The sequence below is a fragment of the Parafrankia elaeagni genome (genome assembly GCF_000374165.1).
GTDB classification, from domain to species: domain Bacteria; phylum Actinomycetota; class Actinomycetes; order Frankiales; family Frankiaceae; genus Parafrankia; species Parafrankia elaeagni.
In genome coordinates this window covers 57,672-173,014 of the sequence record NZ_KB893671.1, presented here as the reverse complement: position 1 = coordinate 173,014, position 115,343 = coordinate 57,672, and the positions used below count along the sequence as shown (strand labels likewise).

88 protein-coding genes and 3 tRNA genes (2 of these 91 cut by a window edge) are annotated in these 115,343 nt (G+C 72.4%); 30 read left to right on the top strand and 61 right to left on the bottom strand.

All coding sequences use genetic code 11. The features are described from left to right. Positions 1 to 516, top strand: partial view of an adenylyl-sulfate kinase gene (gene cysC, locus B207_RS0102465; protein WP_018634925.1) — the final stretch only. The gene continues 1,326 nt to the left of window position 1, outside the view; the window shows 516 of its 1,842 coding nt (coding positions 1,327-1,842); the start codon falls outside the window, past its left edge; the stop codon is at positions 514 to 516. A 13-nt stretch (positions 517 to 529) separates the two neighbouring features. Here cysC and B207_RS0102460 read toward each other — a convergent pair whose 3' ends face one another. From B207_RS0102460 to hemE, 4 genes are all read right to left on the bottom strand, one after another. Further along, positions 530 to 2,164, bottom strand: a complete 1,635-nt coding sequence (locus B207_RS0102460; RefSeq protein ID WP_018634924.1) for a sugar transferase — start codon at positions 2,162 to 2,164, stop codon at positions 530 to 532. Positions 2,165 to 3,176: 1,012 nt separating this feature from the next. After that, positions 3,177 to 4,043: a hydrogen peroxide-dependent heme synthase gene (hemQ, locus tag B207_RS0102455; RefSeq protein ID WP_018634923.1), complete on the bottom strand. Its 867-nt coding sequence runs from the start codon at positions 4,041 to 4,043 to the stop codon at positions 3,177 to 3,179. Positions 4,044 to 4,143: 100 nt separating this feature from the next. After that, on the bottom strand, positions 4,144 to 5,556 hold the full coding sequence (gene hemG, locus B207_RS0102450; RefSeq protein ID WP_018634922.1) for a protoporphyrinogen oxidase: 1,413 nt from the start codon (positions 5,554 to 5,556) through the stop codon (positions 4,144 to 4,146). Between the two features lie 406 nt (positions 5,557 to 5,962). Continuing rightward, on the bottom strand, positions 5,963 to 7,045 hold the full coding sequence (gene hemE / locus B207_RS0102445; protein ID WP_018634921.1) for a uroporphyrinogen decarboxylase: 1,083 nt from the start codon (positions 7,043 to 7,045) through the stop codon (positions 5,963 to 5,965). Positions 7,046 to 7,215: 170 nt separating this feature from the next. Here hemE and B207_RS0102440 point away from each other — a divergent pair, with 170 nt between their 5' ends. The 6 genes from B207_RS0102440 to B207_RS0102415 all read left to right on the top strand — a co-directional run bounded on the left by B207_RS0102440 (position 7,216) and on the right by B207_RS0102415 (position 14,434). After that, on the top strand, positions 7,216 to 7,581 hold the full coding sequence (locus tag B207_RS0102440; RefSeq protein WP_018634920.1) for a DUF3817 domain-containing protein: 366 nt from the start codon (positions 7,216 to 7,218) through the stop codon (positions 7,579 to 7,581). Positions 7,582 to 8,029: 448 nt separating this feature from the next. Then, positions 8,030 to 8,191, top strand: a complete 162-nt coding sequence (locus tag B207_RS39430) for a hypothetical protein (RefSeq protein ID WP_154675104.1) — start codon at positions 8,030 to 8,032, stop codon at positions 8,189 to 8,191. Positions 8,192 to 8,415: 224 nt separating this feature from the next. Beyond that, positions 8,416 to 9,135 carry a DUF3000 domain-containing protein gene (locus tag B207_RS32215; protein WP_018634918.1) on the top strand — a complete coding sequence of 240 codons (720 nt, stop codon included), beginning with the start codon at positions 8,416 to 8,418 and terminating at the stop codon, positions 9,133 to 9,135. Between the two features lie 111 nt (positions 9,136 to 9,246). Further along, positions 9,247 to 10,707 (top strand): HRDC domain-containing protein, encoded by a 1,461-nt coding sequence (locus tag B207_RS0102425; RefSeq protein ID WP_018634917.1) that lies wholly within the window; start codon positions 9,247 to 9,249, stop codon positions 10,705 to 10,707. A gap of 235 nt (positions 10,708 to 10,942) precedes the next feature. After that, positions 10,943 to 12,148 (top strand): thiolase family protein, encoded by a 1,206-nt coding sequence (locus tag B207_RS0102420; protein WP_026310582.1) that lies wholly within the window; start codon positions 10,943 to 10,945, stop codon positions 12,146 to 12,148. A gap of 99 nt (positions 12,149 to 12,247) precedes the next feature. Further along, positions 12,248 to 14,434 (top strand): 3-hydroxyacyl-CoA dehydrogenase NAD-binding domain-containing protein, encoded by a 2,187-nt coding sequence (locus B207_RS0102415; protein ID WP_018634915.1) that lies wholly within the window; start codon positions 12,248 to 12,250, stop codon positions 14,432 to 14,434. 113 nt (positions 14,435 to 14,547) lie between these two features. Here the strand turns inward: B207_RS0102415 and B207_RS32210 are convergent, their stop codons facing one another. The 4 genes from B207_RS32210 to B207_RS32200 form a co-directional block, all read right to left on the bottom strand. Then, positions 14,548 to 15,699 carry a lysylphosphatidylglycerol synthase domain-containing protein gene (locus B207_RS32210; protein ID WP_018634914.1) on the bottom strand — a complete coding sequence of 384 codons (1,152 nt, stop codon included), beginning with the start codon at positions 15,697 to 15,699 and terminating at the stop codon, positions 14,548 to 14,550. A gap of 147 nt (positions 15,700 to 15,846) precedes the next feature. Beyond that, on the bottom strand, positions 15,847 to 17,802 hold the full coding sequence (gene dxs / locus B207_RS0102405) for a 1-deoxy-D-xylulose-5-phosphate synthase (RefSeq protein ID WP_018634913.1): 1,956 nt from the start codon (positions 17,800 to 17,802) through the stop codon (positions 15,847 to 15,849). Between the two features lie 1,159 nt (positions 17,803 to 18,961). Continuing rightward, entirely contained in the window at positions 18,962 to 20,476 is a 1,515-nt protein-coding gene (locus B207_RS32205; protein ID WP_018634911.1) for a class I SAM-dependent RNA methyltransferase, read from the bottom strand. Then, entirely contained in the window at positions 20,473 to 22,635 is a 2,163-nt protein-coding gene (locus tag B207_RS32200) for an APC family permease (protein ID WP_018634910.1), read from the bottom strand. The genes B207_RS32205 and B207_RS32200 overlap by 4 nt, the downstream gene beginning before the upstream one ends. A 155-nt stretch (positions 22,636 to 22,790) precedes the next feature. On the opposite strand from B207_RS32200, the gene B207_RS0102385 reads away from it, so the two are divergent. After that, the gene (locus B207_RS0102385) at positions 22,791 to 23,453 is read left to right on the top strand and encodes a potassium channel family protein (RefSeq protein WP_018634909.1); all 663 of its coding nucleotides are present in this window, start codon (positions 22,791 to 22,793) and stop codon (positions 23,451 to 23,453) included. Positions 23,454 to 23,479: 26 nt separating this feature from the next. Continuing rightward, a complete protein-coding gene (locus B207_RS0102380) occupies positions 23,480 to 24,253 on the top strand; it encodes a potassium channel family protein (protein WP_018634908.1) in 774 nt (257 codons plus the stop codon). A gap of 51 nt (positions 24,254 to 24,304) precedes the next feature. On the opposite strand, the gene B207_RS32195 is transcribed toward B207_RS0102380, so the two are convergent. The 4 genes from B207_RS32195 to dut all read right to left on the bottom strand — a co-directional run bounded on the left by B207_RS32195 (position 24,305) and on the right by dut (position 27,209). Further along, entirely contained in the window at positions 24,305 to 25,075 is a 771-nt protein-coding gene (locus B207_RS32195; protein WP_018634907.1) for a DUF3159 domain-containing protein, read from the bottom strand. Positions 25,076 to 25,107: 32 nt separating this feature from the next. Continuing rightward, a complete protein-coding gene (locus B207_RS0102370; RefSeq protein ID WP_018634906.1) occupies positions 25,108 to 25,494 on the bottom strand; it encodes an OB-fold nucleic acid binding domain-containing protein in 387 nt (128 codons plus the stop codon). Between the two features lie 460 nt (positions 25,495 to 25,954). Next, positions 25,955 to 26,665, bottom strand: coding sequence for a DUF3710 domain-containing protein (locus B207_RS0102365; protein ID WP_018634905.1), 711 nt, complete (start codon positions 26,663 to 26,665; stop codon positions 25,955 to 25,957). After that, entirely contained in the window at positions 26,646 to 27,209 is a 564-nt protein-coding gene (gene dut, locus B207_RS0102360) for a dUTP diphosphatase (protein WP_018634904.1), read from the bottom strand. The genes B207_RS0102365 and dut overlap by 20 nt, the downstream gene beginning before the upstream one ends. A gap of 245 nt (positions 27,210 to 27,454) precedes the next feature. Between dut and B207_RS0102355 the strand changes: the two genes are divergently transcribed. Beyond that, entirely contained in the window at positions 27,455 to 27,793 is a 339-nt protein-coding gene (locus tag B207_RS0102355; protein WP_018634903.1) for a DUF4235 domain-containing protein, read from the top strand. Between the two features lie 70 nt (positions 27,794 to 27,863). On the opposite strand, the gene B207_RS0102350 is transcribed toward B207_RS0102355, so the two are convergent. Both B207_RS0102350 and valS read right to left on the bottom strand, forming a co-directional pair. Then, positions 27,864 to 28,382 (bottom strand): gamma carbonic anhydrase family protein, encoded by a 519-nt coding sequence (locus B207_RS0102350; protein WP_026310581.1) that lies wholly within the window; start codon positions 28,380 to 28,382, stop codon positions 27,864 to 27,866. A gap of 60 nt (positions 28,383 to 28,442) precedes the next feature. Beyond that, positions 28,443 to 31,112, bottom strand: coding sequence for a valine--tRNA ligase (valS, locus tag B207_RS0102345; RefSeq protein WP_018634901.1), 2,670 nt, complete (start codon positions 31,110 to 31,112; stop codon positions 28,443 to 28,445). A gap of 68 nt (positions 31,113 to 31,180) precedes the next feature. Between valS and B207_RS0102340 the strand changes: the two genes are divergently transcribed. Next, positions 31,181 to 32,038, top strand: a complete 858-nt coding sequence (locus B207_RS0102340; protein ID WP_018634900.1) for an inositol monophosphatase family protein — start codon at positions 31,181 to 31,183, stop codon at positions 32,036 to 32,038. Positions 32,039 to 32,063: 25 nt separating this feature from the next. Here B207_RS0102340 and B207_RS0102335 read toward each other — a convergent pair whose 3' ends face one another. Both B207_RS0102335 and B207_RS0102330 read right to left on the bottom strand, forming a co-directional pair. Beyond that, positions 32,064 to 33,746 carry a UDP-N-acetyl glucosamine 2-epimerase gene (locus tag B207_RS0102335; RefSeq protein ID WP_018634899.1) on the bottom strand — a complete coding sequence of 561 codons (1,683 nt, stop codon included), beginning with the start codon at positions 33,744 to 33,746 and terminating at the stop codon, positions 32,064 to 32,066. 51 nt (positions 33,747 to 33,797) lie between these two features. Beyond that, positions 33,798 to 34,733, bottom strand: a complete 936-nt coding sequence (locus B207_RS0102330; protein ID WP_018634898.1) for a dTDP-4-dehydrorhamnose reductase family protein — start codon at positions 34,731 to 34,733, stop codon at positions 33,798 to 33,800. Positions 34,734 to 35,093: 360 nt separating this feature from the next. Between B207_RS0102330 and B207_RS0102325 the strand changes: the two genes are divergently transcribed. The 4 genes from B207_RS0102325 to B207_RS0102310 all read left to right on the top strand — a co-directional run bounded on the left by B207_RS0102325 (position 35,094) and on the right by B207_RS0102310 (position 39,996). Further along, on the top strand, positions 35,094 to 36,104 hold the full coding sequence (locus B207_RS0102325) for a methyltransferase domain-containing protein (protein WP_018634897.1): 1,011 nt from the start codon (positions 35,094 to 35,096) through the stop codon (positions 36,102 to 36,104). A 241-nt stretch (positions 36,105 to 36,345) separates the two neighbouring features. Further along, positions 36,346 to 38,199 carry an LCP family protein gene (locus B207_RS0102320; protein ID WP_026310580.1) on the top strand — a complete coding sequence of 618 codons (1,854 nt, stop codon included), beginning with the start codon at positions 36,346 to 36,348 and terminating at the stop codon, positions 38,197 to 38,199. 15 nt (positions 38,200 to 38,214) lie between these two features. Then, complete coding sequence (locus tag B207_RS0102315) at positions 38,215 to 38,856, top strand: DUF1707 SHOCT-like domain-containing protein (RefSeq protein ID WP_018634896.1); 642 nt, start codon at positions 38,215 to 38,217, stop codon at positions 38,854 to 38,856. 213 nt (positions 38,857 to 39,069) lie between these two features. Further along, positions 39,070 to 39,996 carry a PAC2 family protein gene (locus B207_RS0102310; protein WP_018634895.1) on the top strand — a complete coding sequence of 309 codons (927 nt, stop codon included), beginning with the start codon at positions 39,070 to 39,072 and terminating at the stop codon, positions 39,994 to 39,996. A 19-nt stretch (positions 39,997 to 40,015) separates the two neighbouring features. On the opposite strand, the gene mnhG is transcribed toward B207_RS0102310, so the two are convergent. From mnhG to mbhE, 6 genes are read right to left on the bottom strand one after another with little or no spacing between them, the layout of a single operon-like run. Beyond that, positions 40,016 to 40,426 carry a monovalent cation/H(+) antiporter subunit G gene (gene mnhG, locus B207_RS32190; RefSeq protein ID WP_018634894.1) on the bottom strand — a complete coding sequence of 137 codons (411 nt, stop codon included), beginning with the start codon at positions 40,424 to 40,426 and terminating at the stop codon, positions 40,016 to 40,018. Further along, positions 40,426 to 40,776, bottom strand: coding sequence for a monovalent cation/H+ antiporter complex subunit F (locus B207_RS32185; protein ID WP_018634893.1), 351 nt, complete (start codon positions 40,774 to 40,776; stop codon positions 40,426 to 40,428). Before B207_RS32185 ends, mnhG begins: the two co-directional genes overlap by 1 nt. Further along, on the bottom strand, positions 40,773 to 41,432 hold the full coding sequence (locus B207_RS0102295) for a Na+/H+ antiporter subunit E (RefSeq protein ID WP_230204794.1): 660 nt from the start codon (positions 41,430 to 41,432) through the stop codon (positions 40,773 to 40,775). Before B207_RS0102295 ends, B207_RS32185 begins: the two co-directional genes overlap by 4 nt. Beyond that, entirely contained in the window at positions 41,429 to 43,078 is a 1,650-nt protein-coding gene (locus B207_RS0102290; protein ID WP_018634891.1) for a Na+/H+ antiporter subunit D, read from the bottom strand. The genes B207_RS0102295 and B207_RS0102290 overlap by 4 nt, the downstream gene beginning before the upstream one ends. Beyond that, positions 43,075 to 43,599, bottom strand: a complete 525-nt coding sequence (locus tag B207_RS0102285) for a Na(+)/H(+) antiporter subunit C (protein ID WP_018634890.1) — start codon at positions 43,597 to 43,599, stop codon at positions 43,075 to 43,077. Before B207_RS0102285 ends, B207_RS0102290 begins: the two co-directional genes overlap by 4 nt. After that, a complete protein-coding gene (gene mbhE, locus B207_RS0102280) occupies positions 43,596 to 46,508 on the bottom strand; it encodes a hydrogen gas-evolving membrane-bound hydrogenase subunit E (protein WP_018634889.1) in 2,913 nt (970 codons plus the stop codon). The genes B207_RS0102285 and mbhE overlap by 4 nt, the downstream gene beginning before the upstream one ends. Before the next feature lie 1,022 nt (positions 46,509 to 47,530). Between mbhE and B207_RS36635 the strand changes: the two genes are divergently transcribed. Then, positions 47,531 to 49,405: a serine/threonine-protein kinase gene (locus tag B207_RS36635; RefSeq protein WP_051102343.1), complete on the top strand. Its 1,875-nt coding sequence runs from the start codon at positions 47,531 to 47,533 to the stop codon at positions 49,403 to 49,405. A gap of 130 nt (positions 49,406 to 49,535) precedes the next feature. On the opposite strand, the gene B207_RS0102270 is transcribed toward B207_RS36635, so the two are convergent. After that, positions 49,536 to 50,060, bottom strand: a complete 525-nt coding sequence (locus tag B207_RS0102270) for a DinB family protein (RefSeq protein WP_051102341.1) — start codon at positions 50,058 to 50,060, stop codon at positions 49,536 to 49,538. A 168-nt stretch (positions 50,061 to 50,228) separates the two neighbouring features. Continuing rightward, entirely contained in the window at positions 50,229 to 52,796 is a 2,568-nt protein-coding gene (locus tag B207_RS0102265; protein WP_018634887.1) for a SulP family inorganic anion transporter, read from the bottom strand. A 737-nt stretch (positions 52,797 to 53,533) separates the two neighbouring features. Between B207_RS0102265 and B207_RS0102255 the strand changes: the two genes are divergently transcribed. Beyond that, entirely contained in the window at positions 53,534 to 55,849 is a 2,316-nt protein-coding gene (locus B207_RS0102255; protein WP_018634885.1) for an MMPL family transporter, read from the top strand. 215 nt (positions 55,850 to 56,064) lie between these two features. Here the strand turns inward: B207_RS0102255 and B207_RS0102250 are convergent, their stop codons facing one another. Continuing rightward, positions 56,065 to 56,871, bottom strand: coding sequence for a hypothetical protein (locus B207_RS0102250; protein ID WP_018634884.1), 807 nt, complete (start codon positions 56,869 to 56,871; stop codon positions 56,065 to 56,067). A gap of 744 nt (positions 56,872 to 57,615) precedes the next feature. Between B207_RS0102250 and B207_RS0102245 the strand changes: the two genes are divergently transcribed. Then, positions 57,616 to 59,121 carry a recombinase family protein gene (locus B207_RS0102245; protein ID WP_026310577.1) on the top strand — a complete coding sequence of 502 codons (1,506 nt, stop codon included), beginning with the start codon at positions 57,616 to 57,618 and terminating at the stop codon, positions 59,119 to 59,121. Between the two features lie 338 nt (positions 59,122 to 59,459). Continuing rightward, positions 59,460 to 60,050: a hypothetical protein gene (locus B207_RS0102240; RefSeq protein ID WP_018634881.1), complete on the top strand. Its 591-nt coding sequence runs from the start codon at positions 59,460 to 59,462 to the stop codon at positions 60,048 to 60,050. A gap of 158 nt (positions 60,051 to 60,208) precedes the next feature. Here the strand turns inward: B207_RS0102240 and B207_RS0102235 are convergent, their stop codons facing one another. Further along, positions 60,209 to 61,294, bottom strand: coding sequence for a CU044_5270 family protein (locus B207_RS0102235; protein WP_018634880.1), 1,086 nt, complete (start codon positions 61,292 to 61,294; stop codon positions 60,209 to 60,211). Beyond that, positions 61,294 to 61,872: an RNA polymerase sigma factor gene (locus B207_RS0102230; protein ID WP_018634879.1), complete on the bottom strand. Its 579-nt coding sequence runs from the start codon at positions 61,870 to 61,872 to the stop codon at positions 61,294 to 61,296. Before B207_RS0102230 ends, B207_RS0102235 begins: the two co-directional genes overlap by 1 nt. A gap of 296 nt (positions 61,873 to 62,168) precedes the next feature. On the opposite strand from B207_RS0102230, the gene B207_RS39420 reads away from it, so the two are divergent. Beyond that, positions 62,169 to 62,324, top strand: coding sequence for a hypothetical protein (locus tag B207_RS39420; protein WP_018634878.1), 156 nt, complete (start codon positions 62,169 to 62,171; stop codon positions 62,322 to 62,324). 81 nt (positions 62,325 to 62,405) lie between these two features. On the opposite strand, the gene B207_RS39415 is transcribed toward B207_RS39420, so the two are convergent. Beyond that, a complete protein-coding gene (locus B207_RS39415; RefSeq protein WP_018634877.1) occupies positions 62,406 to 62,576 on the bottom strand; it encodes a hypothetical protein in 171 nt (56 codons plus the stop codon). Between the two features lie 1,898 nt (positions 62,577 to 64,474). Between B207_RS39415 and B207_RS0102215 the strand changes: the two genes are divergently transcribed. Beyond that, a complete protein-coding gene (locus tag B207_RS0102215) occupies positions 64,475 to 65,407 on the top strand; it encodes a hypothetical protein (RefSeq protein WP_154675102.1) in 933 nt (310 codons plus the stop codon). 381 nt (positions 65,408 to 65,788) lie between these two features. Here the strand turns inward: B207_RS0102215 and B207_RS0102210 are convergent. From B207_RS0102210 to nadD, 4 genes are all read right to left on the bottom strand, one after another. Then, a tRNA-Ala gene (locus B207_RS0102210) sits at positions 65,789 to 65,862 on the bottom strand. 51 nt (positions 65,863 to 65,913) lie between these two features. Then, positions 65,914 to 66,681, bottom strand: a complete 768-nt coding sequence (locus B207_RS0102205) for a histidine phosphatase family protein (RefSeq protein WP_018634875.1) — start codon at positions 66,679 to 66,681, stop codon at positions 65,914 to 65,916. Further along, positions 66,678 to 67,073, bottom strand: a complete 396-nt coding sequence (gene rsfS, locus B207_RS32175) for a ribosome silencing factor (protein ID WP_018634874.1) — start codon at positions 67,071 to 67,073, stop codon at positions 66,678 to 66,680. The genes B207_RS0102205 and rsfS overlap by 4 nt, the downstream gene beginning before the upstream one ends. 238 nt (positions 67,074 to 67,311) lie before the next feature. After that, positions 67,312 to 67,914: a nicotinate-nucleotide adenylyltransferase gene (gene nadD / locus B207_RS32170; protein ID WP_018634873.1), complete on the bottom strand. Its 603-nt coding sequence runs from the start codon at positions 67,912 to 67,914 to the stop codon at positions 67,312 to 67,314. 236 nt (positions 67,915 to 68,150) lie between these two features. On the opposite strand from nadD, the gene pgm reads away from it, so the two are divergent. Then, a complete protein-coding gene (gene pgm / locus B207_RS0102190; RefSeq protein ID WP_018634872.1) occupies positions 68,151 to 69,833 on the top strand; it encodes a phosphoglucomutase (alpha-D-glucose-1,6-bisphosphate-dependent) in 1,683 nt (560 codons plus the stop codon). A 6-nt stretch (positions 69,834 to 69,839) separates the two neighbouring features. Here pgm and B207_RS32165 read toward each other — a convergent pair whose 3' ends face one another. The 8 genes from B207_RS32165 to rplU all read right to left on the bottom strand — a co-directional run bounded on the left by B207_RS32165 (position 69,840) and on the right by rplU (position 79,006). Then, entirely contained in the window at positions 69,840 to 71,207 is a 1,368-nt protein-coding gene (locus B207_RS32165; protein ID WP_018634871.1) for a DUF4349 domain-containing protein, read from the bottom strand. Between the two features lie 153 nt (positions 71,208 to 71,360). Continuing rightward, positions 71,361 to 72,788 carry a vWA domain-containing protein gene (locus B207_RS0102180; protein WP_018634870.1) on the bottom strand — a complete coding sequence of 476 codons (1,428 nt, stop codon included), beginning with the start codon at positions 72,786 to 72,788 and terminating at the stop codon, positions 71,361 to 71,363. Positions 72,789 to 72,831: 43 nt separating this feature from the next. Then, positions 72,832 to 73,764 carry an AAA family ATPase gene (locus tag B207_RS0102175; protein WP_026310576.1) on the bottom strand — a complete coding sequence of 311 codons (933 nt, stop codon included), beginning with the start codon at positions 73,762 to 73,764 and terminating at the stop codon, positions 72,832 to 72,834. Positions 73,765 to 73,976: 212 nt separating this feature from the next. Next, the gene (locus tag B207_RS0102170; RefSeq protein WP_018634868.1) at positions 73,977 to 75,233 is read right to left on the bottom strand and encodes a glutamate-5-semialdehyde dehydrogenase; all 1,257 of its coding nucleotides are present in this window, start codon (positions 75,231 to 75,233) and stop codon (positions 73,977 to 73,979) included. A gap of 141 nt (positions 75,234 to 75,374) precedes the next feature. Further along, a complete protein-coding gene (proB, locus tag B207_RS0102165) occupies positions 75,375 to 76,490 on the bottom strand; it encodes a glutamate 5-kinase (protein WP_018634867.1) in 1,116 nt (371 codons plus the stop codon). Positions 76,491 to 76,493: 3 nt separating this feature from the next. Further along, the gene (gene obgE, locus B207_RS0102160) at positions 76,494 to 78,149 is read right to left on the bottom strand and encodes a GTPase ObgE (protein WP_018634866.1); all 1,656 of its coding nucleotides are present in this window, start codon (positions 78,147 to 78,149) and stop codon (positions 76,494 to 76,496) included. Between the two features lie 244 nt (positions 78,150 to 78,393). Further along, on the bottom strand, positions 78,394 to 78,684 hold the full coding sequence (gene rpmA / locus B207_RS0102155) for a 50S ribosomal protein L27 (protein WP_018634865.1): 291 nt from the start codon (positions 78,682 to 78,684) through the stop codon (positions 78,394 to 78,396). Between the two features lie 4 nt (positions 78,685 to 78,688). Then, complete coding sequence (gene rplU / locus B207_RS0102150) at positions 78,689 to 79,006, bottom strand: 50S ribosomal protein L21 (RefSeq protein ID WP_018634864.1); 318 nt, start codon at positions 79,004 to 79,006, stop codon at positions 78,689 to 78,691. Between the two features lie 576 nt (positions 79,007 to 79,582). Here rplU and B207_RS0102145 point away from each other — a divergent pair. Next, the gene (locus B207_RS0102145) at positions 79,583 to 80,224 is read left to right on the top strand and encodes a hypothetical protein (RefSeq protein ID WP_018634863.1); all 642 of its coding nucleotides are present in this window, start codon (positions 79,583 to 79,585) and stop codon (positions 80,222 to 80,224) included. A 97-nt stretch (positions 80,225 to 80,321) separates the two neighbouring features. On the opposite strand, the gene B207_RS0102140 is transcribed toward B207_RS0102145, so the two are convergent. Further along, a complete protein-coding gene (locus tag B207_RS0102140) occupies positions 80,322 to 83,318 on the bottom strand; it encodes an Rne/Rng family ribonuclease (protein WP_230204792.1) in 2,997 nt (998 codons plus the stop codon). Between the two features lie 259 nt (positions 83,319 to 83,577). Between B207_RS0102140 and B207_RS41015 the strand changes: the two genes are divergently transcribed. Then, a complete protein-coding gene (locus B207_RS41015) occupies positions 83,578 to 84,030 on the top strand; it encodes a hypothetical protein (protein ID WP_230204791.1) in 453 nt (150 codons plus the stop codon). Between the two features lie 270 nt (positions 84,031 to 84,300). Here the strand turns inward: B207_RS41015 and B207_RS0102135 are convergent, their stop codons facing one another. From B207_RS0102135 to B207_RS0102070, 14 genes are all read right to left on the bottom strand, one after another. After that, positions 84,301 to 85,014, bottom strand: coding sequence for a TIGR03936 family radical SAM-associated protein (locus B207_RS0102135; protein WP_018634860.1), 714 nt, complete (start codon positions 85,012 to 85,014; stop codon positions 84,301 to 84,303). A 31-nt stretch (positions 85,015 to 85,045) separates the two neighbouring features. Then, complete coding sequence (locus B207_RS32160) at positions 85,046 to 87,121, bottom strand: TIGR03960 family B12-binding radical SAM protein (protein ID WP_051102339.1); 2,076 nt, start codon at positions 87,119 to 87,121, stop codon at positions 85,046 to 85,048. Positions 87,122 to 87,181: 60 nt separating this feature from the next. Continuing rightward, positions 87,182 to 88,417 carry a rod shape-determining protein RodA gene (rodA, locus tag B207_RS0102125; protein WP_018634858.1) on the bottom strand — a complete coding sequence of 412 codons (1,236 nt, stop codon included), beginning with the start codon at positions 88,415 to 88,417 and terminating at the stop codon, positions 87,182 to 87,184. Between the two features lie 133 nt (positions 88,418 to 88,550). Beyond that, entirely contained in the window at positions 88,551 to 90,932 is a 2,382-nt protein-coding gene (gene mrdA, locus B207_RS32155; protein WP_018634857.1) for a penicillin-binding protein 2, read from the bottom strand. Beyond that, positions 90,929 to 91,465 carry a rod shape-determining protein MreD gene (gene mreD / locus B207_RS0102115; protein WP_018634856.1) on the bottom strand — a complete coding sequence of 179 codons (537 nt, stop codon included), beginning with the start codon at positions 91,463 to 91,465 and terminating at the stop codon, positions 90,929 to 90,931. Before mreD ends, mrdA begins: the two co-directional genes overlap by 4 nt. 6 nt (positions 91,466 to 91,471) lie before the next feature. Next, positions 91,472 to 92,494 (bottom strand): rod shape-determining protein MreC, encoded by a 1,023-nt coding sequence (gene mreC / locus B207_RS0102110; protein WP_018634855.1) that lies wholly within the window; start codon positions 92,492 to 92,494, stop codon positions 91,472 to 91,474. 149 nt (positions 92,495 to 92,643) lie between these two features. Then, entirely contained in the window at positions 92,644 to 93,675 is a 1,032-nt protein-coding gene (locus B207_RS0102105) for a rod shape-determining protein (protein WP_020462738.1), read from the bottom strand. A 562-nt stretch (positions 93,676 to 94,237) separates the two neighbouring features. After that, positions 94,238 to 94,651, bottom strand: a complete 414-nt coding sequence (ndk, locus tag B207_RS0102100; RefSeq protein ID WP_018634853.1) for a nucleoside-diphosphate kinase — start codon at positions 94,649 to 94,651, stop codon at positions 94,238 to 94,240. 209 nt (positions 94,652 to 94,860) lie between these two features. Then, positions 94,861 to 96,210: a bifunctional folylpolyglutamate synthase/dihydrofolate synthase gene (locus B207_RS0102095; protein ID WP_026310573.1), complete on the bottom strand. Its 1,350-nt coding sequence runs from the start codon at positions 96,208 to 96,210 to the stop codon at positions 94,861 to 94,863. A 100-nt stretch (positions 96,211 to 96,310) separates the two neighbouring features. After that, complete coding sequence (gene clpX, locus B207_RS0102090; protein ID WP_018634851.1) at positions 96,311 to 97,603, bottom strand: ATP-dependent Clp protease ATP-binding subunit ClpX; 1,293 nt, start codon at positions 97,601 to 97,603, stop codon at positions 96,311 to 96,313. Positions 97,604 to 98,088: 485 nt separating this feature from the next. Then, positions 98,089 to 98,733, bottom strand: a complete 645-nt coding sequence (locus B207_RS0102085) for an ATP-dependent Clp protease proteolytic subunit (protein WP_018634850.1) — start codon at positions 98,731 to 98,733, stop codon at positions 98,089 to 98,091. Between the two features lie 62 nt (positions 98,734 to 98,795). Then, positions 98,796 to 99,437 (bottom strand): ATP-dependent Clp protease proteolytic subunit, encoded by a 642-nt coding sequence (locus B207_RS0102080; RefSeq protein WP_026310572.1) that lies wholly within the window; start codon positions 99,435 to 99,437, stop codon positions 98,796 to 98,798. Positions 99,438 to 99,744: 307 nt separating this feature from the next. After that, a complete protein-coding gene (tig, locus tag B207_RS0102075; protein ID WP_018634848.1) occupies positions 99,745 to 101,241 on the bottom strand; it encodes a trigger factor in 1,497 nt (498 codons plus the stop codon). 55 nt (positions 101,242 to 101,296) lie between these two features. Beyond that, positions 101,297 to 101,369 (bottom strand) — tRNA-Pro (locus B207_RS0102070). 48 nt (positions 101,370 to 101,417) lie between these two features. On the opposite strand from B207_RS0102070, the gene B207_RS0102065 reads away from it, so the two are divergent. Continuing rightward, positions 101,418 to 101,488: transfer RNA gene (locus B207_RS0102065), tRNA-Gly, on the top strand. A gap of 457 nt (positions 101,489 to 101,945) precedes the next feature. Here B207_RS0102065 and B207_RS42255 read toward each other — a convergent pair. Next, on the bottom strand, positions 101,946 to 103,832 hold the full coding sequence (locus B207_RS42255; RefSeq protein ID WP_018634847.1) for a glycoside hydrolase family 3 protein: 1,887 nt from the start codon (positions 103,830 to 103,832) through the stop codon (positions 101,946 to 101,948). 154 nt (positions 103,833 to 103,986) lie between these two features. Here B207_RS42255 and B207_RS0102055 point away from each other — a divergent pair, with 154 nt between their 5' ends. Further along, positions 103,987 to 105,909, top strand: a complete 1,923-nt coding sequence (locus B207_RS0102055; protein ID WP_018634846.1) for a class I SAM-dependent methyltransferase — start codon at positions 103,987 to 103,989, stop codon at positions 105,907 to 105,909. 125 nt (positions 105,910 to 106,034) lie between these two features. Next, positions 106,035 to 106,955: a L,D-transpeptidase gene (locus B207_RS0102050; protein WP_230204790.1), complete on the top strand. Its 921-nt coding sequence runs from the start codon at positions 106,035 to 106,037 to the stop codon at positions 106,953 to 106,955. Between the two features lie 15 nt (positions 106,956 to 106,970). Here B207_RS0102050 and B207_RS0102045 read toward each other — a convergent pair whose 3' ends face one another. Together B207_RS0102045 and B207_RS0102040 are read right to left on the bottom strand one after the other, a co-directional pair. Continuing rightward, on the bottom strand, positions 106,971 to 107,996 hold the full coding sequence (locus B207_RS0102045) for a M48 family metalloprotease (protein ID WP_018634844.1): 1,026 nt from the start codon (positions 107,994 to 107,996) through the stop codon (positions 106,971 to 106,973). 8 nt (positions 107,997 to 108,004) lie between these two features. Continuing rightward, complete coding sequence (locus tag B207_RS0102040) at positions 108,005 to 108,478, bottom strand: BlaI/MecI/CopY family transcriptional regulator (protein WP_018634843.1); 474 nt, start codon at positions 108,476 to 108,478, stop codon at positions 108,005 to 108,007. 272 nt (positions 108,479 to 108,750) lie between these two features. On the opposite strand from B207_RS0102040, the gene B207_RS0102035 reads away from it, so the two are divergent. Then, positions 108,751 to 109,158: a TOBE domain-containing protein gene (locus B207_RS0102035; protein WP_018634842.1), complete on the top strand. Its 408-nt coding sequence runs from the start codon at positions 108,751 to 108,753 to the stop codon at positions 109,156 to 109,158. A gap of 82 nt (positions 109,159 to 109,240) precedes the next feature. On the opposite strand, the gene B207_RS32150 is transcribed toward B207_RS0102035, so the two are convergent. After that, positions 109,241 to 110,209 carry a beta/alpha barrel domain-containing protein gene (locus B207_RS32150; RefSeq protein ID WP_018634841.1) on the bottom strand — a complete coding sequence of 323 codons (969 nt, stop codon included), beginning with the start codon at positions 110,207 to 110,209 and terminating at the stop codon, positions 109,241 to 109,243. Beyond that, a complete protein-coding gene (locus tag B207_RS32145) occupies positions 110,206 to 111,882 on the bottom strand; it encodes an MFS transporter (protein WP_018634840.1) in 1,677 nt (558 codons plus the stop codon). Before B207_RS32145 ends, B207_RS32150 begins: the two co-directional genes overlap by 4 nt. Before the next feature lie 143 nt (positions 111,883 to 112,025). Here B207_RS32145 and B207_RS32140 point away from each other — a divergent pair, with 143 nt between their 5' ends. Then, positions 112,026 to 112,757, top strand: coding sequence for a TetR/AcrR family transcriptional regulator (locus B207_RS32140; RefSeq protein WP_018634839.1), 732 nt, complete (start codon positions 112,026 to 112,028; stop codon positions 112,755 to 112,757). A gap of 101 nt (positions 112,758 to 112,858) precedes the next feature. Next, positions 112,859 to 113,272 (top strand): DUF962 domain-containing protein, encoded by a 414-nt coding sequence (locus tag B207_RS0102015; protein ID WP_154675101.1) that lies wholly within the window; start codon positions 112,859 to 112,861, stop codon positions 113,270 to 113,272. Positions 113,273 to 113,319: 47 nt separating this feature from the next. Here B207_RS0102015 and B207_RS0102010 read toward each other — a convergent pair whose 3' ends face one another. Next, a protein-coding gene (locus B207_RS0102010; protein WP_018634837.1) for an ATP-binding cassette domain-containing protein crosses the window boundary here: on the bottom strand, positions 113,320 to 115,343 show its 3' portion. It continues 700 nt past the right edge of the window; only the last 2,024 of its 2,724 coding nucleotides appear in the window; the start codon falls outside the window, past its right edge; the stop codon is at positions 113,320 to 113,322.

Below are 115,343 nucleotides of genomic sequence, written 5' to 3'. Positions count from 1 at the left end.
TCCGGCTCGGGCAAGTCGACGCTTGCCGGGTTGCTGGTCTGCCGCCTGCTCGAGCGGGGCCGGCGGGTCACCCTGCTGGACGGCGATGTCGTCCGGACGCATCTGTCGCAGGGGCTGGGCTTCTCGCGCTCCGACCGGGAGACGAACGTGCGGCGCATCGGGTTCGTCGCCGCCGAGGTCGCCGGGGCCGGCGGGACCGCTGTCTGCGCGCCGATCGCGCCCTACGCCGACGTCCGCGCGCAGGTGCGTGCGATGACGACCGCCCGGGGCGCGGGCTTCGTGCTGGTGCACGTGGCGACCCCGTTGGAGGTGTGTGAGGCACGGGACCGCAAGGGCCTGTACGCGAAGGCCCGGGCGGGGGTGATCCCCGCCTTCACCGGAGTCTCCGACCCCTACGAGGAGCCGACCGACGCCGATGTCGTCGTGGACACCGCCGACCTGTCCACCTTCGCCGGCGTGGACCAGGTGCTCGAGCACCTGGTCCACGCCGGCTGGGTCGAGGCGGAGCCTCAGTAGGCGCGGCCCTGCCTCAGTAGGCGCCCTCGCGCCGGAGCACGGCGAACAGGGTGCGCCAGAGGATGACGAAGTCCATCGCCAACGACCAGTTCTCGACATACCGCAGGTCGAGCCGGACGGACTCGTCCCACTCCAGGTCGCTGCGACCGCTGATCTGCCACAGCCCGGTGAGCCCCGGCTTGACCATCAGCCGGCGGTACACGTCGTCCTCGTAGCGGGCGACCTCGGAGGGCAGCGGCGGCCGCGGGCCGACCAGGGACATGCTCCCGTTGACCACGTTGAACAGCTGGGGCAGCTCGTCGAGCGACCACTTGCGCAGGAACTTGCCGACCTTGGTGATCCGCGGGTCGTCCCGCATCTTGAACAGCAGGCCCTCGGCACGCTCGTTACGCGACTCCAGCTCCGCCTTGCGGGCCTCGGCGTCGACGTACATCGACCGGAACTTGTACATCCGGAACTCGCTGCCACCGCGACCGACCCGCGTCTGCTTGAAGATCGCCGGGCCGCGGCTGGTGAGCCGCACCGCCAGGCCCAGGCCGATCAGCAGCGGCGAGAACAGGAGGATCGCGACACCGGCGACGACCCGGTCGAAGGCAATCTTCATCAGCCGCCGCGTCCCGCTGAGCTCGGGTTCCTCGATGTGCAGCAGCGGCAGGCCGGCTACCGGGCGGATCGAGATGCGCGGGCCGGTGACGTCCGTCAGCGCCGAGCTGACCAGGACGTCGACGTCGCTGCCCTCAAGGGCCCACAGGACCCGGCGCAGCGTCTCCCCGTCCATCTGCGGGCCGATGGCGACCGTTGTCGCATGGGTGGCCTGGATGGCTGTGTGCAGGTTCTCGGAAGTGCCGACGATGGGCACGCCGAGCAGGTCGAACCCGCTGCGCTCGGGCCGGTCGTGGCTGTGCCGGCCGGGCAGCCGGTCCAGGCAGACACCGACCACCGACCAGCCTGAGGTCGGGTCGCGCTGGGCGAGCCGTACCAGCGTGGCCGCGGACTCCCCCGCGCCCACGACGAGAACCCGGTGCAGACACCGGCCCTGCCGGCGCATCCGGTGCAGGATGCCGCGGCCGGCGGACCGGCCGGCCACCGACAGCAGGGTGGCCACGGGGAACGCGATGAGCACGTAGCTTCGGGCGATCTCGGCCTTGGTCGCATACGAGGCGACCGCCACCAGCGCGGTGAGCCGGGCGGCGGAGTTCACGACCCGGCGGAACTCCTCGGAGCCGCCACCGAGGAACCTGGTCTCGTAGGCGCGGTTGAGCGACATCGCGAGGACCCAGGCCAGCGGCAGCAGGACCGTCATGATGATGTACGGCGTCGACGAGACCGGCTTGGTCTCGAAGTCGACGACGTCGCCGAAGCGCACGAAGTAGGCGAGGCCGACGGAGAGGACGCAGGCGAGCGCGTCGAAGAGCACCAACAGCCGGACGTAGCGCCGCTCCCAGCCGACCTGGGCGCGGTAGTCACGCGGGTCCTGGGAGGTCTGGGCGTGAAGGAAGGAGTACTGGTTCGGGTCGACAGGCCGGCCGGGCCAGCCGGCCGCGGGCTGCGGCGGCACGCCGTTCCAGCCCGGCCCGACCCGCGGGATGGGCGGGGCAGGCGGGCCCGGCCAGCCGTGCTGGGCCGGCGGCGGACCCGGATGCACCACATCCTCGGGCTCGAAGAAGCCGCGGGCCTGGGGAACGACACCCGTCCCGCCGGCGGGCCAGGGGCTGCCCGTGGGCCGCGGCCCGTCAGGCGGGCGGGGACCACCCCCAAACGATCTTGTACCCCCGGACACCGTATCCGTCACAACAGGACCCCCCCTGGCCTTCGGCATGTCAGTTCTGGTCGACGGAACGGGCACGCGGCGACAGCCCCCCGGAGGCCCCCCCGCAGGGCCATCCCCCGCCGGACCAATTGTCGATCAGGACAAGCCTGCCGGTGTAGCGGTTCACCCAGACACACGCGGACCTGTAGTCGGTACGCGCGGCTCAGGGCCCCGCACTCCATGGCGCCTGTCGTGCGCACGCTCCCCCGTCGTCTGTCCCATCGCGGCATACCGAACTCCGATCTCCGGCGATCGTCCGGCCCGGGCAGCCGCACCGGCCCATGGCACGGGTTCACGCGCGGTGTGGGCTACCGACGCGAACCAGGACACCGAGACCGACCGGACCGGCCCTGGCCCGCCTCGGCCCCGACATGCGACGCTCGTTGGTCAGGCGGCAACGTTACCGGCACCCGTACCAGACCGGACCATCGCCCCGCCCAGCACCGAAGCCTTCTTCCCGACAGCAGGCCACCGGAACCCAACCAGTACCCCAGTCACCGTCAGTGACGTACGGCGACGCGCCCGACGGTAACCCTCCGTAAGAAAAACGGCCGATCATCCCTGATCGACCGTTTTGCGGCTACCGTTGGTTTCTTTTGCTGACGCTAAGCAGACAGAGCCAAGCCGCGATGCTACTGTCAGTCATGGCCGGTCCGGGAGTGCCCGGCCGCCGATCACCGGCTTCGCCGTGGCCTGACAGGCCCTCGGTGCCGGTGGTTCCTGCCCGCCCGGGTCGGCTCCGGCCACCTGGCCGTGGGGGCAGCAACGGGGCGGTCGGCGCCTGCCGGACGGGTGGGGGCGCCCAGGCAGGTGCCGACCTCTCCTCGCGTTTCCAGGCCCGCCAGGCCCGCTAGGGCAGCGCCGCCACGACGTCCGCGAGCGGCTTGCGGGCGCCGCTGTAGAAGGGGATCTCCAGCCTGGTGTGGCGCCGCGTCGCGCTGGCCCGTAGGTGGCGGATGCAGTCGACGATCCGGTGCAGCTCGTCGGCCTCGAAGGCGAGCAGCCACTCGTAGTCACCCAGCCCGAAGGCCGCGACGGTGTTCGCGCGCACATCCTCGTACTCGCGACCCATGATGCCGTGCTCGGCGAGCAGCCCGCGGCGCTCGTAGTCGGGCAGCAGATACCACTCGAGCGACCGGTTGAACGGGTAGACGCAGATGTAGTCCCGTGGGTCCTCACGGCGGACGTAGGCCGGGATGTGGTTCCGGTTGAACTCCGCCGGGCGGTGCAGGCCCACGGCCGACCACACCGGTTCCAGGTGCCGACCCAGTTCGGTCTGCCGGAACCGCTGGTAGGTCTCCTGCAGCAGATCCGGGTTCGGAGAGGTCCACCAGAGCATCACGTCGGCATCGGCCCGGTACCCGGAGATCTCGTAGATCCCGCGGGTGTAGACATCCTTGGCCAGCGCGCCGTCGAGGAGCGCGGCCACCTCCGTGACGATCTCGGCGCGGTCCGCTGGCAGTGGGCGCCGGGCCGCGAAGACCGACCAGCCGGTGTAGAGCAGCTCGTCGTTGAGTTCCCGGGCCGATCTCCCCGCATCGGAGGCGGCCTCGGGGGCGGCCTCGGTGGCGGCAGCGGCCCGCGGCCCGCCCGGGCCGGAGTCGTGCGAATGGGCACCCCGGGCGCCAGGGCCGGGGTACGACGCACCCGCGGTGGGCGCGGACGCCGAGGGGGTGCCGCCGTGCTGGACGTCGTCGCCTGTTGACATGCCCTCCATTGTCCACCTCGGCGACCGATCCCGAGCGGCCGCGGCGCGCACGGCTGGTGGCTGCGCGGGCCCCCGCCCCGCGCCCGGCCCCGCGCCCGGCCCCGCGGCCTCAGGCGCCGGCAGGCTCCGACTCGGCCGCCTGCGCGCCGCCGGCACGCAGCGCGCGCAGCACCTCGGCCGCAGCCGCCTCGCCGGACCGGATGCACGCCGGGATCCCCACGCCGTCATAGCCCGCGCCGGCGAGTGTCAGCCCCGCCGGCAACGCCCGGCGCACGGCCGCCACCCGGCCCAGGTGGCCTGGCAGGTACTGCGGGAGGGCGCCGCCCCAGCGGCTGACCCGGCAGCCGACCGGCCGGGCCGTGATCCCGGTGACCTGCGCGACCTCTGCGGCCACCACACCGATGAGCTCGGTGTCACCACGCCGCAGGTCGCCTTCCGCCCCGGCCCGCCCGACGCTGGCCCGGATCACCGTGAGATCACTGCCGGCGGCCACATGCGGCCACTTCGCCGACAGGTAGGTCACGGCCTTGATCGACAGTCCGGCCCGGGGCGGCACGAGAAGACCACTGCCCGGTGGCAGTGTCACCCCCCGGTAGAGCAGGGTCACCAGGCCCACCGATGCGTACGGCACCCCCGCCAACGGGGCGGCAGCGTGCGGTGCGAGCGGGGTGAGCAGGTCACGGGCCGCACCCGCGGGCACCGCGACGATCACCGCATCGGCGGCGAACGGGAGCGGGGTCTCCCCGCCGCCCACCGGGTCGCAGCGCACCTCCCAGCCGTCGGACGTCCGCCGCAGCTCGCGAGCCATCAGTCCGGTCAGCACCCGCGCGCCGCTGGACTGCGCCACCTGCTCGGCGAACGAGCCGAGCCCGCCGCGCAGCGCGGCGAACACCGGCGTGTGAGCGGTCGCCGGCCCCGTCCGCGCCCGGACCCGGTGGGCGCCCAGCAGCAGCGACCGGTCCTCCGTCGCGATCGGGGTGAGCTGGGGGACGGTCGCCTGCAGCGACAGCGCGTCGGCCCGGCCGGCGTAGACACCCCCGAGCAGCGGGTCGACCAGCCGCTCGACGATCTCCCGCCCGACCCGCGCGCCCACGTAGCCGCCGACGGTCGGGTCGTCCGGCAGGGACGTCCGCGGCAGCACCACGTCGGCCGCCGCACGCAGCAGCCCCAGCGGGGAGAGGACCCGTGACCGCACCAGGCCGAGGACATCCGTCGGCACGCCCAGCATGGTGTTCGGCGGGATCGGCCGCCGCCGCCCGCCGACCCACAGCGAGGCGGCGGTCGTCGTCGGATGCACGATCGCATGCCCCAGCCCGACCTGGCGCGCCAACCGGAGCGCCTCCGGTACCCGGACCAGGAAGGACTCGGCGCCCTCCTCCACGGCCAGGCCCTCGATCGGGGTCGTCCGCAGTTTGCCCCCGACCCGGTCGCCCGCCTCGATCACGGTGACCTCGGCGCTGCCCGCCAGCGCGTTCGCGGCGGCAAGCCCCGCGATTCCCCCGCCAATGATCACGACCCGCACGTGTCTCCCAGCCCCTCTTCACGCCGTCCCCGGTATGGCGGTGCCGACCCGGCGCCCGCGGGCTCGGCGGCGCCGACCTCGCGCTGACGGGCCCGCCGGATTCCGCGGCCGGCGTCCAGTCTCGCCCCCGGATGCGGGCTGGCGGCACGGCAGGTCCCGTCAGTACACGCACCGTCGGAGCGGGACCGTCCGCTCACCGGGCGCGCCCGCCCGGTACCTGGGCCACCCGCCCCGGCCGCGTCACCCCCACGGCACGTGGATGATCCCCCGGACGGGCCACTGACACCAGCCCGGACAGACCCACGGACCGGCGGGACAGGCCCGCGAACCGAACCGACGGACTCGGCGCCCGCCACGGCCGCGGCCGTGGCGGGCGCCGAGCTGTGGTGCTCAGAAGCTGTGGTGCTCAGAACTCGTGGACGAGATCCACGATGTGCGCGAGCACGCCCGGGTCGCTCTCCGGGAGCACCCCGTGCCCGAAGTTGAAGATGTGGCCGGGCGCGGCCGCGCCACGGCGGCAGACGTCGCGCACCTTCTCCGCCAGCACGTCGGCCGGGGCGAAGACCGTGGCCGGGTCGAGGTTGCCCTGCACGGCACGGTCCCCGCCGACGCGGAGAGCGGCCTCGTCCAGCGGAACCCGCCAGTCGACCCCGACGACATCCGCACCGGCGGCGCCCATCGCGCCGAGCAGCTGGCCGGTGTTCACTCCGAAGTGGATCCGCGGGACACCGTCATCGGCGAACGCGGACAGGACCCGGGCGCTGTGCGGGGCCACGTAGCGCAGATAGTCGTCCTCGTTGAGCGCGCCCGCCCACGAGTCGAACAGCTGGACGGCGTCGGCACCGGCGTCGACCTGGACCCGCAGGAAGCCCGTGGTGATCTCCGCCAGCCGGCCGAGCAGGTCATGCCACAGCTCCGGGTCCGAGTACATCAACGCCTTGGTGCGGGTGTGACTGCGGCTGGGTCCCCCCTCGATCAGATAGCTCGCCAGGGTGAACGGGGCTCCGGCGAAGCCGATCAGCGGCGTCTCGCCGAGCTCACGGATCAGCATCCCGACGGCGGTGCTGACGTACGGCACGTCGTCGGGCTGGAGCGGGCGCAGGACGTCGAGATCGGCACGGGCCCGGATCGGCTGGGCCACCACCGGCCCGACCCCGGCGACGATGTCGACGTCCACCCCGACCGCGGCGAGCGGCAGCACGATGTCGGAGAAGAAGATGGCCGCGTCGGGCCGGAACCGGCGGACCGGCTGGAGGGTGATCTCCGTGACCATCTCGGCGTTCCGGCAGGAGTCGAGCATGGCGGTGGTGGCGCGCAGCGCGCGGTACTCGGGAAGCACCCGGCCGGCCTGCCGCATGAACCAGACAGGCACGCGCTCCGGGCGGTCCCCGGCCGCGGCACGCAGAAAAGGCGAGGTCGCGGTGAGGCCTCGGCGTCGGGGCGAGAGCCCGGAACGAGGCGGCGCGACAGCGGTGGTTCCGAGGGACATGGCCCGATCGTTGCACGCCGGGCGAACAGATGCCGGGTAGGGCACACGACTGTGTGCGATATCTTCTACTCGCAGTAGAAGTCAGAGCGGCGAATCCGGTGCCGCCGGCAACGGACCCCCGAGAGGCCACAGCGCATCCCGCGCGGCCGCGGCTACGCGAGGAGATTCCGATGACCGACCCCTCCCCCCAGAGCAGTTTCTGGCCCGTGGGTGCCGCCCGGCTCGTCTCACTGGCCGAGGCGACCTCCTTCCTGCTCCTCCTCGTGGCTACCGCGGTCAAGCACGGAGCGGACGAGGAGATCGGCGTCAAGGTCCTCGGGCCGGTCCACGGCGCCCTGTTCATCGCGTACTGCCTGCTGGTGCTCTACGTGTCGGTGCTGCGGCGCTGGCGCCCCGTGCGCACCCTCCTCGCACTCGGCGCGTCGGTTCTCCCGGTCGCGCCGTTCTTCGTCGAACGCCACTGGCTGCGGCCCCTGGATGCCGCCGACGGGCAGTCCGGTACCGCCGGCCCCGCGCGGTCCGCGCCCGCGGGCTGAGCGACCGGGTGCGGTCCGCGAGCGGGCCGGCACGAATCGCCACCACCCGCTCGGATGGCGCTTCGGCCCCGCACCGCGCACAGCCGACCTGACGCGACACGCCGGGGGGAATGCGCGGAGAACCGCCCCACCCATGGCACCGTCAGTCCAGTCGGAATGGGCGACAACGGTCGGCGATGTACCACGATCAGCCCACTTCCGACCGGCCAACGGCGGCAGGATCTCTCGTCGACGCAACTCCCCGGGCGGAACGCATCCCCCCGGTGGGTGGCGGCGCGGGCTCGTCCGCGCCAGGCGGTCGGGGTATTGCGCGTCCTTGCGCGCCATGGCGGGCCCGGTCCGGGGGGAACTCCGGAGGCAGCCCCGCCGCCTCGATGGCCCGTGGGTCGCAGCCAGGTGAACAAGGCGGCCGTGCCCGGGGAGTGATGCGCGAGTGGACCAGGTCCGGGTGAGCACCGACGAGCACGTCCAGCACTGCCCGGCGTGCGGGCGTGACCAGCGGTCCGAGCGACCCCCCTGCGAGGACGGCCACGGCGCCGCAGCCGCGTCCGTCCCCGTCACCGCGACCGCGGTGCTTCCCGCGGGCACCGGCGCCAGGGCCGCCGCGTGAGCCTGCACAGCCCCGTTCCGGAGCCGGACGTCCCGGCTGCCCCCTTCCGGCCCCCCGTCCGCCCGGCGGCGGCGTTCGGCGCCGCCCGGCCCGCGCCACCAGCACCCCCCGAGCAGGCCCCACCACCCTGGGCCAGATCGGGGCAGGGCCGCCCGGATGGGGCCAGGCGCCCGTCTCCGCCGCCCGACCAGCGTGATCACGGTGCAGCCCCTAACGTTGCCGCCATGGGGGGAACGCGGTCGCTGCTCAGTGCGCCTGCGCTCTTCGTGGCCGCCACCGACGCGCTGCGAGATGCGCTGGCGGACCTGCGGTCCGACGTGAGTATTCGGGAGATTCCCGCCCCGTCGCGGATCGCGCCGTTCGCGTTCGCGCTCACCGGCGGCCTCACCGACGACGACGAGGCCGCCTCGGGCCGGTTCGTCCTGCTCTTCGATCCGGACGGCCAGGATGCCTGGGAGGGGACCAGCCGGATGGTGTGCTACGCCCGGGCGTCCGTCGACCCCGAGGTGGCGGACGATCCGCTGCTGCCCGGTGTCGCCTGGTCCTGGCTGCGGGAGTCGTTGCAGTCGCACGGCGCCCAGGTCCGCGCCCTCGGTGGCACGGTGACCACCACCTCGTCCCGCCGGTTCGGGGTCCTCGCCGCGGACGGCGACAACTTCGACGTGGAGCTGCGCTGCTCGTGGTCACCGGACTGGGCGTCGCCGGCAACAGCGTCGCCGGCAACGGCAACGGCGTCGTTGGCCTCGGCGTCGTTGGCCTCGGCCGTTCCGGGGGGGAGCGATCCGGTCCTGGCGAGCCCGGGCGGGGACACCGATCCGGGCCCCGGCTGGGATCCGCTGGACGCGGCAGCCCACCTGCACTCGTTCGCCGATCTCCTCGCGGCGATGGCCGGTCTCCCGCCGCGTCTCTCCGGGGTCGTGCCGCTACCTGCACGTCGGGCCTGAGTCATCACGTCGCGCCCGGCACGGACACTGCGCGCCCGGCATGTCAACAGAACGCAGCCGTCATGACTACTCGTACGCTAAGAACGAACACTAAGCGTATAATCAGTGCGAATGCTCAGCCGTCTGGGCTGCCAGCACGGCCATTCACACGTACCATCGCCGATCGTGACGTCGACGGTTCCTGACTCAACACACCTGGTCAGTGAGGGTGCGGCAGCCGATGCTGCCGCCGACGCGTCGGCGACCGTCCCCATCCCCCTGCTGGAGCCGGCCGACGGCGTGCCGCCCGTGCTCGAGGACTCCCACGACCTCGCGGCGGCCGTCGAGCTCCTGGCCGCAGGCAACGGCCCGGTCGCCTTCGATGCCGAGCGGGCGTCCGGCTACCGGTACAGCCAGCGGGCCTACCTCGTGCAGATCCGCCGCCGCGGCGCCGGAACGCTGCTCATCGACCCGGTGGCGCTGCCCGACCTGAGCGGAGTGCAGGCCGCGGTGGGCGAGGCCGAATGGGTCCTGCACGCGGCCAGCCAGGACCTGCCGTGCCTCGCCGAACTCGGGCTGCACCCGTCCACCCTGTTCGACACGGAGCTCGCCGGACGTCTGCTGGGCTACGAACGGGTCGGTCTCGGCGCGATGGTCGAGCGGGTGCTCGGCTACGGGCTGGAGAAGGGGCACTCCGCCGCCGACTGGTCGACCCGGCCGCTGCCCGAGCCCTGGTTGCGCTATGCCGCGCTCGATGTGGAGCTGCTCGTGGAGCTGCGTGACCACCTGGAGGCGGAGCTGACCGATCAGAACAAGATCGACTTTGCCCGCCAGGAGTTCGCCGCGATCGCCGCCGCCCCCCCGCGCGAGCCACGGGCGGAACCGTGGCGCCGCACCAGTGGCATCCACCGCGCGCGCAACCGGCGCCAGCTCGCCGCGGTACGCGCCATGTGGCTGGCCCGTGACAGGGTCGCCCGCGCCCGCGACATCGCGCCCGGGCGAGTGCTCCCCGACAGCGCGATCATGGACGCCGTCCTCAAGGCCCCCGAGGACGCCGCCGCCCTGACCCGGCTGCCGGTCTTCTCCGGCCACCGGCTGCGGCGGTCGGCCACGACCTGGATGGACGCCCTCCGCGCGGCGGCCGAGCTGCCCGACAGCCAGCTCCCGAGCAGCGCCGGGCCGGGTGGGGACGGACTGCCGCCCCAGAACCGCTGGGCCGAGCGCGACCCGGTGGCGGCCGCCCGGCTGGCCCGGGTGCGGGCCACGCTGAACGCCATCGCCGACGACCAGGGCATGCCGGTCGAGAACCTGCTGGAGCCCGCGCTGGCCCGCCGTGTCACCTGGAGCCCGCCGCCAGGCCGGGACGCGGCGGCCGTCACGGCGGCGCTCACGACCGGTGGGGCCCGGCCGTGGCAGGTGGCCCTGACCGCCACCGCGGTGGCGGCCGCGCTGGCGGACCCGCCCCCCGCGCCGCCAGGCCGCGCGGCGCCAGCCACCACGGCCGGGGCGGCGGCCAGGACCCGGCGGTCGGCGCCGCGCGCGCAGGCCGCCGGTGACGCCGGTGACGCCGGCGGGGAGCCGTCCGCGACCTGATCGGCCTTGTCACCTGCGCCGTCCCGCCGTGCGGAGCGCGGGCGCGGATCACCGGCCGGTGATCCAGGGCACTGGTCCACCGTCGGAGCGACGCCCATTACCTACCCGCCGGTAACTCCTGCCGTAGGCTGGTCTCCGTCACGGTCGGCACCACCTTCGGGGCACCCGGCCGGGCACCGGTGGCGGCGGGCCGGATACGCGCCGTCGACGGACAAGTGCGTCGAGGAGGCCGGTGGTGTTCGTGAACGCGCGGGGTTCGATCCGCGATGTGGTGTTCGTCGACGGAGTGCGTACGCCGTTCGGCAAGGCGAAGGGTGTCTACACCGAGACCCGGGCGGACGACCTGGTCGTCCGGGTCATCCGTGAGCTGCTGCGGCGCAATCCGTCCCTGCCGCCGGAGCGGATCGACGAGGTCGCGATCGCGGCGACGACCCAGATCGGCGACCAGGGCCTGACTCTCGGCCGGACGGCCGGCATCCTCGCCGGGCTGCCGAGGTCCGTCCCGGGCTACTCCATCGACCGGATGTGCGCCGGCGCCGTGACCGCGGTGACCACCGCCGCGTCCGCCATCGGGATCGGCGCCTACGACCTGGCGATCGCCGGCGGTGTCGAGCACATGGGGCGGCACCCGATGGGCGAGGGGGTCGACCCCAACCCGCGGTTCGTCTCCGAGAAGCTCGTCGACCCGTCCGCCCTCGTGATGGGCCTGACCGCGGAGAACGTCCACGACCGCTACCCGGCCATCACCCGGGCGCGGGCCGACGCCTACGCGGTCGCCTCGCAGACGAAGGCGGCGAAGGCCTACGCGGACGGCCGGATCCAGCCCGATCTCGTCCCGGTCGCGGCCCGGCATGCCGAGAGCGGCTGGGAGCTGGTCACCGTGGACGAGCCGCCCCGCCCCGGCACCACGCTGGAGGGCCTCTCCGGCCTGCGGACGCCGTTCCGGCCGCATGGCCGGGTCACCGCGGGCAACGCCGCGGGCATCAACGACGGCGCCACCGGCTGTGTGCTGGCCGCCGCCGACGTCGCCGCGGAGCTGGGCCTGAGCCGCAAGATGACGCTGGTCGGCTTCGGGTTCGCCGGCGTCGAACCGGAGGTCATGGGGGTCGGCCCGATCCCGTCCACCGAGAAGGCGCTGGCCCGCACCGGCCTGACCATCGACGACATCGGGCTGTTCGAGCTCAACGAGGCGTTCGCCGTGCAGGTCCTCGCCTTCCTCGACCACTTCGGCCTCGACGACGACGACCCGCGGGTCAACCCGTACGGCGGCGCGATCGCGTACGGCCACCCGCTCGCCTCCAGCGGCGTGCGGCTGATGACCCAGCTCGCCCGGGAGTTCGAGGAGCACCCCGAGGTGCGCTACGGCCTCACCGCGATGTGCGTGGGCATCGGCATGGGCGCCACCACGATCTGGGAGAACCCCCACCACCAGGCCGCCTGACCGGCCCGCCGGCATCCGGTCGCCAGCACACCGACCCGCCGGAACCCCCGACCTCGAACCTTCGCATCGTCACAACTTCGGCCGAATGGGAGACGGAGCATGAGCAGCGTCGCGGTGACTCTTGATCATCCGGACGAGGTGGTCGCACATGCCCATGTCCGGTACGCGCAGCTGCCCGGCGTGGCCGGCCCGGTCGCCCTCATCACCCTCGACAACGGGCACGACCACACCCGCCCGAACACCTTCGGCCCGGCGGGCCTGCGGTCCCTGATCGCCGCGGTCGAGGAGATCGAGGCGCACGACCCGCCGGTGGCGGCGGTCGCGGTGACGGGCAAGCCGTTCATCTTCTGCGTCGGCGCGGACCTGTCCTACCGGTCGTCGCTGACCGATCCGGAGGAGGTCCGGCCGAAGCTCGCCGCGCTCGGCGAACTCGGGCACACGGCGCTGCGCAAGGTCGGCGAGGGGCGGCTGGCCGGGCGGAAGGTCCCGACCTTCGCCCTGGTCAACGGCGCCGCGCTCGGCGGCGGCCTGGAGCTGGCCCTGCACTGTGACTACCGGGCCCTGTCGACGGACATCGCCGCGCTCGCGCTGCCCGAGGTGTTCCTCGGGCTCGTCCCGGCCTGGGGTGGCACCCAGCTGCTGCCGAACCTGGTGGGCCCCGAGAACGCGGTCACGATCATGATCGAGAACGCGCTCAGCCAGAACCGGACCCTGCGCGGCCCGCAGGCCTTCGCCCTCGGGCTGGGGGACGTCCTGCTGGAGCCGGCGGACTTCCTGGAGGAGGCGCTGCGCTGGGTCGGCCGGGTCCTGCGCGGTGAGGAGGACCCGGCCGCCGCCCGGCGGCCGGTCGAGCGGGGCGCGGCGTGGGCGGCTGCGCTGGAGCGCGGGCGCGCCCTCGCCGACGCCCGCCTGCACGGCGCCGCTCCGGCGGCCTACCGCGCGCTCGAGCTGATGGCCCTGGCCGAGACGGCGGACGTCGACACGGGTTACGCGGCCGAGTCCGCGGCACTGGCCGACCTCGGTGCCGGCGAGGAGCTGGTCGCCGGCCTCTACGCGTTCGATCTGGTCAACAAGCGGGCGAAGCGGCCGGCCGGCGGCCCGGACCGCTCGCTGGCCCGGCCGGTGACGAAGGTCGGGGTCGTCGGCGCCGGCCTGATGGCCAGCCAGCTCGCCGCCCTGTTCGCGCAGCGGCTCGAGGTCCCGGTGGTCATCACCGACCTCGACCAGGAGCGTCTGGACGCCGGAGTCGCCCGCGTCCACCAGGAGTTCGACAACCTGCTCCAGCGCAGGCGGATCTCGCCCGACCGGGCCAACCGGCTGAAGGCCGGCGTCACCGGCTCGCTGACCAAGGACGCGTTCGCGGACGCCGACCTGATCATCGAGGCTGTCTTCGAGGACATGGCGATCAAGAAGACGGTACTCGCCGAACTCGAGACGTACGTCAAGCCCGAGACCGTGCTGCTCACGAACACCTCGGCGCTGTCCGTGGCCGAGATGGCCGCCGATCTGACCCATCCCGAGCGCGTGGCGGGCCTGCACTTCTTCAACCCGGTGGCTGTCCTGCCGCTCGTCGAGGTGGTCCGCAGCCCGCGCAGCGACGACGCCACGGTCGCGACCACGCTCGCGGTGGCCCGGAAGCTGAAGAAGAACGCCGTGCTGGTCGCGGACGCCCCGGCGTTCGTGGTGAACCGCCTGCTCACCCGGTTCCTGGGCGAGGTGCTCGCCGCCACCGAGTCCGGTACCTCCATCGAGCAGGCCGACACCGCTCTGGACCCGCTCGGCCTGCCGATGTCGCCGCTCGTCCTGCTGTCGCTGGTCGGGCCGCCGGTGGCGCTGCACGTGGCGCAGACCCTGCACGGCACGGCGCCGGACCGGTTCCGCGACCCGGCCGGCCTGGCCCGGCTGGTCGCCGCCGGGAAGACCGGTTTCTACACGACCGACGCTCAGGGCCGGCAGGTCGTCGACCCGCAGGCCGCGGAGCTCGCCCGCGGGCCCGCCGACGGGCCGGCGGCGGGGAGCGCGGGGGGCACGGGGGCCGGCACCTCGGCGGCTCTGACGCAGGAGCAGGTCCGCGAGGCCGCGCTGACCGCGCTCGCCCAGGAGATCCGGCTGCTGCTCGACGAGAAGGTCGTCGCCGAGCCGGCGGACGTCGACCTGTGCATGATCCTCGGCGCGGGCTGGCCGTTCCACCTCGGCGGCATCACGCCCTATCTGGACCGCACCGGGATCAGCGAGAAGGCGACCGGGCAGCGTTTCAACCCGCCCGGCGTGGCGACGATCGCCTGAGCCGGCGCCGACTGTCACCGCTGTCACCGCTGTCACCGCCGCCCAGCCCGGTCCCGCCGACCGGTGCTGGGCGGCCGCCGTCCGCACACAGCTGTGGGCTGCCGGGGTGGGGCTCAGCGGACGCGAGGCGCGCCCGGAACGACAGCCGCGGCTCCCGGGCCTCCTGACGCGGTTCCGCGTGTCTCCCGCGCGCTGAGGCCGTCCTCGATGCGCCCCTGCGGCGACGCGCCCGGCTTCTCTGACGGGCCGGGCGAGGTGGACAGAACGGGTGAGGCCGGCGGGCCACCCGCGGTGGCCGGTTCGCCCCGCGGCCGCAACGCGACCCCGATCAGGGCCCAGAAGATGTCCGCGATGGTGGCGAGCAGCCGGGCGACGACGGCGATCAGAGTGGACGGGCCACTCGCCAGCGCGGGGGCGAGGGCGAGCACCAGCACGGCCTCGCGCACCCCCGCCCCTGCCGGCAGCACCAGGACCAGGAAGCCCGCAGTCCAGGCCAGCGCGTAGGCGCCGATGCACAGCGCGACCAGCCGGGCACCACCGACCTGTGGGCCGAGGTCGCGCACGAGGAGCCAGGTCCCGATGCCGTAACAGACGAAACCGGCGATCAGCCAGCCGGCGCCGGCGAGGATGGGGCCGGCGGTGAGCGGCTCGCCCAGCGGGGGGCGACGCAGCAGGCGGAAGGCCAGGGCGAGCAGCCGGGAGAGCACCGGTGGGAACAGCACCACCGCGAACAGCGGCACCACCGCCAGCGCCCACCAGTAGTCGGTGAGGGCGTCCCGGGAGACGAAGGGCAGGGTGGCTGCCGCGGTGACGCCACCGCACGGCACCGCCAGCGCGAGCACCACCAGGCTGGCCGAGGCCGATGTCGGCCGGGAGACCCCGTAGTCGCGGGACAGCTCCATCTGCGCGAGGACGGGCCACACGCTGCCCGGGATGTACTTGCCGATCTGGCCGACGCAGAAGATCCGCACGGTGGCCCGCAGCGGCAGCCGCGCGCCGAGCCCGCTGATCACCGCCCGCCAGGACAGGACGGTGGCGCCGACCGCCAGCACCGTGGCCACGGCGGACCCGCCGAGGCCGAGGGCCGTCAGGTCACCGATCGAGTCGCGGACGTCGTTCCACTGCCGCACCAGAGCGACGGCCAGCAGTACAGCGGCAACCACCAGCGCACCGCGCACGGCCCACCAGCGCGCGCCCCGGTGGCGTGGCGGGGGCCCGTCGATCCGGGCGTCCCCGTCTGGATCCGCCCCGCTGACGCCTGTCACCAGGTCAGCGTAGGACGTCCTCGCACGACCACCAGCGCCGGGCCGCGCGGAGAGGCGCGACCCGGCAGCTCCGGCCCGGAACCAGCGGTTCCAGCCCGGGGCGTCGGCCCCGCGGCGCGCGCTGGGCAGCGGGCGCCGCGGAGCGACTCAGGCCTGGCCGGTAGCGGAGGCCTGGCTGGACTTGCTCGTGCCGGCCGACTCGACCTCTTCCGCCAGCGCGTTCTGGCGGCGAGCGACCGCTTCGATCACCTTGCGGGCAAGGTCCTGCGGGGCAAGGCCGACCTCGGCGAGGACCTCGTCACGCTTGCCGTGGTCGAGGAAGCGCTGGGCGACCCCGAACTCACGGAGCGGGACGTCCACGTCGGCGTCACGCAGCAGCTGCGCGACGGACGCGCCTACACCGCCGACCCGGCCGTTGTCCTCGACCGTGACGACCAGGTCGTGCTCACGGGCCAGCTCGACCAGCGCCGGGTCCAGCGGCTTGACCCACCGCGGGTCGACGACGGTGACACCGATGCCCTGGCTGGCGACGCGGGCGGCGACGTCCAGACAGGTCGGAGCCATCGCGCCGACCGAGACCAGCAGCACCTCGCGGTGCCGCGCCACCGCCGGAGCGCGGTAGAGGATGTCGACCCCGCCGACCTTGTCGATGGCCGGCGTCTCCGCGGCGATCTTGCCCTTGGGGTAACGCACGACCGTCGGGCCGTCGGTGGTCGAGATCGCCTCGTCGAGCTCGGCCCGCAGGGTGGCCTCGTCCCTCGGCGCGGCGATCGCCAGACCGGGCACGACCTGCAGGAACGACATGTCCCACATGCCGTTGTGCGACGCGCCGTCCTCGCCGGTGATCCCGGCGCGGTCGAGCACGAAGGTCACCGGCTGGCGGTGCATCGCCACGTCGAACAGGACCTGGTCGAACGCCCGGTTCAGGAACGTGGCGTAGATGCAGACGACCGGCTTGAGGCCGCCCATCGCCAGACCCGCCGCCGAGGTGACGGCGTGCTGCTCGGCGATGCCGACGTCGAACACCCGGTCCGGGTAGGCCTTGGCGAACGCCTTCAGCCCGACCGGCTGGAGCATCGCGGCGGTCATCGTGACGACGTCGGGCCGCTCGGCACCGATCCGCACGATCTCCTCGGAGAAGACCGACGTCCAGGTGGTGCCCTTGGACGCCGACACCGGCTTGCCGGTGGCCGGGTCGATGACGCCGACGGCGTGGAAGTTGTCCGCCTCGTCCTGCTCGGCCGCCGGGTAGCCGAAGCCCTTCCGGGTGATCGCGTGCACGATCACCGGGCCGCCGAAGTCCTTGGCCCGACGCAGCGCCGACTCCATCGCGGCCACGTCGTGGCCGTCGATCGGGCCGACGTACTTCAGACCGAGGTCCTCGAACATGCCCTGCGGGGTCACGACGTCCTTGATGCCCCGCTTGATGCCGTGCAGGGCGTCGAACAGCGGCGCGCCGACCAGCGGCGTGCGACCAAGCACCTGCTTGACGACGTCGAGGACCTGCTCGTACTCGGGCGCCAGCCGCAGCGAGGCGAGGTGGTCGGCCAGCCCGCCGATGGTCGGCGAGTAGGACCGACCGTTGTCGTTGACGACGATCACGACCTGGCGGTCGGAGGCGGCGATGTTGTTCAGCGCCTCCCAGCACATGCCACCGGTCAGGGCACCGTCACCGACGACCGCGACGACCGCGCGGTTCTCACCGCGCAGCGCGTAGGCCCGCGACAGGCCGTCGGCGTAGGACAGCGCGGTGGAGGCGTGCGAGTTCTCGATGATGTCGTGCTCGGACTCCGCCTGGCAGGGATAGCCAGAGAGCCCGCCACGCTGACGGAGTCGGTCAAATGCCTCCCGCCGACCCGTCAGAATCTTGTGAACATAGGACTGATGCCCGGTGTCCCACAGGACCCGGTCAAAAGGCGAATCAAATACCCTGTGAATAGCGAGAGTGAGTTCGACAGCCCCCAGATTCGGCCCAAGGTGGCCGCCTGTACGGGCAACCGCATGGATGAGGAAATCACGGATCTCGGCCGCGAGCGCCACCAGTTCCTCGTGGTCGAGGCGCTTGACGTCCTGCGGGCTGTCGATCGTCGACAGAAGCGACACGGCGTGCTCTCCCTCCCCCGAAAGGGGATCGGTCCGGGTCCGGCAAAGTCTACGCAGCACGCCCCGGGGTCCGCAGACAGGCTCCCGACATGTGAGCTGCCCGGAGAGCGTCAGGTATTCCACCGGGTCGCGGTAGAATCCCCCTCCCGCTGCCGGGAATGTGCATCGGGTAACCGTGGAAGAGATCCCGCGAACCAGGCGTGACGCGTTGGCAGCCGCTCCGCCCCGGGACGGCGTGGTCCCGCGAGGGGCGAGTCGGGGACCGCCCGGCAGGCTTTCCTCCCCGCCCCTTGGGACTTTCGGGCGACCGTGCATACGCATGTCATCTAATCGTGACATTTTCGTGACATCACACTGGCCCCTGCCGGCACCCCCGATTGTCACCGGCGACCTTACCCAGAGTCAGCGGACGCCCGCCGGAGCGAGCCCGGGGTGGCCCGGCCCCGGGCCCCGCCGCCGCCCGACATGGTCATCCGCCAGGCCATCCCGGGCCCCGGCGCGATCCCGCGGTCCTTCCGGCCAGAAGCGATGCCACCGCACACCGCCCGATGATCTACGATCACGGCCTGAAGCCCGAAATTGCGTACGGCCTACACCGTCTGGCATCAGATATCCAGGGTAGATGCCCTATGCCTTCGACCTGGACCAACGGCCCAGGCGGGTGGCCAGCGCCTCGGGACCAACGGACGGGTCCGCCGGGCCGGGGTCCGCCACCGTCCCCTCGCGCCCCCACCGCGCGGCCCGGCCCGGCGCGGGCGCGCAGAAGCCCGGTCTCCGCAGTCGGCTTCCGGGTAGCGGGTGAGCGGGCCGCGTCTGCGTTCCCTGAAACGGAGCGCCGCCGAAACGGACATATCCTGCCCGATGCCGGGAAAGAGCCGAATGCGATCCGGGTCCGCGCGTAATCCGGAGACAAAGCTTCGGACAGCACTGGATACAGGCAGCCCCGGAGACAATGCGGCGGCGTCCCCCGCACCCGCCGTTCACGGGCGGCTGCTCCCACCCGCCGCACAGGCGAGGCGGGGGCGGGCGGCCGCCGGCGGCTCACCCCCGGCCGCTCGCCTGCCGGCCCCGGCGCGCGAGGGCGTCCACCAGGACGGCCGCGAGGAGCACCGAACCGGCGACAAGGACGATCACCGCCGCACAGGCCCAGCCGGTGGCATCACTGAAGGGCGAAGCCGCGCACGCCCTGGCCCGCGTCACCGGTGTGCTCCCCGGCCACCGCCCCGGCCTGCGCCGGGTCGGAGGCGGACGTCGGCTCCAGGATCGCGACGCACTCGACGTGCGAGGTCATCGGGAAGATGTCGAACGCGCGCAGCCCGGTGAGCCGGTACCCCTCGCCCGCGGCCACCGCGACGTCCCGGCCGAGTGCCGCGGGGTCGCAGGCCACGTAGACGACCCGGCGCGGCCGGTGCGCGAGCAGCGCGGTCATGACCTCCCGGCCGGCCCCGGTGCGAGGCGGGTCGAGAACCGCCACATCGATCCCGGGGCGGGCGGAGCCGCCGGTCAGGCGGCTGACGGTCGCCGGGGTGACACGCAGCGCCCGCAACGAGACCCAGGGCAGGTCCGCCAGGCTGCGGGCGGCGGAGCGGACCGCGGCCTCGTCCGACTCCACGGCGATGACCTGGCCGGTCGGGCCGACCGCTGCCGCGAGGAACGCGGCGAACAGCCCGGCGCCGCTGTACAGGTCGAGCGCCGTGTCGCCGGGCGCGGCGCCGGCCGCGTCCCGCACCGCGGCGACCAGCGTCGCCGCGGCCGTCGGATGGACCTGCCAGAAGACCCCGGGTTCCAGATGGAAGCGGCGGCCCTCGACCGTCTCGACGACCTGGACCTCGGCCTCGGGCGGCGGGCTGTCCGAACGCTGGCCCTCCGGCTCCGCCCCGCCTTCGCCGGCCGGCACCTGGACGACCTGCCATCTGCCGGACCTGGTCGAGTACGCGACCGCGCCGGGCTCGCCGTCCGGCGGGGAAGCCGGCATCGCGACGAGTTCCACCGCCTGGCCGGTGCGGTCCGGACTGGCCGGGCCCTGGAGGAAGGACGGATCGGCGATCACGCTGGCGAGCAGCGGGTCGGCGATACGGCAGTCCGGGGTGGCGACGACCCGGTGGGAGCGGTGCGCGCGCAGCCCGACTCCGCCGTCGGGGGTGCGGGAGAAACGCATCCTGGTCCGCCAGCCCAGCCCGTCCGGCGCGGCGGAGGTCAGCGCCTCGACCAGCACGGTGAGGTCCAGGCCCGCGATCCGGCGCAGCGAGTCCTCCACCACCCGCGCCTTGAGGCGCCGCTGCGCGTCCAGCGAGGCGTGCTGCCAGTCGCAACCCCCACACAGGCCTGGCCTGGCATGCGGGCACGGTGGTTCGACGCGGTCCGGGGAGGCGACGAGGACCTCGACCGCGTCGGCGCGCCAGTAGCGGTCGTGCGAGACGTCGGTGATCCTCGCCCTGACCCGCTCCCCCGGCAGCGCGTGCCGGACGAACACCACCCGGCCGTCCGCCCGCGCGACGCACAGGCCGTGGTGCGCGACCGCCCCGACCTCCAGCTCCACCAGCTCGCTCGGCGGCGGCGGGGTCCGCGCGGCCCGCTCGGCGCGGGCCGGCTGGGCCGCCCGGCCCGGCTGGGCACCTCGGCCCGCCCGGCCCGGCTGGGCCGGACCGCCGCGCAGCGTCGGTCGCCCGCTCACGTCCCGCTCCTGCTCTGCTCGGACCCACCCGGCCGCTCGGACCCACCCGGCCGCTCGGACCTCGGGTGCTGCCGGGATGACCGGGTCTGACCTGTCGGCACGGCAGCCCGGCCGCGCCGGACGGCGCCGGCCCCCGCGTGCTCGGGCCGGGCCCTCGCGTGCGAGCTGGACTCGAGCTGCCAGGGCACGCTGGTCATCATCACTCCGGACTGGAACAGCAGCCGGGCCTTGAGCCGCAGCGCGCTCTGGTTGTGCAGGAGGTGCTCCCACCAGCGCCCGACGACGTACTCGGGGACGAACACCGCGACGACATCCCGTGGGCTCTCCCGCCGGATGCGGGCGACGTACTCCAGCACCGGCCGGGTGACCTCCCGGTACGGCGAGGCGAGCACGACCAGATCGATCTTGATGTCGCGCTCCTCCCAGGCCTGTCGGAGGCGTTCGGTCTCCGCCGGGTCCACGGCGACGGTCAACGCGACCAGCGTGTGTGGCCGGGTGGCCTTCGCGTAGGCCAGCGCCCGCAGGGTCGGGGCATGGATCTTGCTCACGAGCACCACGGCATGCACGCGGGACGGCAGCGTCGGCGGGCCGGGCTCCGGTGTCAGCTCGGTGGCGACCCGGTCGTAGTGGCGCCGGATCGCCTGCATGACCAGATAGATCACCGGGATGGCGATGCAGACGATCCACGCCCCGCGGGTGAACTTCGTGAGGAGCACCAGGATCAGCACAGCACCGGTGAGGCAGGCACCGAGGAAGCTGACCGCCTGGTACCGCCGGACCCGGCGCCGCATGGCAGGCTCCAGCGGCACCCGTCCGGTCAGCTGGTCGTCGACGCTGCCGGCGACGGTGCCCGACGCGCCCGCTTCGGCCTCCTCCAGCTCCAGCGAGGTGGCCGAAGCGCGCAGCAGGCGCGCCCAGTGCCGGACCATCCCGGTCTGGCTGAGGGTGAAGGAGATGAACACACCCAGGATGTAGAGCTGGATCAGCGCCGTCACCTGGGCGTCGAACACGACGATGAGCAGGATCGCGAACCCGGCCAGCACGATGATCCCGTTGGAGTAGGCGAGCCGGTCGCCGCGGGTGTGGAGCTGGCGCGGCAGGTAGCCGTCCCGCGCGAGGATCGAACCGAGCACCGGGAAGCCGTTGAACGCCGTGTTCGCGGCAAGGATGAGGATCAGGGTGGTGACGGCCGCCACGTACACGAAGCCCGGGGAGCCGTCGCCGAACACCGCCGCGGCGATCTGGGCGATCACCGTCCGCTGGTCGCCGCCGTCACCGCCGACGAGATCGGCCGGGTTCTCGGCGATGTGGACGTCCGAGATGAGCGCGAGGGCCGTGACGCCGACGAACATCGTGACGGCGATGGTCCCCATCAGCAGCAGCGTGGTGGCGGCGTTGCGGCTCTTGGGCCGGCGGAAGGCCGGCACGCCGTTGCTGATCGCCTCGACGCCGGTCAGCGCCGTGCAGCCGGACGCGAACGCGCGCAGGATCAGGAACACGAGCAGCAGCCCGGTGAAGTCGTCCTCGGCGTGGACCTCGTAGTCGGCGCTCTCGGCCCGGGGGGCGTCCCCGAGGGCGGTCTGTACCAGCCCCGTCACGATCATCAGCAGCACGCCGGCGATGAAGGCGTAGGACGGGACGGCGAACGCCGAGCCGGACTCCCGCACCCCGCGCAGATTGACCAGGGTGAGCAGGACGACCAGCAGCGAGGCCAGCAGCACCTTGTGCTCGGCCAGCCCGGTGGCCGCGGAGGTCAGATTGGCGACACCCGCCGAGACCGACACGGCGACGGTCAGCACGTAGTCGACGAGCAGCGCACTGCCGACCACCAGGCCGGCCCGGGGGCCCAGGTTGACCGAGGCCACCTCGTAGTCCCCGCCGCCGCTGGGGTAGGCGTGCACGTTCTGCCGGTAGGAGGCGACCACGGTCAGCATGAGAATGACCACCGCCGCGGCGATCCACGGCGTGTAGTGCAGCAACGCCAGCCCACCGAGGGCGAGGACGAGCAGGATCTCCTCGGACGCGTAGGAGACGGACGAGAGCGCGTCGCTGGCGAAGACGGGCAGCGCGACCCGCTTCGGCAGCAGAGTTTCCCCGAGCCGATCGCTCCCGATCGGACGACCGACGAATCCGCGCTTCAGTCGGTCTGTGAGCGCCACGCGGCGATGCTACCGACCGCGGTCACACCTCCCCACACTGTGTGACGTGGCGCACTCCGGCGCCCGTGCGGCGGAGAAGAGCCCCGCGAGCTGGACGAACGGGGTGCGGGACAGGCATCGACCGGGCAACCCCCGTCGGACTACGCTCACTTCCCGTGCACGTCGTGATCCTCGGCTGCGGCCGGGTCGGTTCCTCTCTCGCCGGTGCGGTCGAGCGTCTCGGCCATTCGGTGGCCGTCATCGACCAGAACCCGGAGGCGTTCAACCGCCTGTCGGCCGGCTTCGGCGGCCGCCGGGTCACCGGCATGGGCTTCGACCGCGACACCCTGGTCGAAGCCGGTATCGCTGATGCCGCCGCGTTCGCGGCCGTGTCGAGCGGCGACAACTCCAACATCATCTCTGCCCGGGTCGCCCGGGAGATGTTCGGGGTCGAACGGGTCGTCGCCCGCATCTACGATCCGCGGCGCGCCGAGGTCTACGAGCGCCTGGGCATTCCCACGGTCGCCACCGTGCGCTGGACCCGCGACCAGATCCTCGGCCGCCTCGTCCCGGACGCCGTCACCCCGGAGTGGACGGACACGTCCGGATCGGTGCTGCTCACCGCGGTCACCCCGGCCCGCGGCTGGGCCGGGCGGCGCCTCGCCGACCTGGAGGCGCGGGCCGAGGTGCGGGTGGTCTGCGTGACCAGGTTCGGCGACGGGCTGCTCCCGGACGCCCGCACCATGATCCAGGACGGGGACGTCCTGCACGTCGCGGTGGCGAAGACGCGGGCCACCGAGGCCGACGCCGTGATCCGCACCGGCCCCCAGCACGACTGATCACGAGCCAGGGACGGAGACCAGCGATGACGCAGGAACCGGACGTGCGCGCCGCCGTCGAGGGGCAGGGCGCGGAGCTGGTCGGGCCCGGTGGGCGCTCGGCGCGCTGGGTGGCCATCGCCGGCGCGGGCAAGGTCGGGCGCTCGATCGCCGCGGAGCTGCTGGAGAACGGCTCCGAGGTCATGATCATCGAGCGCGACCCGAACAAGATCCGCCGGGACGCGCTGCCCGCGGTCGAGTGGCTGCTCGCCGACGCCTGCGAGCTCTCCTCGCTCGACGGCGCAGGTCTGGACCGCTGCGCGGTCATGGTCGCCGCGACCGGCGACGACAAGGTCAACCTGGTCGTGTCACTGCTGGCGAAGACGGAGTTCGGCGTGCCGCGGGTGGTGGCGCGGGTCAACCACCCCAAGAACGAGTGGCTGTTCACCGACTCCTGGGGTGTCGACGTCGCGGTCTCCGCCCCCCGCCTGCTGACCGCCCTCGTGGAGGAGGCGGTGAGCGTCGGCGACCTGGTGCGGCTGATGAAGTTCCGGCAGAGCGACGCCTCGCTCGTCGAGCTCACCCTGACCGCGAACGCGCCGGTGGTCGGCCTGCGCGTCGGTGATGTCGACCTGCCGCCGGACTCGGCGCTGGTCGTCATCCTGCGCGACGGTCACGCCATCGTCCCCTCCGCGGACTGCGCGCTGGAACCCGGCGACGAGGTGCTGGCCGTCGCGACCACCAGTGAGGCCGAGGAGAGCCTCGCCGCGCTGCTCGGGGCCGTGCCCGCCGGTGCGGCGCGGGGGCCCGCGGCCCGGTGAACGCCGGCACGCTCTAGGGCCGTTAGGGGGCCCGTCAGGGCCGTGACCGGGTCAGGGGCGCGGCGGCTCGACGGGCTCCGCCAGGTCACCGGTCTCCACGAGGGCGGCCGGCTCGCCCGCCACCGGCTCACCGGCCGGGTCGGCGCCCTTAGCCGGCAGGGGGGCGAGGCGGCGGACGATCGCGAAGGTCGCGAGGACCGCCACACCGAACAGCGGCAGCCCGAGCGCGATGTTCGCGGCGGCGAGCCAGCCGGTCTCCCCGGCGAGGTACAGCAGGCCCTGGACGACGAACCGCACCCCGAACACGGCGATCCAGACCAGGGTCGCCCACACCGCGGCCCGCCGGACCGGCGGGTCCTCCCGCCAGCCGGTGTAGCGCCTGTCGAAGCCGGCCATCACGTATCCGCCGATCGGTCGCCCGACCGCGATGGACAACAGACCGACCACGGAACAGACCGCGTTCTTCGCGATTGACGGGAGGAAGAAGCCGTCCGCACTGCCCGTGCGGGAGGCGATGAAGGCGGCGAAGCCGACCGCGAAAAGGCCGGAGAAGGCCTGTTGGACCGGTTCCCTGCGGACCAGCCGCAGCACGACCAGCCCGAGCGCCGTCGCGATCGCGACGATGATCGCGGCGGTCAGGCCCGCCTCGGCGTTGACGGTGACGAAAGCCACCGTCGGAATGGCACTGTCGATGATCCCGCGCGGGCCGCCCACCGCCTCCGCCAGGGACAGCGGGGGCTCCGAGCCACGCTCGCGGCCGGAGCCGCGCGGGCCCGGCGCCGGCTTCGGCAGGGACGGGTCAGACGGCGGGACTGGTGGCATGGGCGAGAGGGTCCTGTTCCTCCGGGCGCCGCTCAGGCGCTGGTCGAGGAGACCGGCAGCAGCTCGTACCGCGGGTTGAACATCGTGGTCCGCTCGTCGCGCACGACCACGCGGCCAGATGCCTTCACGGACCGGCCGGCCTCGATGCCCGCGATGTGTTTGCGGCCGAGAAACACGAGGGTCACGGTTCCGCTTCCATCATAGAGGTCGACCTCGAGGCTGGGCGCCCCGGAACGCGCCCGCACGGTGACCGAACGTATGGAACCGGCGACGCAGGCCTCGGCGCGGTCCCGGCAGGCCAGCATCGGCTCGGCCCCCGCGGCCTCCGACGCGCGCCGCAGGTCCTCGTCCTCGAGCTCCTGATTGTCCGCTGTCAGCTGGTGGAAACGCCGCCCCAGCCAGCTGCGCCCTTCGCCCACGGCTCCTCCGATCATCGAACCGCTCCCGTAGCCGGGCGGCGGATTCCGACCTTTCGACGTCACCGGGCCAACTCACATGGGGCTCTGCCCCGGTGGCCGACGCGACGGCGCTCTGCACCGGGATTATGAAGTGGACGGACCACCCGCCACCACCGTTCCGCACTCAGGACCGGACAAGTCGCCGGCCCGACAACCGGGCGACGGACCGCTCCGCGCTGTTACGCGGACGTTCCGGCGCCAGTCACCGCACCGCACCCACCGGCGCCGCGCCGGCAGCGCGGCCGCCTGGGAGCACCCGGCGGCGCGGCCGCGCTGCAGCACCGGCGGCGACCGCCACCGGCGGAGACCGTCACTGGAGGCCTGCGCGGGAGGCCTGCGGCGGGAGGCCCGGCACGGGGAAGGCCCGGGTCCAGTGAGCGGAGGAGGGAAGCGGCTAACGGGCCGACGGGGGCTCGGTCGGTCAGCCCATCTCCGCGATCCGCGTCCCTCGGACCGGCATCGGCGCCGCTGTCGCCGTGCCGGGCGTGACCTCCCGCGACGGGCCGTCGGAGTCACCGGAGCCCTCGGGGCCGTCGGCGACCTCCTTCGGCAGCCGCAGCGGAAGCGGGTCACGGACGGGCATCGCCTCGTCGCCGCGTACCACCACGATCCGCCGCAGCGTCTCGTCGAGCAACGGCCCGGCGGCGACGTCCTGCCCGGCGGCACCGGTCACCACGGCCCGCAGGAACCAGCGGGGACCGTCGACGCCGATCATCCGGCCGGGCACCGTCTCGCCGGGGCGGTTGGTGGGCAGCCGCATCCGCAGCTCCGCACCGAACGGGCCCTCGCCCTCGGCGCCGCCGGAGTCGCGCAGCGTCTCGAGGATCTCCGCGCGGACCTCGTCCCACAGCGGCGCGGTCCTGGGCGCGGCGAACACCGCCAGTTCCATCGCGCTGCGGCCGTCGGTCACGACGACCGTCAGCGGCCGACCGGTGGACTCCTCCACCTGGAACTGGACCTGGACCCCGCGCAGTGCGGGCACCCGCAGCGCACCGAGGTCGAGCCGATGGATGTCGTCCTGCGGCGCGGCCTCGGCGTCATAGGGACCGGGCTGGTCGACGTTCCGACCGCCCCGCGCCTCGTCCGGGTCGGGGCTGGCCTCGACGGAGGCCTTACGACCGCGACGGAACACCGTGCGCCTCCCTTCCCGGCCCGCCGGAGGCGTCACCGAACCCACCCGTCGAGCCGAACCCGCCGGTGCCGCGCACCGAGGTGGGCAGGGTGGCGACCTCCCGGAAGACCGCGTGCTCCACCCGTTGGACCACAAGCTGGGCCACTCGGTCTCCCCTACGGAGAGCGATTGACTCGCTTCGATCTGTGTTTATGAGAATCACCTTGATTTCTCCACGGTAACCGGCATCGACGGTACCGGGGGCGTTGACGACGGAGAGTCCATGACGCGCGGCGAGGCCGCTGCGCGGGTGCACGAAGGCCGCGTAGCCGGCGGGCAGCGCGATCGCCAGGCCCGTCCCGACGATGGCCCGCTCTCCCGGCGCCAGCGTGACGTCCCGCGCGGTCACGAGGTCCGCGCCGGCGTCCGAGGGCTGGGCGTAGGAGGGCAGTGGCAGATCCGGGTCCACCCGGTGGACCAGTACCTCCAGGGTGGTGTGCGGGTCGCCGGTCGACGGCTCGCCGTGACGCGGGGCGGCGTGCGGCGTGGGGGCGGTCGCGGTCATGATTCTCCTGGGTCGTCCTCACCCGGGTGGGCTGTCCGCGACACTAACGACTCACTGCGCGGCGACCGCCAGCGCATGCCCGGCGACACCCCGGCCACATACCGGCCCGCAGTCACGGTGCTCCCCCGCTCGGGTGGGGAATCCGTCCGCTGGCGGGTAGGGGTGGGACGGTGGTGCCGGACCAGTGAGCGGCGACACCAGCACGCACCGGAGCAGACCGGGGCGGCGGCGACGAGAGGTGTGGGGTGTCCGGATCGGGATCGAAAATAGGATGGAAGGTCGTCGGCGGCGCGGCGGCCGCGCTCGCCGGCACCGCAGCGAACCGAGGGGTGACCCTCGCGTACCGGAAGGTGCGCAGGTCCGACCCGCCGAAGAACCCGGTCGACCCGGACACCGCCTGGTCGGAGGCGATCGTGTGGGCGGCGGTCTCCGGCCTGGCGGTGGGACTGGGCCGGTTGGCCGCGGAACGCACGGCCGCACGCGGATGGGTCCGGGCGACAGGCTCCCTGCCGCCCGGTATGCAGCCGAACTCCGCGGGCGCGAAGCCCGTGCGCAGGCCGGAAAGGGCCCCGCAGGAGGTCTGACACAGCTCTGACGGTGGAACAGGCGCCCGGCGGCGCCGCCGGGCGGCGCGGTCAGCCGGCCGGGGCCCGGTCAGTCGATGCGGCGCATGTCCTTGCGGAAACGCCGCCCGTTCTCGACATAGGACTCGGCCGCCATCCGGATCAGATCCTGGGGCGCGGCGCCCTCCCGGATCTTCGCCGGGATGCCCAGGGCCATCGCCCGTTCGGGGACCACCACCCGGTTGCCCACCACGGCACCGGCGCCGACCAGGCCACCCCGGCAGACCCGGGCCTCGTGCAGGACGATCGACCCCGAGCCCACCAGGGAGCCGTCCTCGATCACGCAGCCCTCGAGGTGCACGATGTGCCCGATCACGCAGTCGTCACCCACGATCGTCGGAAGCAGCGCGGTCGCGTGAATGACGGAGCCGTCCTGGATGGACGTCCGCGCGCCGACGCTGATCAGCCCGTGGTCACCACGCATCACGACACCCGGCCAGACCGTCGACTCCGGGCCGATCCGGACGTTGCCGATCAGCGTCGCCTCGGGATGGACGAATGCGGACGGGTCAATCGACGGGACGAGATCTCCCAGGGCGTAGATGGGCACGTTCCCATCCTGCCCGATCGAGCCGCCACCCGCCCCGCGCACGTGCGGTCAGCCGGCGGGTCAGCCGGCGGCGGGCACCAGCACGACGTCCACGGCCAGCTCGCCGCTGGTGCCCGCCAGGGTGAGCTCCCAGATGCCGCCGGCGCTGCGCAGGTCCGCCGCGGCCTGCTCGACCAGGGCGACCGTGGCAGCGTCGCCGCTGACCCTGGCGGTGGCGACCTCGGCCTTCATCGAGACCTTGGCCTCGGACTTGGCCCGCCGCACCGCGGACAGCGCCGCGCCGACGGCGTCCAGCAGCTCGGGGCGCCCGCCGCCGGCCACCGTGCGGATCCGGTCCGCCTCAGGCCAGGAGGCCCGGTGCACCGAGCCCTCCTGCCACCAGGACCAGACCTCCTCGGTGACGAAGGGCAGGAACGGCGCGAAGAGGGTGAGCAGCGTCGACAGCGCCACCGACAGGGTCGCCTGCGCGGAGGCGGCGCCGGCCGCGCCGTGCGCGCCGTAGGCCCGCCCCTTGACCAGCTCGACGTAGTCGTCGCAGAAGCGCCAGAAGAAGGTCTCGGTGGCCTCGAGCGCCCGGGTGTAGTCGTAGCCCTCGAACGCCTCGGTCGCGGTGGCGACGACCCGGGCCAGCTCGGCGAGCAGCGCCCGGTCCAGCTCCTCCGTGACGGCCTCCGGGCCGGGGGCGGGGACGGGGGCACTGGCGGAACCGGGGCCGGCGGTGGAGGGCGTCGCCGCCGCGCCGGGGCCGCCGGCGCCGTCCGCGTCCTCGCCCGCCTCGGCGAGACCGAGGACGAACCGGCTCGCGTTGAGAATCTTGATGGCGAGCCGGCGGCCGGTCTTCATCTGGCCCACGTCGAACGCGGTGTCGGTGCCCGGCCGGCCGGAGGCGGCCCAGTACCGGACGGCGTCCGAGCCGTGCTGTTCCAGCAGGCCCAGGGGCGTGACGACGTTGCCCTTCGACTTGGACATCTTCTTGCGGTCCGGGTCGAGGATCCAGCCGGAGATCGCGGCGTCCGACCAGGGCAGCGCGCCGAACTCGGCGTGGCTGCGCAGCACGGTCGAGAACAGCCAGGTCCGGATGATCTCGTGGGCCTGCGGGCGCAGGTTCATCGGGAACACCTGGGCGAACAGCGCCGGGTCGCTCTCCCAGCCGCTGACGATCAGCGGGGTCAGCGAGGACGTCGCCCAGGTGTCCATGACGTCCGGGTCCGCCATGAAGCCGCCCGGCACGCCGCGCTGCTCGGCGGTGTACCCCGGCGGGAGGTCGCTGGACGGATCGACCGGGAGCGCGGACTCGTCCGCGACGATCGGCGCGTCGTACCGCGGGTCACCCGCCTCGTCCAGCGGGTACCAGACCGGGAAGGGAACACCGAAGAAGCGCTGCCGGCTGATCAGCCAGTCGCCGTTGAGGCCGTCGACCCAGTTCTCGTAGCGCACCCGCATGTACTCCGGGTGCCAGCGCAGCTCGGAGCCGCGCGCCCGCACCTTCTCACGCAGCTGCTCGTCCCGGCCGCCGTTGCGGATGTACCACTGGCGGGTGGAGACGATCTCCAGCGGCCGGTCGCCCTTCTCGTAGAACTTGACCGGGTGGGTGATCGCCCGCGGCTCGCCGAGCAGCGCGCCGGTCTCCCGCAGGGCCTCGACGACGGCCACCCGCGCGGCGGCGATCGTCCTGCCCGCGACCCGGGTGTAGTGCTCGCGGCCGGCCGGCGCGGTGATGGCGTCGGGCGCCTCGGGGAGCAGGCGGCCGTCACGGCCGATCACCGCGCGGGCCGGCAGCCGCAGCTCCCGCCACCAGATGACGTCGGTCAGGTCACCGAACGTACAGATCATGGCGATGCCGGAGCCCTTCTCCGGATCGGCCAGCCGGTGCGCCACGACCGGCACCTCGACCTCGAACAGCGGCGTGCGGACCGTCTTCCCGAACAGCGGCTGGTAGCGCTCGTCCTCGGGGTGCGCCACCAGGGCGACGCAGGCCGGCAGCAGCTCGGGACGGGTCGTCTCGATCACGACCGGCTCACCGCCGGGCCGCGGGAACGCCAGGGTGTGGTAGGCACCGGGGCGCTCCCGGTCCTCCAGCTCCGCCTGCGCGACCGCGGTGCGGAACGTGACGTCCCACAGGGTCGGGGCCTCGGCCAGGTACGCCTCACCGCGGGCCAGGTTGCGCAGGAAGGCACGCTGGGCGACCACCCGCGAGCGGCTGTCGATCGTCGCGTAGGTGTACGACCAGTCCACCGACAGGCCGAGGCGGCGCCAGAGCTCCTCGAAACCCTTCTCGTCCTCGATCGTCAGCTGCTCACACAGCTCGACGAAGTTGCGCCGGGACACGGGGATCTGGTCCTTGCCCGGCTTCGCCGGCGGGGTGAACGCGGGGTCGTAGGGCACCGACGGGTCACAGCGCACGCCGTAGTAGTTCTGCACCCGGCGTTCGGTGGGCAGCCCGTTGTCGTCGAAACCCATCGGGTAGAAGACCTCGAGGCCGCGCATCCGCTGGAAACGGGCGATCAGGTCGGTGTGGGTGTACGAGAACACGTGGCCGACGTGCAGGGAGCCGCTTACGGTCGGCGGAGGTGTGTCGACCGAGTAGACCCGCTCCCGCGGAACCGACCGGTCGAACGAATAGGTCCCGCGCTCCTGCCAGTCGCGCGACCAGCGGGCCTCGATCCCGTCCAGGCTCGGCTTCGCGGGCACCGCGCGGGTCGGCCGTTCCGTACTGTCCGTTGCCACCACGCGGCCAATCCTACGGGTCGGGCGATCGTCCTCCCGGCGGCGGCTCCGACCGGGCCCACGGCCGGGTGTTGGCAGGATGTGGCCCATGGACCCGTCCCCCGCCCTCTCCCCCCCCGGCCCCGGCCTCGCTGCTCGACCTCGGCCTGGACGTCGCCCGCGAGGCCGGCGCCCTGCTGCTCGCCGGCCGGGCCGGCACGGTCGAGGCCGAGGCGACGAAGTCCTCACCGACCGACATCGTCACCGCGCTGGACCGGGCGTCCGAGGCCCTGGTCGCCCGGCGGCTGCGCGAGGCCCGGCCGGACGACGGCCTGCTCGGTGAGGAAGGCTCCGACACGCCCGGGAGCAGCGGCGTCCGCTGGATCGTGGACCCCCTCGACGGAACGGTGAACTTCCTCTACCGCCTGCCGAACTGGGCGGTCTCGATCGCCGCCGAGGTCGCGGGCGAGGTCGTGGCCGGGGTCGTGCACGCACCGGCGCTGGGGCTCACCTACACCGCCGTGCGCGGTGGCGGGGCCTTTCGGTGGGGCGCCGGCCCGGAGCCCGAGACGCTGGCCGGGTCGGCGGTGACGGAGCTGCGCGGCGCGCTGGTCGCGACCGGCTTCGGCTACACCGCGGAGCGCCGGACGGCGCAGGTGGCGGTGCTCACCCGGGTGGTACCGAGAGTGCGCGACATCCGCCGGATGGGCGCGGCCGCCCTCGACCTGTGCGCCGCCGCGGCGGGAACGATCGACGCCTACTACGAGCGCGGCCTGCACCCCTGGGACCATGCCGCCGGGGCGCTGGTCGCCGCCGAGGCCGGCCTGCTCGTCGGCGGGCTCGAGGGCCGCCGGGCGAGCGAGGACCTGGTCGTCGCCGCTCCCCCGGCGCTGTTCGGCCCGCTCACCGCGCTGCTCGCCGAGCACCCCCGGGCCGACCGCGACCAGTAGCGGCCGGCGCCGGACGGCGACCCGGTCAGGGCAGGGCCAGCGGGCTGTCGCCGGGGGCGGACTCGCCGGCGCCGTCGGACGGGTGCTCGAACCAGACCGTGCGCCGGACGTAGTCGATGTAGCCGACGACGATCCGTGCCACCCGCACGGAGACGTCCGGGGCGGCGTAGTCGGGCACCGCCCGCGGTGACCGGTCCGCGCGGGCCTCGGCGGTGACCAGGTCGACCGCGGCGAGGACGCGTTCGGGGCGCGGCAGACACGTGACGACGACCCCGCCGTCAATGCCCTCCGGGTGCTCGTGCGCCTCGCGGATCATCACCGCGGGGAAGCCGAGCAGGGACGCCTCCTCGGTGAGGGTGCCGCTGTCAGAGACCACACAGAGCGCTGACCGCTGCAGGGCGATGTAGTCCGCGAACCCGAACGGCCGGCAGAACCGGACCAGCCCGTCGACGACCGGCGCCCGGCCCGCCGACTCCAGGGCCGCGATGCGGTCCCGAGTCCGCGGATGGGTGGAGACGATCACCGGGACGCGGTAGCGCGCCGCCAGCCCGTTCAGCGTCTCCAGCAGTCCGGCGAGCAGGTCGGGCCGGTCGACGTTCTCCGCCCGGTGCGCGCTGACCACCAGGTAGTGCCTCGGGGTGATGCCCAGGGTGGTCAGCACGGGGGAGGCCTCGATAAGCGGCAGGTAGGAGGTCAGGACCTCGTTCATCGGCGACCCGACGACGAAGATCCGCGCAGCGGGCACCCCCTCGGCCAGCAGGTTGCGCCGGGCGTGCTCGGTCAGCGCGAGGTTGATGTCGCTGAGGTGGTCGACCACCCGCCGGTTGAGCTCCTCGGGCACCCGGTCGTCGAAGCAGCGGTTCCCCGCCTCCAGGTGGAACACCGGGATGCGCCGGCGCCGGGCCGCGATCACCGCCAGGGTGGTGTCCGAGTCCCCGTACAGCAGCAGCGCGTCGGGGGCCTCGTCCGCGAACACCGCGTCCGCCCGGGCGATCATCCGGCCGATGGTCTCCGCGGCGCTGGCACCGACGGCGTCCAGGAAATGGTCCGGTTTGCGGATGCCCAGCTCGTCGAAGAACACCTGGCTGAGCTCGTAGTCGTAGTGCTGGCCCGAATGGACCAGGCAGACGTCGGCCGCCCGCTCCAGCGCGACGATCACCTGGCTGAGCTTGACCAGCTCGGGACGGGTGCCGACGAGAACCATGACCCGCCGGCGGTGCTCGGCCGGGCCCGGCCGGGCGCCCGGCGCGGTGGACGGCTCGCCCAGCACCTCCGTGCGGGGGCCGCGGTGGGGCACCGTCACCGGCCCGGCCGAGCCCGCCCGGTCCGGCGAGAGCCGGCGGCTCGGCACCGTCGGCACCGACGGCCCGGTGGGGGCATACGGGGTCGACGGCGCCGTGGGCATCGACGGGCCGGCGGCCTGCTCCCCGACGCGGCCGGGATCGACATCCTGGGCGGTGGGGACGGAACGCCCGTCGCGGGGTCCCGTCCGGGCCGCCGGAATCCGGGGCGGCAGCTCCCCGCCACGCTGCCGATGGGACCTGGCGCCGGGGAACCATCCGCGGAAGAAGCCCGTCCGGGCCAGGTCGGCCCCCTCACCGGCGCGCCGGTCAGCCCCCTGCCCGTCGCCCCTGCCGGCGCCGGTCTCGTCGCCGGCGCCGGTCTCGTCGTCGGCGCCAGTGCCGGCTCCGCCTGTCGTTCTCGACACGTCGCGCTCCCTCTCTTCTACCGGAGAAGATCCATTGGCTCGGTCGGCTCGTCAGGCGTCGGCGTGGGCGGTGCTCGGCTCCCGGACGGCGGCGCCGGGCGGCGCGGGCCGTCGGCGCGGAATGCCGTCGATCTCCCGCCGCTCGATCGCGGTCGCCAGCTCGTCGACCATCACCGGCCAGGCGGGCGGCCGGTAACCCGTCGTGGACCACAGCCGGCGCGCGGACAGCGCGCGGTTGCGCACCTCGTCGTCGCTCGGGACGATCTCGACGTCCCGCCGGCCCAGCCGCTCCGCCAGCAGCGTGAGCAGGTCGAACGCGGTGATCGGCTCGGCGGCGAGGTGCCAGATGCCGCTCAGGTCCGGGTGCCCGACGAGAGCGAGGTGGACGAAGCGCGCGAGCTCGGTGGTCGTCACGCCGCTGGAGACGACCCGGCGCTGCCCGACGACCGGCCCGGCGGCGGCCAGGAAGGTCTCGACGAAGCCGGTGGGGACGGCCGCTGTCTCCAGCCCGATCAGCGACGTCCGCAGGGTCAGGGTGCCGGGTTCACACACCTCGCCGAGCAGCTTCGTCATGCCGTGGGCGTCCACCGGGTCGGGCGTGTCCTCCTCGTGGTACTCACCCAGGCGCCCGGAGAACACGCAGTCGGTGGACACGTGCACCAGCCGGGCCCCCGCGGCACCGCACTGCCGGACGAGACGGTGTGGGAACAGGGCGTTGACCTCGATCGCCAGTCGCTCGCCGTCCTCGTCGACCCGCTGCTCGACGAGGCCCACGGCGTTCACCACCGCATCGGGCCGGGCGGCGGCGAAGGCCTCTACCAGCCCGTCCGGGTGGCGGACGTCCACCCCGCACAGGACCCGGTCGGCCGGCAGCGGCGACGACGGCGCGACCGCCCGGACGGTGGCAGTGACGTCGTGGTCGCGCACGAGCCTGCGCACCAGCTCACCACCGAGCATGCCGTCGCCGCCGAGGACCAGTACGCGCATCCAGTTCTCCTTCGGGACCGGAGTCCACTCAGAGGGCACCACGCCGCGCAACGCTGAGCCACCAGTTCGGCTACTCGGCGTTCGGCGGGACGACCTCCATCCAGCCAACGCCAGGCAAGTATGACTCTACGTAGTTAAAGGATCGCGCTCGGACGCAACGACGCGCCGGAGTGGCGAGGACAACCCGAGACCACATCCGGCCCGGGGCACGCCGACGGAGATGCCGGACACCCGCCGAGATGAAACTACTCTCTGCATTCGCATTGAAACTCCACGAGTAGGTCAGGTCGTCTCGCCCAGGCCGCCGGTCGGGCGATGCGGCAGGTGGCACGGCGGACGACCACGAGGTGACGACCACCGGTGACAGCGGTGCGGACGAGCGGGCAGCAGACGAGCGGGCAACGGACGGCCGAAGGCGGCCGGCCGTCCCGCGGCACGCGGCGACTGGCCGCGCCCGCCAACCGGCCACGGCTGCGGCTGCGGCTGCGGCACCAGCGGAACCGGCAGGGCCAGCTCTGGCTCAACATCACCTCGACGCACCTGGTGCTGGCGGACTTCGTCAACCTCGATCCGGCCTTCTCCCCCGGGCTTACCGGCGCCTACCCCGCGCTCGGCTGGGCCCGGGCCCTGCGCCGCGCGCTGCGGAACTCCCGCACGCTGCGCCTGCTGCGCGGGTGGGCCACGGCAGGCCGGCAATGGGCCCGTCGGCCTCGGCTGGCAGCCGCTGCCGCCTTCGCCGCCGCCTTCGTCGCCGCCTTCGTCGCCGCCGCGGTCGCCGTCGCCCGGCGCGGCGTCACCCGGTGCGTGCCCCGATCGGCCGGTGTTCCGGGCCGGCGGCGGGCGGGCCAAAGCCGTCCCTGGGCAGTACGCGGGCAGTGGGAGGCGAGCCGCGCGGCGGTGATCGCTCGGTACCGCCCGCACCGGCGGCTGGCGCTGGACGACGGGTCGGTCGACCACATTCTCTGCGCCCATGTCCTGCAGGAACTGCCCCCGCACCTGGTCGGCCCCGTGCTGGACGAGTACGCCCGAGTGCTGCGGCCGGGCGGGACGCTGCACGTCGTCCTGCCCGACCTGCGCCAGGCGGTCGACCGGTATGTGCGCGGGGACATCGACGCCGACGAGCTGATGGCCTGGCAGCGGGTGGCCGGCGGCCCGGGGGCGGGAGCGGGCGGGCGGGGCGCCCGGTGGCGGCACCGGCCCGATCGGGTGGTGGGGCCACCCAACGGGTGGCTCTACGACGAGCACACCGCGCTGCGCCGGCTCGCCGGCGCCGGATTCGCACTGGCCCCCGGTGCCGCGGCCGCCACCCCCAGCGCCGGGCTGGTCGCGCGCGACCCCGTCTCACTTCACCTGGTGGCCGTGCGCGCCTGACCAGGCGGATGCATCCACCGATCAGCGGAGAACCGATTCGCCGGAGACGTTCCATGCGGGCGCCGGGCGGTCAGCACAGTCCGTTACGCCAGTCGCGCGGCATTCCTGCCCCTTTTCGCACCGCGTCGGCGGTCACATCGATTCTGCGGCCCGGGAACATTACTATTCGTTGACTAGTCGTCAACATTCACCGGTTGCCACGCGCCGGTTCGCGGCGCGGGGTGCGGGGGGAGGCGACGGTATGGCGGATGCGCGGGCACCGCGACCGCGCGGGATCCCCACTTCCACCCCCTCCATCCCGGTCACCGAGAGAGACCACTATGAGAGCACCGCCTACCGCGACGACGAGTCTGACAGCGTCGATGACGACGGCCTCGACGCCGAGTTCGACGGCTGTCACGACCACGACCACGACCACGACCACGAGCGCGCCGCTGACGACGCTGACGACGATGAGCGCGGCACGGACGACGGCGACCGCTGGGACGGCGGCGGGCGGACCCGGGCCGGTGCCGCGGCCGAGCCGGCCCGGCGTGGCCCGCTGCGCCGGGTGCTGCTCGTCCTGACCTCGCTCGTCTCCCTCGGGGTCGTCGCCGTGACCGCAGCCGGCTGGCTCATCGTGACTTTCTACGACCACCGCATCGACCGCGAGACGATCGCGCCGCCCACCGACATCACGGTCACCCGCCCGCCGCCGGCACCGGTCGGCGCCGAGACGTGGCTGCTGGTCGGCTCGGACGTCCGCACCGGCTCGGACGCCGCGAGGGTGGGCGGGGCCAGGTCCGACACGATGATGATCGCCCACCTGGCCTCCGACGGTGCCACGGACATCGTGTCGATCCCTCGTGACCTACGCGTGCCCATCCCGGCCTGGACGGACAGCAGCGGCGTCCGGCACCGGGCCCGTTCCGACCGTGTCAACGCGGCGTTCAACGCCGGTGGCCCCGCGCTGCTCGTCGCGACCCTCGAGCAGGTCGCGGGACTGCGCATCAACCACTACGCGGAGCTGGACTTCACCGGCTTCCGGCAGATGACCTCTGCTATCGGGGGCATCGACGTCTGCCTGCGGGCCTCTCCTTACGTGGAGAGCCACCGGCTGGACGACGGCCGACTGGTCCGTTCGACAAACCTGGACGACCCCAGCGCGGGCTTCACCGGGCAGACCGGCAACAACCACCTGATCGGCGACAACGCGCTTGCGTTCGTCCGGCAGCGGCACGGGTTCGCCGACGGTGACCTGTCCCGGATCAGGCGGCAGCAGACGTTCCTCGCCGCGATCTTCCGCAAGCTGACCAGCGAATCGGTGCTGCTCAGCCCGACCAGGCTGACATCGTTCCTCAGCGCGGTCACCGACTCGGCGGTACTGGACGACGACACCGACTTCACCGAACTGCGCGCACTGGCCACCCGGATGCGTGCCATGACGACCGGTGCGGTGACGTTCTCGACGGTCCCGATCTCCGGGCAGGTCAGCACGCCCGCCTTCTATTTCCTCTACGACCCGGACGATGTGCGGCAGTTCTTCCGGGACATCACGGGCAACACGGTGCCGTTCGAGCCGTCCGACGCCCCGGTTGATCCACTTCTCCCGCCGGACAGGAGTGAGCTGAGCGGATCGCTGCCGCCGGCCGCGCCGGCCACACCGTCGGGTGGCACCGCGGACCGACCGACCGCGCCGCCGGCTGTCGCGCCCACGACACCACCCGCACCGCAGGTCGACCCCAGCGCCACGGCACCGGGCGACCCGCAGGACGGGCCCACCGAGCCCGGCCCGACCGCCGACCCGCTGTTCCCGCCCCAGCCGACCGGGCCGCCGCGACCGGAGACGACCCAGCCGGCGGACGTGAACAACCCGGGCGGCTGGCCCCGCCCCGAGCCCACCGCCTCGGCCACCAGCACCCCGTCGGGCCTGTCGCTGCGGTTGGCGAGCCTCTCGTCGGCCATGGTCACTACGCCGGCTGTGCCCACCACCGGGCCGGCTGTGCCCACCACCGGCGCCACGGAGGCCGCCGCGGTGCGGTCGGGCGGCCCCTCCCCCACGGCGCCCGGGACCGCGGAGCCCCCGGTGACCGCGGCCGCATCCTGCATTTACTGAGGTTACGGTCAGGACATGTTTCCCGCGCTGCCCGAACCGGTCACCGACGGCAGACGACGGGCCTGCACCGACCGACTGCGCACGGCCTGCGCCGCCGGCCTGCTCACCTTCGGCGAGTTCAGCGAGGGGGTGGGACGGGTCTGGGCGGCCCAGACCGCCGCGGACCTCGAGCGGATCCCGCTCGCGGGCGGCGATGCCGGCCCCCGCGGCGGTGCCCTCGGCGAAGGCGGCGGGGAGACGGTCGACCGTACCCGCGCCGAGGAGAAGCCCCGCTCGACCATCGTGAGCCTGCTCGGCGACGGGCGACGCCTGGGACGCTGGCGGATGGCCCGGCGGACTCTGGTCGTCAACGTCCTCGGGAACTGGACCCTCGATCTGCGCGGCGCGCTGCCGGCGGACCAGGCGCTCGCAGACAGAGCCCTTGACCTGCGCTTCGTCTCGCTGATCGGCGATCTCACCCTCACCGTCCCCGACGGTGTGACCGTCGAGACCACCGGCCTGGTCGTGCTCGGGGACCAGCAGGTCGACCTCGCGGGCATCCGGGAACGCCCCGGCATGCCCCGGGTACGGGTGCGCCTCGCCTGCCTGATCGGCGACGTCCGGATCACCAGCGGGTCACGCGTCGGGCGTCCCGACCGGAACGCACGGAGCATGTAGAGCACACGCAGCGCTCCGGCGGAGGTCGGTTGATACTCTCGATCATGTCTCCCGGAGATCCTGTCAAGCAGGCGAGGGTGCTCCCGGGCGATGCTCGTCTCCACAGGGCGTTCCGAGGGGGCCGGAATGCGGAGGCTCGCTGGCGGCTTACTGGTCGCAGGGTGCCACCGCGGATCCCCCCGCGGACCAGATCGGTGAGGGAGGGCTCGACCGATGCGTGATCCCAGAGAGCTCTACGACATCAGGAGCGACCTGGACGACCTGGGCCGCCCCGTTCTGATCGAGGCGATGACCGGTGTCGTCGACGCCGGCGGCGCGGTGGGCCTGGCCAGCGAGCACCTGACGACGGCGCTGCCACACGAGCGGATCGTCACCTTCGACGTCGACCAGCTCATGGACTACCGCTCCCGCCGCCCCCCGATGGTCTTCTACGAGGACCACTGGGAAAGCTACGAGGATCCGGTGCTGAGCATCGAGCTGCTGCGTGACGAGGCGGGCACACCGTTCCTGCTCCTCGCCGGGCCCGAGCCCGACCTGCACTGGAAGCGTTTCACCAGCGCGGTGCGCACGATCATGAAGGATCTCGGCGTGCGGATGTCGGTCGGGCTGAACGCGATTCCCATGGCGGTGCCGCACACCCGGCCGTGCGGCGTCACCGCGCACGCGACCCGCAAGGAGATGCTGGTCAACAACGAGCCGTGGATCCGCCGGGTCTCCGTCCCCGGCAGCGCCGGCCACCTGCTCGAGTTCGAGCTCGGCCGGGCCGGGGACGACGCGATGGGCTTCGCCGCGCACGTCCCGCACTACCTGGCCCAGGCGACCTACCCGGCGGCGACCGAGGCGCTGCTCAGCTCGGTGTCGAAGGCCACCGGCCTGCTGCTGCCGCTGGACGGCCTGCGTTCCGCCGCTCTCGAGGTCCGCGGCGAGATCGACAGCCAGATCGAGAACGGCGGCGAGGCGGCGGACGTCGTGAAGGCCATCGAGGAGCAGTACGACGCCTTCCAGCGCGGGCGCGGCAGCACGCACCTCCCGGTCGTGGAGGGTCCTGACGAGCCGCTGCCCACCGGCGACGAGCTCGGCGCGGAGCTCGAGCGCTTCCTCGCGGAGCAGAGCGAGCCCGGCGGCCCCCAGCCGGGCTGACCCGCTCGCCCGGGCAGGGCTAGCCGGCCCTGCCCGGCGTCGGCGGCGGTTCCGCGCCGCCGGCACCGTCTGTCGGTTCCGGTGGCTTGGGGCGGTGGGCCGATCGGCCGCGCTGCCGGGCCAGGTCGTCCACGACCAGCAGGTCGTGACGCACGCACCCCGTCCGGTAGGCGGCCCGGCCGACCCGCTGCGCGATCACCGGCGCGGTGACGAGCTGCAGGAGCACGACCAGCAGCAGGCCTGCCGCATGGCGGGGTGCGAGCTGGACGGCGCTGCCGACCAGGATCGCCATGAGGCCCACCGTCTGCGGCTTGGTCGCGGCGTGCAGCCGGGACGGGACGTCCGGGAAGCGCACCAGGCCCCACGCGCCGAGCAGACAGAAGACCGCTCCGGTCAGCAGCAGTACCGCGGAGATCACCTGCCGCACCATCAGTGCCGCGCCTCCCCCTGCTCCGGCCCCTGTCGTTCAGGCTCTCGTGGTTCGGGCCTCTCGGACCCGTGTCGTTCGGATTCCCGCTGCTCGGACCCCTTCCGCTCGACCAGACGCGCCGCGGTCACCGAACCGAGGAATCCCAGCAGGGCGACGACCGCGACCAGGGCGATGTTCCAGCCCTCCCTGCGCATCCCGATCTCGACGGTCACCCCTGCGGTGATCAGGATCACCAGGACGTCGAGCGCGACGATGCGGTCGAGATCCGTCGGCCCGACCAGCAGCCGGCCGACAGTCAGCATTCCCGCCGCGGCCAGCAGGACGTAGGTGATCGTGTAGACGGTTGTCATGTCTGCTCCTCCCCGCCGCGCCGCCCGGCCTCGCCGACCTCGCCGACCTGGCGGCGGATGTCCTCGTCGGAGCCGAACACGTTCTGCACGCGGCGGTGCATGTCGAGCACGCTGGCACGGACCCGGTCGGCCATGCCGTCGTCGGCGGCGGCGAGGACGCAGACGTACATCACCCCTGCCTCGTGGTCGATCTCCAGCACGAACGCTCCCGGTGCAAGCGAGATCGCGTTCGCCGTCAGTGTCGAGACGATCTCCGACGATCCGGTCAGCGGCACCTCGACGATCGCCGATCGGGTCCGCGGGCCATAGCGGATCATCTGCAGGGCCACCGCCAGCGCCGACGGCACGAGGTCGGCGAGGAGGCGGCCGGTGAGGGAGAGCGCGGGCAGCAGCCGGAACCGTACTTCCGGGTCTCCGCCGCGCAGCGGGAAGGCGAGCAGCGCGAAGGCCGAGACCAGCAGCCCGCTGATCGCGGCGAGCGGCGTCAGGCTGCCCCAGAGGACCATCCAGACCACCCACAGCCACACCAGGCGCCCCGGACGGCGCAACAGCTCGCGTGCGGCGCCGCGTGTCCCCAGCCCACCGAGGCCCGACGGCTCGCGCTCCGGCACGCCCGGGCCGGGCCCGCCCGCACCGCCTGCGCTCCGGGGGTTCACCGTCCCGCCTCGGGGCCGGCTGTGCCGGGCAGCACCGACCGGATGTAGGTCGACGGTTCCAACAGGTCGTCCGCGGCCCGCTCGCTGAGACCGGCCAACTGCCCGGCGAGCAGCGCCACCAACAGCCCCACGGCCACGATCCCGGCTGTCGCCCAGACCATGGGACGGCTCACCGTGGCCGTCCCGGACCCCGCCATCCCGGGCTCTGCCGCCGCGGACACCGCCGCCGCGGACACCGCCGCCGCGGGCTCCGTGGGCGCGGGCTCCGCCGCCGCGGGCACCGTCCCAGACAGCGCCACCACGGGCTCCGCCGGCACGCGGGTGGGTTCCCGCCGCGGGCCCCAGAAGGCCAGGATCCACACCCGCACCATGACGTAGAGCGAGAGCAGGCTGGTGATCAGACTGGCGGCCAGAGCGAGATCCACCGGCCAGGTCCGGGTCTCGGCGCCGGCCTCGAGCAGCGCCAGTTTCGCGACGAAGCCGGAGAAGGGCGGAATGCCCGCGAGGCTGAGCGCCGGAATTCCGAAGAGCACCGCGGTCACCGGCACCGCCGCCGCGAGCCCGCCCATGCGGCGGGGCACAGATGTCCCGGCGTACCGGGTGATCAGGCCACTGACGAGGAACAGCGCGGCCTGGGCGAGGATGTGGTGCACCATGTAGATGATCACGCCGGCGAGCCCGATCACCGTGAACAGGGACAGTCCGAACAGCATGTAGCCGATGTGGCTGACGAGCAGGTAGGACAGCATCCGGTTCAGGTCGTCCTGGGCGATCGCGCCCAGCGCGCCGACGAGCAGCGTCACCACGGCGGTGGCCAGCAGCAGGATCCAGGCACTGTCGTGCCGGAACACCAGCGTGTGGGTGCGCAGCAGCGCGTACACGCCGACCTTGGTCAGCAGCGCCGCCAGCACGGCCGTGATCGGCGCCGGTGCGGTCGGGTAGCTGTCCGGCAGCCAGAAGTGCAGTGGCACCGCGGCGGCCTTGATCCCGAACACCACGAGCGCCATCAGCCCGAGGGTCTCCGCGAGGCCGGGGGGCAGGGTCCCGATCCGTCCGGCGAGGTCGGCGAGGTTGACCGTGCCGGTGGCGGCGTACACCAGCGCCAGCATCGTGAGGAAGAACAGCGAGGACGTCATGCTGACGATCACGTACGTCATGCCGGCCCGGATCCGTCCCGGGGTGACGGCGAAGGTGATCAGCACATAGGACGAGACCAGCATGATCTCGAACGCTACGAACAGGTTGAACAGGTCACCGGTCAGGTAGGCGAGCGCCACCCCGGCGACGAGGACCAGGTACACCGCCTCGAAGACCGAACTACGGCCGAGCCGGGCCTGTTCGGTGATGCCCTGGCCGATCGCGTAGACGAGCACGGCGAAGGTCACCACCGCGGAGGTGAGCAGCAGCAGGCCGGAGAGCCGGTCCCCCACCAGAGTGATGCCGACCGGGGCGGGCCAGCCGCCGAGGCCGGCCACCAGCGGCCCGTCGGTGTCGGCGATCACGACCACGGCGGCGGCGTCCGCCACCACCCCGGCGATGACGGTGAGGGCCAGGACCCGGCGGGCCAGCACCCACCGGCCCAGCACCAGCACTGCGCCGGCCGCGAGCAGGGGGACCACGACAGGGAGCACGACGAGGATGCTCACGGGCGCCGCCCATGGGCGTCCTGGCGCTCCAGCAGGCCGGGTATGGCGAGCTCGCCCGGCTCGCGGTGGTCCTCCTCGACCACCTGGGCCGAAGCCGACCGGTCTGCGCCGTGACCCCCGTCTCCCCCGACGGCCTGCTCGGCGTGCTCGGCCTGCTCGGCGCGGTCCAGTCCGCGGATCCGGGCGTCCTCGATGTCGTCCCGTACCTCGTCGTCACCGAGAAGGGTCCAGGCCCGGTACGCGAGCGCGAGCAGGAAGGTCGTCAGCGCGAAGGTGATGACGATCGAGGTGAGCGCCATGCCCTGCGGCAGGGGGTCCGACATGGACCCGACCGGGATCGAGCCGATCATCGGCGGCTGGCCGCTCTCGCCACCGACGAGCAGCAGGAGCAGCGTCGTGCCGTGCCCCAGCAGGACGAGTCCGATCAGGACCCGCATGAGCGACCGCTGGAGGAGCAGATACGTCCCGGCGGTGTACAGGGCGCCGACCACCAGGGCGGACGTCAGGTTGACCGGGCTCATGCCACCTCACCACTCGCGGCCCGGCCGGATCCGGCCACCTGTGGTGGCGACGTCCGGGCCGCGCGCTCGGCGTCGGCCTCCTTGTCCACGGCGGTTCCCAGCGTGCGCAACAGTTCCAGCACCACCCCGATGATCAGAAGATAGACGCCGATGTCGAAGAACACGCTGGTCACGAGCTCGACGTGACCGAGGATCGGCAGGTCCCCCTTGAACACATAGCTGTCCAGCACGGGGTCCCCGGCGAGGGCCGGGGCCAGGCCCGCGGTGGCCGCCACCACCAGTCCGGTGCCGATGACCGCCGTCGGGACCACCGGCACGGCGGCACCCACCTTGCGCCGGCGCCCGGCCACATACCGCAGCACGAAGGCGAGCCCGGCGACCAGCCCGCCGGAGAACCCGCCGCCGGTCCGCGTGTGCCCGGCGAACAGCAGGTAGGCGGAGAAGACCAGGACGACCGGGAAGACAGCCCGGGTGGTGACCTCCAGCAGCACGGACCGCGGAGGCATCGGGCCCGGGCCGGCGCCGGGCCCGCTGTCGCCGGGCGGATCGGCCGCACTTCCCGCGGGCGGGCGAGCGAGAAGCAACAGTGAGGCCACACCAAGCGCCGCGACGGCGAGCACCGCGATCTCACCGAGGGTGTCGAAGGCCCGGAAGTCCACCACGATCGCGTTCACCACGTTCGTCGCCCCGGTCTCCTCCGGCGAGCGCGCGATGTACTCCCGGCTGACCTCCACCGACGCGGCCCGCGAACCGCTCGTCGCGATCGCCAGGCCCGCGACGAACGCGCCGACCGACAGTGCGGCGGCGATCCGCGCCAGCCGCAGCGGCGCGGATCGGTCGGCCGTCGAGAAGCGGGCGGGCATCCGGCGCAGCACGAACACGAACGCGACCAGCGAGAGCGTCTCGACGAGGAACTGGGCGAGCGCGAGATCCGGGGCACCCTCCACGACGTACAGCGCGCCGATGCCGTACCCGACCGCGCCCAGCAGCAGGGTCGCGGTGAGCCGGCCCGATGCCCGTACCACCGCCAGCGAGGCCAGGATGACGCCGGCCGCGAGCGGAAGCTGGATCCGGTAGTCCCACCAGGGCAGGTGCTCGGGCCACGAGGACGCCGTGACCAGCGCGCCGCCCGGCACGGCCAGCACCGTGACCAGGATGACGCCCAGATAGACGGGCAGCGAGCCAGCCTGCAGCCGGCCGGTGACGATCACCGCCAGCCGGTCCAGCGCCCAGACTCCGCGCTCGTAGGCCCGCTGGGCGTCCAGGGCGCGGGGCAGCCGCGGCACCGGCGGCCAGGGCCGAAGCCCCCCGGCGAACACCAGTGCTCCCCCGGCCAACGCGATCCCGGTGAGCGCGAGCGGCCAGCCCACGCCGTGCCAGAGCGCCAGGTGGTAGGCCTCGCCGTGCACCGGGAACCCGTCGGCGTAGGCGGCGACGAGCCGGTCGACCGCCGGGTAGGCGATGCCGAGCGCGAGCCCGGCGATCGCCGGTACTGCCGCCGGCGCCACGAACCCCGCCGCGGGCCTGGTCACCGCCCGCGGTGACGCCCCCCGCCGGGTGCCGAAGCCACCCCACAGGAACCTCAGGGTGTACGCGGTCGTCAGCACCGCCCCCACCACGAGGACGGCGAGCAGCACCAGGTCGGCGGCCCCGCCGTCGAGGAGCGCCTCGAAGGCCGCCTCCTTGCCGAGGAACCCCAGGAACGGCGGCAGACCGATCATGGACGCCGCCGCGAGCACGGCGACCGCGCAGGTGCCGGGCAGCGCGCGCCACAGGCCCGACAGCTCGCGGACGTCCCGGGTACCGGCCTGGTGGTCGATGATGCCGACCACCATGAACAGCGCCGACTTGAAGAGCGCGTGCGCGAGGATCAGCGTGGCGCCGGCGATCGCCGCCGTCCGCGACCCGAAGCCCACCAGCGCGGTGAGAAAACCAAGCTGGCTGATCGTACCGAAAGCCAGCAGGCGTTTGAGATCGGTCTGGACCAGCGCGCGGATTCCACCGAGAAGCATCGTCGCCGTCCCGAGGAGCACCGCCGGCACTCGCCAGCCCGCCACCTCGGCGAACGCCGGGGTGATGGTGGCGACGAGAAAGACGCCGGCCTTCACCATCGCCGCCGCATGCAGATACGCGCTCACCGGCGTGGGCGCGACCATCGCGGACGGCAGCCAGGAATGGAAGGGAATCTGCGCCGACTTCGCCAGCGCGCCGACGAGAACGAGACCGAGAGCGACCGCCACGGCCGGGCCCTCGGGAGGCGCCGCCAGAATGGCCGAGATCCGGTAGGTGTCGGCGGCCTGGCCGAGCAGCACGAACCCGAGGAGCATCGGCAGGCCGCCGGTCGAGGTCATCAGCAGGGCCTGCACCGCGGAACGCCGGTCGGCCGCACCCGCCCCACGCTGCCCGATCAGCAGAAACGACAGAACGGTCGTGAGTTCCCAGAAAACATAAAGGGTGAGCAGGTCATCGGACAGGACGAGACCGAGCATCGCCCCCGCGAAGGCCAGCAGGGCGGCGCTCGGCCCGCCGCGGCGCGAGGCCGGCCCGTCCTCGTGGCTGTGGTAGGTGAACGAATAGAGCATCACCATGGCGCCGACGCCGGTGACCAGCAGCGCCATCAGCAGCGCCAGCGGCGACAGCCGGAGGGCCAGCTCCAGGTCGACCGTGCCCGCCCAGGGGACGACCTCGGAGAACCCGTTCCGGGCCGCCGAGGCCGCGGCCGCCGCTGTGGCGCCTTCGGCGTGGGCGGCGCCCGCCCCGTCGAGGACCGCGGGAACGCGACTGGCCAGCCATCCGAAGGTGGCAGCCGGCGCCAGGGCGGCGATCAGGTAGGTGGCACGCCCCAGCCGAGCGCCCAGCGCAGGCAGGATCGCGGCGAGGACGATGTGGGCGACTAGGGCGACGAACACGCAGCACTCCGCTCATGCCGGCTCTCGGACCGTGTCACTGATCTGGCCATCGGTTCGCATCCCCAGATGTCGAGTTGTCAAGGTGTCACGTTGTGCCTGGCGGAGCTCCACCAGCACGCCGGCCGCCGGAGCGTCTCGTACCTGCGGCAACCGCGGGTCCCCGTCCGGACGGGGCACGCCCAGGGACGGATCAGGGCGCCGATGCCCTGCCCGGCGGGCCTCGGGCACACGGCTCCCGTCGCACCCGCGTTGGCGCGGCGACCCGTGGACGGAGCAGCCGACCCGGTACGTCGGTATCGCTGCGGTCCTCACAGCCCCCGCACGCCGCGGCACCGCCGGGCGACTGGCCGGGACTCCGATGCCCCCGAGAGCCGCGTCAAAATTCTCACGCACAGTGAGCAATCCGGGCCGGACCTTGAGCGCCTTACCCGCCAAAACCGCCTTGAAGTGCTGCCATCCGACCATACACGAACGTATGCATCGATTACAGCGATAACCGTGCGTAACGTGCGGACCGTCGCGACGGGTGTCCGCACCCGGCGGACACCGCGGACCGGAACACCTACACGACCCTCTCCGTCCCCCGCCAGACATTTGCCTGCCAGCAAGAATCGGCAGGCATCCGACCTACGAGCTGATGCACGCGCTCGACCGGGCACTCAACATCCCGCTCGCCCTGCTCACCCCTGTGACCGGAATTCCGATCTCCGTCCGCGCGCGGACGGAGAAGTCCACTACGATGCCCCGGCAGCAGCGCCGACAGCCCGGAACGCACCGCCCTCTCCGGAAGCTCCTACGGCGACCGATCAGACAGCGACCGATCAGGTGGCGGAGGTCGCACGCCTGCCACAGCAGGACAGCTCGGGCAGACCTTCACCGCCCGCTGTCACTGTCAGAAACTTGCCAACTTCGATGCGCAACAATCCGACGGCGTACCGCCCGCCTGCTGGCAGGATCCCGGCCAGCACCGAAGGCGCCGTCCGGTCAACCGCGCCCGCGCACCGGAGGAGGACCGACAGACCGTGCGAGGACACGGCCACTCCGCGGGTCCACCGGGTCCACCGGGCTCGGCGGGCTCGGCGGGCTCGGCGGGCTCGGCGGGCTCGGCGGGCTCGGCGGGCGTGGTCGCGCCCCGGCCGGCCGGGGCGCCGGCCCCGGAGGAGTTCCTCTCCCCGCTGTGGCCCGACGACCCCCTCCGGGTCGGGCCGTTCCTGCTGCGCGGGCGCCTCGGCGCCGGCGGCATGGGCACGGTGTACCTCGGCCACGCGCACGGCCGGCAAGCTGTCGCGGTCAAGGTCATCCGTGCGGACATGGCCTCCGATCCCGACTTCCGCCGCCGCTTCGAACGCGAGGTGGCCGCGATGCGACGGGTCGAGAGCCGGTTCACCGCACCCCTGATCACCGCGGACGTCGGCGCGCCCCGGCCCTGGCTCGCCACCGCCTACGTGCACGGTCCGACGCTGCGCGCGAGCGTGGAGCGAAACGGGCCGCTCCCGGCCGAGAGTGTGCTCATGCTGGCCGCCGGGGTCGCCGAGGCGTTGCTCGCCATCCACGGCGCAGGCGTCATCCACCGTGATCTGAAACCGGCGAACGTCCTCCTGACGCTCGACGGCCCGCGGGTGATCGACTTCGGGATCGCGCGGGCGGCCGACCACTCCGGCAGCACGACGACCGGACAGATCATCGGTTCCCCCGCCTACATGTCGCCCGAGCAGGCCCGCGGTGAACGGGTGGATGCCGCCTCCGATGTCTTCGCCCTCGGCTCGGTCCTCGCCTTCGCCGCCACCGGGCGCAACGCCTTCGGCGAGGGCAACACCGCCGATGTCATCTACCGTGTGGTCCGCGAGGAACCGGTCCTCACCGGGGTCGGCGGCGACCTGCGCGGGCTGATCGAGGCCTGTCTGGCCAAGGTCGCGGACCAGCGGCCAGGGCCCGCGGAGATCCTCGCCCGCTGCCTGGTCGAGCCACCCACCGTCGCGCAGACGACAACCTGGCTACCGGTGCCCGTGCTGGCAGAAATCAGCCAGCGACAACGGCACCCGGATGTCGTCGTCGCGCCCCCGGTCCTTCCGGCCCCCAGGGCGCCGGTGGGTCCCGGAACACCCGAGAGGCCCACACCCGCGGCGGCGTTCGTGATTCCGCCCGCACCGGCCGTGACGCCTGCCCGGCGTTCACCGCGGACTGCCGTCGCCGCGGTCTGCGTGCTGGCGGCCTGTGCGCTGGCCGGCGCGCTCGCGGCGACTCCGGCCCGCACGATGCTCCGGCCCTGGGAGCTACTGCCCGGACGCGGCGATGGAAGCGAGGCTCCGGCCGACCCGTCATCCCGGCTCTCTCCTGCCGGAGCGGGCAGCACGGCCGAGCCGGAGCGCCTCCCCGGCACAGGCCTCGGCTCCCGGCCGGCCGACGGCGCCACCGCCGGAGCGCGCACGTCGTCGCCCGGCCCGGCCGTGGGCGGCCCGGCCCCGAACGCGGATACGGACGCGGACACGGACGACCAGGGTGGCCTCCCTCCTGAGGGAAACCGCCAGCCTCCCCTGGAGGGCCAGCGCCGGACCACACCGCCGGGCCATCAGGATCAGCCCTCGGTCTTCCCCTGGCCGCGGGTTCCGCGCCCGGACCCTGATCCGGACCACCCGGCCGAGAACCCGGCCCCGCGGCCCACCACCGCGGCGCCCACCGCCGGTCAGGTCCCACCGACACCTGAGGAGGGCTCCGGGACGGCCTCGCCACAGCCTTCGCCTTCGGCGTCATCGCCTCCGACACCGTCACGGTCCGCCGCCCCGGCGGAACCGAGCGAGCTGCCGGCACAGACCACGGCCCCGGAAGACGGCGGCGACGATCCGCCGCCCCAGGACGTCCCGCCCGATCCGTCGGCGCCCGCGGACCCGCAGCACTGAGCTGGCCGGGTTGCCGGGCCCGGCAACCCGCGGGCCCGGCTGCCCGGCTCAGGCCGCGTGACGGCCGGCCGCCGCGCCGGCAGCAGCACGCCCGCGCAGGCCTCCGCCGACAGCGGCCGCGCGTTCGGTGTCAGCCCATGGTGCGGCTGCCGTCCAGGGCCTCGCGGATGATGTCGGCGTGGCCGGCGTGCTGCGACGTCTCGGCGATCAGGTGGAGCAGCACCCGGCGGTACGACCAGCGCGCGCCGGGCTCGAACCACGGCGCTTCCGGCAGCGGCCGTGACTCGCTGAGCTCCGGCAGCGCGCTGAAGACCGCCGTGGTCCGCTCGGCGGCCTGGTCGTAGGCGGCCAGCAGCCCGGCCAGGGTCTCGCCGGGCAGTACCTCGAACTGCCCGGCCCACTGTTCGGGCGAGGCCTCCTTCTGCTCACCGAGGACGAAGGCGACCCACGACTGCTCGACCGCCGTCACATGCTTGATCAGCCCGCCCAGGCACAGTGCGCTGACGGTGGTGCGCTCGGCAGCCTGCCCGTCCGTGAGGTCGCGGGTCGTGTAGCGCAGGAAGTACCGGTGCCGCGCCAGGGTCGCCAGCAGGTCCTCCTGCTCGGTGACCATCTGCGCCCCGACGCTGTCCGCGATGTCGACCGTGCTGCTCATGGTGCTGCCTCCGAGGTCCGGGACCCGCCTGCCGCACACCCGTGAGGTGCGGGCCCGGCGGGTCGCTGTGGACGTCACGGTAGGCACGATTGCGGACAGGTCTGTTCCGCGGTGACCGGAGCGGGCGGGCGGTGTCGCCCGCTCCGGGCCGCGCTCAGTGGGCCGCGCTCAGTGCCCGACGGCATCCGCCAGGCGCTGGCCGCTCTCCAGCGCGGGCAGCAGGCTACCCGGCGGGATCTCGAACCGGTCCGTGGTCTCGTCCAGGACGATGGCGCGGGCCGTGGCGATGTCGAACCACATGCCGACCAGGTGCAGCCGGCCGGCGGCCTCGGCGCGGCGCACCACGGAGAGCCCACGCAGGGCGACCAGCTGCTGGGCGACGCTGATCCGGCTCAGCTCGTCGGCATTGGCCGGCAGGCCGCCCGTCTCGCGTTCGGCGCGGGCGAGGGCCGGCTCGCCGTGGCGCAGCCACGCCTCCAGATGACGCAGCGGGGCGGGAGGCCGCCCCGAACCGTGGCCCTTGTCGTGGTCCGGATCGTGGCTGTGCTTGTTCCGGGTGAACAGCGCGTTCACGGCACCGCATCCGGAGTGCCCGCAGACGGCGATCGTGCGCACGCCGAGGATCTCGACCGCGTACTCGATCGCTGCCAGCGTCGAGTCGCCGACCGCGTGCGGGCCGGGGACGAACGCTCCCGGCGTCCGCACCGTGAACAGGTCGCCCGGGCCGCTGCTGGTGATGACGTTCGGCACCAGCCGGGAGTCGCTGCAGGTGATGAACAGGGTGGACGGGCGCTGACCCGCCTGCAGCTCGGTCAGGTAGGGCTCGATCATCGGCGCGGTCCGGCGGTGGAACTCGTCCACACCGTTGAGCAGCCGCTGCTGGTCGTGGAGCTGGTCATGCTGCCAGGACGACCAGGGCGCCAGCCAGCGCGGCGTCCGCGGCGGGCGGGCGTGGTGGCGGCCGGACCGACCGCCGAGCAGGTTCGCCAGGACCCGCCGGTTTCGCGGCCGGGTCGGCGCGGACGGCAACGCCATCGGGACGTAACCGACCGGGTCGACGGTCACCGTGACGCCGGCCCGGAGCCGCTCGGCGATCCAGTCGTCCAGCATCTTGTGCGCGCCGTGGTCGAGGTAGTCGACCGCCAGGTCGAGCCGGACGGGCGCACCCGGCGGCACCTCGGCCAGCCGGCGTGCGAGCCGGGGCAGCGAGAGGAAGGTCAGCGCCCCTTCGACGACCACCCGCCACGGCGAGCCCGGCCCGGTCGGGGGGTGGACGTTCACAGGCGCGACCAGCGTGCGGCGCAACGCGAGCAGCAGCGCCGTCGCGATGCCGATCAGGACGCCTTCTAGCAGGTTGAGCAGCACCACGCCGATGACGGTCGTCAGGTAGATGGCGAGCTCGCCGTGGCGGGCGATCGCGCGGATGTGCGCCAGATCGACCAGCCGGAGACCTATGACGACAAGCAGCCCGGCGAGCACCGCCAGCGGGATCTTCCCGACGAGCGGCGCCATCAGCAGCGCGAAGCCAGCCATCCACAGGCCGTGCAGGATCGCGGACCGTCGGCTGCGCGCGCCCGCCCGGACGTTGGTCGAGCTGCGCACGATGACACCGGTGACGGGCAGGCCGCCCAGCAGGCCGGAGACGGTGTTGGCCGCGCCCTGCCCGAGCAGCTCGCGGTCCAGGTCCCCGCGCGGCCCGGAGTGCATCGCCTCCACGGCGACCGCGGACAGCAGCGACTCGATGCTCGCGACGAGGGCGACAGTCAGCACCGCCAGCGCGACGGCACCCCACTCCCCACTCGCCGGCACCGCCGGCAGCGCGATCGCGCCCAGCAGGTCGTCCGGCAGGGCGACCCGCGGGACGTCGAAGGCCAGCGAGGCGACGGTCGCGGCGGACACCGCCGCCAGCGGCGCCGGGACGGCGGACAGCGGCCGCGGCAGCCGCGGCCACAGCACGGTGAGCGCGATCGTGATCAGGCCGAGCAGCGCGGCGGCGGGCACCGCCGGCGAGGCCAGCTCACCGGGCAGAACCACGAGGTTGTCCCAGGCGGCCGAACCGGCGGTACCGCCCAGCACGACGTGGACCTGGCCGATGACGATCGTCAGCCCGATGCCGGCGAGCATGCCGTGCACGACGGCGGGTGAGATCGCGAGAGCTGCCCGGGCGACCCGGCTCAGCCCGAACAGGATCTGCACCACGCCCGCGGCGGCGGTGACGAAGCAGGCCACCCGCCAGCCGTGGGCGATGACGATCTCCGCCACGACCGCGGTGAGACCGGCGGCGGGCCCGGACACCTGCAGCGGGACCCCGCCGAGCGCGCCGGCCACGACACCGCCGACGACCGCGGCGATGATGCCGGCGACCACCGGTGCCCCGGAGGCGACAGCAATACCCAGCGAGAGCGGAAGCGCCACGAGAAAGACCACGACGGACGCTTCAAGGTCGTGACGCCAGACCCCGCGGGGCGCACCGTCGGTCGGCCCGCCGGCCGGCCCGCCGGCGGAATCACCGGTCGGGCCCGCGGCGGGGTCGGCGCTTTCGGGAGCTGGGCCCGGCGCGGGCGCGCCGCGGCGGGCTCGGCGCCAGGGGGCACGCGGAAGTGTCCGGCGCGGCCCGGTTTCGGTGGGGGCGGCAACACCGGCCCCGAGGACGGTCTCGGACGGATATGGCAGCACGGTCGGGGAAGGCGTCACCGACGGCGGCCGGATTCTTGGCTCGTGGTGCTCGGCGTGCACGATCGTCTCCTCGGCGAGGGCGCAACGTCAGCGTCAGGCCATCAAGATCTCGATGTTGAGTAGTACAGGTTCAAACACGTTACGTGACTTGAAGTGGTAACTCCCGCCTTGACCACTACTCCGTGGTAGGCGCGATGTAGCTACCCGGCAAGATACCCAGTCGGGCAACCAGAAATGGACGCTGAGAGCGTCCTCCCAAAATCTTAGGGTAGCCATCTCGGGCAACCTGGGAGCAAAGGTCTGAGCGCCCGGCTACCTGCGTCCCGCCCGCACCCGGGGCTTTCGGCCCGCCCCGCTCCGCCAGGTGACGACGAGCACTGCCTGGGATGACGACGAGCACTGCCTGGGATACAGAAAGCGCTGGTCCGGGCACCACCGGCTCCACGAAGCGGGCAGGTCGATCATTATGTGGGCATGCCGGATCACCGTGCGTCTCCAGGACCTGCCGAGGCGGCGGCTTCCGCCGGGCGACGCGCAGCGGGCCGGGGGATCCGGACCCTGCCTCGTGGCTGTTTCCCGGTCGGGCTGACCAGTGCGCGACCAGGGAGTCAGCGATGCGACGCGGGGTGCCGGTCTGCCCGTCACCGGCCCGACAGATCCCGGCGGAGATCGGTGTCAGTGTCGGACAGACCGCGAACGCAGTGGTCCGGCCAGCCGGCCGAGCGCCGCGGGACCGCAGCGCACCGCCGTGTGATCGGCACAAGGTGGCCGCCGTGGCCACGCATCAAGGAGGAGTGATGTCCGGGTTCCTGTACCGGGTGGGATGGCTGGCCGCGGGCCGGCCGTGGCGTGTGATCGCCGTCTGGGTCGCCGGGCTGGTGGTGGCGAGCGGGCTCGCCATGGCCCTGGGCGGTGAGCCCCACGACAACTTCGACGCCCCGGGGACACCCTCCCAGCGCGGCACCGACCTGCTGCGCGCCGAGTTCCCCGCGCTGGCCGAGGCCCAGGCCCGGGTGGTGCTGCACGACCCGGACGGCACCCGCGTCGGGACGGACATCACGACCGAGGTCGCCCGGCGCCTGGGTGAGGTCCCGTCCGTCGCCGTCGTCAGCCCGCCGCGGCTGTCCGCCGACGGCGACACCGCGCTGTTCACGCTGAACTACGACCGGCCGGTCACCGATCTCGGCGGCACCGAGGCGATCGACCATCTCGTCGAGGCCGTCTCCCCCGCGGAGCAGGCGGGCCTGACCACCGAGTTCGGCGGCCAGGTCGCCGAGAACATCCAGGAGGTCAACGGCCGTGCCGAGGCGGTCGGCATCGGGTTCGCACTGATCATCCTGCTCGTCGCCTTCGGCTCCATCACGGCCGCCGGTGTGCCGCTGGCCGTCGCCCTCGTCGGCCTGGGGATCGGCACCGCCGGCATCACCCTCATCGCGGCCGGCACCGACGTCAGCACGATCGCGCCGACCCTCGCCTCGATGGTCGGCATCGGCGTCGGCATCGACTACGCCCTCCTGCTCGTCACCCGGCACGTCGAGGGCCTGCGGGGCGGGCTGACCGTACGGGAGGCCGCCGCCCGGGCGAACAGCACCGCCGGTGTGTCCGTGCTGTTCGCCGGCGTGACCGTCGTGCTGTCGCTGATGGGTCTGCGACTGGTCGGCCTGAACACCTACGTGACCACCGGTTTCACCACGGCGGCGGTCGTCGTGACCATCGTGATCACTGCGCTCACGCTGGTCCCGGCGCTGTGCGGCCTGGCGGGCACCCGGCTGCTCGGCCGCCGTGCCCGGGCCGCCCTGGCCGCGGGTGGGGACCCCGCGGCCAGGGACGCCACAGGCGCGCCCACCGCGGGCGACGCACCGGTGGCAGCCAGTGCACGCCCGGAGCATCGGCAGGCCCTGACCGCCGTCTGGGCCGGGCGCATCGGCCGTCGGCCGCTGCCGTGGGCGATCGGCGCCCTGCTGCTCCTGCTGCTGCTCGCCGCGCCCGTCCTCGGCATGCGTACCTGGCCGCAGGACGCGGGGAGCCAGCCGGACTCCACCTACCAGCGGCGCGCGTACGACCTGATCGCCGCCGAGTACGGCCCCGGCTCGAACGGACCGCTGATCATCGCGGCGGATCTGCGGAAGGTCTCCGCAGGCGACCTCGATGGCATCGTCGACCGCATCAGGGCGACTCCGGACGTCGCCGCCGTCCAGCCGCCGATCGTCGCGCCGAGCGGCAACGCCGCGGTCATCATCGTCACGCCCACCGTCGCCCCGAGCGACGCACGAGCCGCCGATCTGGTACACCACCTGCGGGAGGAGGTCCTGCCCGCAGGCGTCGAGATCACCGGCCTGACCGCCGTGTTCACCGACCTGGCCAGCTGGATGTCAGACCGGTTGTGGTGGGTGGTCGGGTTCGTCGTCGGTGTGTCGCTGCTGCTGCTGACCCTGGTGTTCCGCTCGCCGGTGGTCGCCCTGAAGGCCGCGGTGATGAACCTGCTCTCGATCGCGGCCGCCTACGGTGTTGTCACCGCGGTCTTCCAGTGGGGCTGGGGCACCGACCTGCTCGGCCTGCCGCACAGTGTGCCGATGTCGAGCTGGCTGCCCGTGCTGATGTTCACCGTCCTGTTCGGCCTGAGCATGGACTACGAGGTGTTCCTGCTCTCGCGCATCCGGGAGGACTACCTTGCGACCGGCGACGCGCACGGCAGCGTCGTGCGCGGGCTCGCCGCCACCGGCCGGGTGATCAGCTCCGCCGCCCTGATCATGATCGCGGTGTTCGCCGGCTTCGCCCTCGACCCGGACGTCACGGTCAAGATGGTCGGCGTCGGCATGGCGGTCGCGGTCCTGGTCGACGCCACGATCATCCGCATGGTCCTGGTACCGGCCACGATGGCCCTGCTCGGCCGGGCGAACTGGTGGCTTCCCGGCTGGCTCGACCGGATCATGCCCCACGTGGACGTCCACGGTGCCGCCGTGGCCATACCCGCCACGATCACGCCCCCGGCAGTTCCCCCCACCACGGACGCCGTCGTGGCCACGACGGCCCCGGGCACAGCAACCGCCCCGAGTACCGCGGGGGCTTTGGTCGAGCCCAGGAGCGCGGAAGGAACAACCCAGCCCGTCTGACTCATCCACCGCGGCACACCCGGCGCCACCGGCACCGGCACCGGCACCGCCACCGGCACCGCCACCGCCACCGGCACCGCCACCGGCACCGGCACCGGCACCGGCACCGGCACCGGGCCACGGAACGCGGGCACGGCGTCACGGGAAACCGGCTCGACCAGCTGACCCCGGGACGCCCTGCCATGCCTGTCGACGTGACCCTGCGGATTGACGGGTCAGATCTCCCGGCCGCGGAGCCGCAGGGTGACGACGCCGGCGGCGAGCAGCCAGACCGGGGCGAGGATCCCGGCCGAGTAGGGCAGGCCGACGGCCACCGTCGCGGTGATGGAGATGCCGGCGAGAACAGCGCTGACGATGCCGAACCAGGTCGGCAGAACCCGGTGCCGGAGCGACACCACCGCGACGCAGGCCGCCGCCGCGATGACGCCCCACCAGGCGGCGTACTGCATCTGGCTGACCACGACGGTGAGGACCTCGACGTCCGTCTTCGTGTAGAAGGAGTTGTCGATGCCGCCCGGGACACCGCCGGCCAGAACGTGCTTGAGGCCGAAGCTGAACATCAGCCCGCCGAGCGCTGCCGCAAAGGCGAGTTTCGCGGCCGGTACCGCGAGGCTGTCCGGCGCTCGGCGCTCCAGAAGACGTGTCAGCCCGGCCGCGAAGCCGAGCAGCAGCAGAACGGCGACGAAGCCGATCGAGCCGCCCAGCCAGAGGGCGACCCGGTGGTCACCGGCAGCCTGGTAGATCGCGTCGGTGCCGTCCCTGGTGATCGACTCGTCCGGGTCCCAGCCGAGCATGAACGAGCCCACGGGTGCCAGCACGGCCGCGGCGAGGCCGGCCAGTGGCCACCGCGAGCGGGCCGGCCTGCCGGCGTCCTCGGCTCTGGTGCCGGGGCCGGGGCCCGTGCCGGGCCGCGCGTCAGAGCTGTAGCGCGCGTCAGGGCTGTAGCGGTGGTGCCGGGCCTGCGCCGACCGGGTGTCGGCGCCCGGGTAGCCGTGGGCGTCGTAGGAACCGGTAACAGTCATCTGGGGCTCTCCTGTTCGTGGCCAGGAGGCTGCCTTGCGGGCCGGCAGCACTCGACGATGACCGAAACAATGCGGCGCAACGCCATGAACCAGCCACGGTGGCACCCAGCGCTTTCGCGGGGAGGGCACCACCACCGCCGCATACGGGTCAGCCTGTACACGCACCCGTCCAGTACGCAGGCCCGGCACGGCTGCACATCGTCGCCCATCGTTTCCAGAGCAGAGTTTGAGCGCGGACCGTGACCGTCTGCGTATACCAACATTCACGGGCGACCCGCGCCTCGACGAAGTGGCCGGTGGCATGCACGCGTTCCTGCAGCCCGACGGGCGATGGTGGCTGAACAACACCGGTGTCCTGGCGGGGCGCGGAGGCGACACGGTGGTCTGGCTGTCGCGCCAGCGCGTTCTTCTCGCGGGCGACCTGCTCATGTCCGGCATGACGCCGTTACCCGCACGGACGGCCGGCAAAAGACGTGGCAGACCTGCAGGGGCGCACCCCGCGGAGAGGATCCACAGGCGAACGGAACGCGGGGCGGTGGCCTCGTTTCTCGAGAGCCTCCGCGATCGACCCACCGGGACGCGAAAACCCATACTTTTCCCCGACGGATTCGCCGAGGAACACCGAGAGGCAACCCCCGAGCCCAAGAGCCCGACCCCACAAGAACAAAACCCAAAAAACCCAGACCCGGACACAACTCTCGGGGGGCTTCGGGGGGCTGAAAGTGCATCCATACACTACGGCGCATGGGTGATCAGGAGTCAGGAACCGAGCGAGGGCGGGCGGTTCGTGCTCGTCTGCGCGCGCGTCAGGCAGGCGGTCGCGGTGACGATCAGCGCCGACCGTGGGCGGGTGAGTCTGCCGCGATCTACTGCCGGATCTCGCACATCAAGGATGACGATCAGACCGGCGTCGATCGCCAACGCGAGATCGCGCGGGAGGTTGCCGCACGGCTGGGGTTGGTCGTCAGCCCCGAGCATGTGTTCGTTGACCCGAACCGGTCCGCGTGGCAGCGGAACCGGAAGCGTCCGGGGTGGGATCGCCTGTTGGACGTGGTGCGGGGGCGCAAGGTCCGGCATGTGATCGCCTACCATCCGGACCGGTTGATGCGTCAGCCGAAGGACCTTGAAGAACTGTTGAGCATCGCGGATGACCAGAACATCACGTTGCATGGTCAGGCGAACCGTCGCGATCTGTCCGACCCGGATGATCGGTTCTTTCTGCGAATCGAGGTCGCGCACGCCTGCCGTTCGTCGGACGACACGTCACGGCGGCTGAAGGACAAGATGCTGGAGGATGCCAGCGAGGGAAAGCCTCACTCCGGCGGCAAGCGCGTGTACGGCTACGACAAGACCGGTTGGCACGTTGTTCCCGAGGAAGCGCGCATAGTCCGGGTGATTTTCCGTCTGTTTCTCGCGGGAATGTCGCCGTATCAGATCGCGGACGTCCTGTGCCGGCATGGGCGGACTCGCAACGGGACGCCATGGATCGCCCGTACCGTGCGTGACGTTCTGAAGAACCCGACCCTTGCCGCGCTCCGCAGTTTTCACGGTGAGACCATCCCCGGACTCTGGCCACCGATCATCGATCGGGGCGTGTGGGATGAGGCGCAGGAGCGGCTGTCCTACCGGTCGACGCAGCACACCAGCAGCGGGAGACATTTCTATCTCCTGCGCGGCCTGATCATGTGTGACCGGTGCGAACTGCGGATGGCCGGCACCAACAAGGGCGCCTACTACGTGTGCACTCGGGCGAGCTATTCCAGCGCAGACCCACGCCGGTGCGTGCGCCGCATCAATGCAAAGATCGTGGAAGATTTTGTTTCGGACGCGGCGGTCGGCAAACTGGAAAAACTTGACGTGACCGGCGAGGCCGCTACCGAGGCCGGGGTTCCTGTCGCACTACAGGAGAAGATCGACGGGCTCCGCGAGGAATTGGAGGAGTTGCGGGAGGGCTGGAAAAAGGGTGAGTTCTCCGCGCGGGAGTACCGGGAGGACCGGAAAGTCATCAACGATCGCATACAGGAGTTGCAGCAGCAGACCGCCACGCCACGCCCGGCGTTGGAGATTCTGGCCGGTCTGACCGGTCCGAACGCGCGTGCCGCGTGGGACCGGATGGCCGAGAACGGCGAGAAAGAGCGGATGAACGCGGTTCTGCGGTTTCTTTTCGGCGCCGTGATCATCGGCGAGTCGACCACGCCGGTGGGAAAGTTCGACTACAGCCGTATCCGTTTCGAGGAAAACCCGCTCTGAAGACTGCACCGTCCCGCGGGGCGGTGCCTATGGCGACCCCGGTACGACACGCCAACGCCACACCAGGGCCTGAACCGGTGTCGTACTCGATCTTCGCGGCTTCCCACGACAACCCAGGCGGCCCACCAAACCCGACGATCCACAGAAAGATCAACTCGGAATGTGAGTATGGTCACAGAGAACCGGGATGTACACGGAGAACTCGCCCCAGACGAAGAATTCACCAGTAGATAGGACCTAGGTCCTATCTACTCTGTGTTGCTACCCGACGGCCTTCCCCTGGTTCAGAGTTTTATTCCTGTCAGGGTTCCACGCGCCAGAAAGGAAAGGCCCCAGAATTGATCAAGAAGGCTGCACGCATCATCTTGACCCTGGGTATCTCCGTCCTAGCCACGGTCTTTCTCGGCGGGGGCATCATGGCCTCCCCCGCGTCGGCAGCGACCACCTCGGAGATCACTCAGCATTACAACGGAGAGCTCCTGCCCTGGGACAAGGAGACCTGGAACGGGGCGACGAGCTGCGCCGTGGTTTCGGAAACCGACGTCTACTGCTTCGACACCTTGGCCGAGCTGGATGCGTTCACACCCGACGCCGACACGGGAGGCGATGAGGCGGAGGCTTCAACAAGCGCTGTGTTGTACAGCTGTTCGGGCGTGACCCAACTGCGCGGCACCACACCCAACGGCGAGTTCCGTAACCTGCAGTTTCATGACTGGGGATACTGGCAGAACCTGAGCCAGTGGGTCTCCCTCCCGTTTAGCGTCCAAGTTTGGGACAACCACCCAAACGGCTGCAAGGCGTACTTCCGTTGGGCCGGTGGATCTTGTGAGTACATAGCTCCGAACACGGAGATCACGTTCCTTCCTCCTCAGTGGGCGGATCAGGTCTACGTGCAGAACCCGTCGTACGCTCCGGCGCCGGGCTGCTAGAACAGTGTGACCGTGCGTAACTGCTACATGTAGCAGGCTGATGGCACGGAGGGCGGGAGAGCTCGTGAACCGAGCGGTTACCCTGACAGCCGCGATCGGTTCTGCTTTCGCTGCCCTCCGTGCTGTCATCGTTGTCAGCCAAGGTGCGTCAACGGACGTCACGTGGTGGCGCCGACGGTGGGAACACGCCGGGTCGTGATGATCTCGACGTAGCTCTCGATGATCGAAGCATCGGGAAGATGTAGTCCGGGGGGCGGTGGCGTGGCGACCTGTTCGATGGTCAGGGGCGCACCGGTGTCGGAGAAGATCAGATACTCGATACCGAGACTGAGGCTGGACTTGTCGGAGACCACCAGGCCCACCGCACGGCCGGGCCGGCCGGCGCGGTCACGGGTCGGCCCGGCGTCGAAGACCGTGGGGATCTGCGCGAGGACCTCGTAGAGCGCGGCGTTCTGTGCCGGGCTCGTCAGGCCGGTACACAGGAACCTCAGGACCTCGCTCGTGACCCAGAGGTCGACGGGATAACCCTGCGCCAGGGCATAGGCCTTCAGCCTCGCTGAGATCTGCGCGGGGTCGGTGGGGGTCAGGGCCGGATCGTACTCGGGGGGCGGCGGTGGGCTGTCGGACCTGCCCTCGAACTGGTCGTCGTCGTCGGGGGTCGGACCGCCGATGTCCGCGCCGGCGCGGTCGATCTGCTGGATGTACCGTTCGCTGTGCACCGCCCCGTCGCTGTCACGCCACAGGTCCGCGATCGTCGTACGGGCGGTGGTCGTCGCCCTGTTCCGGGCGACGGCGATGTCGAGCCCGTAGCTCTGGGTGCGGACATAGATGACAGGACCACTCCCGGCCTGCGCACTCTCCCGCTGCCGGCGAGCCGCCTCCGACAACGCCGCCACCGCACTGCCGTGATCACCCGTGGTGGCGGTGAGCAGAGGTTCCGGCAGCAGCGGCAGGGCCGTGGCCTGGTCGTGGGTTCGTACGACCGTGAACCCCAGGAGCACACCCGCGAGCACCAGGACCGTGGCCGCCGCCGTCAGAACGCCCCGGCGACGCCGGACGACGACTCGACCACGTCTGTGCCCAGGCCGGGGGGACCGGGCGGACGGATCGGCGAGCAGAACGGCCAGCAGGCTCTCCCCTCGCCGCTGCTCGACGGCGCTGAGGGGGTCGTCCGCCACCGGGTTGGAGGCGCCCAGGAGCGCGCGCACCACGACGAGATCGTCGCTGTCGTCACTGTCGGACATCATGATCCTTCCTGGAAAGTGAGCGAGGATGGGGCTTCGGTGCCGGCCGGTGTCGAGGCGGCTTCCGCCAGGGCCGCTTCGAGACGGCGCCGGGCCCGGTGCAGACGCACCTTCGCCGCGGCGGCGGAGACCTCCAGAGCCACCGACAGGCCGTGCAGGTCCAGCCCCTCCCAGCCGGCGAGCTGCAGGATCTCCCGGTCATCCGGAGAAAGCCGCTCCAACGCCTGCCAGGCCAGGTCCCTGCGTACCGCCTCGTCGGCGATGTCCTCATCGGTCAGGGCGGTCGGGTCCGTGGCCAGCCCGGACCCGACCATCCGGGCTTCGAGCCGCAGCCGCCGGATCCCCGCGCGGCGCTGGTTACGTACGACATTGCCGGCGATGCCGTACAGCCACGCCCGGACCTCGTCCGGGGCGGCGGGGTGGCGCTGCCGATGCCGCCAGGCCGCGAGGAAGGTCTCCGACACGACGTCCCAGGCGGCCTCGTCATCACCGAGGCGTCGCTGCGCGAACCGCAGGACCGCTCCGTGATGTTCCCGGAACAGCGCCTCGAACGAGGGAACGGCCAGACTGGCAGGCACAGAGACAGTCCTTCCTCGGGGCGTCATCCTGTTCATGTCCGGCACCCCCCACCCGGTTACATCCCACCGAGATGTTGTCTGGATATTCGGGACCCCGGACGGCGCCCACCTCCGCAGTCACCGTCGCGACGAGGAAGGACTCGTCGTCAGCCGGCATGAGGCAGGAACGGGTTCTCCCCCACCGGGGGGCCACGAAGGCCGCCCGCACGGCGATGACCCGTCCGGTGGGGTGGCGCTGGCTCCGACCCTGCCGGCGCTCTTGCGGGGTGTCGCCGGGGTGGCGGACGCATCCGCGGATGGCCTACGGGGTCGTGTTCGGCGGGGCGGACCGGCCGGTGATCGCGATGACGGCCGAACGCACGGTCGAGGTTCTGGCCGTCATGGGGTTCACGCTGGACCGGCCGGGCGAAGATGACGAGCTGGGCGCGCCGCTGGTGATCGGCGGGCCGTAGCCGACACCAGCAGTACCGCAATGAGCAAGGGGCCCCCGACCGGCAGTGCCGGCCGGGAGCCCCTTGTCGTGTTCCAGCCGGTTACCGGTCGGGGGATGCGTTCATGTCGATGGTGAGGATGTCCGCGAGACGGGCTGCGTTCTCCGCGCTGATCGTCGTGTGGAAGCCCGCGATGGCGCGTGCCAGGTGGTAGGCCCGGTCGGTGCGACGGTCGACGTCACCGGAACTGTCGTCCGGCCTGGGGCCGGGCACGGTGGGCGGACCGGACGTGCCGGGTGGGGCGGTGGTCAGGCTGTCCGGCGGCCGCGGCCTGGGGGCTACGGACCGCCGGGCGGGGCGTGCGCGGGTAAGGGCGCCATCGGATGTGCTCGTGTCGTGTGGGTCGGATGCGGCGGTGGTGGGGTTGGTCTCGCGTGGCAGTCGAGCACGGGTCTTCTTCTTCCTCGGGCGGGGCGTGCGGGTCGGTGACGCGGTGGCGGGCTGTTCCGGCAAACACCCTCCAGACACGGAACGACCGGCCTACGGCCGGTCGCGGGAGTGAGGCAGGTAATCGGTGCCTCACTCTGTATAACGAACGAGAGGCCCAGGAAGATCCTCCAAATGAAGGTAAAAGGTGGCAAATGACAGGATTGGCGCCGACGGGGCGTGCGTAGCGGTAGCGGCCAGCACGGGTCTTCCCAGGCCTGTGCCGGCCGTTCCGGGCTTGGCCGGAGTTCCGCCGCTACCCGCTACTTGCGCGGATCGCGCAGGTCACGGACGCGCACGGGCCATCGGGGGCGTGCACGGTGCCGCTACCGGTAGCGACACCTGCGCTACCGGGAATCGGGATGCTGGGCACGCCGGACGGGCGCGGACTCCGTCCGCGTGTGCGCCCTCGGGTCCCGCCGCGGACCCCGTGACACCGACCGACCCAGCAGCGTTCCGAAGACCCAAAAACCGCCCGCTGGGACGATTTCGGGCCATCCGCGCACGGGCTCGCTAGACGCAAGAACCCAGGTCAGAGCACCGAAACGCCGCTAACGGTGCTGCTAGACCCAGCAGCACCGGCCGATAGGCCAAGCAGCACCGCAAGCCCGTCACAGCCTCCGCCCGCACACCGCGCTGCACCAGCCGCGACGGGCGCCGACACACGATCCCACCCGACCAAATCAGTCACTCAAAGTAACAAAAAAGTGTTGCGGCGACAGTGTGGTGTTAGCGCCGCGCCTGCTAACGTTAGCACCCCTGTATAGCGGCAAAAATCGCTTCTGACCTGCGCATTGGCGTGTTAGCGACCATCCGCGTCAAGGGCATGGAACCGGTGGAACGGGCAGTCTGCGCCCCTCCCACGCGAGAGACATGGTCCGCCGCGACCTATGGGGACAGTACACGGAAAGTGACGCCCCTCGCCGGGGTTCCTCGCGTCGCGCTGAAGATCGCCCCGCCACTGGAGCCCCACTTACCGAGCATCGGTCACCCACAGTGGCCGATGGGGTGCCTGTCACGGCTGCGAACAGGTGCTTACGCAAGCGACACAGCCGCTTGCGTAAGCACCCCCGTAAAGCGCCGAGAACCAGCCGCGACCAGCACATAAGCGGATAAGCAGGCAGAAGCCCAACCCGCGAAACACCCCCAGAACGGCTCTGCGGGCCCCTCCCAGGTCGCGAGACGCACACGCGCGGCACCCGCAACCGCCTGTTACACGGAGCCATGGTCGGGCGCCCGGCCGGGCCGCGCACAGCTACCCGGCCGGCCCCCGCCAGACAGCCCGCACCACCGAAGATCACCCGTGGTCAGGCGCGCACCGGGACAGGCCACGGTCGTCACGTGATGATCGTCGGACCGGCCGTCCCGGACACGGCAGCTCCGCACAGCTACGGCAGCGAGCGTCAGACAGTGCGGATGTCAAAGGTCCGGGCCGACGAGCACCGTCCGGGAACGGCAGGAGAAGTCCCGGTTCTTGCTTACGCGCAGCCTTGTTCGAGATCACGAAATCAGGTGATCTTGCTTTGGCGGTAGTGACGCACGCGACCAGGACAGCCACGATCTGTCTGTGTGACCCATGGACATCAACCACGCCCCCGACGGACCATCGAGGTATGCCGGATGCCGCTCCGTTCATCTCACGTCGTCAGACGCTCTCGCTCGCTGGCCTCGCGACGCTGGGGGGCGTGCTCGTGAGTCCCACCATGGCGGACGACATCGTCAGCATCGATCAGGAGCTGACCGACCTTCGGTCGACGTACGAACTCACGCCCCTTGCCGTCACGGTGCCCGCGCTGAAGGGGCTCCACGAACGCGCGCTGTTCCTTGGTCATCGTCGTGGGCATCCCGCCCACCGGTCCGCGCTGAACGCGGTCACCAGCCGCGTCGGTGCACTCCGGGCGGACGCGCTCTACAACGCCGGAGAGGTCAGCCTGTCGCGGAGGATCTCCGGCCACTCCGCAAGCCTCGGGAAGCTCAGCGGTGACCCGCACACCTACGCGAACGCCCGGCGGACTCAGGCCGCCATCGAGGTCTACGAAGGACGTCCCGCGTTCGCCATGGCCTACGCCAACCAGGCAGACGAGCACACCCCGGCCGGTGTCGCGTGCATGGCGTCGAAGGCCCGTGGCGCCGCACTCGCGGGTGTCGGCGCGGACGACGTCTACCGTCTCGCGGACGAAGCGCTCAACGCGGCCTACGGCCTGCCCAGACATGATCACGGAACACCAGGCGACGAAGACCCCCGGACCTGCTCACCCGCCGAGGTCGCCTACAGCGCCACTCTCGCGTCCGCCGTCGCCGGTGATCTGTTCCGGGCCGACGGGTACGCGGATCTCGCGCTCCCGCACCTGCCGGCCGGCTTCCGTTCCGTGATCCTGGCTCATCTCGCGGTTGCGTCGGTGCCGGTCGACCTTGACCGGGCGGTCGCCGAGGCACGCAAGTCCCTCGTCCTGTCGCCTACGCCGTTCCGGTCGTTGTCGGTACCGCTGGCGAACCTCGTCAAAGCGCTCCGCCCCTACCGGCACTCGGCGCCCGACGTGATGGTGCTGGCACAGGAGATCGACGCATGGCACGGGCCGACGGTGACCACGCCACACCCTGACGCGGACTTCGTCTGACCAGGATTTCCCACCTAATCAGTTGACTACAGAGAGTATCGCTTACGGCGGAAGGTTCGAACGAGACCCGCCGGACACGATGGCCACCGTCGCGGATCCGGCGGCGGGTCGACGGCGCGCCTGTCCCGCGCCACCCACCCACGCGGGTTAGAGAGCGACCCACCGCGCGAAGTGCCGCGCACCACCTGACCAGCGCTTGCATGCGCAAGCGGAAAGGCAAGCGCTGGTCACGGGGTTCCGCCTCCCGACCATGCTGCCCGATGCAAGCAGGCTGCAAGCGCAGGTCAGGGCGTAGTGCATGAAAACCGGTTGACCGGGCTCGGCCCCCCGGCAAAATAACAAACAATCAACCCGGCGAAGCAGGCAAAACCGGATTGTTTGTGGAGCTGAGGGGATTCGAACCCCTGACCCTCACACTGCCAGTGTGATGCGCTACCAGACTGCGCCACAGCCCCATATTAAGTTCAGCTGCCCGTACTCTACCGGACGAACTCTGATCCTGCTGTTCAGCCGCTTGTCGGCCGCGTCTGCAAGTGTACAGGTTCCGTGTCAGCTGTTGTCGGCCCGTCCTGCGTCGGCAACAGGTTCTCCGACAGCGGGTTCGAGAGTGGGCGCCCTGTTCCGACGCTGTGCCCCGGCCCGACGTTGTCGACCTTATCAGGCGCCGGGACGGCCGTGGCGAGGGGGCCGCTGTTGTGCTCCGCGAGCCGGAAGCCGCCGTGCTCCCGCCGGAGCACGGACCACCGGCAGTTGCGCAGCGGTCCGAACACCCACCAGTTCTCCGGGGAGACGCCGAGCACCCGCCCGATGAGCGCCCGCGCGGTGCCGCCGTGCAGCACGAAGACGATCAGGCCGGCGGGATCGGCCGGTCTGCCCTCGCCCAGGATCTCCCCCAGGAGCGCGTACGCCCGTTCCGCGACCTCCTCGTAGGTCTCACCGCCGCCGCGGCGGATGTCCTCACCGCGGCGCCAGGCAGCGTCCTCGGCGGGGAACCGCACCGCCGCCTCGGCCCCGGTCAGGCCGGACCACGCACCGAGGTCGATCTCACGTAGGCGGGGGTCGGTCCGTACGGGCAGCCCGATCCGGGCGGCGGTCTGCTGACAGCGCAGCAGATCCGAGGAGACCACGAGCTCGGGGCGCAGCGCCCTGATCACCGGCCCGACCGCGTCGGCCTGCCGGGCGCCGGTCTCGTCCAGGGGCACGTCCGCCTGCCCCTGGAAGCGGCCGGCCTCGTTCCAGGACGTCTGGCCGTGGCGCCAGAGGAGCAGCCTCACCGGGTTTCTGCCGCACCGACACCCACAGCCGCGTCGGCGTCGGTGAAGGGGATGACCGGGCAGTCCTTCCAGAGCCGCTCGAGGCTGTAGTAGGTGCGCTCCTCGGCGCGCTGCACGTGCACGACGATGTCGGCGAAGTCGAGGAGGACCCAGCGGCCGTCGCGTTCGCCCTCGCGGCGCAGGGGCTTCGCGCCCAGGACCCGCAGTTTCTCCTCGACCTCGTCGACGATGCCCTTCACCTGGCGCTCGTTCTCGGCCGACGCGATGACGAAGCAGTCGGTGATCGTGAGCCGCTCGCTGACGTCGAGGACGAGGATGTCCTGGCCGATCTTGTCTGCGGCGGCCTGGGCGGCGGCGAGGGCGAGCTCGGTGGCTCGCGGCGAAGCGGTCACGCTCGTGGGTCTCCAGAAGGTTCGGGGCCACGCGCCCGGCGGCTGCCCCGCCGCGTGCCGGTGCCGCTGTCGGTGCCGGCACCACACGCTCGGGGCATCCCGCAGGACGCGCCGGCCACCCGCGGATCGGGCGGCCACATCCAGCGTGACACACCGACGCGCGGATCGGCGACCATGTTCTCCGGCATCGGGTCGAATGTTCTCCCGCGCCGGACCCGCCGGGGCAGCGCCGCCCGGGCTATCCGGGCCCGCCCGGCTCCCGCGGGACGGGCGGGAGCGGGTCGTACAGCCCCCGTTTCACGATGTAGCGGACGACGCCGTCCGGGGTCAGGTACCAGATGGGCGCGGCCCTGGCGACCCGCAGGCGGATGTCGGACGAGGAGATCGCCAAGGCGGGCACCTCGAGCAGGCTGACCGCCTCGTCGGGCAGGCTGGCGTGGCGGCGCAGGTGATAGCCCGGACGGGTCACGCCGATGAAGTGGGCCAGACCGAAGAGCTCGGTGTGGTCCCGCCAGGTGAAGATCTGCGCGAGCGCGTCGGCGCCGGTGATGAAGAACAGCTCGTCGGCGGGCCGCAGCCGGCGCAGGTGCCGCAGCGTGTCGATGGTGTAGGTCGGGCCGCTGCGTTCGATGTCGATGCGGCTGACGGTGAACCGGGGGTTCTCGGCCGTGGCGAGGAAGGTCATCAGATAGCGGTCCTCGGCGGCGGAGACCTCGCGGTCGGCCTTCTGCCACGGTCGCCCGCTGGGCACGAAGACGACCTCGTCCAGCTCGAACAGCGCCGCGACCTCGCTGGCCGCGACCAGGTGCCCGTTGTGGACGGGATCGAACGTCCCACCCATCACGCCCAGTCGCACGTGGGGACCCTAACCCCCCGCAAAGGCCTCGCGCCCCCGTCACGGCACCGCCCGCGGGATGTCCTTCGTCACGCGGGCGGTGCCGTGACGGGAGCGGGGACGACCCGGCCGGACTGTCGCCGGGCGACACTAGGCTGGCCGGGAGCCGGACGACACCACGGACGACACCACGGACGGCATCCCGGGACACGCCGTGGGACGACATCCAGGGGGATCAGCCCATGCCGACCAGCCCGCGCGCAGGGCAGCCCGCCACTCCCGACGAGCTCGTGGATGTGGGCGCGCTGCTCGACGCCTACCAGGACGTTCATCCCGACCCGGCCGACCCGGCGCAGCTGGTCGCGTTCGGGACGTCCGGCCACCGCGGCAGCGCGCTGCGCGCCTCCTTCAACGAGGACCACATCCTGGCCACCACCCAGGCGATCTGCGAGTACCGGGCGGCCGCCGGCACGACCGGCCCCCTGTTCATCGGGATGGACACCCACGCCCTGTCGGCGCCCGCCCTGGCGAGCGCGCTCGAGGTGCTGGTCGCGAACGGGGTGGACGTCCGGGTCGCTCCCGCCGGTGAGGCGACGCCCACCCCGGTGATCTCGCACGCCATCCTCGGCCACAACGGCCGCGGCACGGGGGCGGGCGCGATCCCGTCGGCGGCCCCGGCGGCGGTGGCCGGCGGGGCCGCCGACGGGATCGTCGTGACGCCGTCGCACAACCCGCCGGCCGACGGTGGCTTCAAGTACAACCCACCGCATGGCGGCCCGGCGGACACCGCCGCCACGACGGCGATCCAGAACCGGGCGAACGACCTGCTCCGGGCGGGCCTCGCCGGCGTCTCCCGCGTCTCCTACCACCAGGCACTGACGGCGGCGACCGTGCACGACTTCGTCGGCGCCTACGTGGCGGACCTGCCGAACGTCGTCGATCTCGACGCGATCCGCGCGGCAGGCGTCCGGATCGGCGTCGACCCACTCGGCGGCGCGAGCGTCCGCTACTGGCAGGAGATCGCCGAGCGGCACAAGCTCGACATCGAGGTGGTCAACCCCGTGGTCGACCCGGCGTTCGGGTTCATGACCCTGGACTGGGACGGCCGGATCCGGATGGACCCGTCCTCGCCGTACGCGATGGCATCGCTGCTGCGGCTGGCGGCCTCGTTCGACGTCGCGCTGGCGAACGACGCCGACGCCGACCGGCACGGCGTCGTCACCCCGGGCGCCGGGCTGCTCAACCCGAACCACTTCCTCGCCGCCGCGATCTCCTATCTGTTCACGCACCGCCCGGGCTGGCCCGCAGGCGCCGCCATCGGCAAGACGCTGGTCAGTTCGGCGATGATCGACCGCGTCGCCGCCGGCGGCGGGCGCCGGCTGCACGAGGTGCCCGTCGGTTTCAAGTGGTTCGTCGACGGGCTGCTCGACGGCTCCCTCGGCTTCGGCGGCGAGGAGAGCGCGGGCGCCTCGTTCCTGCGCCGTGACGGCGGTGTCTGGACCACCGACAAGGACGGCATCATCGCCTGCCTGCTCGCCGCCGAGATGACGGCGACCACCGGGCGCGATCCCGGTCAGCTCTACGCGGCGCTGACCGAACGCCACGGCTCCCCCGCCTACCGCCGGGTGGACGCCGCGGCGACACCGGCGCAGAAGAAGGTTCTCGCCGCGCTGACCCCGGCGGCGCTCGGCGCCACCGCGCTCGCCGGAAGCCCGGTCACGGCGGCGATGACGACCGCGCCGGGCAACGGCGCACCGATCGGGGGCGTCAAGGTGGCGACGGCGGACGCCTGGTTCGCCGCCCGCCCGTCCGGCACCGAGGACGTCTACAAGATCTACGCCGAAAGCTTCCTCGGCGCCGGCCATCTCACCGAGGTGCTCGGCGAGGCCCAGACGATCGTCGACGCCGCGCTGGCCCGCGGGTAGCCGGGCTCACGCGGCGGGGTCACTGGGTCGGACCGTCGGCTCCGGACCGCCCGACGGAGCCGACGGAGCCCCCGATCCGGTCTCCCCCGGGTCGACGGCCGGCGCCGCGGGGCGGCGTAGCCGGCGGGTCAGGCGGACCGCCGCGTAGGCGACACCGGCGAGCAGGCCGACGAGCACCAGCGGACCGATCAACGCGATGATCACTTCGATACCGCGGACGAACCGGTCCCAGGAGCGGCTGGCGGCATCGCCCAGCCCGGACGACTCGTCGTCGTCGGGAGCGGGGCTGGAGCCGGCGTCGGCCTCCGTGATCCGCACGCTGAGCGTCGCCAGATCGCTGGCGTCGGCGAGCACCATCCGCTGGCCCTCGATCTGCTCGATCTGGATCTGCACCCCGTCGATCGCCTGCTGGACGGAGAGGGTCTCCCCCACCGTCGTCGCCTTGGCGAGCAGCCCCAGGTAGGCGGCGCGGGACGCCTCCAGCGCACGCTTGCGGGCCTCGAGGTCGACGTACTCACCCGTGACATCCCGCGAGGATGTCGTGGCGGACGAGATCTCACCCAGCTCACCCAGCCCGGAACGGAGCCGCTCGAACGAGGCGGTCGGCACGCGGAGGGCAACGGTGGCGTACTGGTAGTCGTCATCGGTCGTGGACGAGGTGCCGCTGACCTCGCTCGACTCGACGTAGCCGTCGAGCCCGGTGACCGTCGCCGAAAGCCCCTGGACGGTTCGGTCCACCTGCCCGACCGGCACGAGCAGGGTAGTCGTGCCGTTGCGGACGATGCGTGGCTCGGCGCCCGCCGGCCGGGCCGGCTCACCGCCGGTGCCTCCCGGCTGCCCCGGAACGGTCGAGCTCCGCGCGGGGGCGTCACGGGCCACACCCGGGCTGGGCGCCGCCGCTCCCACGCCGGACGACAGGTCGGAATCCGTCTCCCGCAGGCCTCTCCCCTGGGACGGGCCCGTGCCGGATGGGCCGGCCGAGTCCGCCTGGACCTCGATCGGAGCGGACTCGGCCGCCCCGAAGGACGATGTACCGATCGACCCGTCGTCCAGCTCGTCGGCGACGGCGCCGAGAGCCACCCCGCCGAGCAACACCCCGGTCAGGATGAGGGCACCGACGATGATCCGCCGCCGGCGGCGCACCGCCGGCGGCGACACCGGATCCGCCTCTCCCGCCCCGCCCGTTTCGATCGACCCGCCGGCCCGGTCCTCGTCACCGCCGGCCCGGTCCTCGTCACCGGCGGGCCGGTCCCGGGCGGCCTCGGCGCCGGCGCGCGGGGGGGCGGCGTCCGGGTGATCCGGCGTGGTCCTCCCGGGGGAGGTCGGTTCCCCGGTATCCCGGGTCGCCCCGGGGGTCGTCGTACTGGTCGCCATGCGGCACCCCTGTCGTCCGACCACCCTGGTGAACCCCGCGGACGTCCCGCCGGGCCACTGGTGGATGACACGGCGGACGCACCGCGCGTCAGCCGTCGAGGGGTTGGACGCAGCCACCGGGCAAACGGTTCACTGCGGAACAGAGCGGATTTCTCAGGTGGGCAGCAGCCGCTCGATGAAGTGCTGGAGCTGCTCGACGTTGCGGCACTCGACCATCTCGTCGACGAAGTCGGCGTAGGCACCGGTGGCCGAGTCGCCGGAGCCCCAGTAGCTGCGTGGTTCCGGGTTCAGCCAGTAGGAGTGCCGGGCCTGCGCGCACAGCCGGCGGAACACCGCGGCCGAGGTCGCCCGGTAGTTGTTCCGGGCGTCGCCGAGGATGAGCAGGGACGTCCGCGGGCCGACGGCGTCGGGGTACTTCTCGGCGAAGACGTCGATGGCGTGGCCATAGTCGCTGTGGCCGTCGAACCAGACCAGGTCGGCCTCGGTGGCGATGCGGGCCATCATGTCGCCCAGGTCGAGGCCGCGCAGGAAGCGGGTGACCTCGTCGGTCGTGTCGATGAAGGCGAAGGCACGGACCTTGGAGAACTGTTCGCGCAGCGCATGGGTGAGCATGAGGGTGAAGTGGGCGAAGGAGGACACCGATCCGGACACGTCGCACAGCACGACGAGTTCGGGCTTGTGCGGCTTGTGCGGCCGGTGCTTCGTCTCCATCGGGACGCCGCCGGTGGCCAGCGAGGCCCGCACCGTGCGGCGGAAATCGAGCCGCCCGGACCGGCCGAGCCGGCGCCGCGCGGTCAGCCTGGTCGCCAGCCGGCGGGCGAGCGGGTAGACCTGGCGACGCAGCTCGACGAGATCACGCTGGGAGGCGCGGAGGAAGTCGACCTGGTCCGCGAGCGGCTTCACCGCGGACTTCTCGACGGCCTCGATCCCGCGCTCCTCCGCCATCCGGCGGCGCACCTCGGAGGACACCATGTCCTCGAAGGCCTTGATCCGGTCGGCGATCGTCTGGCGGGCGATCCGCTCGCCGAGGCCACCGCGCTCGTCCTCGCCGAGCATGGCCGCGAGCAGGTCGGCGATGAGCGTCTCCGGGGACATCGCGCGCAGCACCCGGTAGATGAAGTAACTGCGCTGCCCCGGGCCGTTCTGGGCGGCGCCGAAGGCGCTGACCGACCGGCGGGCCAGGTCACGGAGCCTGTCGTCGTCACCGTCGAGCAGGGCGTCGCGGAGCATGTCCCGCATCGCCCGGCGCAGCTCCTCCAGCTCCTGCGGCGTCAGCTCGGGTGCGTCCCCGGCCTGCCCGTCGGACGCGAGCGCCGGCCCGGCGGGACCGTCCGCGTCCGCCAGCGCGACGCCGTCACCGATCCGCGGCGGGAAGTAGAGGTCGAACAGCGAGTCGAACGCGTTCCGGTACAACGGCCGCTTGCACATGGTGGCGGCGAAGGCGGACCGGACAGCGTTCCGGTCGGCCCACCCGACGGCGCCGACCGCGCGGACGGCGTCCACCGTCTCGGCGCTGCTCACCGGGACGTTCGCCCGGCGCAGCGCGGCCGTGAACGCCACAGTGCGGTCAAGCAGGTTCATCGGGACCTCCGGTTCTGGGCCCGGCGGGGCCTGCCGTCCGCCGTCAGTTGGCGCCGAGCTTGAGCTGGCTGATCGCGCGTGCCTGGTCACTGGCGTGCTTGAGGACCACGCCGAGAGTCGAGGTGACGGCCGCGTCGTCCATCGTGTCGAAGCCCAGTGCGAGGACCGTCTGGCCCCAGTCGATGGTCTCGGCGATCGACGGCGCCTTCTTCAGCTCCATCGCCCGCAGTGCCCGGACGATCCGTACCAGCGACTCCGCCATCTTCTCGGGGAGCTCCGGCACCCGGGACAGGACGATCTCCTTCTCCCGGGCCGCGGAGGGGTAGTCGAGATTGAGATAGAGGCAGCGGCGCTTGAGAGCCTCCGACAGCTCCCGGGTGGCGTTCGAGGTGAGGATGACGAACGGGCGGCGGGTCGCCTTCACCGTGCCCAGCTCGGGAATCGTCACCTGGAAGTCCGACAGCACCTCCAGGAGCAGGCCCTCGACCTCGACGTCGGCCTTGTCGGTCTCGTCGATGAGCAGGACGGTCGGCTCGTCACGCCGGATCGCGGTGAGCAGCGGCCGGGAGAGGAGGAACTCCTCGCTGAAGATGTCGTCGTGGGTCTGCTGCCAGGTGCCCGCGCCCGCCGGCGCGCCACCGGCCACGCCCTCGGGACCGGGGGCTGCCTCGGGAGCCGCGCCGGCGGCCTGGATCCGCAGCAGCTGCTTCTTGTAGTTCCACTCGTAGAGGGCGCGGGCCTCGTCCAGGCCCTCGTAGCACTGCAGCCGGATCAGCTCGGCCCCGACCGCGCTGGTCAGCGCCTTGGCGAGTTCGGTCTTGCCGACACCGGCCGGCCCCTCGACCAGCAGCGGCTTACCGAGCCGGTCCGCGAGGAAGACCGTGGTGGCGATCGCCTCGTCGGCGAGATAACCCGTCTCCCGGAGCCGCTCCCGCACATCCGCGACATCAGCGAACGCGTATCCCTGCGACGACATGGCCACCTTCCGATCCGGTGCCTGGTAGTACCCCACCGTCCATAGTGCCAGTGGTTGGCAGCACATGACGGATTGACGAGGAACGAGGGCCTTGCGGAATGCTCCGCACCGCACCCACGGGCCACTTTTGCGCCAGCGCCACCAGCATTGTCACCAGCGGAAACAGCCAGGTCACCGGCCGTCGCGCAATCCGCGAGGTACCAGGCTCGGTTCTACACCAGATGACCGTCCCCGATACCGAGCCAGGTCGTCGACGTCAGCTCGGCAAGCCCCATCGGCCCACGGGCGTGCAGCTTCTGGGTGGAAATCCCGATCTCGGCGCCCATCCCGAAACGCTCGCCGTCGGTGAACCGCGTCGAGGCGTTCACCATCACCGCGGCGCTGTCGCAGGACGCGGTGAACCGGCGGCTCGCCGCCAGCGAACGGGTGATGATCGCCTCGGTGTGGCCGCTGCTCCAGCGCCGGATGTGCTCGACCGCCTCATCCAGGGAGCTGACGACCCCGACCGCCATGTCCAGCGACAGGTACTCGGTGGCCCAGTCCTCGTCGGTGACCGGCACCGCCGACGGGTCGACGGCCCGCACGGTCTCGTCGCCGTGGATGGTCACGCCCGCGTCCCGCAGCGCTGCGAGCACCCGGGGCAGGAACTCCTCAGCGACACCCGCGTGGACGAGCAGCGTCTCCGCGGAGTTGCAGACCGAGACCTTCTGGGTCTTCGCGTTCACCGTGACGGCCAGCGCGATGTCCAGGTCGGCGTCGGCGTCCACGTACACATGGCAGTTGCCCACCCCGGTCTCGATCACCGGCACCGTCGACTCCTCGACGACCGTGCGGATCAGGCCGGCGCCGCCGCGCGGGATGAGCACGTCGACCAGCCCGCGCAGCCGCATGAGGTGCTTCACCGACTCGTGGTCGGCCCCCGGCACCAGCTGCACGGCATCCGCCGGCAGCCCGGCCGCCTCGGCGGCCTCCCGCAGCACGTCGACCAGCACCCGGTTGGAGTGCAGCGCGGAGGCGCTGCCACGCAGCAGCACCGCGTTCCCGCTCTTCAGGCACAGACCCGCCGCGTCCACCGTGACATTGGGCCGCGCCTCGTAGATGATCCCGACGACGCCCAGCGGCACCCGCACCTGGCGCAGCTCCAGCCCGTTGGCCAGAACCCGGCCGCGGACGACCTCGCCGACCGGGTCCTCGAGCGCCGCCACCTGGCGCAGCCCACCGGCCATCGCCTCGATCCGGACCGGGGTCAGCGTCAGCCGGTCGACCAGTGCGTCGGACATTCCGCCCGTCCGGGCCGCGGCGGTGTCGACCGCGTTCGCGGCGAGGATGTCGGCCGCCCGGTCGAGGAGCGCCGTGGCCATGCCGAGCAGGGCGGTGTCCTTCGCCGCCCGCGGCAGCGGCGCGAGCACACCGGCGGCCCGCCGGGCTCGCACCGCGCTGGCTCGGACGTCCTCCGCCGACGTGTTCATGACCGCAATCCCTCCGACTGTCCGCGACCTCCGGCGCGGGCCCCGGGCCGGCGTCGCCGGCGCGGTCGCGCCGCGCACGACCTTCTCGAGGCTACCGGCGTCCGGTACCCGCGGGCCCGCGACCGGAGCAACTCGCCCCGTTCAGCGGCGGGTGAGCAGCAGGACGAGGTCGTCCCGATGGACGATCTCACGCTCGTAGAACGGGCCGCGCTCGGCCGCCAGGTCCATCGTCGACCGGCCGAGCATGCCCGGAAGCTCGGCCGAGTCGAACTCGACCAGGCCACGGGCCACCGGACGGCCTCGTGGGTCGACCAGGTCGACCGGGTCGCCAGCGGAGAACTCCCCCTCTATCCGGGTCACGCCGGCGGGCAACAGGGAGGCACGGCGGTCGACGACAGCGGTGACCGCGCCGTCGTCCAGGTACAGCCGCCCCTCGGGGGCGGTCGCGTAGGCGAGCCACAGCAGGCGGGACGCCCGCCGCGGACCGGTCGGGTGGAACACCGTCCCGACCTCGTCACCGGCCAGCGCTGCCGCCGCGAGCGACGCCGAGGTCACGACGGTGGGGACGCCACCCGCCGCCGCGATCCGCGCCGCGTCGATCTTCGTCGCCATGCCGCCGACGCCGACACCGGCCGCACCGGTGCCGCGGGCGGTGAGCCCGTCGAGGTCGGCGTCCGACCGGACGTCCCGCAGCATCCGGGCCGGGCCGAGACGCGGGTTCGACTCGTAGACACCGTCGACGTCCGAGAGCAGCACGAGCAGGTCCGCGGACACCAGATGAGCCACGATCGCGGCGAGCCGGTCGTTGTCACCGAACCGGATCTCCTGGGTGGCGACCGCGTCGTTCTCGTTCACGACCGGCACCACGCCCAGGACCAGCAGCCGCTCCAACGTCGTGCGTGCGTTGCGGTAGTGGGTCCGGCGGACCACATCGGTCTCGGTCAGCAGGACCTGGCCGACGCGGTGCCCGGCCCGGCCGAACGCCTCGGCGTAGCGGTGGACGAGCTCGCTCTGCCCGACGCTGGCCGCGGCCTGCAGAGTGGCCAGGTCGCGGGGCCGCCGGGCCAGGCCGAGCGGGGCGAGCCCGGCGGCGATCGCCCCGGACGACACCAGCACCAGCCCACCCGCCCGGCTCACCACCGCGGCGACGAGGGCCTCGACCCGCGCGGTGTCCAGCCCGCCGGCGGCGCTGGTCAGCGAGGAGGAACCGACCTTGACGACGACGCGGGTCGCCTCGGTGACGAAGGACCGTGCCACGAGCTACCCACGCTCACCCGGGCTGCCACCGGTGGCGTCGCCGCCAGCAGCGGGCTCGTCGTGACCGCCGAACTCGTCGAAGCCGCCCACACCGTCGCGGCGTGCCGCCCGTTCCGCCCTGGTCGGTCGCCTGGACGTCCGGAACCGCTGGTCGGTGCCCCGCGGGCCCATCGGGACGTCCGCCACGGCCCCGGCCCGAACACCGGACCGACCGGCTCCCGGCACCCCACCGGACCCGCCGACGGTCGCGACCGTCGGCAGAGGCACCGGACGGACCACGCCGTAGCCGTCCCCGTCGGCTCCGTTGCCGTCCAAACCGTTCCCGTTCCCGCTGCCGTGGGCGGCTTCGAGGATCAGGGCGTCACGGCCTGACAGGGTCGGCTCCCAGTCGAAGGTCACGTCGCCGATGGTGACCTCCACCCCGGGGACGGCTCCCTGGCGTGCCAGCTCCTTCTCCACCCCGAGCCGGGCGAGCCGGTCTGCCAGGTAGCCGATCGCCTCCTCGTTGGCGAAGTCGGTCTGGCGCACCCACCGCAGCGGCTTCGGCCCGCCGACGACGAACCCCTCGCCCTCCGGCCGCACCGTGAAGTCGGGTTCGTTGACCGCCCGCGGGCGCAGGACCACCCGCGGGACGCTCCGGCTCGGTGCCGCGGCCCGTAGGTTCGCGACCAGCTCGGCGAGGGCGAGCGAGAGGGCGCGCACCCCCTGGTGGCTGGCCGTGCTCACCGCGTGGACGGCCAGCCCGCGGGCCAGCAGGTCCGCGGTGACCAGCTCGGCGAGCTCGGCGGCGTCCGGAACGTCGACCTTGTTCAGCACGACGAGGCGGGGCCGGTCGGACAGGTCGGTCGTGTAGGCCGCCAGCTCCGCCTCGATCACGTCGAGGTCGGTCAGCGGGTCACGGCCCGGTTCGAGCGTGGCGCAGTCCAGCACGTGCACGATCAGCGAGCAGCGCTCGATGTGCCGCAGGAACTCCAGGCCCAGCCCACGCCCCTGGCTCGCACCCGGGATCAGCCCCGGCACATCCGCCACCGTGTAGGGCGGATGATCGCCGGCCCGGACGACCCCCAGGTTCGGCACCAGCGTCGTGAACGGGTAGTCGGCGATCTTGGGGCGGGCGGCGCTGAGCACCGAGACCAGCGACGACTTCCCCGCGCTGGGGAAGCCGACGAGGGCGACGTCGGCGACGCTCTTCAGCTCCAGGACGGCGTCCAGCTGCTCCCCCGGCTCGCCGAGCTCGGCGAAGCCGGGCGCCTTGCGGCGGGTGGAGGCCAGTGACGCGTTGCCGCGACCGCCACGGCCGCCGTGCGCGAGGACGTAGGTACTGCCCGGACCGATCAGATCGACGATCTCCTCGCCGTCCGACGAGATCACGACCGTCCCGTCCGGGACGGCGAGGACCAGGTCGTCGCCGTCGGCGCCGTGCCGGTTGGAGCCCTGGCCAGGCCGGCCGCTGCCGGCCTTCTGATGGGGGTGGAAGTGGAAGTCGAGCAGGGTCGTGACCCCGTTGTCGACGCGCAGCAGCACATCGCCGCCGCGCCCGCCGTTGCCGCCGTCCGGGCCGCCGAGGGGCTTGAACTTCTCCCGGTGGATCGAGCAGCAGCCGTGGCCGCCATCGCCTGCAGCGGCGTGCAGAACCACCCTGTCGACGAACGTCGCCATGGTCGGCCACCTCTATCCTGCTCGTGTCGTGCCGCGCCTACCTGGCACGCACCTGCCCGGGCCCAGCCCAGCTCCCTGGCCCGCCGCCGCGGTCCGCGGCCGACGGCAGGGGACACACGAGAGCGCCGCGCATGCCACCGGCCGGGGTTCGGCGGTGGCTCACGCGGCGCCCAGTGAACGAACTACCAACTACATCCGACTACCAGGCGGACCAGCGGCCCGCTCTGGCGCCTGACGGCAAGCGTCAGGCGCTGACCGCGACCTTCTCCTCGGCCTGCCCGTTCTGCACCGCGACGATGTTCACGACGCGGCGACCCCGCTTGCGGCCGAACTCGACGTGGCCGGGAGCCAGGGCGAACAGAGTGTCGTCGCCGCCACGGCCGACCAGGTCGCCCGGGTGGAAGTGGGTGCCGCGCTGGCGGACGATGATCTCGCCGGCCTTGACGAGCTGGCCGCCGAACCGCTTGACGCCGAGCCGCTGCGCGTTCGAGTCACGCCCGTTACGCGAGGAACTCGCGCCCTTCTTATGCGCCATGTCGTCAGGCCTTCCCCGTCTCGATCCCGGTCACCTTGAGGCGCGTGAACTTCTGGCGATGCCCCTGGCGCTTGTGGTAGCCGGTCTTGTTCTTGAACTTGTGGATCCGGATCTTCGGACCCTTGACGACCCCGACGACCTCGGCGGTGACCTCGACGGACGCAAGTGCGTCAGCGTCGTGCGTGACCGACTCACCGTCGACCAGGAGCACCGCCGGAAGGTTCACGGCCGCGCCCGGCTCTCCGGAGAGGAGCTCGACGTCGACGACATCGCCGACGGCGACCCTGTGCTGCTTGCCGCCGCTGGCAACGACCGCGTACACCAGATCTCCCTGCTGTTGGATCTTGCATGGGCCGCGCTGGCGGCCCTTCACGTCTGCCCACGTGGTTGACGCCCGCGCCGGCCATCCGATGGAGAACCATCCTGATGGCACCGCGCCGCACCTCTGCAAGCAGCCTCCGAAAGAAGTCTGGTTGCGGAGAAGCCTGCTCGCGGCATCGAGGCCTGGTTACGGCATCGAGCGCGCGCCTGTCCCGTGTCCGTCCCACCTTACAGGTCATCTGCGCAAGCGTGAAAAAGGCCTGCCGCCAGCAACCGGTCCGCTCTCCCGCCACGGCTCTCACACCGGATATGACCAGCAGGTCCCAAGCAGTCCCGACAGTTCTCAACCAGTCGACGACCGGAGGACACAGATAGAACCACCGGGATGGGGACACGGGCGATAGGCAGACACCGACAGGGTCATCCTGGCTATGACCCGGACGGGCCATGGTCGGACGCGACGCGCCCGGCAAGCATGTGGGGTCCTCCTCGACCCGGCGGGATGTCGGCGCAGGTGGGGCCGCACCACCCGAGCGGTGGCCGTGGCCAACCAGACGGCGCGTAAGGGGACGATCCGGTGAACTGGCAGTACGTGACCTGGGCGGCCGGTGCGGCCACCGTCGCCGCCCTGATGGTCGTCTGTCGCCCGCTGGTCGCGACCGCCGCGGGCCACACATCCGCCGCGGTCGGCCATGGTGCGTCCGCGCCAGGCCGTCAGGCACGTCTCCCGGCGCCGTCGGCGATCAGGGTTCTCGGGGTGCTGGTCGTTCTCGTCGCCCTGGTCACCGCCGAGCTGACCTTCGACGATCTGATCAGTCCCCCTGCCTGGGCACGGGCCGGCTGGGCGCTCCTGACCGCCGCCGCGGCGATCTGGCTGGCCGCGCACGGCCGCGAGCTGACCAGGGCGACCGCCGCCGACGTCGTCGCCGCGCCGACGGGAACCGCGCCGGGCCCGCCATCACAGCCGGCCTCCGGGCGGATGGCCGATCCGCTCTCCGAACAGGATGATCTGGTGCAGACGCTGGTGGTCGCGTCCTACGCGCTGCAGATGGGCGACGAGCCCCGCGCACGCCAGGCACTGGACGGCGCGCTGCGGCGTTCCCGCGCCACTCTCGACGAGCTGATGCGCCAGCGCGGCGGCCACGGGTTCGTCCGGGCGGCCCCGGCAGCTCCCTCGTCCTCGTCGGTCAGCAGGAAGGTTTCCGGCCTGTCGTCCTGACGGGTCCGCGGTCTGTCCCCTGGGCGCGGCGGCCCGTCCGCTCGGGTGCGCAGGACCGGCGGTCACCGGCTGCGCACCCGAGCGCCTGGTCAGGGCCTCAGCTCCCGGCCACGTCTGACGGCTGGAGCGTCTCGGTCGGCTTTGACACCGGTCGGGATGCCCGCCGACGGCGAGTCCGTGCCGGCTTCTCGGTGACGGCGGCCGGGCCCGCCCCGTTCGTCCCCGCGTGCAGGACACTGTCCGGGTCGTCGGTGTTCGCGAAGACCGCGTTCTCCGTGCTGTCCGACGCGGGAGGCTTCGACGCGGGAAGCGCTGCCGACTGGCCGGCCGCGACGAGTTCCCGGGCGGCGGTCGCCACCGGGTCGCTCAGGCTGCCAGCCGGGCGTGCCGGCTCCTGCCGGGCCGCCTCGATGCCCCGCACACCGCGGACACCGGAGATGGCCGCGACCGCTTCGCCACCCGCACCAGGAGTGACACCGCCGGCGGCACCGGCGGCGGGCTCCCCGTCCGGTGACGCCGCCTGCACGTCGCCATCCACGGCCGCCTCCGGCACCGACGCCGCGGCGACCAGGGGCGGGCCGGCGCTCTTCGCCGCCTGCCGAGCCCTGCGCCCGGTGGGGCCGGCCTGCTGGGCTGGCGGCGCGGGGGGCGGCGGCGCGCTCACGTGCGCCCCGTCCAGATGGATCGTCACCCCGCGGCCGTTGCAGTGTGCGCACGGCTCGCTGTAGGCCTCGAGCAGCCCCTGCCCGACCCGCTTACGGGTCATCTGGACCAGGCCGAGACTGGTGACCTCGGCGACCTGGTGCCGGGTCCGGTCCCGGCCGAGGCATTCGGTGAGCCGGCGCAGGACCAGCTCGCGGTTGCTCTCCAGCACCATGTCGATGAAGTCGATGACGATGATGCCGCCGATGTCGCGCAGCCGGAGCTGGCGGACGATCTCCTCCGCCGCCTCCAGGTTGTTCTTGGTGACTGTCTCCTCGAGGTTGCCGCCCTTGCCGGTGAACTTGCCGGTGTTGACGTCGATGACAGTCATCGCCTCGGTGCGGTCGATCACCAGCGAGCCGCCCGACGGCAACCAGACCTTGCGGTCGAGCGCCTTCGCGAGCTGCTCGTCCACCCGGTACTCGGCGAAGACGTCCCCGGTGCCGACGTAGCGGCGAACCCGGTCCCGCAGGTCGGGAGCCACCGTGTCGACGTATCCCTCGACGGTCGCGGCCTCGCCCGCGCCCTGGACCACGAGCTCGGTGAAGTCCTCGTTGAAGATGTCCCGGATGACCCGGACGACCAGGTCGGGCTCGCCGTACAGCAGGGAGGGGGCGTTGGCCTTCTGGGCCTTGTGCTGGATGTCCTCCCACTGAGCCACGAGCCGCTCGACGTCGCGCTCCAGCTCGGCCTCGCTGGCGCCCTCGGCCGCGGTGCGCACGATCACGCCGCCGTTCTCCGGCGTGATCTTCTTCAGGATGCTCTTGAGTCGGGCCCGCTCGGTGTCCGGCAGCTTGCGGCTGATGCCGGCGTTCTGCCCGTCCGGCACGTACACCAGGTAGCGGCCAGGCAGGCTGACCTGGCTGGTCAGCCGGGCGCCCTTGTGCCCGATCGGGTCCTTGGAGACCTGCACGAGCACCGACTGGCCGGACTTGAGCACCTGCTCGATCTTGCGGGGGCGCCCGTCGAGGCCCGAGGCGTCGTAGTTCACCTCGCCGGCGTAGAGGACCGCGTTGCGACCCTTCCCGATGTCGACGAAGGCGGCCTCCATGCTCGCCAGCACGTTCTGCACCCGGCCCAGGTACACGTTGCCCGCGTAGGACGCCGAGCTCGCCCGGGTGACGAAGTGCTCGACCAGGACGCCGTCCTCCAGGACGGCGATCTGGGTCCGGTCACCGTTGTTCTTGACGATCATCCGCCGCTCGACCGACTCGCGCCGGGCGAGGAACTCGGCCTCGGTGACGATCGGAGCCCGGCGGCGGCCGCTGTCCCGGCCCTCGCGCCGACGCTGCCGCTTGGCCTCCAGCCGGGTCGAGCCACTCACCCCGCGGACGAGGTCGTCGTCCCGGCGGGTCTCGCGCACGTGCACGACGGTGTTCGGCGGGTCGTCGGGCGTCGGCACACTCTCGCCGGTGCCGGAACGCCGCCGCCGCCGACGCCGCCGCCGGGACCCACCGGCCCGGTCATCGTCGGTGCCGTCGTCGGCGGAGTCCTCCGCGCCGTCGTCGAGGTCGGCGCCGTCCTCGTCGGACTCCTGGTCGTGCTCGGCCCCGGGCTCCAGGTCGGCGTCGCCGTCGTCCTCGTCCGGCTCGTCGAACACCTCCCGCACCTCGACGCGCCGGGACCGCCTACGGGTCGGCCGGGCCTCGGCCGCCTCGTGCTCCTCCGCGCCGGCCTCGGGCTCCCGGATCGGCTCCTCGGCCTCGCCGTCGTCATCGGTGAGGTCGGTGGTCTCGTCCTCGCCCCGGGCCCGACCGCGGCCGCGACGGCCGCGCCGCCGACGGCGAGTGCCGCCCGCGCCGGTGTCGTCGCTGTCCGCATCCAGATCGGCGTCGGCGCCGAAGGTACCGGCGTCGGCGGCCTCCTGCCCGGCGTCGTCGGCGTCGAACTCCGCGTTGGCGTCGAACTCCGCGTTCTCGTCCGTCACCGAGTCCTGCGAGTCGTCGACGGCAGCATCCGCCACCGGCTCGTCGACGGCGGGAACGGGCGCCGGCTCGTGGCGACGAGGCCCCCACGGGTCGGGTGCCGCCGGTTCCGGCTGCTGGAACATGATCATGGCGACCGGGCGGCGGGCCGTGGGACGGGTCGCCGGGGCGGCGGCCCCTGCTTCGGTGCCGCTCGTCCAGGTCGGGGTGAACGCCCTGGTGCGCCGCCGCGCCGGGCGTTCGCTCCGCTCGTCGGCGGCGGACGCCGCGCCACTGGTCACGGACACCTCACCGGCCGCGACAGCCGCATCGCCGCTGACGGTGCCGGCCTTCGCCACGGACGCCGGGGGCTCGTCGGCGACCACAGGCTCGGCAGCGACCACAGGCTCGTCGGCAACCGCGGCAACCGCGGCAACCGCGGCGGCCGGCCGGGCCGGCGCCCCGGTCGGGGCGGAACCTTCGACCACGGCGGATGTCCCGGCGGCAGGACTCTTCCCGGCCCGGTCGGCCGGCACGGGATCTGCGGACGGTCCGTCCACCTGCGGGCCCGCAGCGGCGGGAGCGGCCGACACGCTCGACTCCACCGGCTCGGTCGGCTCGGCCTTGGCGGCCGACCGACGAGCACGGGTACGACGCGGCCGGGTGGCAGCGGGGGCCGCCTCGTTCTGCTCCGTAGTGTCTGCGGGCGCGGCGGTGTCCGCGGACGCGGCGGAGGACTCCGCCGCCGTGACCGGATCGGCCGGAGCGACGGCGGCACCACCGTCGCCGCTGTCGGCGGCAGAGGCCGGGGCCGCGGCGGCGTTGGCCGCCGACCGGGTGGCCCGGCGCCGGGAGGCGGCCGGCTTCTCCGGCGCCACCACCACCACCGCGGGCGAGGTCTCGCCGATCGGTGACGCGTCCGCCGGCGGTACGGCATCGGCGGCTGGTGAGGCATCGGGTGTGGCGGGCGCGGCAGCCGGCTCCGGCCCGGCCGCGCTGACAGCTCGGGACACCCGTCGCGACCGGGCGGCGGTGCGCCGCGCCGGCCGGGTGGGTGTCGACGCGCTGTCGGTCACCGGATCGGCACCATCGGCGCCCGGCGCCGTGGGCGCATCAGCCGTGGGCGCGTCAGTGGAGGGCGGTGTGCCGGCTGATGCCGTCACCGGCGCCGGACCCGGCGCCTTCCCTGCTCCGCTCTGAGAACCGGTCTCGGGCTCGGCCGGATCGGGGGGCGGCCCGGCAGCCCCGGGGGGCGGCCCGGCCGGCCTTCCGGCGGCACGGCGACGACGGGGGGACCGCACGGCCGAGGTTTCCGGCGCGGTCTGCTGCTCTTCGGGGGTCTGGTCTTCGTCGGGCACGGGTTATGAAGCCTCTCGGGCTCCCGGGCGCGCTGCGTCAGCAGTCGCGACCGCTCAGAAGCCACTGTCTCGGTCCGGCGGTTGCGCCGCCGGCAATCCTGCGACGCCCTCGTCACGCTTCGAGTCGACCTACCGGCCGGGCAGCCTCATCGCGGTCCGGTGCCAGCGGGTCCGCCAGCGTTCCGTCCTCGCGCAGCCGGCCCTGTTCGAGTCGTGTTGGCTCGGGCGGCACCGGCACACTGAGGACGGCGACCGCGGAAAGGGCGGTCAGCACGTCGTCGGGTCGAACGGCGGGCGTCGTGTGCCGTACGACCACGTCCAGTATCGCACAGGTGTCGTTCTCTGCACGGCAAACGGCCCAGACCACAGCCCCGCGCACATCAACACCACGCTTGCCGTCCTTCGTGACCCGCTCGACCACAAGGGATTCCCGGGCCGACAGGACCGCGATGGCGGCATCCAGATCCGCTGTCACCACCCCTGGCAGGCGTAGCTGCCAGCGGGACGCGTCGATCCGGTCGGGCAGCGAACGGCCACTGGCGGGCACGCAGTCGAGGACGTCGAGCCCGGGGGGGAGAGCGGCGTCCAGCGCCTGGCGCACCTGCTCCGGGTCCACCGGGGCGGAGAAGGCGATCTCGACGTACTCGGCCTCGCTGGCGGCACCCGTGGGCGCCGCGCCGACCCAGGACAGCCTCGGGTGTGGGCTGAACCCGGCGGAGAGGGCCACGGGCAGACGGGCTCGGCGCAGGCCTCGTTCGAAGGTCCGGGCAATGTCCCGATGGGAGAGGAAGCGCAGTCGTCCCCGCTTGCCGAACCGCAGGCGCATCCGGGCGACTACCGGCGGCGGGGGCGGCCCCTCAGGTTGACGAGGCACGTGCCGACACCAGGTCCGGGTCAGGGTCAGGGGCGACACCGCCGCCGGCGGCCTGTCCGGCGGCGGAGTCAGGACCCGCGGCGACGCCCGGGTCTGCGGGCAGACCCGGGCCGGAGGGAGCGCCCAGGGCCGGGGCGACGCCGACGGAGATCACGGGGAGCAACGAGCGGCCTGTGGGGCCGATCTGGTTCTCGGTGCCGAATGTCGGGCAGACACCGCAGTCGTAGCAGGGGGTCCAACGGCAGTCGTCCAGCTCCGTCCCGCGCAGCGCCTCCTGCCAGTCGGCCCACAGCCAGTCACGGTCCAGCCCGGCGTCGAGATGGTCCCAGGGCAGGATCTCGCGCTCGTCCCGCTCACGGGTGGTGAACCAGTTGAGTGAGACGCCGAGCGGGGCCAGCTCCGCCGCGCAGGCCGACTCCCAGCGCTCGAACGAGAAGTGCTCGCTCCAGCCGTCGAAACGACCGCCGTCGCGCCACACCCGCTCGATCACCCGGCCGACCCGGCGGTCACCGCGGGCCAGCAGGCCCTCGATGATGCCAGGACGCCCGTCGTGGTAGCGGAACCCCACCGCCCGGCCGACCTCCCGGTCGGCACGCACAGTGTCACGAAGCAGCTTCAGCCGGTGGTCGGTCACCTCGTGGGAGGCCTGTCCGGCCCACTGGAACGGCGTGTGCGCCTTGGGGACGAACCCGCCGATGGACACGGTGGCCCGGATGTCGCGATGCCCGCTGGCCCGCCGGCCGGCCCGGATGACCTCACGGGCGAGGTCGGCGATCTCCAGGACGTCCTCGTCCGTCTCGGTGGGCAGGCCACACATGAAGTACAGCTTCACCTGCCGCCAGCCGTTGCCGTAGGCGGTGCTGACGGTGCGCACCAGGTCCTCGGCGCTGACCGTCTTGTTGATGACCTTGCGCAGGCGCTCGGAGCCGCCCTCGGGGGCGAAGGTGAGGCCGCTGCGCCGCCCGTTGCGGGAGAACTCGTTGGCCAGGGTGACGTTGAAGGCGTCGACCCGTGTCGAGGGCAGGCTCAGCGAGGTGTTCGTGCCCTCGTAGCGGTCGGCGAGCTCCTTGGCGATCTCGCCTATCTCGCTGTGGTCCGCGCTGGAGAGGGAGAGCAGCCCGACCTCGGAGAAACCCGTGGCGGTGAGGCCCGCGTCGACCATCGCGCCGACCGTCTCGATGCTGCGCTCCCGGACCGGGCGGGTGATCATTCCGGCCTGGCAGAACCGGCAGCCGCGGGTGCAGCCGCGGAAGATTTCCACGCTCATCCGCTCGTGCACGGTCTCCGCTAGCGGGACCAGCGGTGCCTTCGGATACGGCCACGAGTCGAGGTCGGTCAGCGTGTGCTTGGCGGGGCGGGCGGGGATGTCGTCCCGGTTCGGGGTGACGGCCTGGATCCGCCCGTCCGGCCGGTAGCTCACGTCGAAGAAGCCCGGCACGTAGACGATCCCGAGGCGCGCGAGGCGGTGCAGCAGCTCGGTGCGCCCGCCGGGCGAGCCGGCTGCCTTCCACGCGCGGGTGATCTCGGTGATACGCAGGACCGCCTGCTCGCCGTCACCGAGGACGACCGCGTCGACGAAGTCGGCGATCGGCTCGGGATTGAAGGCTGCGTGCCCCCCGGCGATGACCAGCGGGCCGTCGGTGCGGTCGGCGGCGTGCAGGGGGAGGCCGGCGAGGTCGAGGGCCGAGAGCAGGTTCGTGTAGCCGAGCTCGGTGGAGAAGCTGATGCCGAACAGGTCGAAGTCACCGACGGCGCGGTGGGCGTCCACCGTGAACTGCGGGATGCCGTGCTCGCGCATGAGCGCCTCGAGGTCCGGCCAGATCGAGTAGGCGCGCTCGGCGAGAACGTCCGGCTGCTCGTTCAGGATCTCGTACAGGATCTGGACGCCCTGGTTCGGCAGGCCGACCTCGTACGCGTCGGGGTACATCAGGCACCAGCGGACCGTGGCGCCGTCCCAGGGTTTGACGACCGAGTTCCCCTCGCCGCCCACGTACTGGACCGGCTTCCGGACCCGTGGGAGCAATGGCTCCAGGAGAGGAAACAGCGACTGTCCGGACATGCCCGCGAGCCTACGGCACCCGGCGGGCGACAGACCCTGCCTGCTCACGCGACCCTCCCGTCAAAGCGCGTAGGGATCGGAGCGCGAACGCAGCCGGACGTTCTGCAGCAGCCCCACCGCGATCATGTTCGCGAACATCGAGGAGCCGCCGTAGGACAGGAAGGTGAGCGGCAGCCCGGTCACCGGCATGACGCCCAGACACATCCCGATGTTGACGAAGATCTGGAACGTGAACCAGCAGACCACGCCGGTGACGATCAGCGCGCCGAAGGAGTCCTGGGAGTTGAAACCGATGGTGAGCGCGCGCCAGAGCACCACGCCGAGCAGAATGATCACCCCGCCGGCACCGAGATAGCCCAGTTCCTCCCCCGCGACGCTGAAGACGAAGTCGGTCTGCTGCTCGGGCACGAACTGGCCCTGGGTCTGCTGGCCCTCGAACAGGCCGCGGCCGGTGACGCCGCCGTTGGCGATCGCGGTCATCGCCTGGTCGACGTTGTAGCCGGTCGAGGAGGACTCCTTGTTCTCCGAGACGAACGAGGTGAGCCGGGCCTCCTGGTAGGGCTTCAGCAGGTGGAACTGCAGAATCGCGCCGCCGAACAGCACCCCGCACAGGACCAGCCCGAGAACCCACCGGCGCGGAGCGCCGCTCACCCCGAGCATCCCGAGGGTGACGAAGACCAGCACCATGACCGTGCCGAAGTCGGGCTGGAGCATGATCAGCCCCATCGGGACGACGGCGAGGCCCAGCACGAGCAGGACGTCGCCGTGGCCCGGCGCACCCCGCCGGATACCGGTATGGCGGTCCTCGTGCTTCTCCCCCAGGATCATTGCCGCGCCGACGACGAGCGCGACCTTCGCGAACTCCGAGGGCTGCAGCTGGAACCCGGCGGGCAGGACGATCCAGGAGTGCGCGCCGTTGACGGTGGTGCCGACGAGGAGCACGGCCACCAGCCCGACCAGCGAACCCAGGTAGACGAACGGTGCGTAGGCCCGCAGGATCCGGTAGTCCACCAGGGTGGCGGCGGCACCGAGCAGCAGGCCGATCACGAGGTTCAGCAGGTGCCGCTTCAGGAACGTCTGCGGGTCGCCGCCCGACTCCTCCAGCCGCTGCCGGGTGGCCGACCAGACGAGCAGGGCACCGATCAGGGCCAGCGCGATCACGCTGGTCTGCAGGACCCAGTCGAGCCGCCGCAACGGCGAGTGCCGGCCGGAGGCGCGGTCCCGAAGCTGGCCGATCCGCCCTCGGACAAGAACCGGGGACGACCGCAGCGCGGTGGGACCGGGATCCTGCGTCAACGTCCCTCCTCTGTCAGACAGTCGGCGTAGGGCCCTGACCGTAGGGCCCTGGACCCTGAGTTCGGCGGTTCAGCGGGCAGAGTTCGGCGGTTCAGGGAACGGAGCCGCGCCCGAGGGCGGTGGTCTCGTGGTCTCAGGGCGGGGATCGGCCGCGGTCGTCGGGCGGGGGCTCCCGGGCGGCGGGGCGCGACCCGTCGGCATCCTGGGACGGCACCGCTCCGTGCCCCCCGCCTGTGACGGTGGCCACGGTGCTCGGCGCCGCGGGTGTGAGCACCGTGGGCTGCACCGCTCCCGTGACCGTCGTCGTGCCCACCGTCGTCGTGCCCGCCGTCGTCGCCCCGGACATGGGCTCCGCCGGGGCGGAGGCACCGCTTACTCCCGGCGTTCCGGCCTGGGGCGACGTCTCAGGGGTGTCGGAGGTGGCGGGACCGCCGGGGCCGCCGGGGCCGCCGCCGAACGTTCCGTCTCGCCCCAGCTCGGGCAGGCCGGCGGGCGGCTTGCCTCCGGGCAGGGCCCCGGGCACGCCGACCCCGTAGATGGCCTGGTAGATCTCCTTCGCCACCGGCGCCGCGTACTCCGCTCCGGTACCGGATTCCGGGATGCTCACGACGACCGCGAACTGTGGGTCGTTCGCCGGAGCGAAGGATGCGAACCACGAGGTGTCGTCCCTGCCCTCGACCTCGGCAGTGCCGGTCTTGCCCGCGACGGGCACCAGGTCGCTGGGCCAGTCGGCGAACGTCCCCGTCGCCGTACCGCCCGCTTCGGTCGTCACCCCGGTCAGGCCGCCGCGGATGTAGGCGAGGTTCTCCGGCGAGATGGGCAGGCGACCGGTGACGGTCGGCTGGATCGGCGTCTGCTTCGTCCCGTCCGGCGAGATCGTCGCCCGGGCGAGGGTGGGCTTGTAGAGGGTTCCGCCGTTGGCGATGGCCGCGTAGGCGGACGCGAGCTGCAGCGGGCTGACCGAGAGGTACTGCCCCTGGCCGATGGAGAACTGCACGGCAGCGCCGGCGTTGTACAGGTAGCCGTCGACGCAGGCCTCGGCCGCGTACTTGCGGAACCGCTCGGCCTTGACCGGGTCGGGCTCCTCCGGGTAGCCGCTCTGCGCCCGCCTGCAGTAGGAGTCCTTCAGTTCCTCCCAGATCCTGCGCGCGTCCGCGCGGTCGACCACGGCGCCCGAGGTCTCGCCGGGGAGGTCGATACCGGTGCGCCTGCCGAAGCCCATGCCCTCGGCCATGCGGACGAAGTGCTCCGCCGGCTCGGCGTAGGGACCACGGCCGTTACGCAGCCCACCGTCGGCGACCCAGGCGTCGTAGGCGAACTTGTCGAAGATGACGTCGCAGGAGATGACCAGCGCCTGGTGCAGTGTGATGGGCCCGGCGGACGACCCGTCGAAGTTGTGGAAGATCTGGTCGCCGACCTGCAGGGTCGGCGCGCAGTCGAATTTGTCATCGCCCTTCGCACCCATGTGCTCCATCGCGACCGCGGTGGAGACGACCTTGAACGTCGAGGCGGCGGCGGCGGAGCCCTGATAGGCCCGCGACAGCAGCGGGGTGCCGTTCACCGGGTCGGACAGCGCCGAGTAGTCGGCCTGCGAGATCCCGCCGACGAACACCGAGGGGTCGTACGAGGGCAGGCTGGCGAGCGCCACGACACCACCGGTCCGCACGTCCAGCACGACGGCGGACGCCGTCCGCGCGCCCCCGCCGAGCTTGTCGAGGGTCCGGGCCAGCGCCTCCTCGGCGGCCCGCTGGACGTCCAGGTCGAGGTTGAGCACCAGGTGGTCGCCGCTGACCGGCGGGGTCGTGGACTCGGTTCCGGCGACCCGGCCGAAGCGGTCGACCTCGAGCCGCTCGACCCCGTCCGCACCGCGCAGCGCGTCGTCGTAGGTGTACTCCAGCCCGGCGACGCCGATCAGGCTGTTGAGGTGATAGCCCTTCTCGTCGCCCTGGCCGTCGAGCTGGTCCTGGGAGACGGGCGCGAGGTAGCCCAGCTCGTGCGCGGCGAGCGCGCCGTTGGGGTACTCGCGGACGGCCTGCAGGTCGGCCGACACGCCGGGGAAGCGGTCAGGATGCTCGATCACCGCGAGCGCCTGTGCGGGGGTCACGTCCTTGGCGACGGGGACCGGCTGGTAGGGCGAGCCGTTCCAGCACGGGGCCTTCACGGTGGCCGAGCAGAAACGAACCCGCTGTTCGAGCTCCGTCAGGGGAGCTCCGATCACGGTGGCCAGCCGGCCGAGAACGGCCCGGCCCTTGTCGTCCTGCCGGTCGATGGTCGACCGGTTCACCGAGATGACCAGCGAGGTGCGGTTGCGGACGAGAGGCTGGCCCTCGTCGTCGACGATCATGCCGCGCGTCGCCGGGGTCACCACCTCGCGGACCCTGTTCGTCTCGGCGACCTGGCGGTAGCGCTCGCCGTCGAGGATCTGCAGCACCCACAGCCTGGCCCCCAGCGTGACCAGCAGGGAAAGCACGAGGACCCGCAGAATGAGCAGGCGGATCCGCATCCGGTCGCTCACAGCCGCCCCCGCTCCCGGTGCAGCCTGCGTGCGGCGGCGAGGGCGAGCGGGAACAGGAACGGGGTCACCAGCAGCCCGTAGATGCCGGCGGCGAGGGCCCGCAGGAGGGCCTGGCCGCTGGTGAGAGCGGCGTCGCCGAGCAGGGCCGTCGCCGCGGCGTTACCCAGGGTGCCGAGGGCAGCCGCCGCACCGACCGCCGCCAGCGGCACGGCGATCGACCGCTCGGCCGCGTTCATCACCAGGCCCGTGAGGTAGCCGACCAGACACAGGACGAGTGCTGTCTGCCCGATCACATGACTGGAGAGCAGATCAGCCAGCAGACCCACCGCGAATCCGAGGACAGCACCGAGCAGCGGTCCCTCGATCAGCGCGACGACCGCCAGCAGGACGAGCACCAGATCGGGCCGGCCGAGCGGGGCGCCCAGCCGGGCGACCACGGACACCTGCAGGACCACGGCGACCAGCAGCAGGACGACCGCGGCCGCGAACGCACGCGGGTGCAGCCGCTCCTCAGAAAAACCGCTGTCCCACATGCGATCTCACCCGGCGCCCTGGGTCGCCGTACCTGTGCCGGCCTGCGGTTGGCCGCCAGCCGCGCCCTGACCGGCAGGCGCGGTGCCTGCGGGCGCGGTGCCTGCCGGCGGGGTGCCTGCCGGCGGGGTCGACGCAGCGGCATCACCGGCGGGTGGCTGCGGGCCGCCGGCCGGCGGCACCTCGCGCGGCGGCAGGACACGGTCGCCCGGGTCTCCCGGCGGACCCCCGACGACGACGCCCACCAGGTCGAGGGTGCCGATCGAGACGAAGGGACGCACCTCGGCGGTACGCGAGAGACCGCCGACATCGACCACCCGCGTCACCTCGCCGATCGGCACACCCGCCACATAGTCGAGACTACCAAACGTAACCAATCGGTCACCCTCTTTTACCTGGTACGAGGCGTCATAAAGGGTGAAGGTCAGGTTTCTCGGCCCCTGCCCCCCGGCGACGGCGCCGAGGAGCTGCGTGGTTTCCAGCCGGGCGCCGATCCGGCTCGTCGGGTCACAGATCAGCCTGATGACGGCGGTCTGGTCAGTCACCGAGGCCACCGTCCCCACCAGGCCCGCCGTGTTCACCACGACCTTGTCGACGGCGAGCCCGTCCCGGCGTCCCGCGTTGATGGTGACCGTCCAGTCCATCCCGGTGACGTCGCCGACCGCGATGACCCGGGCCGGAACGATCGTGTACTGCCCCTTGTCGGCGAGCAGACGCAGTGCGGAGAGCTCCCCGGCCAACCGGTCGATCTCGGCGTCGTCCGCGATCGACCGGCGCAGCGCCGCGTTCTCCTCGGCGAGCCGGTCGGCGCGGTCGTGGTAGCGGTTCGGATGGGTCAACGAGGAGACCGTCCGCCCGATGGGTCGGGTCACCGCGGTCACCGCGTTCTCCACGCCGCCGACCACCGAGTGCAGCGCACCACGCACCCCGGTGGCGGAATCGCCCGTCCGGTAGTCGAGTGTGATCAGCGTGAAGGCGAGGACGAGCAGGGCGGCGATGACAAGGCGTGAGCGCCTGGTGTCACGTCCCACGTCGATCCTCCATCACCGCTGCCGTCCTCCTGCCGCGCGGGCCAGCCGACGGCCGGGCCTCTCGCTACCACGGCCCGCCGGCCACCGGGCCCGCCGCGGGCCGGCGGGCACCCCTGTTCACGGAACGCCCACCGGCCCGGGCCCGCGGGTCAGCGCTTCGGTTCGGAGATCAGAACCTGTTGCAGGGCCTCGAACTCCTCAACGCACTTGCCCGACCCCATCGCCACCGAGTGCAGCGGGTTCTCCGCGATGTGGATCGGCATTCCGGTCTCGTGCCGCAGGCGCTCGTCCAGCCCACGCAGCAGCGCGCCGCCGCCGGTCAGAACGATGCCGCGGTCCATGATGTCGCCGGACAGCTCCGGCGGGCACCGGTCGAGGGTCACCTTGACCGCGTCGATCACCGCGTTCACCGGCTCCTCGATCGCCTTGCGGATCTCCTCGGCGGTCACCACGATCGTCTTGGGCAGCCCCGTGACGAGGTCGCGGCCGCGGATCTCCGCGCTCGGCTCGTCCGGGATCTTGTGCGCCGAGCCGATCGCCATCTTGATCTCCTCGGCGGTCCGCTCGCCGAGCATCAGCGAGTACTCCTTCTTGACGTAGGAGATGATCGCCGTGTCCAGCTCGTCACCGGCGGTGCGGATCGACTGGCTCGTGACGATGCCACCGAGCGAGATGACCGCGACCTCCGTCGTACCGCCGCCGATGTCGACGACCATGTTGCCGGTCGGCTCGTGCACGGGCAGGCCCGCCCCGATCGCCGCCGCCATCGGCTCCTCGATGATGTAGACCTTGCGCGCCCCCGCCTGGTAGCCGGCGTCCTTGACGGCCCGCTGCTCCACACCGGTGATGCCGGACGGAACACACACCACCAGCCGAGGCTTGGCGAAGTGTCTGCGGCGGTGCACCTTCTGGATGAAGTAGCGCAGCATCCGCTCCGTCGTCTCGAAGTCGGCGATGACGCCGTCCTTCAACGGGCGGACCGCCACGACATTGCCCGGGGTGCGGCCGATCATCCTCTTCGCGTCGGTTCCGACCGCGAGGATTCCGGAGGTGGTCGTGTTGATCGCGACCACACTGGGCTCGTTGAGAACGATGCCCCTGCCACGGACGTAGACGAGCGTGTTGGCGGTACCGAGGTCGACGGCCATGTCACGACCGAGGAACGACAGCGAACTGGACATCGTCGGGTGCCGGCCTTCCCGAGGGGCGCGAGAGGGGACAAGTCCGGACGGCGCGCGCGAGCGGCACCGACCGGCTCATCCCCGATCAACGCGCGAAACACGTACAGAGTTCGTCGAGCGGGCGGGACGGCCCGGATGCGCCTGGCGTGGAAACGTTCGCCACAACCGACCGGGAGGACGGTCGCGGCGACCTGTCGGGCACGCTCCGGGCAGTTGAAAGCGTAGACCGCCCCCGGTGACGTCGCCGGGCCGACCGGGAAGCGTGTCACCCCATGCGAAGCGGGGCGCGCACGGCACGCCGGCCAGATCCGCACCGACCGTGGACACAAGCCCACGACAAGGCACTCCGGGTACCGAGCGGGCGACCGGGCCTGGAGCCCGACCTCCCCAGGTGGGGACGGAGCACCCGCCACCGCCCGGACGGCACGGGCTCCGCCGGGCCGGGGCGGCGCGGCTGCGCCGCCGTCGGCCGGGGACTCACCCTGCGTGGCGCCGGTCGACCACCCGCACCAGGTGAGGCCGGCGGCCCGGGCAGCAAGCGGAACCGCAGCCGGTCGGCCGGTCAGCTAAGGCCGGGGAAGAACAGGTCGATCTCGCGCTTGGCCGACTCCGGCGAGTCCGACCCGTGGACCAGGTTCTCGCCGATCTCCAGGGCGAAGTCGCCCCGCAGCGAGCCGGGAGCGGCCTTCACCGGGTCGGTGGCGCCGATCAGACCACGCGCCGCCTCCGTCGCACGCGGACCCTCGGCGACCAGCGCGACCAGCGGGCCGGAGGTGATGAAGTCGACCAGCTCACCGAAGAACGGCTTGCTGGAGTGCTCGCCGTAGTGGGTCTCGGCGACCGAGCGCTCGAGCGTGCGCAGCTGCAGAGCCACGATCTTCAGCCCCTTGCGCTCGAGGCGGCCGATGACCTCACCGACGAGGCCGCGGCTGACGCCATCGGGCTTGACCAGGATGAGGGTGCGCTCGGCGGACACGGGACTCCTTCGGACTCGTTTCGTCATCTTTGACGCTGGCGGGCGACCGGCCCCTCGCGCGGCGAGGGCGAGCAGGTTGGCCCTGGGCAAACTTACAGGGTCAGCGATCGTGCCCGGTGCGCGCACTCCCCCGACCCACCCGTCGGAGTGCCCGCGGTGGCCGCACGGACGGCGCAGATCAACGGCGGCGCAGACAAACAGCGCAGCGGTCAACGCCGGAGCAGGTGGCGGGCCTCGCCGACGGTCACCAGCGAGCCGGTGACCAGGACACCGGTCCCACCGAGCTCGCCCTCCTCCTCGGCAAGCCGAACGGCGGCCTCCAGCGCGTCGTCTAGCCGGGGGGCGACCTCGACCCGGTCCGGGTCGAAGATGTCCACGGCGACCGCGGCCAGGTCGTCCGCGCCCATCGCCCGTGGCGAGCTGCTCTGCGTGATCACAATGCTGCTCAGGACGGGCTCCAGCGCGGCGAGGATGCCCTCCGCGTCCTTGTCGCTCAGCATGCCGACGACACCGACCAGCGTGTCGAAGCCGAACGCCTCGTCGACGGCCACGGCCAGGGCCTGGGCGCCGGCGACGTTGTGCGCACCGTCCAGCACGATGGTCGGCGAGCGCCGTACCACCTCCAGCCGCCCGGGCGAGTCGGCCTGCGCGAAACCGGCGAGGACGGCGTCGGCGTCCAGCTGGCTCTGCCCGCCGCCGAGGAACGCCTCGACCGCGGCCAGTGCCACCGCCGCGTTGTGCGCCTGGTGCACGCCGTGCAGGGGCAGGAAGACCTCCTCGTAGGTCCCGCCCAGGGCGCGCAGGGTCAGCATCTGGCCGCCGACGGCCGGACGCCGGCCCACCACTCCGAACTCGAGACCCTCGCGGGCCACGGTGGCACCGACCTCGGAGGCCCGACGCAGCAGCACCTCCGCGGCCGGCAGCGTCTGCTGGGCCAGTACGACGAGAGCGTCGGGCCGGATGATCCCGGCCTTCTCCGCGGCGACGGCCTCGACGGTCGAGCCCAGTTCCGGGTGGTCCAGCGAGACGGGGGTGATCACCGAGACACCGGCGTCGACGACGTTCGTGGCGTCCCAGGTACCGCCCATGCCGACCTCGATGACACCGACGTCGACCGGTGCGTCCGCGAAGGCGGCGAAGGCCATCGCGGTGAGCAGTTCGAAGAAGGTCACCCGATCGGGATGCCGGGTGTCGATCAGCTCGGCGTACGGAATCACGTCGTCGTAGGCCCGGGCGAACACCTCCGGGCTGGCCGGGGCGCCGTTGATGCTGATCCGCTCGGTGACGGTCTCGAGATGCGGCGAGGTGTACCGGCCCGGCCGCAGGCCGAACGCCCGCAGCAGCGCGTCGATCATCCGGGCGGTGGACGTCTTGCCGTTCGTGCCGGTGATGTGGATCGTCGGGAACGACTGCTCGGGATGGCCCAGCAGGTCGACGAGGTCCCGCATCCGTTCCAGGTCGGGAAGCATCCGGTGCGGGAACCGACCGGCGAGCGCCTTCTCCACTCGGGCGAGGCCGGCGACATCGTCCGGCGTGCTCCCCGTACGTGCGTCTGTCACGCAGCCGAGGTTATGGCATCAGCGGACGGGCCCCGCGGCGGCGATCGCCGTGGGGCCCGAGCCGGTCCAGATCATGCGGCCATCGTGCCGGCCGCGGGCGTCAGGCCGACTTCTCCTGACGTGGTGTGCGCTTGGACGCGGCGACGTCCCGAGGAACCAGCGTGGGGTTGACGTGCTCCAGCACGACCTCGCGGGTGATCACCGCACGGGCGACGTCCTTGCGGCTCGGGATGTCGTACATCACCGAGAGCAGGACCTCCTCCATGATCGCCCGCAGGCCACGGGCTCCCGTCCCGCGCAGGATCGCCTGGTCGGCGATGGCCTCGAGGGCGTCGGTGGTGAAGTCGAGGTCGACACCATCCAGCTCGAACAGCCGCTTGTACTGGCGGACCAGTGCGTTCTTCGGCTCGGTGAGGATCCGGATCAGCGCCTCGCGGTCCAGGTTGGACACGCTGGTGATGATCGGCAGACGGCCGATGAACTCCGGAATCATCCCGTACTTGAGCAGGTCCTCCGGCATGATGTCGCCGAAGACGTTCGAGGAGTCCGGGTCGTCCTTGCCGTGCAGCACGGCGCGGAAGCCGAGCGACTTCTTCCCGATGCGGGATTCGATGATGCGGTCGAGCCCGGCAAACGCCCCGCCCACGATGAACAGCACGTTCGTCGTGTCGATCTGGATGAACTCCTGATGCGGGTGTTTCCGGCCGCCCTGCGGCGGCACGCTCGCGGTGGTTCCCTCGAGAATCTTCAGCAGCGCCTGCTGCACGCCCTCACCCGAGACGTCCCGGGTAATGCTGGGGTTCTCCGACTTTCGGGCGATCTTGTCGACCTCGTCGATGTAGATGATGCCCGTCTCGGCCTTTTTGACGTCATAGTCGGCGGCCTGGATGAGTTTGAGAAGAATGTTCTCGACATCCTCACCGACATAGCCGGCCTCGGTGAGAGCCGTGGCGTCTGCGATGGCGAACGGGACGTTCAGCATCCGGGCCAGAGTCTGGGCGAGGAGGGTCTTGCCGCATCCGGTCGGGCCGAGCAGGAGAATGTTGCTCTTGGCGAGCTCGACCTCGCTCTTCGCAGCGTCACCACCGGACGCGCCGCCCGCCTGCACCCGCTTGTAGTGGTTGTAGACGGCCACCGACAGCGTCTTCTTCGCCGTCTCCTGGCCGACCACGTACCCGTCGAGGAACTCGTAGATCTCCCGGGGCTTGGGGAGTTCCTCCCACTTCAGCTCCGAGGACTCGGAGAGCTCCTCCTCGATGATCTCGTTGCAGAGATCGATGCACTCATCGCAGATGTAGACGCCTGGGCCGGCGATCAGCTTCTTCACCTGCTTCTGCGACTTACCGCAGAAGGAGCACTTGAGCAGGTCACCGCCATCACCGATGCGTGCCACCGAGGACTCAGTCCCTTCGTCCAGACGATGGTGTCGCCTGCGTGTCGGGGGCGGTGCACACCGCCCGGTCGTCGCGTGTCTGCCTCTGTCCGTCCCCGTGGGGACGGTACCCCGCGGGGGCGTCCCGTGAGAGCCCAATCGATGGGCTCATACCGGTCAGCCTACGGTCATCAGGCCCGTCCCCGCTCGTCCACACAGCCCGTTCAGCGCCACAGCCGGCCCGGGTGTCCGATATGAGAGGTGGTGATGCCAGCCCGTCGCATCCGACCCGCCACCGATGAGCCTGACGGGCCCGCTGACAGGCACCCGGAGACCACAGCCTGGCCTGTCCGCAGCCCGTCGACCGGGCTGGCCAGGCCGGTCCGGGCACCCGCGTCGGGGCATCCGGACCCACCGGGCTCCGGTGTTTCCGCCGGCAGCTCCCGAGGTGCTCTCACCGAGGTCCGGCCGCAGCCGCTCCACTGCCCGGAAGGTGCCAGGCCGAGTCAGCGCGAGGCAGCGAGCCGCGAGGACTTCCGGGTCTTGATCACCTCGTCGATGATGCCGTACTCCTTGGCCTCGTCGGAGCTGAGGATCTTGTCGCGCTCGATGTCCTTGCGGACGTCCTCCTCGTTGCGGCCGGTGTGCTCGGCGAGCATCCGCTCCAGCAACGTGCGCATCCGCAGGATCTCGCGCGCCTGGATCTCGATGTCGCTCGACTGGCCCTCACCCTGCGCCGACGGCTGGTGGATGAGGATCCGGCTGTTCTGCAGCGCGAACCGCTTGCCGGGTGTGCCCGCCGCCAGCAGCACCGCTGCCGCGGACGCCGCCTGGCCCATGCAGATCGTCTGGATGTCGGGCCGCACGAACTGCATCGTGTCGTAGATGGCGGTCAGCGAGGTGAACGATCCACCCGGCGAGTTGATGTAGATCGAGATGTCGCGGTCCGGGTCCTCGGACTCCAGGAACAGCAGCTGCGCCATCACGTCGTTCGCGGACGTGTCGTCGATCGGCGCGCCGAGGAAGACGATCCGCTCCTTGAGCAGCTTCGAGTACGGGTCCATCCCGTACTCGCCGCGGGAGGTCTTCTCGATGATGTTGGGGAGGACGTAACGGCTCTGCGTTCCGTAGTAGCCCTGTGATCCGTGCATGGTGACTGCCTCCGAGGAGAGCGGGTGACGAGGGTCGGGACGGCTCGCGGCCGCGGCGGACGTCAGCTCACCGGGCCTTCGCTGGGAACCTGGCGGGCCCGCTGGACGACGTGGTCCACGAAGCCGTAGTCCTTCGCTTCCTCCGCGGTGAACCAGCGGTCGCGGTCGGAGTCGCGCTCGATCTGCTCGACGGGCTGACCGGTGTGGAACGCAATGCGCTCCTGCATCATCCGCTTCGTGTAGAGCATCTGCTCGGCCTGGATCGCGATGTCGGAGGCCGTGCCGCCGATGCCGCCGGAGGGCTGGTGCATCATGATCCGCGCGTGCGGCAGCGAGTAGCGCTTGCCCGGCGCGCCCGCGCAGAGCAGGAACTGCCCCATCGACGCGGCCAGGCCGAGGGACACCGTGGCGACGTCGTTCTCGACGTACTGCATCGTGTCGTAGATCGCCATACCGGCGCTGACCGAGCCACCGGGCGAGTTGATGTACAGGAAGATGTCCCGGTTGGGGTCCTCGGCGTTGAGCAGCAGCAGCTGCGCGCAGATCGCGTTGGCGATCGAGTCCTCCACCACCGAGCCCAGGAAGATGATCCGCTCACGGAGCAGACGGTTGAACACCTGCTCGTCGAAGCCGGGGCCGCTCTGTCCGGGAGAACGGAGACTCGGGCCCGGGACAGCCAGGCGAGGGGCGGCGATGTCACTCACGGTCGGATCCTCGGCTTCCTTTGGCGGCATCTGATTGACCGGCTCGACACTATCTGTGACCCGAGCCGGTTCCGGTGCTTCTCCTTCGATGTTCGCGCTGGGCGTGAGGCTGGGCCAGTCCGGCATCGGCGCCCGGCCGGTCCCAGCCTGGGAGGCACCCGCCCGCACCGGGCCGACAGCGCGCCTCCCGGTGTCCACCTGTGGCCCCCGGACACGCGGACGGCCTCCGGAGCCAGGCCGACAGAGCCGGACTCCGGAGGCCGTCAGACGACATCCGCACGCCCGGCACCTGCCGGGCCGCACACCACTACTTCGTGTCGGACCCCGGCGCGGCGTCCGCCGCCGACGTGTCCTCCGCAGCAGCCGACTCCGCCGCCACCTCGGCCGCGCCATCGTCCTGCGACACCGCCGCGGAGCCACCGATCGCCAGCTCCTCGGCGTCCAGCTCGTCCGAGATGTCCTCGACGTCGTCCTCGGCGTCAGCCGCCGGACGGCGCGGCAGGTTCAGCTCGACCGGGTTGCCCTCGGAATCCGCGACCTTCGCGTTCTCCAGCAGCAGGAAGAGCGCCTTCGTGCGGAGCACATCCGCCATCAGCGCCGTCAGGCCCTCGCCCTGCGCCAGCTGCTGGGCGTACTGGTCCGGCTGCACACCGGCCCGCTGCGCCCGCATCAGGATCTGCTCCATCAGCTCGCCCTGATCCAGCCCGATCGACTCGGCGTCGATCACCGCGTCCAGGATGAACTGCGAACGGATGGCCTTGTCCGCGGACTTCCGGACCTCGGCGTCGAAATCCTCCTCCGACTGGCCGAGCGTCTCCAGGTACGTGGCCCGATCCGTGCCGATGTGCTCCAGCTCGTGGCCCAGCCGGTGCTCCCGCGCCTCCAGCTCACCCGCCAGCACCGACTCCGGCACCGGCACCTCGACGAGCTCCACCAGCTTGTCCAGCAGCTTGTCGCGGGCCTCGCCGAGCTGCTCGGCCTTCCGGCTCGTCTCCAGCCGCCCCCGGACGTCGGTCCGCAGCTCCTCCAGCGTGTCGAACTCGCTCGCCGTGGTCGCGAAGTCGTCGTCGAGCGCCGGGAGCTCCTTCTCCTTCACCCCACGGACGACAGCCGTCACCTGTGCCGTCCGCCCGGCGTACTCGCCGGCCATCAGCTCGGTGTCGAACGTGCGCTCGTCGCCCTCCGCGGCGCCGGTGATCGCCTCGTCGATGCCGTCGATCAGGTTGCCGCTACCCACCTCGTAGGACATCCCGGTCGCGGTCGCGTCCTCGATCGCCTCGCCGTCGACCGACGCCGACAGGTCCAGCGAGACGAAGTCGCCCTCCTGCACCGGACGCTCCACCGGCTTCAGCACGGCGAACCGGTCACGCAGTGTGCCGAGGTACTCGTCGACCTTCTCGTCCGACACGACCGCCGGCTCGACGACCAGTTCCAGATCACCGAACTCCGGCAGTGTCACCTGCGGACGGACATCCACCTCAGCGGTGAACACGAGCTGCGACCCGTCGGCGAACTCGGTGATGTCCACCTCCGGTCGCGACAGGACATCCACCTCCTCGGCCTGCACAGCCTCCGAGTAGAACTGCGGCAGCGCCTCCTGGATCGCCTCGTCGAGGATCACGCCCCGCCCCAGGCGCTGGTCAAGGATGCGCGGCGGCACCTTGCCCGGACGGAAACCGCTGACACGCACCTGGCGCGCCAGCTTGCGGTAGGTGGCATCGACGGACGGCTTGAGCTCGTCGAAGGGCACCTCGACAGTGAGCTTGACCCGGGTGGGACTGAGGGTCTCCTTGGTGGCCTTCACGGCGCGGCGGTCTCCTGGTACGACGTTGGACGGGGTGACGCGCCGAGAGTATCGGTCGGGGCGGGGAGACTCGAACTCCCGATCTCCTGCACCCAAAGCAGGCGCGCTGGCCACTACGCTACGCCCCGAGGCGTTGCATCCACATCCTACGGGGTAAGCTCGTCCCGATCACCAACGCGGGTGTAGCTCAATGGCAGAGCCCCAGCCTTCCAAGCTGGCCATGCGGGTTCGATTCCCGTCACCCGCTCGCGGCGGGATTCGTGTGCCCAACGGGGTTGGGCGTTGGCCCGTTATGTCGTTGGGGGGCGGTGCCCCCCAGGCCCCCCGGGCCGCCGGCGTGGCTGGGGGGCGGGGTGGCTAGTGGGGTGTGGGGTGGTGATGTTGCGGGTGGTGATGTTGCGGGCGGGGGGGTGGGCCTGAGGTTCAGGGCGGCTGGGGGTAGCTGGTGGGGGTGCGGGGGGGCTGATTTGGTTTGTTGAGGATTTGTGGGTGGTCGCGGTCGGTGGGATGCGTGTGCCGATGTGGTTCGGCTGGATCGGTGGGGCGCGGGGGGAGCGGCGACTTGTAGGTGGGGTGTGATGCGCGGGCTTCGGGGGGCCGAGAGGTGGACCCGGGGCCCGTTTTGCGTGTGCATGCAGGGTGCCGGCCGGGAGGGCGGGAGGGGGCTTGAATTGTGGTCTTGTTGTGGTCTGCATGGAGGTGCGTCAACAGGTGCGGGGGGCGGGGAGGGTGGCGCCGCGAGGTAGCAGGGTGCCGGTGGCGGTGCGGGTTGTGACGGGAAGGCGGCCGGTGGGGGTGGTGGCGCCGGTGAGGACCGCGGCCAGGGCTTTCATGGATGCGGGGTCGCGGGAGTAGGTCGCCAGCCAGGCCCCGGCGCCGGGGGGTGGGCGGTACGGGGTGCCGGTCGACACGACGACGGTGCGGCGGTCGGTGGTGGGAGGTGGGGAGTTCCCGGCCAGAACGACGCGTACGGGGGTGGCGGTGGAGCCGGGAGCGGTGGGGGCGCGGGGGGTGGTCGCGACGGCGCCCGAGGGCACCTGGGTGGCGGGGGTGCCGCGCTCGCCGAGGGCGGCCACGAGCAGGCGGGCGGCGGTGGCTGGGCCGGACACCTCGACGGGTGTGGCGGGGAGTGGGTTTCGGCGGAGGGGCAGCAGGTCGCAGGCCGGCTGGTCGAGCAGGGTGATCGCCCGGGCGGCGATCGCCTCGGCGGCGGCGGTGCGAGTCTGCGGGGTGCCGGGGGCGGTGGGAGTGCTGTGGGCCAGCCGCCACTTGAGGCGTAGCAGGCGGCGTACGGAGGCGTCGACGCGGTCGGGGGTGACCATGCCGGAACGCACGGCGGAGACCACGGCGTCGCGGGCCTGGACGACGTCCGGCGGCATCAACAGCATGTCCACGCCGGCCTGGACGGCCCGCACGGCCGCCCTGGCCGGAGAGTTGTGGTCGGTGATCGCGGCCATGTTGAGCGCGTCGGTGACGATGATGCCGTCGTAACCGAGCTCGCGACGGAGCAGGCCGTCGACCACCGCCCGGGACAGCGGTGCGGGGGCATCACGGTCGAGCGCGGGGACGTTCAGGTGGCCGACCATGACCATGGGGGTGTCCGCGGCGATCGCGGCGCGGAAGGGCGGCAGGTCGACGGCGTCCAGGGCCGCGCGGTCGCGGGTGATCGTCGGCAGCGCGACATGGCTGTCCACCGACGTGGCGCCGTGGCCGGGGAAGTGCTTCGCGGCCGCCGCCACACCGGCCTGGCGGTAGCCGTTGATGGCGGCCGCGGTGAACCTCCCGACGGCGCCGGGGTCGTCCCCGAACGACCGTTCGCCGATCACCGGGTTCGCGGGGTCGCTGTTGACGTCCGCGTCCGGCGCGAAGTTGACGTTGATGCCGAGGGCACGCAGGTCGGTGCCGGTGATGCGCGCCGCCTCACGGGCGTCGTCGGGACGTCCCGTGGCGCCCTGGGCCATCTGGCTGGGCAGCAGGGTCACGCCGTCACGGACACGCAGGACCGGGCCCTGTTCCTGGTCCGTGGCGATCAGCAGGGGCACCGCGGCCGCGGCGCGCAGGTCGGCAGACAGGCCTGTGACCTGGGCCGGGTCGACTATGTTGTCCGGCAGGGCGCCTGGGCCTGTCCCGCCGGCGTCGAAGTAGATCACCCCGCCCAGGCTGTGGGCGGCGACTGCCTCGGCCGCCGTGGCGACGCCGGAGGTTCGCCGGTTGCCGGCCATCGCGGTCGGGTCCCGGTCCGATCCGGAGGTCCCGAACACGTACCCCATGATCATCTGGCCGACGCGTTGCTCCAGTGACAGCCCGGCGAGGGTGGCCTCGACCCAACGACTCTCCTCGGGGGACGCCTCAACCGGAAGGCCCCCCGCGCCGAGGCCGGAACCGCTCGCGGAGAGTCCACCGCGGTCGGCCGCCTGACCGGCCCCGGAGGCCTCCGGGGCCCTGGAATCCGCGCCGGCCGACGGCCCGGGGCGATCGGAGGCGACGTCATCAGAACCGCGCCCCTGATTGACCACCGCGAACAGCGTGATCCCGGCCAGCACAGCTGCCACGACCACGATGACCAGGCCCGCAGGCCGTACACGCCACACATTCCACCTCCTGTCCGCCGTCGGTACGGATTCGGTGCGAACCGTATCCACGCCACTCATTACGTCCTCGCGGTGGGGCCTGCGCGAACTGTCGTGGTGCAGGCATACCGTGCCGGTCAGGCTGTTCCCGTCGGTCTTTCGTCCAGGAGGCGTCATGACGGAAAGAACCAGCATCCGCCGCGCGTGGTTGCCGATCGCGGCCTGCGTCGGCATCGGTGCCAATGGTCTGCGGCTGCGCGCCCGGGTCCGGGCGCTGCCCGTGATCGGGCCCGCCGGGCGGCCCGTGCATCCCTCGCACCGGTTCCTGCTCGCCGAGGGCGTCCACCTTGACGAGGCGCAGCGGCGGGCGGCGAGCGCCTACGCGCGGCGGGAGGGTCTCACCGTCCTGGACCTGGTGCCGTCCGCGATGGCGGCGCACGAGTTGCTGGATCTGGCCCGCATGGTTGATCCCGAACGGTACCGGGCGCAGCGCCTCGCCCCGGGGCGGGGCGCCTACCACGCGCTGCTGGTCGACCAGGAGGTGCTCGACCGTTCGGGCCTGGCCCTCCCCAGGCCCGACCGCGCGCAGCTCGCCGCCGCGACGGCCACGTTGAAACTGCATGCACCGGCGGCGACCGGCCTGGCGATCCTGCCGGGGCTTGCCGCCGCGGCCACGCACGGCACCAGACCCTCGCAGGGCGGCAGGACGCCGGGCAGCACCACGCGGGACGACGCGCCGCGTTCCGGCGAGACGACACCCCGGAACGGGCGGGACCGGGTCGCGGTTCAGTTCGCCGCCCTGCCCTGGGAGCCAGCGCTGCCGTTCCTCCCGCTCGTGCGGGATCTGGCCGTCGGTGCCGGAGCGACGGCCGCCCCGGCCTGGGCACTCGGCGCCGCGCTGCTCTCCTGGCTGCAGCCGGCAGTGGTCGGCGCGGGGCGGATCCGCGTCCCGACGGCGGAACTCCTGCGCAGCCCGCTCACCCGCCGGCAGCCGATGGCCCGCTTCCTCACTTCGCCGCTCACGGCTGCCAGTGCGCCGCGGCCGGGGCCGCCGGCCACCGATCCCGCCACGCTGGCGGCGAAGCGGCACCAGTACCGCGCCGATCTCGCCGCCGGCGTCGACCGGTTCCTGGAGGCTCCGTCCACGGCGTGCCCCTGGTGCGGCGGCACCGGCCTTTCCCTTGCTCTGTCCGGGTCGGACTCCGTGCAGGCCAAGCCAGGAGTCTTCCGGTACGACCGGTGCGACGACTGCGGCCACGTGTTCCAGAACCCGCGGCTGACCCTCGACGGGCTCGAGTTCTACTACCGGGACGTCTACTCCGGCCTCGGCGCGGCGCTGATCGAGGAGCTGTTCCGCCGCAACACCGACATCTACCTGGCCCGAGCCCGGCTCGACATTCCCGCGCCGCGGCGCTGGCTCGACGTCGGCGGCGGCTTCGGCCACTTCTGCGCGGCCGCGCGCGAGGTGTGGCCGGCGACATCCTTCGACGGCCTGGACATCGGCGAGAGCATCAACCTGGCCGGGCGCCGCGGCTGGGTCGATCACGTGCACCAGGGCCGCCTGCCGGACCTGGCCGGGGAGCTGAGCGGCCGCTACGACGTCGTCAGCATGTTCCACTACCTGGAGCACACCCGGGACCCGCGGGAGGAGCTGCACGCGGCCGCGCGCACCCTCGCGCCGGGCGGGCACCTGATCATCGAGGTGCCGAACCCGCAGTGCCCCGCCGGCCGCTGGTTCGGCGCGTACTGGCCGGGCTGGTTCGTGCCCCAGCATCAGCACCTCATTCCGGCCGACAACCTGGTCCACGCCCTCGACGAGGCGGGCCTCAAGGTTCTGGACGTCTGCTTCGGCGAGGCGCACCAGGGCGGCGACGCGCCGATCGCCCTGTGGGGAGCGTGGCAGCGGGCCGCTCCGTCCCCGGCGATGCCCTGGCAGGAGGTCACGAGCCCCGCGGCGGCTCGCGCCCGACGGGCGCTCACCGGGGCGGCCATGGGAGTGGCGATGCCGGCGGCGGTCGCCTGGGATGCCGCCAGCCGCCGCTACCTGACGGGCGGCCGGCGGTCGAACGCCTATCGGGTGCTGGCCTGCCTGCGCTAGGTCAGCCGCCGCGACCCGGGCGCCTGCCGGGCGCGATACGCGCCGTGGCGACCTGCGCACGATCCCGCACCTCCGACGACTACCCTGAGTAGCGATCGTGACCGTAAGTAGGCGGAGCACGCCGGGTGCGCCTCGGGGGTGGCATGACCGTGGACTGGTATCAGGGCTCGGTTTCCCGCCCCCCGCTCCGGCGTCGGCGGGCGCCGGGCGCGGATACGGGTGGGCCGCCCGGCATCGTCCCCGGTGGGCTGCCACCTCGCAAGCTGGCGCTGGCGCGGAGGATGGTGCTGGCCGGGGTGCTGGTGCTGGCCGGTGCCCTGCTGGGCGGTTGCGGGGGGCCGGGGGACGGCTCCGACCGTGGCCCGAGCCCTGATCCGCGACCGGGCCCGAGTGCCTCCCCCGCCGGCGTGCCCACGGGTGACGATCCGGGTCTGGCGCTGCCGGCCGGCTGGAGCTGGGTCGCCTACGCGGACGTCCCTCGGCTGGAGGTCTTCGGGAACCGGGGCGACACCCAGCCAGGGTGGACCCTGGACAACCCGAACCCGCGCGGGGTCCCGCTGGTCCTCGGTGTCGAGGAACGCCAGCCTGACTGGCTGCGGGTCAAGGTCCCCGTAAGGCCGAACAACACCATCGGCTGGGTCCGGACGGCCGACGTCAGGATGACGACGACGCCGTTCGAGTTGCAGGTTGACCGCTCCGAGCACCGCCTGACCGTCTTCCGGGACGGTTCGGTTCTCACGAAGCTCCCGGTCGGCATCGGCACTGGCGCGACACCGACCCCCGCCGGCACCTTCTACCTGACCGAGCTGCTGCGCCCGGCGGATCCGGGTGGCCCCTGGGGGCCGTTCGCCTATGGTCTGTCCGGATTCTCCGATGTGATCACCCAGTTCAACGGGGCCGAGGGGATCATCGGGCTGCACGGCACCAACCGCCCGGACCTGGTCGGCTCGGACGTCAGCCTGGGATGCATCCGGCTGCGCAACGAGGATCTGCTGCGTCTGGTGGACCTCCTCCCGCTCGGCACGCCGGTGACGGTCGTCGGCTGACCGCCAGCGGCGGCCCTACGAGTCGCCGACGTCGAAGACCCGCCGGTAGGGCAGGTCCATCAGCGCCTCGACGGCCACTCCGCAGGACGCCGCGGCGAGAGCCGCCGGCAGCGCGACCAGCATCAGCCGCTTCCGCCGCTGCGGGGCCGCGAGCAGAGCCGCGATCCGCCGCGGTACCGGCCCGGGCCTCGGGCCCCGACCGGGTGCGCCCGCCCTCAGCTTCGCCGGGCGCGCCGCCCGGCGGCGCCCGGGCAGCAGGGGCCCGTGCCCGCCGCGCCCCGGCGCCGGGCGGCCCGGCACGTCTGACACGTCCTCCGTGGCCCCTGCGGCCTGCGCGGTCGCGGCGAGCGCGGCGGTGCCGACGACGTGGGCCACCGAGTGGCGGTCGCCGACGTCCTCCGCCGCCTGCTCATCCGCCCAGCGCTCGATGGCGTAGTCGACCAGGGTGACCATCGGTCGCAGGGTCGGCAGCGCGGCCGCGGCGAGCCGGGCGGCGAAGGCGAAGAGGTGGTGCCGCCCGGTCAGGTGGGCACGCTCGTGCGCGAACAGGGCCTGCTGCCGGCCCGCTCCGACCGCCGTGAGCATCCCCTCGGTGACCACGATGCGCCCGGGGAGGCCGGGGAGCGCGAACGCGTCGGCGCGACCATCCGGCAGCACGACGATCTCGGTGCCGCCGGGCAGCGCCGAGGCCTCCCGACGCGCCGCGTGTACCGAGCCATGCTGCGACCGGCCGGTCGCCAGGGCCGACAGGACCGCGACGGCGCCCAGCAACAGGCATGTCCAGGACAGCCATCGGGGCAGTGACGCGGCGGGCCAGGACGCCGCTGTCACCGGCTCGTCCAGGATGCCCGCGATGCCGGCCACCGCCGGCATCCCGAACACGAACAGGCTCAGCGTGCCTGCCATGGCGAACAGGCCGGCTGCCGCGGTGAACCCGAGGACCGCCGCCTTGGGGGGCAGCAGGTCGACAAGTATGTGGCACGCGACCGCGCCGGCCGCCGGAGCGAGCACAAGCGAGACGAGCAGCTGGTCGACTGCCACAGGCGTCCTTACCGGTGCTGTTCGAGGTCGGGTGCCGTGCCGGTTCCCTCGCCGACGCCACCCGGCACCACGCCACCGTCCGACGCCTCGGGTGCGGAGGCGAGCAGGTCACGGACGAGCGCCTCGTCGGTCGGTGAGAGCGCGGCGATGAAATGGGTCAGGGCCCGCCGGTGATCAGACTGCCCCGCGAGCAGGCGGTTCATCCGCCAGGCGACCAGCGTGGTCGGGTCGCCAGGCGACGAGTAGAGGTAGCCGCGGCCGTGTCTGCGCCGCGTGACCACACCCTTGGTGTGAAGCCGGGTGAGGGTCGTGACCACGGCACTGTAGGAAAGCCGTGCCACATCGGGCAACAGGTCACGCACCTCACCGGGTGAGAGCTCGCCAGAGCGGTGCAGAACGCCCAGCACATCCTCCTCCAGCTGCCCGGGTGGGCGTCGCCGGTGGGCCTGCTGGGTCACCGGCGGTTCCGAATCCTCATGCATCAGACTGGCCCCCCGGGCAGACTCCGGGGAGTCGGGACGTTCCCGTCCGCGCTCCGCCTTCACGTCGAACACGATACGAGCCGATATCGCGCGGTCCCGCGCATGGGCCGCACGGGACACGGAGGGTTCACCCGCGACATCCGCGCGTCGACGGTCAGTGAGCCGCGTTGACCAGCCCGGACAGGCCGCGGTGGGCGCAGGTCGGACGACCCCGCAGGGCAGCCACGGACACGTGGAACGCGGGTGGTGTTGCGGGCGGATATGGTGCCGGCATGTCGACCTTCAGAATCAGCGAGGTCGCCGGGCTGCTCGGCGTCAGCGACGACACGGTGCGCCGGTGGGCGGATGGCGGCCGCCTGCCCACCGTGCGCGACGGCGCTGGGCGGCAGGCCGTCGAAGGATCCGTACTGGCGCAGTTCGCCATCGACATGGCAGGCGAGCTGCCGCTGGGTTCTCCCGCCATCGTCGGTGCCTCGGCCCGCAACCGGTTCCCCGGCATCGTCACCAGGGTGCGCCGTGACGATGTCATGGCCCAGGTCGAGATCCAGTCCGGCCGGCACCGGGTCGTCTCACTGATGAGCCGGGAGGCCGCCGACGAGCTCGGCCTCGAACCGGGTGTCCTCGCCGTCGGCACGGTCAAGGCGACCAACGTCGTCATCGAGCTGCCCGAACGGCACTGACCGGCGCTGACCGGCACCGCCACTGCCGACCGGGCCATCGCGCCACGCGCCATCGGGCCACAGCACGCGGCGGACGACCGGTTCAGACCGCGGAAGGCGCAGCGGTCTCCCCGGCGCCGCCCGCGTCGATCCAGCCGCTGAGGATGTCGCCGAACACGGTCGGGTCCTCTCCCCTGTTCCAGAACGCGGTCGCGCTCTGCACCGCCAGCGCGCCGGCGGCCAGGTAGTCGACCACGTCCCGGCCCGTCAGGACACCGCCCACCCCGACGACATCCACCTGCCCCGGCAGCAGCCGGCGCAGCTGGCGCACCTGGCCGAGGCCGACCGGCCGCAGTGCCGCCCCGCTCAGGCCGGCCAGTCCGACGTCCAGCACCGGGCGCAGCCGGTCGTCGAGGACGAGCGCGTTGGGGAACGTGTTGACCGCGGTGACGAACCGCGGCCCGCCGAGGCCCCGCGAACGGCCACCGAGCAGCGCCGCCAGCTCCGCCAGCGCCTGGGGGTCGGAGAACGGCGAGATCTTGACCCCGTACGGCGGAGCGGGACGTCCACGACCGCTGGCCGGAGCCGCGAGCGCGCCCTCGACAGCGGCGCAGATCGCGTCGGTCTGGCCCGGGTCGAAGCAGGCGATACGTTTCTGCGTCCCGCCGTCCCAGACGTTCGGGCAGGCGAGGTTGAGCTCGACGAGGTCCGCCCCCGCCGCGGCGGCGAGCTCGGCGAGCTCGGCGTACTCGTCAACGGCGAAGCCCGCCACGCTCACGACCAGCGGTTTGCCGTGCGCGTGCGCGGCCTCGACCATGGCGGGGAGCTGCTCGCGGTAGTAGTTCGCCCCGCGGTTCGGCAGGCCGAGCGCGTTGAGCGAGCAGCCGTCACCGGACCAGTAGACCTCGCCGCTGTTGCCGGCTCGGGAGTCCCGGGTGATGGAGCCGACCACGACGGCCGCCACCGAGCTGCGGGCGAGCGCGACCACGTCCTGCGGGGTCTTGCAGGTGCCGGCCGCGTTCATCACCGGGTGATCGAGCGCCACTCCGGCGAGCAGGAGCTGGCCGGTCACCGGTGCTCCTCCGGCCGCGCGGACCCGCCCACCGTCCGGACACTCCTGGCGCTACCACGCATCTGGCCAGCGTAACGGCCCTTCGCACCGGGCCGGAGGCGCAACGGCCAGGGCACCGCGCCAGCCTCCCGCACCGGGCTCCCCGAGCGGGAGCGGGCCGCGGGCCGGTACGTGCCCCCGCCCGGCGGCGTCGTCGCCGGAACGACGGGTGCCCGCAGAACCGTGAGGACGCCCACCGCACCCCGCACAGCGGCGGCTTCCACGCCAGCGGCGGCTTCCACGCCAGCGGTGTCATCTCGGTGAAAGGCGCCGTCCGCGAAACCGGCGATGTCCGCCGGAGCGACGGAAACTCCGCGGACCTGGTGCCACAGCATGGGCAGCACACCCGCGACCGCTGCCGCCGCGACCGCGGTGAGCAGAAACGGGAGGTGGACGTTCGCCGAGTAGAGCGCCCCGGAGGCGAGCGCCGCGACGGCCGTCGACGCGGTCTGCGTGGTCGTGAACAGGCCCTGCGCCCGGCCCGTGCCCTGTGGACCACATTCCTGGACCAGCAGTGACTGCGCGGACGGGAAGCTGATCGCCAGCGCGATCGCCTCCGCGCAGCACACCATGACGATGAGCCAGAAGGACTCGATGAACGAGTAGCTGGCGACGGTGATGCCGGTGGCGACCGTCGCGCCGGTCACCAGCCAACGCCGGTCGCTGTGATCAGCGAGCCAGCCGGCCGGCATCGCACACACGATGTACGGAAGGGCGAAGAGGGTGAAGCTCAGCCCGATCAGCTCCGTCGAGACGTCCCGGTCGGCCAGCAGGAGGCTCCAGCAGGTCTCGTAGGTCCCGACCGCCAGCCCGTTGACCGCCGCCACCAGCAGCAGGCCGATGACACCGGGCCCCAGCAGGCCGCCGAGCCCGCGCGGTGTGCGCCCGGGCTGCGGCGTTCCGGAGGCCCGCGACGAGGATGGCGTGCCCGGAGGCGGCGACGGCGGGCGCGCCGGCGCGCCGGCGTGGGCGGGTGGTGTGAGGGCCCGCGGGTGGCCGTCCGGGCGGAGCAGCACGAGCGCCGGGATGGAGGCGACCGCCGCGGCCACCCCTGCGCCGAGGAAGAGCAGGTCCATCCGCTGCTCGCCGGCGAGGCCGCCCAGCAGCGGGCCGATCGCGATGCCCGCGGTCTGGCCCGTGTAGACGGCGCTGACGGCTCGTCCGGTCAGACCTGGCGGCACTGTCTCCGCGACCGCGGTGAGGACGGCGACCTCGAAGGCGCCGGCGCCGGCGCCCTGCAGCGCCCGCACCACAGCGTCGGCGTGCAGCCCCGGGGAGACGATCAGGCCGACGCAGCCGACGGCGTACAGAACGAGGCCGCCCACCAGGACCGGCCGGTGCCCCCGACCCGCTGTGAGCACACCGGCGGGGTACTGGGAAAGCAGCGACCCGACGAAGAACGCCGCCATGACGATGCCGACGCTGCTGGCCGGGACGTCGCGGTCCTCCAGGTAGAGCGGGAGCAGCGGCGCGATGGCAAAGGCTCCGCTCCACTGCAGCAGGGTGGCCGTGCCCAGTGCCGCGACGAGACGTCCGACAGAGCCATGTGTCAGCGAGACGGGTGAGCCCCGCGCCGTACTTCCCATCACCGTGCCGCCCCCGTTGGCGCCGTCCCGGGCCGCCTGCTCAGGCATTCGGCCCGGATCTGACGGGTGTCCGGGCATCTGCCCGGTTGGTCCCCACGACTACTACCGTCCGTCCGGACGGTCGGTCAACCCGGGCCGACCCTCGTGCCGTCGCCGACAGCCAGCGCTGTTTGCTTGGTGGGTGGGGCACAATGGCCGTCGTGCCAGCCTCGGACCCGGCCGCCACCCGACAGCGGCTGCTCGACGCGGCCTGGCGGGTGCTCGCCCGCCACGGCGACCAGCCGTTGAGCCTGGACGCCGTGGCCCGCGAGGCCACGCTCTCCAAGGGTGGGCTGCTGCACCACTTCCCCACCCGGGCCGCGCTCATCGACGCGCTCCACGACCGGTGGAACGACGGCTTCGACGCCGCGGTCACCGGCCGCGCCACGGCCGACGGCCGGCCCGGCAGCCGGGCGCGCGCCTATCTCGAGGTCGGCGCCGAGGGCGCCACCGCACCCGGAGAGGCGACCGCGGAGGTCGGTTTCCTGGCTGCGCTGATCGCCGAGCCAGGGCAGCTGCAGCGGTTACGGGAGCGGTACGAGACGTGGCAGGAACGGCTCGTCCAGGACCGGGTCGACCCGGTCGCGGCCTCCGTCGTTCGGATGGCCGCCGACGGAATCTGGCTGGCCGACCTGCTGGGGCTGGCGCCACCGGCCGGCGACCTGCGACGCCGGATGCTCGACATGCTCCGCGCGCTCGTCACCCCGCCGGGCACCACGGCCACGGACCCGACCACGCCCGCCCCGCCGGCCGCACCGGCCGCACCGGCAGTGCAGACCGTACCGACCGCACCATCGTCGCCGGGTGCACTGGGTGCGCCGGCCGCGGCCGACAGGCAGAGCAGCCACCGGTCGCCGCCAGCGGCCCCACTGGCCCGCGGCTGAGCCGGGACATCACGGGCTGGAGTCCTGGCGCGGGCAGGCACATGATGTCCGGGACGGATCCGCCGTCCGCGACGGGTCCGCGGGACACGGAGGAGCCACGGATGGCAACTGTCGACACAGGCCCGGACCCGACTCCTGGCCGGGCGGGAGCGGCGACGGCAGCGGCCCAGCCGGCACCAGCACCTCCCCCGGCCTCGGCGCCCTTCGCGGAGAAGATGGCCTTCTACCGCTCCCAGCACACCACCAGGGGTATCCGGACGACCCACCTGTTCGGTATTCCCGGCGTGGTCTTATCCCTGCCGCTGCTCGTCGCCCGGCCGAGGGCCGGCGTGGCGCTGTTCGCGATGAGCTGGGCGCTGCAGGTCGCCGGGCACGTCGTGTTCGAGAAGAACCGACCGGCCCTCACCCAGGGGTTCTGGACCTACCAGCTCTGCGGGCTCGCGTTCTGGTGCGAGGAGACCGCCGAGCTCCTGCGCGGCCAGGGCCCCGGCGGGCCGGCACGGCCCTCGCCCTGACCACCGCGCCGGCGACCCCCCTGGCACCGGCTGCCCTGCGCTCACCCTCACCGCCGGGCGGGCGGCCCGGCCGACCTGGTCACCTTCGGGTCGATGCGGCGCAGCATCACGGAGGTGAGAGCCAGCGCGCCGCCGGCGAGGAGCAGGCCGATGAACACGTCGAGGGCCCAGATCCCCGCGCTGTGCTCCCACAGGCCGTCGGCCGGGTCCGTCCGCAGTAGCTCGTTGCCCAGTTTGGAGACCTCGTTCAGGTCGGCGGTGGACCCCAGCGCAGCGAAGCCCCAGCGGGCCGGCGCGATCCACGCGATCTGCTCCATCACCGGTCGCCCGATGACGGAGACCAGCCCGCTGGAGAGCACGAGCTGCGCCATCGTCACGAGCACCAGGACGGGCATCGTCTTGTCGGCGTTGTCGACGAGCGTCGAGACCAGCAGGCCGATCATCATGGAGGCCAGGGCCGCCACGATCACCGCGACCAGGCACTCCAGCAGCGGCGTCCCGAGCACCGAGGCCTCGGCGGGTTCTCGCCCGACCAGCCCGATCAGGGTGAAGACCACGCACTGGACCGTGGTGATGGCAGTCAGCACAATGATCTTCGAGCCGAGGTAGGCGGCGCGGGACAGGCCGATCGTCCGTTCTCGGCGATAGATGTCCCGTTCCTTGACGATCTCGCGGACCGAGTTCGCCATGCCCATGAAGCAGGCGCACAGCACCAGGACCACGAGCACCTTCATCGCGTCCGGATTGGGTGCGTCCGGCAGCGCGTCGAGCCCGTCCGGTGCGGGGATCACCCGCGGGATGATGCCGAGCAGGAACGGGAACGCGGCGATGAGACGCAGATAGGAGCGGTCGGCCAGGACGACCCGTAGGTATCTTCGGGTCAGCGTCGCGAGCTGGGAGCTGACCGGCTGCTGACGCACGCTGGGTAGCTCGGCGGGTGCCTTGCGCACGACCGGCGCGACGATCGCCGAGGGAACGTAGTACTCGGAGGCCCGGAACCGGGCGGCGAGTTCGGCGCCGGGGGTGCGCTCCAGGTCGCGGAAGACCGCGGCGAACTCGCGGAAGTCCTCCTTGCCGAAGAAGCGCAGTGCGCTGTCCGCCGGGCCGAAGTACGCGACGTGCCCGCCGGGGGCGAGCACCAGGATGTAGTCGCAGAGGTCGAGGAACAGCACGCTGTGCGTGACGACGATGACCGTGCGGCCGCCCTCGTCCGCGGACCCGGCACCGCCGCCCTTGGCCAGCCCCTTCAGCGTCTCCATCACCGACTGGTCGTTCGCCGGGTCGAGGCCGGAGGTCGGCTCGTCGAGGAACAGCAGGGAGGGGCGGGTCAGCAGCTCCAGAGCCACCGACGTCCGCTTCTTCTGCCCGCCGGAGAGCCGGCTCACGGGCGTGTCCGCATGGGCGGTCAGCCCGAGCTCGCCGATGACCTCCTCGACCCGGGCCCGCCGCTCGGGGCCGGTGGTGTCCGCCGGGAACCGCAGCTCCGCCCCGTACTCCAGCGCCTCCCGCACCGTGAGCTGGGCATGCAGCGGGTCGGCCTGCGGGACGTACCCGATGCGGCGGCGCAGCTCGTCGTACTCGGCGTACAGGTCACGACCGGCGTAGCGGACCGTGCCGACATCCGCGGGGCGGAAGCCGGTCAGCGCGTTGAGCAGGGTCGACTTGCCGGCGCCGCTGGGGCCGACCACGCCCAGCAGCGACCGGCCGGGCAGCCGGAAGGTCATGTCGTGCATCAGCTGCTTGGGGCCGGCGAAGACGGAGACGCCCTGCACCTCGAACGCGACGTCCCCGGAGTCGAGGTACTCCACCAGCGAGTCGCCCTCGAGCTGGTAGAGGTGATGGCCGATGGCGATGACGTCACGCTGGCCGACCGGGGCACGCCCGACCCGCTGGCCGTTGAGGAAGGTTCCGTTGGCCGAGCCGAGGTCGACGATCTCGACACCGCCCTGGCTGATCAGCAGCTCGGCGTGGTGCCGGGAGGCAAGCAGGTCCGCGACGGGAACGTCGTTGCCGCGGGACCGCCCGAGCCGGATCGTGCCGGCCCGCAGCGGGTACACCCGGCGCCGGGCGT

Excerpts from the sequence above, each read along its gene's own strand:
- B207_RS32145 (WP_018634840.1), bottom strand. The coding sequence starts at position 111,882 with ATGCCTGAGCAGGCGGCCCGGGACGGCGCCAACGGGGGCGGCACGGTG.
- B207_RS0102105 (WP_020462738.1), bottom strand. The coding sequence starts at position 93,675 with ATGTCCAGTTCGCTGTCGTTCCTCGGTCGTGACATGGCCGTCGACCTC.
- B207_RS0102315 (WP_018634896.1), top strand. The coding sequence starts at position 38,215 with ATGTTTCCCGCGCTGCCCGAACCGGTCACCGACGGCAGACGACGGGCC.
- B207_RS0102415 (WP_018634915.1), top strand. The coding sequence starts at position 12,248 with ATGAGCAGCGTCGCGGTGACTCTTGATCATCCGGACGAGGTGGTCGCA.
- pgm (WP_018634872.1), top strand. The coding sequence starts at position 68,151 with ATGCCGACCAGCCCGCGCGCAGGGCAGCCCGCCACTCCCGACGAGCTC.
- nadD (WP_018634873.1), bottom strand. The coding sequence starts at position 67,914 with ATGGGTGGGACGTTCGATCCCGTCCACAACGGGCACCTGGTCGCGGCC.
- hemQ (WP_018634923.1), bottom strand. The coding sequence starts at position 4,043 with ATGGAGGGCATGTCAACAGGCGACGACGTCCAGCACGGCGGCACCCCC.
- B207_RS32165 (WP_018634871.1), bottom strand. The coding sequence starts at position 71,207 with ATGGCGACCAGTACGACGACCCCCGGGGCGACCCGGGATACCGGGGAA.
- B207_RS32195 (WP_018634907.1), bottom strand. The coding sequence starts at position 25,075 with ATGCCACCAGTCCCGCCGTCTGACCCGTCCCTGCCGAAGCCGGCGCCG.
- B207_RS39420 (WP_018634878.1), top strand. The coding sequence starts at position 62,169 with ATGGCCTACGGGGTCGTGTTCGGCGGGGCGGACCGGCCGGTGATCGCG.
- B207_RS0102135 (WP_018634860.1), bottom strand. The coding sequence starts at position 85,014 with ATGCGCCTGCGGTTCGGCAAGCGGGGACGACTGCGCTTCCTCTCCCAT.
- B207_RS0102055 (WP_018634846.1), top strand. The coding sequence starts at position 103,987 with ATGACGGAAAGAACCAGCATCCGCCGCGCGTGGTTGCCGATCGCGGCC.
- B207_RS0102270 (WP_051102341.1), bottom strand. The coding sequence starts at position 50,060 with ATGAGCAGCACGGTCGACATCGCGGACAGCGTCGGGGCGCAGATGGTC.
- B207_RS0102040 (WP_018634843.1), bottom strand. The coding sequence starts at position 108,478 with ATGCATGAGGATTCGGAACCGCCGGTGACCCAGCAGGCCCACCGGCGA.
- B207_RS0102245 (WP_026310577.1), top strand. The coding sequence starts at position 57,616 with ATGGGTGATCAGGAGTCAGGAACCGAGCGAGGGCGGGCGGTTCGTGCT.
- obgE (WP_018634866.1), bottom strand. The coding sequence starts at position 78,149 with ATGGCGACGTTCGTCGACAGGGTGGTTCTGCACGCCGCTGCAGGCGAT.
- hemE (WP_018634921.1), bottom strand. The coding sequence starts at position 7,045 with ATGTCCCTCGGAACCACCGCTGTCGCGCCGCCTCGTTCCGGGCTCTCG.
- B207_RS0102085 (WP_018634850.1), bottom strand. The coding sequence starts at position 98,733 with ATGCACGGATCACAGGGCTACTACGGAACGCAGAGCCGTTACGTCCTC.
- B207_RS0102175 (WP_026310576.1), bottom strand. The coding sequence starts at position 73,764 with ATGTCGTCGCAGGGATACGCGTTCGCTGATGTCGCGGATGTGCGGGAG.
- B207_RS32215 (WP_018634918.1), top strand. The coding sequence starts at position 8,416 with ATGGGGGGAACGCGGTCGCTGCTCAGTGCGCCTGCGCTCTTCGTGGCC.
- B207_RS0102035 (WP_018634842.1), top strand. The coding sequence starts at position 108,751 with ATGTCGACCTTCAGAATCAGCGAGGTCGCCGGGCTGCTCGGCGTCAGC.
- B207_RS0102180 (WP_018634870.1), bottom strand. The coding sequence starts at position 72,788 with ATGAACCTGCTTGACCGCACTGTGGCGTTCACGGCCGCGCTGCGCCGG.
- rpmA (WP_018634865.1), bottom strand. The coding sequence starts at position 78,684 with ATGGCGCATAAGAAGGGCGCGAGTTCCTCGCGTAACGGGCGTGACTCG.
- mreD (WP_018634856.1), bottom strand. The coding sequence starts at position 91,465 with ATGTGGGACAGCGGTTTTTCTGAGGAGCGGCTGCACCCGCGTGCGTTC.
- B207_RS0102310 (WP_018634895.1), top strand. The coding sequence starts at position 39,070 with ATGCGTGATCCCAGAGAGCTCTACGACATCAGGAGCGACCTGGACGAC.
- B207_RS32140 (WP_018634839.1), top strand. The coding sequence starts at position 112,026 with ATGGCCGTCGTGCCAGCCTCGGACCCGGCCGCCACCCGACAGCGGCTG.
- dut (WP_018634904.1), bottom strand. The coding sequence starts at position 27,209 with ATGACCGCGACCGCCCCCACGCCGCACGCCGCCCCGCGTCACGGCGAG.
- B207_RS0102440 (WP_018634920.1), top strand. The coding sequence starts at position 7,216 with ATGACCGACCCCTCCCCCCAGAGCAGTTTCTGGCCCGTGGGTGCCGCC.
- B207_RS0102380 (WP_018634908.1), top strand. The coding sequence starts at position 23,480 with ATGACGCAGGAACCGGACGTGCGCGCCGCCGTCGAGGGGCAGGGCGCG.
- B207_RS32160 (WP_051102339.1), bottom strand. The coding sequence starts at position 87,121 with ATGTCCGGACAGTCGCTGTTTCCTCTCCTGGAGCCATTGCTCCCACGG.
- B207_RS0102255 (WP_018634885.1), top strand. The coding sequence starts at position 53,534 with ATGTCCGGGTTCCTGTACCGGGTGGGATGGCTGGCCGCGGGCCGGCCG.
- B207_RS32185 (WP_018634893.1), bottom strand. The coding sequence starts at position 40,776 with ATGACAACCGTCTACACGATCACCTACGTCCTGCTGGCCGCGGCGGGA.
- B207_RS0102285 (WP_018634890.1), bottom strand. The coding sequence starts at position 43,599 with ATGAGCCCGGTCAACCTGACGTCCGCCCTGGTGGTCGGCGCCCTGTAC.
- mnhG (WP_018634894.1), bottom strand. The coding sequence starts at position 40,426 with ATGGTGCGGCAGGTGATCTCCGCGGTACTGCTGCTGACCGGAGCGGTC.
- B207_RS0102330 (WP_018634898.1), bottom strand. The coding sequence starts at position 34,733 with ATGCGCGTACTGGTCCTCGGCGGCGACGGCATGCTCGGTGGTGAGCTG.
- B207_RS0102425 (WP_018634917.1), top strand. The coding sequence starts at position 9,247 with ATGCTCAGCCGTCTGGGCTGCCAGCACGGCCATTCACACGTACCATCG.
- B207_RS0102170 (WP_018634868.1), bottom strand. The coding sequence starts at position 75,233 with ATGAACACGTCGGCGGAGGACGTCCGAGCCAGCGCGGTGCGAGCCCGG.
- B207_RS0102015 (WP_154675101.1), top strand. The coding sequence starts at position 112,859 with ATGGCAACTGTCGACACAGGCCCGGACCCGACTCCTGGCCGGGCGGGA.
- B207_RS0102235 (WP_018634880.1), bottom strand. The coding sequence starts at position 61,294 with ATGTCCGACAGTGACGACAGCGACGATCTCGTCGTGGTGCGCGCGCTC.
- B207_RS0102320 (WP_026310580.1), top strand. The coding sequence starts at position 36,346 with ATGGCGGATGCGCGGGCACCGCGACCGCGCGGGATCCCCACTTCCACC.
- B207_RS0102250 (WP_018634884.1), bottom strand. The coding sequence starts at position 56,871 with ATGACTGTTACCGGTTCCTACGACGCCCACGGCTACCCGGGCGCCGAC.